The sequence below is a fragment of the Kitasatospora sp. NPDC006697 genome (genome assembly GCF_042869935.1).
Taxonomy (GTDB): Bacteria; Actinomycetota; Actinomycetes; order Streptomycetales; family Streptomycetaceae; genus Kitasatospora.
Map to the genome: position 1 here is coordinate 282,249 of NZ_JBIAGU010000001.1, position 112,003 is coordinate 394,251.

Genomic DNA, 112,003 nt, shown 5'->3' on the forward strand with positions numbered 1-112,003 from the left:
GGTAGCCCTTGTCCACCTGGGAGCGGGCCGAGTGCAGGTCCAGGTGGCCGGCGGCCAGCTTGGAGAGCTTGGCGAAGCCGCCGGCGATGGTGAGCCGGTCCACCGGGTGCCGCCGCAGGTACTTGAGCACGGCGCCGGCGAAGTCGCCCATGTCGAGCAGCGCGTCCTCCGGCAGCGCGTACTCGGCGATCGCCACCCGCTCCGAGGTGGAGCCGGTGCAGCCGGCCACGTGGGTGTGCCCGGCGGCCCGGGCCACGTCCACCCCGCGCCGGATCGACTCGATCCAGGCCGAGCAGGAGTACGGCACCACGACGCCGGTGGTGCCCAGCACCGAGAGCCCGCCGAGGATGCCCAGCCGCGGGTTCCAGGTGGAGCGGGCCAGTTCGGCGCCGTGGTCGATGGCGATCTCGATCTCCACGTCGCCGCTGCCGCCGTGCGCGGCCGCCACCTCGGCGACCACCCCGCGCATCAGCTCGCGCGGCACCGGGTTGATGGCCGGCTCGCCCACCGCCAGCGGCAGGCCCGGCTTGGTGACGGTGCCGACGCCCTCGCCGGCCCGGAACGCCACGCCGCTGCCCGGGGCGCCGGGGCGGACGGTGGCGCGCACCACCGCGCCGTGCGTCACGTCCGGGTCGTCGCCGGCGTCCTTGACCACCGCGGCCATCGCCCGCCCGTCGGCCAGCAGTTCGCCCGCCAGCGCGAAGGCCGGCTGCTGGCCCTTGGGCAGGGTGATCACCACCGGATCCGGGAACTCGCCGGTGAGCAGCGCGGTGTAGGCGGCCTTGGTGGCCGCCGTCGCGCAGGCGCCGGTGGTCCAGCCGGACCGCAGGCCGCTGCTGCGCAGCTGTCCGCTGCGGCCGCCGTCAGCCATCCGAGTCCTCCAACGGGGAGCAGATCATCGTGAAGCACGTCCTGGTCCTGGGCGGCACCACCGAGGCCCGGCAGCTGGCCGCGGCGCTGGTGGAGCTGCCCGGGCTGCGGGTGACCAGTTCGCTGGCCGGCCGGGTGGCCGAGCCCCGGCTGCCGGCCGGCGAGGTGCGGGTGGGCGGGTTCGGCGGCGTGCCGGGCCTGGCCGCCTGGCTGCGCGAGCACCGGGTGGACACCCTCATCGACGCCACGCATCCCTTCGCCCAGGTGATCAGCCGCAATGCGGCCGAGGCGGCCGCCGCGGTCCATACTCCCCTGCTCGCGCTGCGCCGGCCCAGCTGGGTCCCGGTCCCGGGTGACGACTGGCACCCGGTCGGCTCGCTGGCCGAGGCCGCCGGGCTGCTGCCGCGGCTGGGGCGGCGGGCGCTGCTGACCACCGGACGGCTGGGGCTGGGCGAGTTCGCCGGGGTGCGCGGGGTGCACCTGGTGGCGCGCTCGGTGGAGCGTCCCGACCCGCCGCTGCCGCCGGAGCTGACGGTGCTGCTGGCCCGCGGCCCGTTCAGCCTGGAGGGCGAGCGGGCGGTCTTCCGGGAGCACCGGATCGACCTGCTGGTCACCAAGGACAGCGGCGGTGCGGCCACCGCGCCCAAGCTGGCCGTGGCCCGCGAGCTGGGCCTGCCGGTGGTGGTGTTGCGCCGCCCCGAACCGCCCGCCGGTGTCCGGGTGGTGGGATCGGTGGCCGAGGCGCTGGCGGCCCTGGGGTAGCGTCGGCCCGCAGACCGACGGACGTGCGAGGGAGCCGAGATGACGTGGATCGCCGGGCGGGAGCGGGACATCGCGGTGCCCGACCAGAGCGGTCGGCTGGCCGTGGTGACGGGGGCCACCAGCGGGATCGGCTACCACACCGCCCGGCGGCTGGCGCTGGCCGGCGCCGAGGTGGTGCTGGCGGTCCGGGACACCGCGCGCGGCGAGTCGGCGGCCGCCCGGATCCGCTCCAACGCCCCTGGTGCCGGGCCGGTTTCGGTGGCCCGGCTGGACCTGGCCTCGCTCGCCTCGGTGCGCGGGTTCGCGGCGGGGCTGCTGGAGCGCGGCACTGCGGTGGACATCCTGGTGAACAACGCCGGGGTGATGGCGGTGCCGGTGCGGCGCACCACCGAGGACGGCTTCGAGCTGCAGTTCGGCACCAACCACCTGGGCCACTTCGCGCTCACCGGGCTGCTGCTGCCGCTGCTCCGGGAGGCCCGGGCGGCCCGGGTGGTGAGCGTCAGCAGCGTCTCGGCCTGGCTCGCCCGGCTCGACCTGGACGACCTCAACTCCGAGCGCCGGTACAACGGATGGCAGGCCTATGGGCAGTCCAAGCTGGCCAACCTGGTGTTCGCCCTGGAGCTGCACCGGCTGGCCTTCCGGCAGGGCTGGCCGCTGCGCAGCATCGCCGCCCACCCCGGCGCGACCCGGACCAACCTGGCCACCTCCGGTCCGCTGATCGGCCGCCGGTCCGGCCTGCCGAACTTCCCGGCACTGGCGATGAGCGTGCCGGTGGTCACCCAGGACGCGGCCCGGGGCGCGCTGCCCAGCTTGGTCGCGGCCACCGGCGTGCGGGTGGCGGGCGGGGCGTACTACGGGCCCGGTGGGCCGTTCGGCCTCACCGGCCTGCCGGCCGCCGCCCGGGTGCCCTCCCACGCCACGGACCGGGCGAAGGCCGAGGGGCTGTGGGAGGCCTCGGAGCGGCTGACCGGGGTGGCGTTCACTCGTTAGTGTGACGGACCCACCACCGGGAGTCGATCTGTAGAAAGCTGACGGCACATCAGTTCGCGACCCCGTGGGAGTTCCCGTGCCGTACCCGACCGAGTTCAAGTACACCCGCGAGCACGAGTGGGTGCTGCTGAGGGGGGGGACCGCCCGGGTCGGTCTCACCGACTACGCGCAGAAGCAGCTCGGCGACGTGGTCTTCGTGGAGCTGCCCAAGGTCGGCGAAAGCATGGCGGCCGGCCAGATGCTCGGCACCGTGGAGTCGGTCAAGGCCGCCTCCGAGATCTACGCCCCGGTCACCGGCAAGGTGACGGCCGTCAACGAGGAGCTCGGCGACGAGCCCGAGCTGATCAACTCGGACGCGCACGATGCCTGGGTGGCCGAGATCGAGATCAAGGACGCCAAGGAGCTGGACGGGCTGCTCAGCGCCGCCCAGTACGAGGCCTACCTCGCCGAGGAAGGTGCCTGACACCCCGGCTCCGGCGGGAGTTCGACCGCGGCGCTGATCCACAGCGCCCAGGCCAGCTCGTAGGCCCCGGTCCGGCCGGCCGTCAACTCCCGCTGCAGCAGCCGCTCGGCGGTGCGCAGGTGGTCCAGCACGGTCTGGTGGTGCAGGCCGAGGCCGACCCGGGTGTCGCGGGCGTTGGCGCCCGCGGCCACCCAGGCGGCCAGGGTGCCGAGCAGTCGGCGGCGGTCCTCCTCCAGCGGGGCCAGGAAGGCGCGCGCCCAGGCCCGCGCCGCCGGGGAGCCGAGGATCGCCTCCAGCCGCACCGCACCGGGCGGCCCGCCGAGGGTGTCCCGGGTGAGCAGTTGCAGCGCCAGGTCCAGCAGTGCCCGGTCGGCGAACGAGCCCCAGTCCAGGCAGAGCAGCCGGCCGACCCGCTCGATCCGCCTGGTCACCGTGTTGCGGTGGACGCCGAGCAGCCGGCCGGTCTGCCCGTTGCTGAACCCGAGCGCCAGCCGGGTGGTCTCGATCACCTCGTCGCGCTGGTCCCGGGGCAGTTCCAGCAGCGGCCGCAGCAACTGCTCGGCCCACTCCTGGCCGTCCGCGCCGAGCAGTTGGGCGAGCGGGGTGCGGGACTGGTAGAGCGCGTGCCGCTGCGGCAGGCCGCGGGCCACGGTGAGCGCGTTGAACGCCTCCTGGTAGGCGTCGGCGGTGTGCGCCAGCACCACCGTGCTGCTGCCGCCGATCCGGTGGTCGGGCCGCGCCTCGACCACCTCGCGCAGCCGCAGGCCGGTCGGGCACCAGCCCTGCTGGTCCAGCGCGGTGTCCGGGGCCATCGGGGCCAGCACGATCAGGTGGTGGTCGTTGGCCGGGCAGCGGACGATCAGCGCCCGGCCGGGGACGGCCTCGGCGAGCAGCGCGGCGGTGGCGTCCCGGTCGGTGCGGGCGCAGTCCACCAGGAAGACCCGGGCGGTGTCGTGCACCAGCACCCCGGGCACCAGCGGCGCGGCGGTGCGCCGGGCCAGCGTGATCTGGCCGCCCATCAGCAGCTGGAAGGCGGCCACCCGGAGCGAGGCGGAGACCTCGTGCAGGGTGGCCCGGTCGGCGGCGGACTCACGGGCGGCCAGCAGCCCCAGCAGCACCGTCCCGGTGTGCTCGATCAGCCGCACCTCCAGCGCGGTCAGCGGCTCGGCGCGGCGCAGCGCCAGCACGGCCCGGGGCGGCCGGCCGCCGAGCGGGACGAGCCGCAGCTCGGCGTCCTCCGCGCCCGCCGGGTCGCCGCCGAGCAGCCGGGCCACGGCGGGTGCCGCGCCGGCCAGCCGCTGGTCGGCGCCGGCGGGGGCCCAGGCCTCGGGGCCGGCGGCCGGCTCCGCGCCGCCCGCGCGGGTGCCCGGGACGGGTGCGACGGTCAGCGCCAGATCGGCGGTGAGCTGCGCGGCCAGCCAGGAGACCACCCGGGCCGGGCCGTCGGCCCGCTCGCCCTGCCGCCGCAGCTGGTCCAGCAGCGAGTCCAGCCGGCGGCCGTGCCGGGCGAGTTCACCGGCCGGCTGCGAGTCGAGCTGCGGGCTGGACAGCGGGCCGGGCTGCGGGTACTCGGCGGACGCCATCGCTTCTCCTTCACGCTCCGCGGTCCTTGACGGGTGTGCAGAGGTGAGGATAGGCCCGGCCGCCGGGGTGCACGCATCAGGTATCCGCAGGTGACCGGCTCCGCGTACGGTCGGGGCATCGCCGCGGAGCGGTCCGGCTGCCGTGCAGGGGAGGGCAGCCGGACGCCCGCCGTGCGCCCTCCGGCTACGCCTCCGGGTAGCGGCGCGGCGTCCAGACCACCTCGCCGAGACCGCCGCGCCGGACGGCCTGGGTCTGCGAGGAGCCGATCAGCAGGATCGTCCGCATGTCCACCTCGGCCGGGTCCAGCTCCGCCAGCCGCACCGTGCGCACCCGCTCGGTCGGGCCGCCGACGTCACGGGCCAGCACCACGGGGGTGTCCGGCGCCCGGTGCTCCAGCAGCAGGTCGCGGGCCAGGCCGACCTGGGTGGTGCGGGACTTCGACCCGGGGTTGTAGAGCGCCAGCACCAGGTCCGCGCCCGCCGCCGCGCGCAGCCGCTCGGCCACCACGGACCAGGGCTTGAGCCGGTCGGAGAGCGAGACCACGGCGTAGTCGTGCCCCAGCGGCGCACCGGCCCGGGAGGCGGCGGCGTGCGCGGCGGTCATGCCCGGCACGATCCGCACCGGCACCTCGCGGTACTCCTCCTGGCAGGCCACCTCCAGCACGGCGGTGGCCATCGCGAAGACGCCCGGGTCGCCGGAGGAGACCACCGCGACCCGCCGGCCGCGCCGGGCCAGCTCCAGGGCGAACTCGGCCCGCTCGGACTCCACCTTGTTGTCCGAGCCGTGCCGAAGCTGCCCGGCCCGCACCGGCACCCGGTCCAGGTAGGTGGTGTAGCCGACCAGGTCGGTGGCCGCGGCCAGCACCCCGCGGGCCTCGGCGGTCAGCCAGAGCGGCCCGGCCGGGCCGGTGCCGACCACCACCACCTCGCCGCGCTCGGGCACCGGCTTCGGGTGGTTGATCCGGCTGGGCAGCACCGCGACGGAGAAGTACGGCACCGACTCCGGGTCCACCTCCGCCAGCGCCCCGGTCCGCTCCCCCGGCATGGTGGCCCGCTCGACGTAGCGCGCCTCGTCCAGCCGGCCGGCCCGCTCCAGGGCCCGGCGCACGGTCGGGAAGGTGCGGCCGAGCTTCATCACCACGGCGGAGTCGGTGGCGGCCAGCCGGGCCGTCAGCTCCTCCTCGGGCAGCGTGCCCGGAATGATCGTCAGCACCTCCTGGTCCTCGCAGAGCGGGGTGCCGAGGCGGGCGGCGGAGGCGCTGACCGAGGTGACGCCGGGGATCACCTCGGTCGGGTAGCGGTGCGCCAGGCGCTTGTGCATGTGCTGGTAGGAGCCGTAGAAGAACGGGTCGCCCTCGGCCAGCACGGCCACGCTGCGGCCGGCGTCCAGGTGGGCGGCCAGGCGAGCCGCGGCCTCCTCGTAGAACTCCTCCAGCGCGCCCCGGTAGCCGCCGGGGTGGTCGGTGGTCTCCACGGTGATCGGGTAGACCAGCTTCTCCTCGAGCTGCTCGCCGGTCAGGTGCGGGGCGGCGATCGAGCGGGCGATCGACCGGCCGTGCCGGGCGCTGTGGTAGGCGATCACGTCCGCCTCGGCGATCGCCCGGGCGGCGCGCAGGGTGAGCAGTTCGGGGTCGCCGGGGCCGAGGCCGACGCCGTAGAGGGTGCCGGGTGCGTTCTCGGTGGTCATTCGATCTCACTCGCGATCGCGTTCAGGGCGGCGGCGGCGATCGCGCTGCCGCCGCGGCGGCCGCGGACCACGAGGTGCTCCAGGCCGGACGGGTGCTCGGCCAGCGCCTGCTTGGACTCGGCGGCGCCGACGAAGCCCACCGGCACGCCGATCACCGCGGCCGGGCGGGGAGCGCCGGCCTCGATCATCTCCAGCAGCCGGAAGAGCGAGGTCGGCGCGTTGCCGACGGCCACCACGGAGCCGGCCAGCTTGTCGTGCCACAGCTCCATGGCGGCGGCGCTGCGGGTGGTGCCGAGCTCGGCGGCCAGGCCCGGGACCCGGGGGTCGGAGAGGGTGCAGACCACCTCGTTGTCGGCGGGCAGCCGCTTGCGGGTGACGCCGCTGGCGACCATCGACACATCGCACAGGATCGGTGCGCCCGCGCGCAGCGCGGCCCGGGCGTCGGCGACCACGTTGGGGGTCCAGAGCAGGTCGGCGACCAGGTCGGTCATCCCGCAGGCGTGGATCATCCGCACCGCGACCTGGGCGACGTCGGCCGGCAGGCCGGCGAGGTCGGACTCGGCGCGGATGGTGGCAAAGGACTCGCGGTAGATCGCCGCACCGTCCTTCTCGTACTCGATCACGTGGTCCTCCTGGCGGCGGCGACGGCCGCCGCCATCTGTTCGGTCGTCACTTCGGTGGTGCTGTTGATCGTGTAGCGGGCGGGGCCGGTGGCCAGCACGTCCACCCACTCGCCGGCCGGGTGGCCGCAGCGGCGCTCGCAGCCGGACCAGTGGACGGGGAGACCGCTGCCCGTCGCCCCGTCCAGCGCGGCGGCCGCATCCGTGCGCACGTCGGCGAGCGACTTCGCGCAGCCGGGCGCGCCGGTGCAGGCGGTGGCGCCCTCCCAGGGCGAGCCGGGCGCGGTGCGCAGGCCGAGCGCGGCGAGGCCGGGCAGCGCGGCGGGGTCGGCGTCGGGCAGCACGACGGTGCGCCAAGGCGTGACGCGGAGTTCGCTGGAAGCGTCCGCGAGCGCGAGCCACTGCGCGGCGGTGCCCCGGCCGAACGGCAGGCCGACCACCAGCGCTGCTTCGCCCGCCCCGACGACCGGCCGCCCGCCGGGCAGCGGCGGCAGCGGACGGAGCGTCAGACCGAGGCGGCCCGCGAGCAGCTTCCCGTCGGGGTCGGCCTCCCGGATCCGCCAAGCACCCGTGCCGAGCGCCAGGAACTCCTCGGCCACCCGCAGCATCAGGTCCGCAGCGTCGGCCAAGCCGACTTCCGCCGCAGCGTCTCCCCGCCCAATCCGCAGCAGGGCTCGTCCCTCACCGACGATCGCCGTCAGATCCGCGTCCAACGCCGCGACATCTCCGCGCCCGCCGTCCACCGCGAACAGGAACCGCCCGGACAGCCCGCGCGCGGTCTCGCTCGCACACAGCGCCTCGTCCAGCTCCCGCAGCAGCACCCGCACCTCGGGGCCGCCCAGCGGACTGGCGACGATGTTCCGCACCCGGTCGTGCGCGAGCGAGGGCAGCAGCCCGGCCGCACGCAGAAGGTCGGCCAGCCCGACTCCCGCGTCGGCGGCCAGCCCGCGCAGCTGGATGTTCCCCCGCGAGGTGGCCTCCAACGCCCCGTCACCCAGCTCGACCGCCGCCGCGACCAGCTCTCGCACCTGATCCGCAGCCAGCACCCCACCGGGCACCCGCACCCGCGCCAACGCCCCGTCATCGGCCTGATGCAGCCGCAGCGCCCCGGGACAGGCGTCATCGCGCCCCCGCGCGCGGGCAGGCTCGATGGCGTCGGGAGAGGGTGGCATGGCCGCGAGCATACCCATGAACCAACCGTGCACATGCCCGGCACCGGACGTGATCCACGTCTCCACCAGCCCCTCCCCGCGATGCGTCAAGGGTGCTCATTGGGGTCCTGACAGAGGGCATGTGATGCTGGCGGAGTGACTGATCAAGGTGAGGTTGTCATCGCCCGCTGGCAAGGTCGGAGCCCTTCCGTTCCGCACGGGCTGGCCGAGCTGCTGGCGGCCTACCATCTGCAGACGCAGGCCGAGAAGGGCGAGGCCGTCGCTGATGCGGACCGCTTGCCGGACCGCTACCGGGCAGAGGTCCTGGACCCGCGAGCCGCGTTCGCCGACGATGTCCTGCTGGTGGCGCTGAGCGGGGACACCGCCGTCGGCTGCCTGGCGGTGACCGCTCCCGTGGGCGGACGGTGCGAGGTCAAAAGGCTCTGGACAGCTCCGGCCTTCCGGGGCCAGGGCATCGCGTCCGGCCTGGTCAGCGCCGCGCTCGCGCATGCCGCGGACGGCGGCGCCGACACGGTACGGCTCTCGGTGTGGCAGTGGCGGGCAGGCGCCATCGCCCTGTACGAGCGACTCGGCTTCACCGTCACCGAGTCATGGGACGAGCGGGATCAACTGGTGTGCATGGAGCGCGCCGTGTGAGTGGCCACAGTGGGCCGCTGCTCAGTCAGCTCTCCACGCACGCCCGTATCAAGATCGTCTCATGTCCAGGATCTCCTTTCGGCACCCGCTCCAGGAAGCCGTCCCGGGCCGCCGGGGGTCCGATGGCGGCCTTCCCGAGTCACCGTCATCACACCGCCTGTCCAGCGCCTGCGCGCGCGTCTAGGATGGCCCGCGGGCAGGCCTCGGTCTGCCCGCAGTCATGACGGCGACAGGGAGGAAACCGGTGCGACACCGGTGCGGTCCCGCCACTGTGACCACGGTTCAGCGCCGTGGGAGCCAGGAACTCCACGCCGTCCTCACCCTCCAGCCCGGGGCGCGGACCCCGAGGAAGGCCGCCGCATGATCCTGCTGCTCTCCACCTCCGACACCGACCTGCTCTCGGCCCGAGCGTCGAACGGCCCGGTCGCCTACCGCCTCGGCAACCCGGCCCGGCTCACCCCCGCCGACCTGCCCGAACTGCTGGAGGGCACCGACCTGGTGGTGGTGCGGCTGCTCGGCGGGCGCCGGGCCTGGCAGGAGGGGCTGGACGCGCTGCTGGCCGGGCCGCGCCCGGTCATCGTGCTGAGCGGCGAGCAGGCGCCCGACGCCCAGCTGATGGAGCTGTCCACGGTGCCGGCCGGCCTGGCCGCCGAGGCGCACGCCTACCTGGCGCACGGCGGTGCGGCCAACCTGGCCGAGCTGGGCGCCTTCCTCTCCGACACCGTGCTGCTCACCGGCCACGGCTTCGCGCCGCCCGCCTCCGCCCCCGACTGGGGCCCGCTGGAGCGAGCAGCAGCAGCCACCACCGGCCCGGCCGTCGCCGTCCTCTACTACCGCGCCCACCACATGAGCGGCAACACGGCCTTCGTGGAGACGCTCTGCACCGCCATCGAGCAGGCCGGCGGCCAGGCGCGCGCCTACTACTGCTCCTCGCTGCGCGGCGCCCCCGCCGAACTGCTGGCCGAGCTGGGCGCGGCCGACGCGATCGTCACCACCGTGCTGGCCGCCGGCGGCACCCGTCCCGCCGACGCGCAGGCCGGCGGCGACGAGGAGGCCTGGGACGCGGGCGCGCTGGCCGCCCTCGACCGGCCGATCCTCCAGGCGCTCTGCCTCACCTGGTCGCGCGAGCAGTGGGCGGGCAGCGACGACGGGCTCTCCCCGCTGGACACCGCCACCCAGGTCGCCGTGCCGGAGTTCGACGGCCGCCTGATCACCGTGCCGTTCTCCTTCAAGGAGCTGGACGAGGACGGCCTGACCGTCTACGTCGCCGACCCCGAGCGGGCCGCCCGCGTCGCCGGCATCGCCGTCCGGCACGCCCGGCTGCGCCACATCCCGCCGGCCGAGCGCCGCCTCGCGGTCGTCCTCTCCGCCTACCCGACCAAGCACGCCCGGGTGGGCAACGCGGTCGGCCTGGACACCCCGGCCAGCCTGGCCCGGCTGCTGCGGCGCCTGCGCGCCGAGGGCTGGGAGCTGGGCGAGGGTTTCCCCGGCATGGAGCCCACCGCCGACGAGCACGAGGGCGATGCGCTGATCAAGGCGCTGATCGAGGCGGGCGGCTACGACCAGGACTGGCTGACGGAGGACCAGCTCGCCCGCAACCCGGTCCGGATCCCGGTCGCCGACTACCGCCGCTGGTACGCCGGGCTGCCCGCCGGCCTGCGCGAGCGGGTGGAGGAGCACTGGGGCCCGGCCCCGGGCGAGCTCTACGTGGACCGCACCCACAACCCGGACGGCGACATCGTGCTGGCCGCGCTGCGGGCCGGCAATCTGCTGGTGCTGGTGCAGCCGCCGCGCGGCTTCGGCGCCAACCCGGTGGCGATCTACCACGACCCGGACCTGCCGCCCTCGCACCACTACCTGGCCGCCTACCGCTGGATCGCGGCCGCGCAGGCCGACGGCGGCTTCGGCGCGGACGCCGTGGTCCACCTCGGCAAGCACGGCAACCTGGAGTGGCTGCCCGGCAAGACCGCCGCGCTCTCCGCCGAGTGCGGGCCGGACGCGGCGCTCGGCGACCTGCCGCTGGTCTACCCGTTCCTGGTCAACGACCCGGGCGAGGGCACCCAGGCCAAGCGCCGCGCGCACGCCACCCTGGTCGACCACCTGGTGCCGCCGATGGCCCGGGCCGACTCCTATGGCGACATCGCCCGCCTGGAGCAGCTGCTGGACGAGCACTCCAACATCGCCGCGATGGACCCGGCCAAGCTGCCCGCGATCCGCGCCCAGATCTGGACCCTGATCCAGGCCGCCAAGCTGGACCACGACCTGGGTCTGGACGAGCGCCCGGAGGACGACGGCTTCGACGACTTCCTGCTGCACGTGGACGGCTGGCTCTGCGAGGTGAAGGACGCGCAGATCCGCGACGGCCTGCACGTGCTGGGCCAGGCGCCGACCGGCACCGACCGGGTCAACCTGGTGCTCTCCATCCTCCGCGCCCGCCAGGTCTGGGGCGGCGTCAGCGCGCTGCCGGGCCTGCGCGAGGCGCTGGGCCTGGACGAGGCCGCGCTCACCCTGGGTGCCACCGACGCGGCCGAGGCCAAGGCCCGCGAGCTGGTCGAGGCGATGGAGGCCGCCGACTGGTCGGTGGACGCGGTGGCGAAGGTCGCCGACGGCCTCCCGGCCGCCGTGGCCGAGGTGCTGGACTTCGCCGCCCGCCAGGTGGTGCCCCGACTGGCCTGCACCACCGACGAGTTGGACGCCGTGATCCACGCGCTGGGCGGCGGCTTCGTGCCGGCCGGCCCGTCCGGCTCACCGCTGCGCGGGCTGGTCAACGTGCTGCCCACCGGCCGCAACTTCTACTCGGTGGACCCGAAGGCGGTGCCCAGCCGGCTCGCCTGGGAGACCGGCCAGGCGCTGGCCGCCTCGCTGGTCGAGCGCTACCAGGCCGACAACGACGGGGCGTTCCCGCCCTCGGTGGGCCTCTCGCTCTGGGGCACCAGCGCGATGCGCACGGCCGGCGACGACATCGCCGAGGCCTTCGCGCTGCTCGGCGTCCGCCCGGTCTGGGACGACGCCTCCCGCCGGGTCACCGGCCTGGAGGCCGTCCCGCTCGAGGAGTTGGGCCGTCCCCGGATCGACGTGACGCTGCGGATCTCCGGCTTCTTCCGGGACGCCTTCCCGCACGTGGTGGCCCTGCTGGACGACGCGGTGCGCCTCGCGGCGGCCCAGCAGGAGGCGGACGAGCAGAACTTCGTCCGCGCCCACGTGCAGGCCGACCTGGCCGAGCACGGCGACGAACGCCGGGCCACCGTCCGGGTGTTCGGCTCCCGCCCGGGCACCTACGGCGCCGGCCTGCTGCAGCTGATCGACAGCCGGGACTGGCGCACCGACGCCGACCTGGCCGAGGTCTACACGGTCTGGGGCGGCTACGCCTACGGCCGCGGCCTGGACGGCCGGCCGGCCCGCGAGGAGATGGAGACCGCCTACCGGCGGATCACGGTGGCGGCGAAGAACACCGACACCCGCGAGCACGACATCGCCGACTCCGACGACTACTTCCAGTACCACGGCGGCATGGTGGCCACCGTGCGCGCTCTCACCGGCTCGGCGCCGGCCGCCTACATCGGCGACTCCACCCGCCCGGAGACGGTCCGCACCCGCACCCTGACCGAGGAGGCGGCCCGGGTCTTCCGCGCCCGGGTGGTCAACCCCCGCTGGCTGGAGGCGATGCGCCGGCACGGCTACAAGGGCGCCTTCGAGATGGCGGCCACCGTGGACTACCTGTTCGGCTACGACGCCACCACCGGTGTCGTGGCGGACTGGATGTACGAGCGGCTGACCCAGGAGTACGTGCTCGACCCGGTCAACCGCGAGTTCCTGACCGAGGCCAACCCCTGGGCGCTGCACGGTATCAGCGAGCGACTGCTGGAGGCGGCGGAGCGCGGCCTGTGGGCGGAGCCGGACCCGGCGCTGCTGGCCGAGCTGCAGGCCGCCTTCCTGGAGGCGGAAGGCGACCTGGAGGGCGAGGACTGACGGACCGTCAGGGAGCGGGCACGGCCACCAGGACCTGACCGCTCGTCAGGTCCCGTACCTCGAAGCGGGCCAGCTGGCCCGGGGCGAAGCCGGTGCCGCCGCCGGTGTGCAGGGTGGCGGCCGGTCCGTAGCCGGTGTTCGGCACGGTCCAGCTGGACACGGTCTGCTCGGCGCCCTGCGCGGAGACCGCGACCAGGTCACAACTGCGCGGCCCGGTCACGCCGGAGAGCGCCAGGGTGACCGAACTGCCCCAGGCGGCGGGCGCCACACCGACCGTGGCGCTCGCCCCGCCGGGGCCGGTGGCGGTCCGCGTGACGGCGGCCGGGCTGCCGGTGGCGGCGGGCGGTCCGGCCGGCCCGGCGTCCAGCACGGCCGCCGTGACGGCCGGCCCGCCGAACACCAGCACGGCGGCGACGGCCGCCAGCCAGCGCCGCCTGGTCCGCCGACGGCGGCGGACGGCCGCGACCTCGGCCAGCAGTCCGTCCAGCAGCTGCTCGCTGGGCTCCACCGGCTCGGCGCCGGCGGCCGCGTACTCGGCGAGCAGCGGCGCCAGCCCGCCCAGCCGGTCGGCCTCCGCCCGGCAGCGCGCGCAGTCGGCCAGGTGCACCTCGAAGGCGACCTGCTCCTCCGGGGAGAGCAGCCCGAGGACGAACGCACCGACGGCCAGGTGCGGTTCGTCCCGCTCCGCGGATTCGGTCACGACGTCACCCCTCGTTCCTCCAGTGCCAGCCGCAGCGATCGCAGCGCGTAGTAGAGCCGCGACTTGACGGTACCCTCCGGAATGCCCAGCTCGGCGGCGGCCTCGGGCACGGTGCGGCCCCGCAGGTAGGTCGCCACGATCACCTGGCGGTGCGCCGGGGTGAGCGCGCCGAGCGCGTCGGTGACGGTCATCATCCGCAGCGCCCGGTCGAGCTCGTCCTCTGCGGGCAGCAGCTCCAGCGGTCCGGGGTCGGTCTCCGGCGGCCGGGCCAGCTCGCGCCGGTGGCCGTCGATCACGATCCGCCGGGCCACCGTGACCAGCCAGGGCCGCAGCGAACCGCGCCCGCCGTCCAGTTGGTCGGCGTTGCGCCAGGCCCGGACCAGGGTCTCCTGGACCACGTCCTCGGCACGCTGCCGGTCGCCGTGCACCAGGTGCAGGACGAAGCCGAGCAGCGGGCCGGCGTGCTCCCGGTAGAGGGCCCGCATCAGCTCTTCGTCCGTGTCGCCGCCCAGGGCGCCACGGCGGTCCTCGGTCACCACTCCATCCTGGCGCACGGCACGCGCTCCCCGGAAGCCGCCACGCCTCAGTACCCGCTGGTCGGCGGGGCGGTGGGCGAGGTGCTGGCGGCCATCGCCTTGCCGCCGGCCGGCGTGATCGCCCACCAGGTGCCGTTGACGCCCTGGCCGTTGGTCTGGCCGGCCTTGGTGTCGCCGGCGAACCGGTAGAGCGGCCAGCCGTCCAGGGTGACCTGCTTGCTGCCGTCGTCCCGGGTGATGGTGCCCAGGGTGCCGGACAAGCCGGTGCCGCTGGGCTGGCCGGTGGTGGTGACCGCGGGCCAGGTGGTGGCGCAGCCGCCGGTGCAGTGCGAGGCGGAGGGGCTGTTGGTGTCCTGGTCGAAGCGGTACAGCGTGAAGCCGTTGCCGTCCGTGACGATCTGGCCCAGGCCGGTGCTGCTGCCGACGGCCTTGACCATGGCGTTGGCGGGCTGGCTCGGCATCGGCGTGGCCGGCGCGGTGTTGCCCGGCGCCGGGCTCGTCGGCGAAGCCGTGGTGTGCCCGCTGGAGCCGCAGGCGGTGGCGAAGGCCAGCACGGCGGCCCCCGAAGCCGCCAGTATCCCGGCCCGGCGCATGGTCGACATGGTGCATCTCCCGTCCGGTGGCGCCGCGCGCTCAGCGCGGCTCACCCGGGGTTACGCACCGGCCGGACCTTCCGTTCAACCGTTCTCGTCCTCTTCTCCCGCCCTGGGCAGCAGCACCAGCGCGAAACCCGCCTGGAACGCCCCGACCACCAGCAGCACCGGCTCCTGGCGCAGCACCGCGGCCATCGCCGCGGCCGGGAGCAGCAGCACCGCCGCGGCGAGCGCCCGCTGCGCCCGCACCCGCCGCAGCGGCGCCAGCAGGCCCAGCAGTGCCGCGCTGGACGTCGCCAGCGCCAGGTAGACGGCGATTCCCAGCAGGCCGGTCGTCAGCACGTGGAGCCGGTTGAACCCGATGGCGCGGAGCTGCCAGAGCGCCAGCGCCGCGCACCCCGCGAAGAGCAGCAACAGGTACCGGGCGAGCGCGTCGAGGTACCAGCCCCATCCCGCGCTCACCCGGTGATCGGGCCGATCCGCGCCGAGTGGATGCCGGCTCCGGCGCAGTGCTCGGTCTTCCAGGGCAGGAAGAGCGCGGTCTTCTGGTCCGGCGGGTAGATCTTGAGCCCGGTGGCCGCGGTCAGCTGGCACTGGCCCGGGTCGTAGCCGCTGACGCCGTTGGCGTCGTGGAACGCGGCGTGCGCGGTGCCGCCGGGCGGCAGGGTGACGGGCTGGTAGGCCACGCCGCTGCGGGTGGCGGGGTTGCCCGGCTGGCCGCCGGTGTCGGGGACGTAGGAGACGCCCGGGTAGCCGGTCAGCGTGCAGGTGTGCGAGGAGGTGTTGGTGAAGGTGAGCGTCGAGTCGTACTGGCCGGCGCCGACCGAGGGGTCGCCCTGCACGACGGTGAGCTGGGTCGCGGTGCAGGCGGTGCTCGGCGTGCCGGCGGGGGCGGCGCTGCCCGGGGCGGCGGCACTCGGGGCGGCGGCACTCGGGGCGGCGGCACTGGGAGCGGCACTGGGGTGCGCGCTCTCCGGACCGGGCGAGGCGGGCGAGGCGGGCGCCGGGTCGGCGGCGGCGGTCGGCGGCAGCTGCTCCTGGCCCGTGCCGCCGGGCCCGGGCAGGCTCGACCCGGCGGCAGGGGCGGCCGGCTTCCCCACCGAGCTCGAGCCGGACGAGGAACAGGCGGTCAGCGTGAGACCGCCCACCAGCAGGACGGCGGCGGCGGCGAGTTTCGGGGACATCGCGGACTCCTTCCACTGCACCGCCGTATGCCCGGGGCCCGCCCGCCGCATTCCCCGCAGGGTGCGGCTGTTGCGAAACCCGGGCATTCGGTGACGACCCGTCAACTCCTGGCACTCACAGCAAGGTCCGCCAGTAGTACCAGAACCGGTTGAGCACCATCAGCGCGATCACCGCGTACCAGAGCACCGGCACCACCCAGTGGTAGCGGTCCACCTCCCGCACCACCGCGCGCAGCCGCTCCGGCACCGGGATCACCCCGGTGCGCAGGTTCGCCAGCGTGGTGTACCAGAAGAGCACGATGGTGACGGCCCAGACCACCATGCAGTACGGGCAGACCGCGCCGATGCGGTAGAGCGTCTGCCCGATCAGCCAGTGCACCAGCAGCACGCCGCCCAGCGTGCCCAGTTGCAGGCCCAGCCAGTACCAGCGCCGGTACCGCGCACCCGCCAGCAGGCCGGCGCCGGCGGCCGCCACCACGGCGAAACCGACCAGCCCCAGCAGCGAGTTGGGGAACCCGAAGGCCGAGGCCTGCGCGGTCCGCATCACCGAGCCGCAGCTGATGATCGGGTTGATGTTGCAACTGGGCACGTAGCCCGGGTTCTCCAGCAGCCGGATCTTGTCGACGGTGAGCACCGCGGAGGCGGCCAGGCCGATCAGGCCGGCCGCCAGCAGCAGCCGGGCGTAGCCGCGGCGCTGCTCCTCGACGGCGGTCATGCCGCCCCCACCTGCTTCCTGAAGTCCTCGGCGCCGACCGGGTTCCCGGCGCCGTCGAACAGGTTCAGGGCCTTGCCGTCGAGCTTCATGGTCGGGGTGCCGGTGACGCCGCTCTTGTCGAAGGCGGCGGCGACCTTCTGCGCCCAGGGCAGGTAGGTGCCGTCCTGCACGGCGGCGGTGAAGGCGTCGGTCCTCAGGCCCGGCACCTGGCCGGCCAGGTCCAGCAGCTTGGCGTTGCTGCCGAAGCCGTCGGTCTGCTCGGCGGGCTGGTTGGCGTAGAGCACGTCGTGGAACTTCTTGAAGTCGTCCACGCCCTGGTTGAGCGCGGCGCCGGCGGCGGCCAGCGCGGTGATCGAGCCCTTGCCGCCGAGGTTGTCGTCCAGGAAGGCGGCCAGGTGGTAGTTGATCTTGTAGTCGCCGGCGTCGGCGAGCTGCTGCACCAGCGGGCCGTCGGCGTTCTCGAACTTCTTGCAGATCGGGCAGCGGAAGTCCTCGTAGACGTCCAGGGTGTGCGGGGCGTCGGCCTTGCCGTAGGTGACCACGGTGCCGTCGGTGCCGCCGGCGTTGGCCGGGGTGACCAGCGGGGCGCTGCTGGCGGCCACGGCCGTGCCGCCCGGGCCGTCGTGGCCGCCGGTGCCGACGGCGATCGCGATGCCGCCGATCAGCAGCAGCGCGAGCACGCCGGAGCCGGCGATCACGATCCGCTGCCGCAGCTTCTGCCGGTCCTCGGCGAGCTGCGCCTGGCGCAGCTTCTCGCGGCGGGCGGCCTGCTGCTCGGCGGCGCCGGGCTTCTTCTGGTGGCTGGAGGTGCTCATGGTGGGGTTCCCGTCCGCGCCGGGTCGGTCGGCACCGGCGCTGGGTCGCTGCGGAGGAGGTGGGCGTCGGCGCTCCGGCCGGCCGCTCCCCGCGGACGGGGGAGGTCAGGCGGCGAGCGCGAAGGACGCCGGCGGTCCGCGGCGGCGGTCCCGGGCCAGCGGCAGGTCCTCGGTGGGCGCGTGCTCGGGCCTGGGCTCGGGCAGCGGCACCGCGGGCGCCGGGCGGGCGGGCAGCGGGGCGAGCAGCAGCAGCGCGCCCAGCGCGTGGGTGGCCAGCCGGGCCAGCGCGCCGACCAGGTCGGGCAGCCGCACCAGGGCGGCCTCGGCCAGCCGCAGGCAGAGCGCGCCGAGCAGCGCGACGGCCAGGTGCAGGGTCAGCAGCACCAGCTCCAGCAGCGCGGGCGCCAGGTCGAGCGCGCTCTGCGCGCCGCCGACCTGCCCGCCGCCGCAGACCATCAGGTCCAGCCCGCGGGAGGCGGCCGCCCGGTGCTCGACGCCGGGCGCCGGGGCACAGCTGGACTGGCCCAGGTTGAAGGTGGTGTTGAGCAGCAGTTGCACCGGCAGCAGCAGGGCGGCGATCTGCGCGAACCCGCGCTCGGCCCCGGCCGCCACCAGCGCGGCGAAGAACACGGCCACCACGGCCCCGGCCACCACGGTCAGCGGCAGCGGACGCCCGGTGACCACCACCTGCCCGGCCGCGGCCAGCGGAACGGCGAGCGCGGCGAAGAGCAGCGCCCGCAGCATCCGGGTCGTTCGGCAGGTGGTCACGGTCCGGAGTATGTCATGGGGCGGTCTGGCGAAGATAAGGTCGCACACTGCTCAAGCCCTGCTCGCACACCGCTCGGGCGAAAGGTCGCACACTGCTCGAGCCGCCACGGAGAGCGCCGTGATATCCACCCACGGTACCCCTCGGGGCCAACCCGAAGTCATCCCTGAGGAGTAAGCGCCGCAGGTTCGGGCGTGAAAACATGCATCGGTGACAAGGGGGACACCGCAGACTTCGACTGTCCGCAGGCCGGGCTGGCTCCGACCACGGACCATGATCACCATAGCGGCCGTACTGGTCTTCGCCCTGCTGGTCTACCTGCAGGGCACCCACTCCGCCGTGGACCCGGTCCGCCTGGTGGAGGGCGTGGACCAGCGCTGGACGGTACTGGCGGTGCTGGCCGCCGCCGCCAGCTATCCGGCGGCGGCCATGGGCTTCCTCGGCTTCGTGCCCGAGCGAATAGGGTTCGGCCGGGCCGCCCTGGCCCAGCTCGCGGGCTCCTTCGTCAGACTCGTCGCGCCGGGCGGCTTCGGCGGCGTGGCGCTGAACACCCGGCTGCTGCTGCGGGCCGGGATCGCCCCGGGCCCGGCGGCCTCCAGCGTCGGCGCGGGGGCGCTGATCGGCCTGGTGCTGCACCTGGGCCAGCTGGCCTTCTTCCTCTGGCTGACCGGCTTCCGCCCCGACCACCGCCGCTCCGACGACACCGTGGTCGGCTGGGTGCTGCTCTCCTCCCTGGCCGTGCTGCTGCTGCTCGCCCTCGCCCTGCTGGTCGCGCCCCGGCTGCGCCGCTGGGCGCTGCGCAAGCTGGTGCCGCTGACCGAGGGCGCGCTGGCCCGGCTCTGGGAGCTGGCCCGCCACCCGCGCCACCTGGCGGTCGGCGTGGTCGGCCAGGTGCTGATCTCGATGACGCTGATCTCGGCGCTCTACTGCTGCGTCCGCGCGACCGGCGCGCACCCCTCCTTCGCCACCGTCGCGGTCGCCTTCCTGCTCGGCAACGCGCTGGGCTCGGCGGTGCCCACCCCGGCCGGCATGGGCGGGGTGGAGCTGGCCACGGCCGCGCTGCTGGCCGAGACCACGGGGCTGGGCAACACCATCGCCCCGGTGGTGCTGTTCCGGATCATCACCGTGCTGCTGCCGGTGCTGCCGGGCTGGCTGGCCTTCGGCATCCTGCAGCGACACAAGGCGCTCTGAACCCCCGTCAGGGCCCGCGCTGCCCGAGGATGGTCTGACTTGACGACCAACCACCCTGGGGAGTGACGGAATGACGACCGAGTACGACGTGATCGTGCTGGGCGCCGGCCCGACCGGCGAGAACGTGGCGGACCGGACCAGGGCGGCGGGCCTGCGCACCGCCGTGGTGGAGCACGAGCTGGTCGGCGGCGAGTGCTCGTACTGGGCCTGCATGCCCAGCAAGGCGCTGCTGCGCCCGCCGGCGGCGCTGACCGCCGCCCGCGCGGTGGCCGGCTCCCGGGAGGCGGCCACCGGCGGGCTGGACGCGGCCGCCGTGCTGGCCCGCCGGGACTCCTTCGCCTCGCACTGGAAGGACGACGGCCAGGTCTCCTGGCTGGACGGGATCGGCGCCGAACTGATCCGCGGCGCCGGGCGGCTGGACGGCGATCGGCGGGTGCTGGTGCGCACCCCCGAGGGCGGCGAGCTGGCGCTGACCGCCCGGCACGCGGTGGTGGTCTGCACCGGCAGCCGGGCCGTGCTGCCGGAGCTGCCGGGCCTGGCCGAGGCCCGCCCGTGGACCAGCCGGGAGGCCACCAGCTGGCCGACCGTGCCGTCCCGGCTGGTGGTGGTCGGCGGCGGGGTGGTCGGGGTGGAGATGGCCACCGCCTGGCGGGCGCTGGGCGCGGAGGTGGTGCTGCTGGTCCGCGGGCAGGCGCTGCTGCCGAAGTTGGAGCCGTTCGCCGGCGAGCTGGTCGCGGCGGGGCTGCGGGCGGCCGGCGTGGAGGTGCGGTTCGACACCGAGCCGGCCGCCGTGCACCGGGACGGCCCGCAGGTGACCGTGGAGCTGGCCGGCGGCGGGCGGCTGGTCGCCGAGGAGGTGCTGTTCGCCACCGGCCGGGCGCCGCGCACCGAGCACCTGGGTCTGGCCAGCGTGGGCCTGCGGGACGGCGACTGGCTGGCGGTGGACGACAGCTGCGCGGTGACCGGGGTGCCGGGCGGCTGGCTGTACGCGGCCGGGGACGTCAACCACCGGGCGCTCCTCACCCACCAGGGCAAGTACCAGGGGCGGATCGCCGGGGCCGTGATCGCCGCCCGGGCGGCCGGCCGGCCGCTGGACACCGCGCCCTGGGGCGCGCACGCGGCCACCGCCGACACCGCGGCGGTGCCGCAGGTGGTCTTCACCGAGCCGGAGGTGGCGGCGGTCGGACTGACGGCCGAGCAGGCCGAGCGGGCGGGCCGCCCGGTGCTCGTCGCCGACTACCAGCTGGGCCAGGTGGCGGGCGCCGCGCTGGTGGCGGACGACTACCAGGGCAGGGCCCGGCTGGTGGTGGACCGGGAGCGCCGGGTGGTGCTGGGCGCCACCCTGGTCGGCCCCGGGGTGGGCGAGCTGCTGCACGCGGCGACGGTGGCGGTGGCCGGCCAGGTGCCGGTGGACCGGCTCTGGCACGCCGTGCCCGCCTACCCGACGGTGAGCGAGATCTGGCTCCGGCTGCTGGAGACGCTGCGCGACCTCCCGGCGGAATAGCCCGGGGGCCGGGCTCGTTGGGGCGAGCATGACTACCGTGGAGCTGACCAAGGACAACTTCGACCAGGTCGTGAACGAGGACTCCTTCGTTCTGATCGACTTCTGGGCGTCCTGGTGCGGACCGTGCCGCCAGTTCGCCCCGGTCTACGACAAGGCCGCCGAGGCCCACCCGGACGTGGTGTTCGGCAAGGTCGACACCGAGGCCCAGCAGGAGTTGGCGGCCGCCTTCAACATCACCTCGATCCCGACCCTGGCGATCGTCCGGGAGAACGTCCTGGTCTTCGCGCAGGCCGGGGCGCTGCCGGCGCCGGCCCTGGAGAACCTGATCCAGCAGGCCAAGCAGCTGGACATGAACGAGGTGCGGGCGAAGATCGCCGCCGAGAACTGAGGCTCCACCAGCCCCTGACGCTGCGTCGGAAGTCGAGCCGATCGACTTCCGACGCAGCGTCAGCGCGTCACACACGGAGCGTCACCGACCGCTCGCAGACTGGTCGCCATGATCCGACTCCGCACCGCCGCCGTGGCGGCCCTCGCGTTCTCGCTCACCGGCCTGCTGGCCCCGGCGCCCGCCCTGGCCGCCGGGCGGCCGCCGCACACCCACGCGTCGACGGCCGCCCGGACCCCGGCGTCCGACAAGGTCAACGCCTTCTTCAGCGACTACTGGTCCGCCGTCGAGGACGGCGACCCGGTCCGGGCCTACGACGTCCGCCGCCAGTACCTGACCGACTACCTCAACGGCAAGCTCGACGAGTGGGCCGCCGAGCACGGCGCCGACCCGGTCTTCCGCTCGCAGCAGGTGCCCACCGACTGGGCGGTCGCCCAGGGCGACAGCGGCGCCGGCCACACCACGGTGGTTCTCACCGAGTACTTCCCGGACGAGAGCACCCTCCAGGTCCGCTACCAGCTGCGGCTGGCCGATCTGGCCATCGACGACATCGAGGACTCACCCTCATAATCACATGTAGGACCACCAAGAAGAACCACTAATAATCCCAACCCCGGTCCCGGGAGCACCGCCCGACCCAGTGCGGCGCTCCCACCCCGCCCCGGCCACCGCCGGGACCGGACCGGGCCGAACCACATCGAACGGCCACCCTGATGTCCTCTGACTCCCACCGGACCGACTCCCACTCCGGTGACTCCCTGCCCGTCATCGACCTCTCCGCCGCCGACGGCAGCCCGGCCGAGCGCGCCGCCCTGCACTCGGCACTGCACCGCGCGGCCACCGAGGTGGGCTTCTTCCACCTGGTCGGCCACGGCATCGACGCGGCGGAGACGGCCCGGCTGACCAGCGCGATGCACGCCTTCTTCGCCCTCCCCGAGGCCGACCGGCTGGCCCTGAGCAATCTCAACTCCCCGCACTTCCGCGGCTACACCCGGATCGGCGCCGAGCGCACCGGCGGCCGCAGCGACTGGCGGGACCAGCTGGACATCGGCCCCGAGCTGCCCGCCCACCGACCGGCGCCGGGCGATCCGGAGTACTGGCTGCTGGAGGGCCCCAACCAGTGGCCGGCCGCGCTGCCCGAGCTGCGGGCGGCCGCGCTGCACTGGATGGACCGACTCAGCGAGGTGGCCCGGCGGCTGCTGCACGAGCTGCTGACCGCGATCGGCGCCCGGCCCGACTTCTACGACCCGGCCTTCGAGGACCGCCCCGCGCTCCACCTCAAGCTGGTCCGCTACCCGGGCGCCGCCCCGACCGGCGGCGGCCAGGGCGTGGGCGCGCACAAGGACTACGGCTTCCTCACCCTGCTGCTCACCGACGGCGTGCCGGGGCTGCAGGTGGAGATGCCGGACGGCGGCTTCCTGGACGTGCCGCAGCTGCCCGGCGCCTTCGTGGTCAACCTCGGCGAGCTGCTGGAGGTGGCCACCGACGGCTACCTGAAGGCGACCAACCACCGGGTGGTCAGCCCGCCCGGCGGGGCCGAGCGCTACTCGGTGCCGTTCTTCTACAACCCGCGCCTGGACGCCCACATAGCGCCGCTGGAGTTCCCGCACTCGCACCACGCTCCCGGGGCCACCGACGACCCGGCCAACCCGCTGCACGCGGAGTTCGGCTGGAACGAGCTGAAGGGGTACCAGCGGGCCCATCCCGAAGTCGCCCGCCGCTACTACGCACACGCCTGACCGGACCCGCACACGCCTGACCCGGTGGGGACGCCACTGCTACTGTCACAGCAGGACTGTCCCACCAGGAGCACCCTTGCGCCTCACCGTTGACGAACTCGCCGCCCGCGCCGGGGTGACCGTGCGGACGCTGCGCTTCTACAGCGGCCGGGGCCTGCTGCCGCCGCCGGAGCTGGGCCCGCGCCGGGTCGGCTGGTACGGGCCGGAGCACCTGGACCGGCTGGAGCTGATCGAGGAGCTGCAGCGCCAGGGGCTCACGCTGGCCGCGATCGAGCGCTACCTGGCGCAGCTCCCGGCCGACGTCGGCGCGCTGGACCTGGCGATCCACCGCGCCCTGGTGGCCTCCTGGACCCCGGAGCACACCGAGGAGGCGGACACCGCTCAGCTCGCCCGCCGGGTCGGGCGCGAGCTGAGCGCCGCCGACCTGGACCGGCTGGTGGCGATGGGGGCGCTGCACCGCACCGACCGGCCGGAGGTCTTCCGGGTCGACCCCGGGCTGCTGCCGCTCGGCGCCCGGGTGCTGGACCTGCCGATCCCGCTGGAGACCATCCTGGCCACCCGGGCGGTGGTCCGGCTGCACAGCGAGGCGACCGCCCGCGAGCTGCACCGGCTCTTCCGGGAGACCGTCTGGAAGCCGTTCCGGGAGGGCGAGCCGTCCCCTGCCGAGGTCGACCGGATGCGCGAACTGACCGGCCGGATCGAACCGTTGCTGGCCCAGGCGCTGGTCACCGCGTTCCACCGCTCGCTGGCCGAACAGCTGGCGGACGAGGCCCCCGGGCCCGCGGAGGACTGAGCCGGCGGGCCTCGTTCGCCTGCCATCGTCTTTCCGCCACGCCCTTCGGGCGGTGGCTGATCATATGTCGCGAGGACCTCAGGTGCTATGTCATACGGCATTGAATGTATGACATGTCACATGAGACGGTGCTCACACCTCCACCGAGTCCAAGACCTCCTCCGACCCCCACCAAGGAGTGCCGATGCGTCAGCCTTCCCGGCTGCCGAAGACCCTGGCCCTGCTGGCCGCCGCGACCACCGCGGCCGCCGGCTTCGCGGCCTCTCCCGCCTTCGCCGCCCCCACGGTGAAGGCCGGTCAGGTCACCCAGGCCCCCACGGCCGCACACCCCAGCGGCATCGCCCCCACCGGCGCCGCCTCCGGCCTCGACACCGACGCCGCGACCCAGGTCGGCAAGCTCGCCCCCGCCCTGATCCCCCCGCGCTCCCCCCAGTCGGCCGCCCCCAAGGCCCCGGCTCCCAAGCTCGCCAAGGGTCCCGTCCGGGCCCAGGGCGCGGCCGGACCGGCCGCCGCAGCCGGTGCAGCCAACACCTCGTGCAACCCGTCCGACTTCAGCGGCCGGAGCGGTTCGGACCTGGTCAGCTACATCCAGGGCTCGACCATCGACTGCATCAGCTCGCTCTTCCTCATCACCGGCGGCGACGCCAACGGTGTGTTCCGGGAGAGCCAGATGATCGCCGCCGCCAACGGCCTGCGCAGCGCCGCCGCTTCCTACGACGGAACCAACGCGACCGGCGTGCACCAGCTGGCCTACTTCCTCCAGGCCGGCTACTACGTGCAGTACTACCACCCGAGCGACGTCCCGGCTTACTCGGCCGCGCTGACCAGCGCCGTGCAGGCCGCCCTCGACGCCTTCGTGGCCGGCCCGCACTTCCTGGACGTCAGCGACGGCAACGGCGAGGTCGCCGGCGGGATCATGGTCCTGATCGACAGCGCCAACCTCCAGGCCCGCTACCTCAACGCCTACAAGCAGGTGCTGAACGCGTACAACAGCTCCTGGGACGCGTCCTGGTACATGGTGAACTTCGCCAACAGCATCTACACCCCGCTCTTCCGCGGCCACCAGAACGCCGACTACGTCGCCGCGGTGACCGCCGACCCGAGCATCATCACCGCGCTGGACAGCTTCGCGCTGAACCACACCGCACTGCTCGGCGGCGCCAACTCCTTCCTGGACTCCAACGCGGGCCTGGAGATGTCCCGGTTCAGCGAGCACCCGGCGCTGCTCAACACCGTCAAGCCGCTCGCCAAGGGCCTGATGGACGTCTCGAAGATCGCCGGCCCGACCGCCCCGCTCTGGGTCGGCGTCGCCGGCATGCTCAACTACTACGACAAGGCCGACTGCTCGTACTTCGGCACCTGTGACCTGCCGACGCAGCTGAAGGCGGCGGCGCTGCCGATCGACCACGCCTGCGACTCGACGCACGACATCCTGGCGCAGAGCATGACCGATGCCGACCTGGCCGCGGTCTGCGCCAGCCTGCAGGGCCAGGACGGCTTCGCCCACAGCCTGTTCAAGGACAACGGCCCGATCGCCGGCCAGTACGAGAACACCCTGCAGATGATCACGTTCGCCTCCCGGCAGGACTACGTGACCTACGCGGGCGGCATCTTCGGCATCGACACCAACAACGGCGGCATGACGCTGGTCGGCACCGACGTGACCGACCCGAACAACAAGCCGATCTCCATCACCTACCAGAGCGGTGACAACGGCTTCACGGCCGGCGTGTGGAACCTCAACCACGAGTACACCCACGCCCTGGACGGCCGGCTGGACATGAAGGGCAACTTCACCGCCCAGACCGCCGTGCCGAACATCTGGTGGATCGAGGGCGTCGCCGAGTACGTCTCCTACAGCTACCGCAACCTCACCGACACGGGCGCGATCGCCGAGGCGCCCAAGCACACCTACAACCTCAGCACCCTGTTCCAGACCACATACGGCAACAGCAACAGCACCCGCACCTACCCGTGGGGCTACCTGGCCGTCCGCTTCATGTTCGAGAAGCACCCGGACGTCATCTACACCATGCTCGGCCACTTCCGCACCGGTGACTACACCGGCGGCTACGCGGTCTACAACTCCATCGGCACCGCCTACGACGCCGAGTTCAACAGCTGGCTGGACGCCTGCGCCGCCGGCGCCTGCACGGTGGGCGGCGCCCCGACCGCCGCCTTCACCGCCGCGCCGACCCAGCTGGCCGTGCAGTTCGACGACCAGTCCACCGAGGCCGGCAGCGGCCACGTCACCGGCTGGTCCTGGAACTTCGGCGACGGCGCCACCGCCACCACCCAGAACCCCTCGCACACCTACGCCACGGCCGGCAGCTACAACGTCGGCCTCACCGTGACCGACAGCAACGGCAAGACGGCGAGCATCACCCAGTCCGTCACCGTCAGCGCCGGCTCGAGCACCGGCGGCGGCGGCACCGCCCCGTGCACCGACCCCAACCCCCAGGCGATGGGCCAGAACTGCTCGCGGACCAACCTCTCCGCGACCGCCGGCAACCTGGACTACTTCTACATCTACCTGCCGGCCGGCACCAGCACCCTGAAGGTGAACAGCTCGGGCGGCAAGGGCACGGCCTACCTGATCTACAACCCGTACAACTGGGCCACCCCGAACGCCTACTACAACGGCTCCACCACCTACGGCACCGCCGACCAGAGCCTGACCGTCACCAACAGCACGGCCGGCTACCGCTACATCAGCCTCTACGCGCAGACCGACTTCAGCGGCGTCACCCTCACCACGCAGTACTGACCCGCGGTCACCCGCCCAGCGGCCCGGAGCCCCCCACGGCTCCGGGCCGCTCCGCCGTTCAAAGCGCTATGCATCCGAACTGACCGTCGGATAATGTCCGCGCGTGACTGAGGAACAACCGGCCAAGGAGCCGGGCATGTCGGTGGATGCGCAGGTGGTGTCGGCACTGGTGATGGGCGCGGTGCTGGTCGCGGGGTTCTTCGTGCTGCAGAAGCACGAGGAGGGCGCCGACCGGGCCAAGGCGGCAGCCTGCAAGCCCGCGGCCGCCGACGACTCGCCCCGCTACCCCGCGCTCTGCGCCGCACTGAACCGCGCCGACCTGCCGCTCCTGGTCGGCACGCCCGCCGAGCGGGTCAGCGTCGCCGGGCCCGGCCTCTCGCACTGGACCGGCGCGGACGGGACCAGGCAGGTCGTCCACTGCGCCGAGGTGCAGATCGGCCAGGTCTCCATCCGCCTCACCGAGGACGACGAGGAGGACGTCACCGACGCCGAGATCATGGGCTCCGCGGCGCACCACCGCTCCCAGGTCCTGGGCCACCTCAGCACCACCTATGAGATGGGCACCATCGGCTTCAGCTTCTCGCTCGGCGGCGGCTCCTCCTCCGGCAAGAGCGCGCCGGGCGGCGTCGCGCACAACCTGGTGGTCGGCAAGCACCCGAACGGGCGCGGCGGTTCGTACGAACTCGCGATCTGGCGCCAGGACACCGGCACCCCGGACGACGCCGGCCTCTACCGGGTCGCCGCCGCCGTTCTGCCCACCCTGCCGGGCTGGGACCCGAGCACCACGGACCCTCGGCTAGAGTCCGATCACTGACCACCGGCCGACGCCGGTGCACGGCCTGGGGGCGGGGAGATGGACGAGCGCACGGAACGGCAGCCCGAGGGGGCCTGGGCCCTGTCGGACCTCGAACTGGTCAGCAGTTCCACGCCGGTGGTCTCCAGGCCCGCCGACCCCTGGGCGGCGACGGGTCAACCCGCCCAGCAGCCAAGGCAGTTCGCCGGTCGGCCGGTGGTTCCCGGGATCAACCCGCTCGCCATCGCCGCCCTGGCCACCGGACTCACCCTCCTGCTCTGGCCGTTCGCGCTGGCGCTGGGCATCGGCAGCCTGCTGCAGATCCGCAGGAGCCGCGAGCGCGGCCGCCGACTCGCCCTCGCGGGAGTGGTGTTGGGCGTGGTCGGGCTGCTGGCGAGCTGCCTCGCCGCGGGCCTGTCGGCGGGGCACCGCAACGGCGCCGCCCCCGCTCCCGTGCCGTCCGTCGCCGACACCGAACTGCCCGCCCCGAGCGGCATCTTCAGCTGGCTCCCCGGCGACTGCTTCACCGAGCGGTGGAGCGGCGGCCTCGCCGAGCGGACCCAGACCTCCTGCGCCGAGCCCCACTACGGCGAGGTGTTCGCCACCAGCACCGTGGCCGGCGGCAGATACCCGGGCACGATCGCCGCGCAGAGCCAGGCCGCGGAGAACTGCGAGCTCGCCGAGCGCGGGTACATCACCGACGACTGGACCCGCGACTCGCTGGCCGGCTCCCTCCCGATCCGCTTCGTCTACCCCGACTCCGAGGCCGTCTGGGCCCGGAGCCACGCGGTGCTCTGCTTCCTCACCAGCGCCGACGGCAGCGACAGCACCGGCCTGCACCGCTTCGACACCTCGGTGCTCACCCCGGACCAGCAGGCCGTGCTCGAAGCCGTCCACCTGCTGGACCTCCAGCAGGGCCCGCTGACCGTCCCGGTCACCGACCCGGCGCAGGCCCAGGTCACCGCCCAGCAACTGGTCCGGGTGCTCTCCACCACGATGACCGAGATCGGCGACACCGACTGGTCCGTCACCGCCGCGGACACGGCCGCCGCCCTGCACAGCGCCCTCCAGGGCGACACGGCGGCCTGGACGGCGGCCGCCGCCGCGACCGGCGACGACCGCCTCACCGCCTACCGGGACGCGCTGCGCGACCACAACCCGCTCGCCGCCGACGGCGCCGCCCGCCACGCCGTCGGCCTGATCGACCACGACACCCCCGGCACGCGGCCCGACTCCGCCCCGGATCGCGCCCCGGGGACCGCCGACTCGTCCTCCTGAGCGCGCCCCGGGTGTGACGCCGGGGCGCGTCGCGGCGCTGGGAGACATGAGACGCGTGCCGCCCGGCGCGCGGCAGCAGGTGCTGCTGCCGCTGCTCGCCCCGGTGGTGGACGTCTTCGCGGTGTACGGCCTGGTCTTCCTCGACCCGGCCCGCGTCCTCGGCCTCTGGGCCGCCTTCCTGGCCGTCCAACTGGCCATGGGCGTCTACGCGTTCCGGCTGGACCGGGAGCGGCTCGGCCCGCTCTGGAGCCTGCCGCTGCAGCAGTTCGTCTACCGGCAGCTGATGTACCTGGTGGTGATCCAGTCGGTCTTCACCGCCCTGGCCGGCACCCGCCTGCGCTGGCAGCGGATGCAGCGCTACGGGTCGTTGCGGGTGCCGGCGGGCGGCAGGTAGCGGGCGGCCAGCGCCTGCACGGTGGCCGCGATCCGCTCGCGCAGCTCAACCGGCTCCAGCACCTCCACCTCGGCGCCCAGCCGCAGGAACTCACCGTGCGCATGCTCGACCGACTCGATCGGCACCCGCACCTCGCCGGGCTCCACGCCCAGGCGCCGAGCGCCATCCGCCGTCAACCGCACCAGCGCCTCCCCGGTGTGCAGCCGAGCGCGGAAGTCGGCCAGGTAGCCGTTCCAGTACTCGGCGAGCACGAACCCGTCCGGCACCTCGAACTCCTCCTCCAACTCTCGGTATCCGATGATCTGATCAACGCGATACGTCCGAATCCCGGTCGCTCCGCCCGCCACCAGGTACCAGCGCCCGGCCTTCAGCACCAGCCCGTACGGCTCCACCCGCCGCTCGATCTCCTCCGGCGCCCGCCACCGCCGGTACCGGATCACCACGGCCCGCCCGGTCCACACCGCCCCGGCGACCGCCACCAGGTGCGGCGTGCTGTCGGCGTCCCCGTACCAGCCGGGCGCATCGAGCAGGAACCGCTCCTGGATCCGCCCGGCCTGCTCCCGCAACCCGGCGGGCAGCGCCGCCCGCAGCTTCAGCTGTGCGGTGGCCAGCGCCTCCCCGAGCCCCAGTTCGGCGGCGGCCCCGGGCAGTGCGGCCAGGAACGCGGCCTGTGCCTCGTCCCCGGTCAGCCCGGTCAGCCGGGTCCGGTAGCCGTCCACCAGCCGGTAGCCGCCGGCGTGGCCGGCCTCGCCGTAGAGCGGGATGCCGGCGGCGCCCAGCGCCTCGACGTCCCGGTACACCGTGCGGACGGAGACCTCCAGCTCGTCCGCCAACTGCCGGGCCGTCATCCGCCCCCGGTCCTGCAGCAGCAGGAGCAGGTTGACCAGCCGACTCGCTCGCATGCCGACCATCCTCCCACTCCACTGACAGCAGATGTCAGCGAACCGCCCCTACCCTGCCACGCATGATGATCGTCGAACTCCGCCAGTACACCCTGCACCCCGGCGCCCGCGAGACCCTGATCGAGCTGTTCGAGCGCGAGTTCGTCACCGGCCAGGAGGCGGTCGGCATCACCGTGGGCGGCCGCTTCCGCGACCTCGACGATCCGGACCGCTTCGTCTGGATCCGCGCCTTCCCGGACATGGCGACCCGCCGCCGCGCCCTGGAGGCCTTCTACACGGGCCCGGTCTGGCGCGAACACCGCGACGTTGCCAACGCCACGATGCTCGACAGCGACGACGTGCTGCTGCTGCGCGGCCCGTCCTTCACCCCGCCGGCGGACGCCAAGGAGGTCATCGCCACGATCTGCGTCCTCAGGGACCCCGCCGCCTTCGACGCGTTCGCGGCCGAGCACCTGAACCCGCGCCACGCCCTCCACCGCACCGAGCACCGGGAGAACGACTTCCCCGCCCTCCCGGTCCGCACCGGTTTCGACGCCCGGGTGTGGTTCGGGGAGACCGAGGAGCCGCCGGCGCCGGTCCTGCAGCGGCTGCGCCTGGAGCCGGTAGCGGGTTGAGCGGTTCGGCACTGGGAGTACGGTCCCGTGCCCGGCCCCGACCCGGAGCAGGTTCCTGGGCCCGGTTTCGTCCTCTGCGCCGACGGATTGACGGTCCGTCGGATGGTCCTCTTGGAGGGCGCCGGAACGAGCTCCGGCGCCCTACCCAGAGGGGCTTTCCGATGAACGAACTCGCAGGTCCGACCCGTTTCCGCGCCGGCCGGCGCGGGGCTGCGGCGGCCGTGGCCGCGGTGGCCGCCGCCCTGCTGGGCGCCGGCGTGGCACCGGCTCCGGCCGCCGCCGCACCGCGCCCGGACAACGTGCAGCAGCACCTGGAGGCGCTGGTCAAGGCGGACGGGGTGCCCGCGGCCCTCGCCACCGTCAAGGGCCGTGACGGCCGCACCCGCACCTACACGGCCGGCGTCGGCAACGCGGCCACCGGGGCCGGGGTCCCGGTGGACGGGCAGGTGCGGATCGGCAGCAACACCAAGGTGTTCACCGCCGTCGTCGTCCTGCAGCTGGTCGCCGAGGGCAAGGTCGGGCTGGACGCGCCCATCGACACCTACCTGCCCGGCCTGGTGCGCGGCGAGGGCATCGACGGCCGCACCATCACGGTCCGCCAACTGCTCCAGCACACCAGCGGCCTGCCCGACTACCTGGACCACGACGCCGTGCTCAACGCCCCGCAGCGCTACTACGAGCCGCGTGAACTCCTCGACACCGCGCTCGCGAAGAAGGCCGACTTCGCCCCCGGCACCCAGTGGGAGTACAGCAACACCAACTACCTGCTGGCGGGCCTGATCGTCCAGAAGGTCACCGGCCGCCCGCTCTTCGAGGAGGTCACCGAGCGCGTCATCGACCGGATCGGCCTGCGCCACACCTACTTCCCGGTCCCCGGGGACATGACGGTCCACGAGGCTCACCCCGAGGGCTACCTGCGCGCCGCGGACGGGTCGCTGCGCGACTACACCAAGCTGGACCCGTCCTGGGCCTGGGCGGCCGGTGCGATCGTCTCGACCAACACGGACCTCACCAAGTTCTACGGCGCACTGCTCGGCGGCCGCCTGCTGCCCGCGGCCCAGCTCGCCCAGATGCGCACCACCGTCCCCGCCGACGTGGAGGGCCCGGGGGTCCGCTACGGACTCGGCCTGATGAGCCGCCCGCTCTCCTGCGGCGGCCTCGCCTGGGGGCACGGCGGGACGATCCCGGGCTACTACAGCGCCGGCGGCGCGACCGACGACGGCCGGGCCGTGAACCTCACCGTGACCACCCTCCCGGACGATGCCACCGCGCAGCACGTGGGTCAGGCGGTGGACGATGCGCTCTGCCACTGACACCCCGCAGCACTGGGCGCGGCGCATCCGCCTCCTGCGGTACGCCACGACGGCCGCGGCCGCGGCCGGGCTCGCCCTGACCGCCTTCGCCCCGTCCCCGGCCTCCGCCGCACCGCGCCCGGACGGCGTGCAGCAGCGCCTGGACGCGCTGGTCAAGGCGGACGGGATGCCCGCCGCCCTCGCCACCGTCAAGGGCCGCGACGGCCGCAGCCGCACCTACACCGCCGGGATCGGCGACCTTGCCACCGGCGCCCCGGTCCCGGTCGACGGGCAGATCCGGGCCGGCAGCAACACCAAGGCCTTCGTCGCCGTCGTCGTGCTGCAGCTCGTCGCCGAGGGCAGGGTCGGGCTGGACGCGCCCGTCGACACCTACCTGCCCGGCCTGCTGCGCGGCGACGGCATCGACGGACGGAACATCACGGTCCGTCAGCTGCTCCAGCACACCAGCGGCCTGCCGGACTACCTGGAGGCGCCCGCGCTGGCCGACTTCACCACCATCCAGTACCGGTACTTCGAGCCGCGCGAGCTGCTCGACGGGGCGCTCGCCCTGAAGGCCCGGTTCGCCCCCGGCAGCCAGTGGGAGTACAGCAACACCAACTACCTGGTGGCCGGCCTGATCATCCAGAAGGTCACCGGCCGCCCCTTCGGCGAGGAGGTCACCAAGCGCGTCATCGACCGGATCGGCCTGCGCCACACGTACGTCCCGGCCACCGGGGAGACCTCCCTCCGCGAGCCCCACCCGCACGGCTACCTGAACACCGGCCCGAACGCGCCGCTGGTCGACTACACCGACATGGACTCGTCGATGGCGTGGGCGGCGGGAGCGGTGGTCTCCACCAACACCGACCTCAACACCTTCTACAGCGCGCTGTTGGGCGGCCGCCTGCTCCCCGCCGCCCAGCTCGCCGAGATGCGCACCACCGTCCCGGCCGAGTTGATCGGCCCGGGGGTCCGCTACGGCCTGGGGTTGCAGAGCAGACCGCTGAGCTGCGGCGGCCTGGTGTGGGGGCACGGCGGCACCGCGCCGGGGTACCGGACCCGGGGCGGGGTGACGGAGGACGGGCGGGCGGTCGATATGGCGGTCACCACCGTGCCGGATGACGCGGTCGCGAAGCACATGACGGATGCGGTGGACGCGGCGCTCTGCGGCTGACGGGCGGGGGCCGGGGCAGCGAAGGGGGGGCTGCCCCACCACTGCCACGCGGCGGCGTCGAGTGACTTGGAGAACCGCGCGCGTGTAGTCGCGAGTCTGCAAGAGGCCGTGGAGAATGCCGGGGGTGTAGGCCCGGAAACGGGTGGACCGCTCGTGCAGCGGCAGGACCATCTCCTGGGCGTGCTTGAGCCCGCTGCGCTCCATCCGCCCGCCACTCGGTGAACATCGTCTCGACCGAACGGAGACTGGCCACCAGGTCTTCGGCCTGGCCGTCAGCACTGCAGGCGCGGCACCAGTCCCGGATGTCCTTCTCGGAGGGCGCTGTGATGGCGTTTTCGATACGGGAACACTTCGATTTGCTCCACCCGCAGAGGAGGGCGAGCGCAAGCCCGGTCAGCTGGGCATCCTGGCGGACTTCCCGGAGCCGGTCGGCGAGAGCCTTCCGGGCCTGCTGAACGCTCGACGAGCGGGAGGTACGCATGACGGTTCGGCTACGTGAGGACGTAGTCCTGATGGGGCGTTGCCCGTTGCCAGACAGTCTCGAAAGCGCTCTTCACCAGCTGCACGACACCGGGGTCGGTCGTCCATTCCCTGCCGACCGGGTCCCCGTCGCCGGAGAACATGGTGAACATGACCTTCGAGTCATCGAACATCCACAGGTCATTTCCCGGCAGGGCGATATCGGACGCCAACCGGCGTGGGAGCCAGCGGACTTGCTCGCCGATGGCCACATTGAGAAAGGTGACGTGATGCTCGTACCGGATGTAGTCCGTCACCGGCTCGGAGACGATCCGCGCCCGGCGCATCACAACACCCCGATCCATGGCGCCGAGGGCCGGCCTGGTGAACCCGTCGAACCATGCCGGTCGGTCGTCGGGGCCGTAGCGCAGGCCTTCGCGATAGCGCTGGAACTGGGGGTCGTTGGGGGTGTACCGGACAACGGTCTCGTGCTCGGGCACGTCCGTCGAGTGCCCGGGGATCGAACCGACCTCCTTGCAGCGGCGCAGGTCGTCCTCACTCGCCCTGTAGGTCTGAATGAGCAGATCACCGTTGGCCGGGTCGCGCCAGATCGTCGGCGACTCGACCTCTGGTGTGTTGGAGATGATCCCGATGAACTCAAGAGGCCCCATGCCACTCCCTGTGCTGCTGGGTCCACGTGGTTGCACCGCCCGTTGACCAATCCTGGCGGGCGGGCGCACTGTGCGTCAGCTGATTGGCCGAAGTGGGCAACCAGGCGCTCCGTCACAAGGGCAACGGAGCGCCGTTTCGGCCAATGCGGAAGCGTCGGTGCGTAGTTAGGGAGTCTGAAGGAGGTGGTCTGCCTCGCCGGCCTTGATGGCGAGGATGAGGGCGCGGAGGGCGGGGAGGGTGTCGGTGATGGCGTGGGCCTCATCGCCCGCCACGGAGATGTAACCGTTGCCCTCCTCGTCGGTGCCGAGGCGGAAGCATGAGTTGCCCTCGCCGCAGAACGGCTCTTCCCAGGTGATGGCGGACATGGAGCTTCTCCTTACAGTTGGTGGGCGATCTCGCGAATGAGATCACGGGACTGCCCCGGGCTCAGTGCCAGTTCTTCCAACCGGTCGAGTTGCGCACGGTATTTCGCCAGTTGACTCTCTGCCGAAAGGAACTCGGGACCGTGGGCTCGGTCCACCTGCACGGTATCCAGCTGCGGGACGGGGCCTTCCGCATAGAGAGCCGTCTGACCAGCACCGGGAAACGCTCCATGGTCGAACGGGATGACGATCAGCGTGATGTTCTCCCGCTCCGAGATCGCAGCCAGGTGTTCCAGTTGGGTTCGAGCGGACTTCCGACCGCCGAACTGCATCCGCAGCGCGGCTTCGTGGAGGATCGCGACGTACTCGGTCGCACCCGCTTGGACAATCTGCTGACGCTCCGCACGGTGAGCGAGCCTCAAGCCCACCTCGTGCTCCGGCAAGCTCGGGAGCACGGCGCGGAAGACCGCGATCGCGTGGTCAGCCGTCTGCAGCAGGCCAGGGATGTGCACCGTATCGGTGGTCCGCAACCTGGTCGCGTGAGCCTCGAGTTCCGCGATGTCGAGCATCCCCTGCGACAGCGTCCCCCGGTACTTCTCCCACCACCCCTTCGCTCCCGGTGTGACCATCTCCACCAGCGCCTCGACGTACTTCTCGTCGGAGCAGTCACAGTTGAGCGCGAGCGTGCGCAGTCTCTCGGGGCTGATCGATCGCTGACCCGACTCCATATTGGAGATCTTGGCCCGATCCACACCGAGCAAGCCGGCCGCCGTCTCGGCGCTCATGCCCGCTGCTGTGCGGATCTTCCGCAGTTCGCTCCCCACCCGCTTCTGACGCTCGGTGAGAACCACCCTGGTGGTCATGCCGTTCCTTCCGCGAGACGTCGGGCCAGTCTGCCGCGAGACGATGCACATTCACCATCTCGGGGAGAGTTTCCCGGATCTGCTGGCAAATTTGCCCCCCACTGAGCTACGTTCAGTATCGCATGAGTCACACAAGGCTATGCGTATCTCCCCGTGCCCTGACCAGGAGTCAGCCATGCCCGGAACCTCCCCGCTCCCCATCCCCGCCATCCCCGCCATCCCCGCCCACTGGCGCTTCCCCGCCCGCCTCCCCTCCGTCTCCCAGGCCCGCTGGGCCGTCGCCGCCGCTCTCCCCGCCACCTGCTCCCGCCAGACCTCCTACGAACTCCGCCTCCTCACCTCCGAGATGGTCACCAACGCCATCCGCCACGGCACCCTCGCCGACGAGGACGAGATGATCGAGCTCACCTTCTGGACCGGCGACGACCACTACTGGATCGCCGTCTCCGACCCCGGCTCCACCCCCACCACCCTCCCCGCCGCCCCCACCGCCCCCGACCTGCTCTCCTGTGACGGCCGCGGCCTCCTCCTCATCGACGCCCTCAGCGACGCCTGGGGCGTCTCTCCCCGCGCCGTCCGCGGCAAGTCCGTCGTCGCCGGCATCCGCGTCTCCACGAACTGAATCCCCCGGAAGCGCAGAACGGCCGCCCCACCCGCAGGCGGAACGGCCGAACAGCACAGGCACACAGCAGTAGCAGCAGCAATCAGCTCAGGCAGCGCACGGTGCCCTTGTGCAGCTCGCCCCCGCGCACGGCGCTCGCGTCCGCGCTGACCGGGTACGAGTAGTAGGTCACCGCGGTCTTCGCCTTCAGGTTCACGGTCAGCGCGATGGTGAGACCGCCCTGGTCGTTCCAGTTCACCACGTACACGTTCTTCGCGACCTCGGCGTAGGCGATCGCGACCGTGTTCACCACGCCGACCACCGCGCCGGACTGCCCGGCCGCCTCGATGGTGCCGGTGACCTTGCTGCCGTCGGCCGCGAAGTCGAAGCGGGTCTCCAGGCCGTTGTCCAGCGTGACGTCCAGCGACTTGCCGACCAGGCCGGTGCAGCACTCGGCGATCGCCTTGGCGGTCGAGGCCTGGGCGGTGGACGCGGTGACCGAGTTGGCCACGGTGAGGGTGGCGGTGGCGACCAGCGCGGCGGCCGCGTAGGTGGTGATCCGCTTGAGAGTCATGGTTCCGTGCTCCCGAAGGACGAACTGTGGGTTGGGAGCGCAGGCTTTCAGCCGCCCCAAAGGGCACGCTAAAACCACACGCTCCCCACCCACCCCCACCTGCCTCAGTCCTTGAACGTCCCGCCCTCCGCCGCCACCCGCTCCAGCATCGCCGACGGCGCGAAGCGCTCGCCGTAGGCGGCGGCCAGCTCCCGGGCCCGCGCGGCGAAGCCGGCCGGGCCGCCGTCGTAGCCGTTGATGTACTGCAGGACGCCGCCCGTCCAGGCCGGGAAGCCGATGCCCAGGATGGAGCCCACGTTGGCGTCGGCGACCGAGGTCAGCACGCCCTCCTCCAGGCAGCGCACACTGTCCAGGGCCTCGGCGAAGAGCATCCGCTCGATCAGGTCCTCGAACGGCGGCTGCTCCTCGGGAGCGGCCACGGGAAAGTGCTCGGCCAGGCCCGGCCAGAGGCGACCGCGCTTTCCTGCCTCGTCGTACTCGTAGAAGCCGGCGCCGCCGCTGCGGCCCGGGCGGTCGAACTCCTCGACCATCCGGTCGAAGACGACGTCCGCCGGGTGGGCCCGCCATTCGCCGCCCGCCTCCTCGACGGCCCGCCGCGCCTCGCCGCGGATCTTGCGGGGCAGGGTCAGCGTCAGCTCGTCGATCAGCGAGAGCACCTTGGCGGGGTAGCCGGCCTGGGCGGCGGCCTGCTCGATCGAGGCGGGCGCGACGCCCTCGGCGACCATCGCCACGCCCTCGTTGAGGAACTGGCCGATCACCCGGGAGGTGAAGAAGCCGCGCGAGTCGTTCACCACGATCGGGGTCTTGCCCAACTGCCGCACCAGGTCGAAGGCGCGGGCCACCGCCTCCTCGCCGGTCCCGACGCCCCGGATGATCTCGACCAGCGGCATCTTGTCCACCGGCGAGAAGAAGTGCAGGCCGATGAAGTCGTTCGGCCGGTCGACTCCCTCCGCCAGCAGGCTGATCGGCAGGGTGGAGGTGTTGGAACAGAGCAGCGCGTCGGGCGCGAGCACGCCCTGCACCTCCTGGAACACCTTGTGCTTGAGCTCGACGTTCTCGAACACCGCCTCGATCACCGCGTCGCAGCCCGCCAGGTCGGCGACCTCGGCGGTCGGGGTGATCCGGGCCAGCAGCTCCGCGCGCTTCGCCTCGGTGCTCCGGCCGCGCGCCACGGCCTTGTCCAACAGCCCCGCGGAGTAGGCCTTTCCACGCTCGGCGGCCTCCACCGTGACGTCCTTGAGCAGCACCTGCATGCCCGCCTTGGCGCAGGCGTAGGCGATGCCCGCGCCCATCATCCCGGCGCCCAGCACGGCGACCCGCTCGACCTTCCGGGGCGGCACGCCCGCCGGGCGGGAGGCGCCGGCGTTGACGGCGTTCATGTCGAAGAAGAGCGCCTGGATCATGTTCTTGGAGGTCTGGCCGGTGGCCAGCTCGGTGAAGTAGCGCGCCTCGATGACGAACGCGGTGTCCACGTCCACCTGGCTGCTCTCCACCGCGGCCGCCAGCACGTTGCGCGGGGCCGGGTAGGGCGCGCCGTTCAGCTGCTTGCGCAGGTTGGCCGGGTAGGCAGGGAGCTGGGCGGCCAGCGCGGGGGTGCGCGGGGTGCCGCCCGGGATCTTGTAGCCCTTGACGTCCCAGGGCTGCTGGGCGGTCTCGTGCGCGGCGATCCAGGCATGCGCCTTGGCGAGCAAGTCCTCCTGATCGGAGGCGAGTTCGTGGACGAGTCCGGCCTCGACGGCAGCCGCCGGGCGGTACTGACGGCCCGTCAGCAGCCACTTCAGCAGCGCGTCGGCGATACCCAGCAGCCGCACCGAGCGGACCACCCCGCCGCCGCCCGGCAGCAGGCCGAGGGTGACCTCGGGGAAGCCGATCCGGCTGCTCGGCGCATCCAGCGCGATCCGGTGGTGGCAGGCCAGGGCCAGCTCCAGACCGCCGCCCAGCGCACTGCCGTTGATCGCGGCGACCACCGGCTTGCCCAGCGTCTCCAGGGTGCGCATCGCCTGCTTGAGACGCAGCGAGTTGGCCAGGAACTCCTCGGCGTCGGCCGGGCGCAGGGCGCTGAGCAGCTTCAGGTCGCCGCCGGCGAAGAAGGTCTTCTTGGCCGAGGTGATCACCACGCCGCGCAGGTTCTCGGTGGCGGCGAGGCGGGCCACCACCTGCGGGAACTGCTCGGTGAAGGCCGCGTTCATGGTGTTGACGGACTGGCCGGGGTCGTCCAGGACGAGGGTGACCACGCCGTCCTGGTCCTGCTCCCAGCGGATCGGGTTCTGCTCGCTCATCTCAGTTGCTCCAGGGTCTGGTTCGGGCTGGGAGGTCAGATGCGTTCGACGATGGTGGCGACGCCCATGCCGCCGCCGACGCAGAGGGTGACCAGTCCGTAGCGCAGCTCCCGGCGCTCCAGCTCGTCGATCAGGGTGCCCAGGATCATCGCGCCGGTGGCGCCGAGCGGGTGGCCGAGCGCGATCGCGCCGCCGTTGACGTTCACCTGCTCGTGCGAGAAGCCGAGTTCGCCCATGAACCGGAGCACGACGGAGGCGAAGGCTTCGTTGATCTCGACCAGGTCGATGTCCTCGGGCCGCAGGCCGGCCTTGGCCAGCGCCTTGCGGGTGGCGGGAGCGGGGCCGGTGAGCATGATGGTCGGCTCGGAGCCGGAGACCGCGGCCGAGACGATCCGGGCGCGCGGGCGCAGCCCGTACCGCTCGCCGATCTCGCGCGAGCCGATCGCGACCAGCGAGGCGCCGTCCACGATGCCGGAGGAGTTGCCGGCGGTGTGCACGTGGTCGATCTGCTCGACCCAGTGGTACTTCTGCAGGGCGATGGCGTCGAAGCCGCCCTGGTCGCCGATGGCGGCGAAGGCGGGCTTGAGCCCGGCCAGGGTCTCCACCGTGGTGCCCGGGCGCAGGTACTCGTCGCGGCCCAGCACCACCAGGCCGTTGCGGTCGAGCACCGGCACCACCGAGCGGTCGAAGAGGCCGTCCGCCTGCGCCTTGGCGGCGCGGGCCTGGGACTCGGCGGCGAAGGCGTCCACATCGGTGCGGGAGTAGCCGCCGAGGGTGGCGATCAGGTCGGCGCCGATGCCCTGCGGGACGAAGTTGACCGCGTAGGCGGTCATCGGGTCCATCATCCAGGCGCCGCCGTCGGAGCCCATCGGCACCCGGGACATGGACTCGACGCCGCCGGCCAGCACCAGGTCCTCGAAGCCCGAACGGACCTTGGCGGCGGCCAGGTTGACGGACTCCAGGCCGGAGGCGCAGAAGCGGTTCTCCTGCACGCCGGCGACGGTGTCGGGCAGGCCGGCCGCGATCGCGGCGATCCGGGCGATGTCGGAGCCCTGGTCGCCGTGCGGGCTGACCACGCCGAGCACGATGTCGTCGATGGCGGCCGGGTCGAGGCCGGGCAGCCGCTGCTGGATCTCCTTGATCAGGCCGACCACGAGGTCGATCGGCTTGGTGCCGTGCAGGGCACCGCCTGCCTTGCCGCGTCCGCGCGGGGTGCGGATCGCCTCGTAGACGTACGCTTCGGTGCTCACGATGGCCTCTCTGGGTGGTCGGGCTGGTGCTGCTGGAGCGTGGTCCTGGGGGCCTTGGCGGCCCTGGGGGGGCTGGGGCCCTGCTACTGATCCTGGTCCTGCTGCGGCACGAGGCCGGGGACGTCCCACTCCCGGGCGACCTCGGCGGTGTCGGCGCCCGGGACGGCCGGGGGCCGGCGCAGTTCGCCGGGGGTGGCGGAGAACCGCGGGGCGGGGGCGGGCTGGGTGACGCCGTGCCAGGTCGGGTAGGTGCCGCGGGCGGTGAGGTGCGGGTCGGCGGCGGCCTGGGCGAGCGTCAGGACTTCGGTGACGCAGGCGTCGGAGCCGGCGAAGACCTCGCGCCACTCGGCGGAGGTGCGAGCAGCGAACCGGAACGAGATCAGTGCTCTCAATTCGGGCCACCGCTCCGTGTCGTACTGCGCGGGCGCGTCCTCGGGCAGCTCCAGCAGCCGGGCGAACTCGGCGTAGAACTGAGGCTCCAGCGCGCCGACGGCGAACTGGCCGCCGTCGCGCGCCTGGTAGACGGCGTAGCACGGGGCGCCGCCGTCCAGCAGGTTGACGCCGCGCCGGTCCTGCCAGGCGCCCTGCGCGAGCAGCCCCCAGAACAGCGTGCCGAGGTGCGCGGTGCCGTCGACGACCGCCGCGTCCACCACCTGCCCGGCGCCGGTGCCGCGGGCGTGGTGCAGGGCGGCGAGCAGGCCGACCACCAGGTAGAGCGAGCCGCCCGCGTAGTCGCCGAGCAGGTTGGCGGGGATCGCGGGCGGGCCGCCCGCCGGGCCGATCATGCCGAGCGCGCCGGTGAGCGCGATGTAGTCGATGTCGTGCCCGGCGGTGGCGGCGAGCGGGCCGCTCTGGCCCCAGCCGGTCATCCGGCCGTAGACCAGCGCGGGGTTGCGGGCCAGGCAGGCCTGCGGGCCGACGCCCAGCCGCTCGGCGACGCCGGGCCGGTAGCCCTCGATCAGCAGGTCGGCCCGCTCGACCAGGGCGAGCACCCGCTCGGCGCCGTCGGCCGCCTTGAGGTCCACCAGCACCGAGCGCTTGTTCCGGTTGGCCAGGTCGAACCGGTGCGGCTGCGCCAGCGGCGACCCGCCGGGCCGGTCCACCCGCACCACGTCCGCGCCGAGGTCGCCGAGCAGCATCGCCGCGAACGGCCCCGGCCCGATCCCGGCGAGCTCGACCACCCGCACCCCGGCGAGCGGCCCGCCGGCACCGGCAGAACCCGCACCCGTCGTGCCGGTACTGGCCCCGACCACGCGACCGCCTCCTCGCGAGCGTGACAGTGAAGCTGTAACACTCGGGATCGTATGCCGGTGACTCGCGAGTAACAAGGGTGGACACCACGCTCCGTCCGACCGGCGCGCCGATGTTCAACCAGATCGACCACCGGATCCTGCTGCGCTGGGGGCTTCGCCAGTACCGACCCGACGCCGGCCCGCGACACGACCCGCTGCTCACCGTCACCTGGAGCCCCGCCCGGACGGCGGCACCCTGCCGCTGCCGGTCCACGAGCAGCCGGCCGCCCCGCCGCTGGACCGCCTGCTCGGCCTGACGGGCCGTCGGCCGCGCTGACCGCCGGCCCCGGCACGCGGGTGGCGCCCGACCAGGCCTGACACCCCGTCGCGCCGGGCCCTAGGGTAGCCCGCATGGGTGAGTTGTTCGCTGGTGTGGGCGCGCTGTGGCGCGGGCAGGCGTGGGTGCTGCGGCGGCCGCGGTGGTGGCTGTTCGGGCTGGTGCCCGCGGTGATCGCGGCCGTGCTGGTCGGGGCGGTGCTGGGGGCGCTGGCCTGGTGGGCCTCGGACATCGTGGACGCCGCCACACCGTTCGCCGCGCACTGGAGCGAGGGGTGGCGGACGGCGTTCCGCGACCTGGCGACGGTGCTGCTGATCGGCGGCGGGGTGCTGGTGGCGGTGGTGGCCTTCACGGGGCTGACGCTGACCATCGGTCAGCCGTTCTACGAGCGGCTGGTCCGCGAGGTGGTCCCGCCGCCGGCCGGTGCGCCGGAAGTCGGCATGCTCGACGCCCTGCGCGCGGGGCTGCGGATCGGGCTGCGCACCGCCGCCTGCGCCGTCGGCCTCTTCCTGCTCGGCTGCGTGCCGCTGCTCGGGCAGGTGGCGGCGCCGGTGCTCGGGGTCTGCGTCACCGGGTACTTCCTCACCGTGGAGCTGACCGGCATCGCCTTCGACCTGCACGGGGTGCCGCCGGCCCGGCGGCTGAGCGGGCGGCGGATGCTGGCGGTCGGGTTCGGCGCGCCGCTGGTGCTGGCGTTCATGGTGCCGGTGGCCACCATCCTGCTGATGCCGGGGGCGGTGGCCGGCGCCGGGCTGCTGGTGGCCGACCAGCTCGCCCTGGCCGGCCCGCCCCGGCGACCCGAGCCGCCGCAGCAGCCGCACTACGCCGGCGCGTACCGGTGACCGACCTCGAACTGCTCGGGCTCTACGACCGCCAGCTGCGCGGCGGCTCCGACGACCCCGGCACGGTCAGCGAGCAGGACGGGCCGCTGGTCCGGGTGACCGGCGGCCACCCCGGGTCCGTCTCCGGCGCGCCCGACCTCGGGGTGCGCGGCGCCGAGCTGGACGCGCTGATCGCCCGCCAGGTCGCGCACTTCGCGGCCCGCGGCGAGGCGCTGGACTGGCAGGTGCGCGGGCACGACCGGCCCGCCGAGCTGCCGGACCGGCTGCTGGCCGCGGGCTTCGTGCCACAGGGCGAGGCCACCGTACTGGCCGGCGAGACGGCCCGGTTCACGGCCGCCGGGGAGCCGCCGGCCGGGGTGCTGGTGCGGCGGACCGCCGACCCGGCGGACGCCGGCCGGATCGCCGCGCTCTACTCCGAGGTCTGGCGCCAGGACCTCTCCTTCATCGGCGCGCTGCTGCGCGACCGGCTCGCGCACCGCCCGGAGCTGACCGCCGTGGTGCTGGCCGAGGCGGCCGACGGCGCGCTGGTGAGCGCGGGCTGGCTGAAGCTGCGCGAGGGCACCGACTTCGCCGGGCTGCTCGGCGGCTCCACCCTCGCGCCGTGGCGGGGCCGGGGCATCTACCGGGCGCTGGTCGCCGAGCGGGCCCGGATCGCGGAGCAGGCCGGCCGCCGCTACCTCAAGGTGGACGCCTCCGCCGACAGCGCGCCGATCCTGCGCGGGCTGGGCTTCCGGCAGCTCACCACCCGCACCATCTACCGCTGGACACCTCCCCCCAACGGGTGAGGCGGAGATCAACCGTTCGTCTGACGCGCACTCAGGCCGCCGCCCGTAGATTCAACGGTATGCGAACGCTGACGGCTCTTCTGGTGGGGCGCACGGCCCGGGTGCGGTGGCTGCACCTGGTGCTGGGCGGCGCGCTGCTGATGCCGTTCTGGATGCTCGGCTCGGTGTTCACCGCCTTCCTCTGGGCCCCTCGGGGCACCCAGACGGATCCGGTGACCACGGTGCTGCTCCAGGTCGCGGCGCTCGGCTTCGCGCTGCCGCTGTCCTGGGCGGTCGCACTGCTGCTGCCGACCAGCCGGGTGCTGCTCGGCACGGCCGCCCGGGCGCTCGCGGGGGTGCGCGAGGGCGAGTTGGCGCACGGGCCGGCCGGCGGCTGGGCCGCCCGGCGGCGCACGGCGCACTGGTTCACGCTGCACCTGCTGGTCGGCGGCGTGCTCAGCGGGCTCTCGCTGGCCGGGCCGCCGGCGGTGGGGCTGCTCTGGGTCTCCGCGCTCGGGCTGCCCGATCAGGGCACCAACCGCGAGGTGGCCGGGCTGGTCGGCCACTCCCCGCTGCTCAAACTGCTCGCCGGGCTGGGGCTGCTGCTCGGGCTGCTGCTGCTCAACGCGGGGGCGGGGGCGCTGCTGGCCCGCTGCGCGCCGCTGCTGCTGGGGCCGACGGCCCAGGAGCGGCTGGCCGCCGCCGAGCAGCGCACCCTGGTGCTGGCCCAGCGCAACCGGCTGGCCCGGGAGTTGCACGATTCGGTGGGGCACGCGCTCAGTGCGGTGGCGATCCAGGCGGCGGCGGCCCGCCGGGTGCTGGAGCGCGATCCGGCCTTCGTCGCCGAGGCGCTGCAGGCCATCGAGGAGGTGGCCCGGGGCGCGGTCGGCGAGTTGGACACGGTGCTCGGCATCCTGCGCGAGGAGTCGGCGCAGGAGGAGTCCGAGCAGGCGGCCGCCACCGGGCCGACGCTGGCGGCACTCGGTCCGCTGGTCCGCCAGGTCGGCCTGGCCGGTGTGCGGGTGGCGGCCCGGGCCGGGCCGGGCGTGGCGGAGCTGCCCGCTCCGCTCTCCCGCGAGGCGTACCGGATCGTGCAGGAGGGGCTGACCAATGTGCTGCGGCACGCCGGGCCGGTGCCGGCGGAGCTGACGCTCGATCTCCAGGGAGGACGGCTGATGGTGGAACTGACCAATCCGATCGGGGCCGGCCGCCCGAGCCGCCCCGGCGGCGGGCGCGGGTTGCGCGGGGTGGCCGAGCGGGCCGCGGCGCGCGGCGGCCGCTGCGAGAGCGGGCGCACGGCCGACGGCGCGGGCTGGCGGCTGGCCGTCTGGCTCCCGGTGGAGGCGGCATGAGCGGCAAGCCGATCCGGGTGGTGATCGCCGATGACGAGCGGCTGGTCCGGCTCGGGCTGCGGGTGGTGATCGACAGCGAGCCCGATCTGACGGTGGTCGGCGAGGCGGCCGACGGCAGCGAGGTGCTGCCGCTGGTCCGCGAGACGGCGCCCGACCTCGTCCTGATGGACGTCCGGATGCCGCAGGTGGACGGCATCCGCGCCACCGAGCTGATCCTGGCCGGGCTGCCCGAGCCGCCGCGGATCCTGGTGATCACCACCTTCGAGCACGACGACTACGTCTACCAGGCGCTGCGCGCCGGGGCGGCCGGCTTCCTGCTGAAACGCACCAGCGCGGAGGAGCTGGTGCAGGCGGTGCGGCTGGTGGCGCGCGGGGATTCGCTGCTCTTTCCGGCGGCGATCCGCGAGTTGGCGGTGCACGCGGCGATCGGCGGGCCGGCGGCCGGGCAGAGCACGGCCGGGCGGGCGATCGGCCGGCTGACCGACCGGGAGGGGCAGGTGCTCCGGCTGGTCGCCACCGGGCTGACCAACGGGGAGATCGCCGCCGAGCTGGTGCTCAGCCCGGAGACGGTGAAGTCCCATGTGGCGGCCGTGCTGTCGAAGCTCGGCGCCCGCGACCGCACCCAGGCGGTGATCATGGCCTACGAGGCGGGCTTCGTGCTGCCCCAGAAGCGGGCGTAGCCCCGGGCGCCTGCCCGGCGGATCAGATCCGCCAGGCCCGGATCCGGTCCGCCGCCGCGAAGATGTCCGCCTTGGCCGCCGCCACGTCCCGGGCCAGCTCCACCAGCGCGCCGTAGGGCGGGTCGATGCCCTCCTTCGCTGCGTGCATGTAGGCGGCCGTCGCCATGCAGGCGTAGAGGTTGTTGCGCACCGGCAGCGGCCGCAGCAGCACGATGGTGTGCATCAGCGCGGCCGCGCACCAGGCCGGGTCGGCGTCATGGCCGAGTTGGGCGGTGTTCACCCGGTGCCGCGCCACCGCCGCCTGCAGCGCGGAGTAGTCGCGCACGCTCAGGTCCTCCGGCGAGGCCTGCTCCTGGACGTCGAGCAGCCACCGGATATCGACGTGCAGCATCATCATCGGGCCGCCCTCGTCATCAGGCGACGCTGCGCCGCGCTGCCGGGGTGTCCTCCGGGAAGGCGGCGTCGAACTCCTCCAGGTGCGCGTTCCAGAACGCCACCGCATGGTTGACGAAGGTTCGGCGCTGCTGCTCACGTACGCTCAGATCGTGCACATAGGCCTTGACGCTCTTGCCGTCGGCCGCCGCGGCCTCACGAATCGCGGCCAGTTCCGCCTCGGTGTACTCGATGTTGAGAGCTGGCATGTGCCTCAGGGTACCGGAGCGGTACCGGCCGGGGCAGGCCGGTCGGAAATTCTCCGGCGGCCTGCAACAGCCCTTCGGCCCCATCGCGTTAGGCAGGCATGGATCACTCACCGATGACCGGATCGACGGCTCCTGGCGGTCCGCCGGACTTCCTGGAGTTCGCCGCGGCGCGGGGCAGGCAGCTCTACAAGACCGCCTACCTGCTCACCGGCGGCGACGCGCACCTGGCCGAGGACCTCGTGCAGGAGGCGCTGAGCCGGATGTTCGTGCGCTGGCGACGGGTGTCCCGGCTGGAGAACCCGGCCGGCTACGCCCAGACCGTCCTGGTCAACACCTTCATCTCGCTGCGCCGCCGCCGCAGCAGCAGCGAGCGGGTGACCGGGGAGTTCCCCGAACTCGCCGTCACCGACGGCGATCCGGCCCTGCGCGTGACGCTGCTCGATGCGCTGCGGAGGATGTCACGGCAGGACCGCGCGGTCCTGGTCCTGCGGTTCTGGGAGGACCGCAGTGTCGAGGAGACCGCCGCCGCCCTGCAGTTGACCTCCACCGCCGTCCGCTCGCGCAGCCACCGCGCCCTGGGCCGGATGCGCGCCCAGCTCGGCGGATCCGTGACGGAGTTCGCGGATCGCCCCGAGCACCGGTCGCGCTGACCCCTGCCCTTCTCGACAGCCCAGAAAGTGGTGCACAGCCATGTCTCATGACGAGGACTACGAGGAGGAGTTCGGCGCCGCCCTGCGCGAGGCCGCCGACCACTCCCCCGAGCCCCTGGTGGAACTGCTCGCCGCCGGTGCCGCCAGGCGCGGCCGCGCGGCGAAGCGCCGCCGCACCCTGCTGACCGCCACCGCCGCCGTGGTGGTACTGGCCGGGGCCGGCACCCTGGCGGTGCAGCTTCAGCCGGCGCACAAGAACGGCACGGCCGAGCAGTCGGTCGCGGCCGCGGCGCCCGGCTCCTCGACTCCGCTCCCCTCCGGCAAGCCGACCGCGCCGGTCCCGCCGCCCTCCGCCGGCGCCTTGGCGGGCACCCCGTCGCCCTCCGCGGGCGCCGGCCGGCCGATGACCGACGAGCAGATGACGGCCCTGCTGCAGCAGAAGCTGCCCGGCTTCAAGCTGAGCCGCCCCTTCGGCCACGGCACCGAGCCCGCTCCCGGTCAGCGGGGCCCGGGGGCCTACGCCGGCTTCACCATCACCGACGCCAACGGGGAGGGCGGCGTCGAGATCGTCGTCAACCATTCCAAGCCCGCCGTGCCCGTGGCCGGGAACCGCTGCCCCGGCAAGGCGGACTGCACCGCCACCACCCTGCCCGACGGCAGCGTGCTGACGGTCAACCTGCCGCCGATGACCTCCTTCGGTCTGCAGAACTGGGAGGTGACGCTGCAGAACCCCAACGGCGTCATGGTGATGGCCGAGTCCGGCAACGTCGGCACCCCCGGCGTCGCCGGAATGCAGCCGACCGGCAAGGCGACGCCGCTCAGCGGCGACCAGCTCAAGGCCTTGGCCATGGACCCGGACTGGCAGGACATCGGCCTGGCCGTGCCGATCCCGGGCAACCCGCCCGGCGCGCCCGTCCCCTCGACCTCGCCGTCCGCCGCAGGGTGAGGTCCGCGGTGCGGAGCACCCGGGAACCGGTGTCCGTTCGGTGAATACCCGTCACCGAACCCACCGGGACCACCCCGGGTGTCCAGAACACCACCGCATCAGGTAGGTACACCGTGCCCCCGCCCCCCGGCGTTCCGGACGGGCCCGAACCCCGCTCCCCGGCCGCACAGCCGGTCCGACCCGGATGAACTTCTGCCCGGGCCTTGCCATGTCCGGCACGGGACGCGGGTGTTCCTCCCGCGCTGTGCTCGCCGACCGGTCGACCGGTCGGCGAGCACAGCATCGGGGTGACGGGGAGGGGCACGGTGTCCGGACCGGCACGACGGCCGGCAGTCCCGTCCCCTGGCGGCCCCGTCACATCGGATCGGCCTGCCGAAGCCCGTGCTCCTGGTCCAGCCGCAGCCAGCGGGTGATCCCCAGCCGCCGCAGGAAGGCCAGGTCGTGGCTGACCACCACGAACGCGCCCCGGTAGGACTCCAGCGCCTCGGTGAGCTGGCGCATGCTGGCCAGGTCGAGGTTGTTGGTCGGCTCGTCGAGCAGCAGCAGCTGCGGCGGCGGGTCGGCCAGCAGCAGCGCCGCCAGGGTGGCCCGGAACCGCTCGCCGCCGGAGAGCGTGCCGGCCGGCTGGTCGGCCCGCCGTCCGCGGAACAGGAACCGGGCCAGCCGGGCCCGCACCAGGTTGTCCGAGATGCCGGGCGCCAGCAGCTTGACGTTCTCCACCACGCTGAGCTTCTCGTCCAGCAGGTCGAGCCGCTGCGGCAGGTGCCGCAGCTCGCCCCGGCGGGTGATCTCGCCCTCCAGCGGAGCCAGCTCACCGGCGATGGTGCGCAGCAGGGTGGTCTTGCCGGAGCCGTTGCCGCCGACCAGCGCCACCCGCTCGGGCCCGCGCAGCTCCAGCCGCTCCACCCGGCCGCCGTGTGCCAGCCGGACCTTCTCCATGCTCAACACCGTGCGCCCCGGGGGGACCTCGGTGCGCGGCAGGTCGATGCGGATCTCCGCGTCCTCACGGAACGCCTCCTCCGCGGCGACCAGCCGCTCCTTGGCCTCGGTCAGCCGCTCGGTGTGCAGGCCGCGCACCTTGCCGGCCGTGACCTCGGCCTTGCGCTTGAACGCCCCGGCGAGGATCTTCGGGTCGTTGCGCTGGATCGACTTCTTCTTGCCGTAGCTGGCGCTGCGGGCCAGCCGGACGTTGGCCTCGACCAGGTCGCGCTGCTGGCGCTGGACATCGGCCTCGGCATTGCGGACCAGCCGCTCGGCCGCCTCCTGCTCGGCCGCCAGCGCCTTCTCGTAGTCTGCGAAGTTGCCGCCGTACCAGGTGACTTCGCCGTCCCGCAGGTCGGCGATCTGGTCCACCATGCCGAGCAGTTCGCGGTCGTGGCTGACGATCACCATGACCCCGCCCCAGCCGGCCACCGTCTCGTAGAGCCGCTCGCGGGCGGCCCGGTCGAGGTTGTTGGTCGGCTCGTCCAGCAGCAGCACGTCGGGCCGCTCCAGCAGCAGCGCGGCCAGCCGGAGCAGCACCGCCTCGCCGCCGGAGAGCTCGCCGGTGGTGCGGTCCAGCCCGAGCGAGCCGAGGCCGAGCCGGTCCAGGGTGGCCCGGGCCCGCTCCTCGACGTCCCAGTCGTCCCCGAGCACGGTGAAGTGCTCCTCGGCCACGTCGCCGGACTCGATGGCGTGCAGCGCCTCGCGGCGCTCCCGGATGCCCAGGACCTCGTCCACCCGCAGCGAGGTGTCCAGGGTGAGGTCCTGCGGCAGGTAGCCGAGCTCGCCGGCCACCTTCACGCTGCCGGAGGTCGGGGTGAGCTGCCCGGCGAGCAGCCGCAGCAGGGTGGACTTGCCGGCCCCGTTGAGGCCGATCAGCCCGGTGCGGCCGGGGCCGACGGCCAGGTGGAAGCCGTCCAGGACGGGCTTGCCGTCCGGCCACTCGAAGCCGAGGTCGGTGCAGAGGATCGCGGTGCTGGGTGTTGCCATGGGGGCCTCCTGGGGCTCGCCTGATGCGTGGACGGGCTGCACGGGAGACACCGCTGGGAGGGCACGGGAAGGTGAACGGGGGGAACGGAAGGCTCCACACCGAGATCACTGGCACGCTCCATGAACAACCGCGCGATGAACCCAGCGCGGCGAGCGGTGTCTCAGGACCTCAGTAGAGCAACGGCCTTCTCCAATTCCGGAATTCCGGTGAACGAACGGGTTCCACGGTACGGTCCCGCCCGCGCCGCCGCAAAGGGTTTTTCGCGGCGCGTCGCGCCGCCCTCTAGGATCGGGCCATCATGAGCGCGACTCTCGTCACCAAGGACCTCGCCGCCGGTCACGGCGAGCGCACCCTCTTCAGCGGCCTCGACCTGGTGGTCTCCCCCGGCGAGGTGACCGGCCTGGTCGGGGTGAACGGCGCCGGCAAGTCCACCCTGCTGCGCCTGCTGGCCGGCCTGGACCGCCCGGAGAGCGGCTCGATCGCGCTCAGCCCGCCGACCGCCACCGTCGGCCACCTGCCGCAGGAGCCGGAGCGCCGCCCGGGCGAGTCGGTCCGCGACTTCCTGGAGCGCCGCACCGGCGTGGCCGCCGCCCAGGCCGCCCTGGACCTGGCCACCGAGGGCCTGGTGGCCGAGGCGCCGGGCGCCGACGACGCCTACGCCGACGCGCTGGACCGCTGGCTCGACCTCGGCGGCGCCGACCTGGCCGAGCGCGCCGAGCAGGTGACCGACCAGCTGGGCCTGACCGTCAGCCTGGACCAGCCGATGACCTCGCTCTCCGGCGGCCAGGCCGCCCGGGCCGGCCTGGCCTCGCTGCTGCTCTCCCGCTACGACGTCTTCCTGCTGGACGAGCCCACCAACGACCTCGACCTGGACGGCCTGGAGCGGCTGGAGGCCTTCGTCAAGGGCCTGCGCGCGGGCACCGTGCTGATCAGCCACGACCGCGAGTTCCTGGCCCGCACGGTGACCCGGGTGCTGGAGCTGGACCTGCACCAGCAGCAGGTCAACCTGTACGGCGGCGGCTACCAGTCCTACCTGGACGAGCGCGCGCGGTCCCGCCGGCACGCCCGCGAGGAGTACGAGGAGTACGCCGACACCCGGGCCTCGCTCGAGGCCCGGGCCCGGATGCAGAAGGGCTGGGCGGACAAGGGCGTGCGCAACGCGCTGAAGAAGAGCCCGGACAGCGACAAGATGCGCCGCGCCGCCCAGACCTCCTCCTCGGAGAAGCAGGCCGCCAAGGCCAAGCAGACCCAGCGGATGATCGAGCGCCTGGACGTGGTCGAGGAGCCGCGCAAGGAGTGGGAGCTGCGGATGGAGATCGCCGCCGCCCCGCGCTCCGGCTCGGTGGTCGCGACGCTCCGTCAGGCGACCGTCAGGCGCGGCGGGTTCGCGTTCGGCCCGGTGGACCTGCAGATCGACTGGGCGGACCGGGTGGCGATCACCGGGGCGAACGGCGCCGGCAAGTCCACCCTGCTGGCCGCCCTGTTGGGCCGGCTGGAGCTGGACTCCGGCGAGGCGAGCCTGGGTTCGGGCGTGGTGGTCGGCGAGGTGGACCAGGCGCGCGGGCTGTTCTTCGGCCCGGAGACCCTGATGGCCGCCTTCGGCGCCGCCGTGCCGGAGCTGCCCGAGGCCGAGGTCCGCACCCTGCTGGCCAAGTTCGGCCTGAAGGCGGTGCACGTGCTGCGCCCGGCCGACACCCTCTCCCCCGGCGAGCGGACCCGGGCCGCGCTGGCCCTGCTGCAGGCCCGCGGGGTCAACCTGCTGGTGCTGGACGAGCCGACCAACCACCTGGACCTGCAGGCCATCGAGCAGCTCGAGTCGGCGCTGGCCTCGTACACCGGCACCCTGCTGCTGGTCACCCACGACCGGCGGATGCTGGAGTCGGTCGCGGTGAACCGGCGGATCTCGGTGGCCGACGGGAAGCTCTCCGAGAGCTGACAGAGGTTTAGACCACCTCGGGGCTTCGAATACTGCGTCGTATGACGACCTACCCGACCGTCCCGCTCAGCCCGATGGCGGTCCCGGCCCACGAGGCCGAGGACCGCGCCCGGAGCTTCCACCAGGTGATGGCCCAGCGCCGCACCGTCCGCGACTACGACACCCGCCCGCTGCCCGAAGGCGTGCTGGAGTGGGCGATCCGCACCGCCGCCACCGCGCCCAGCGGCGCCCACGTGCAGCCCTGGCGGTTCGTGGTGATCACCGACCCGGAGCGCAAGCGCCGGCTGCGCGAGGCCGCCGAGGCCGAGGAGCGCGAGTTCTACGACCACCGCGCCTCCGCCGAGTGGCTGGCCGCGCTGGCCCCGATCGGCACCGACTGGCAGAAGCCGTTCCTGGAGGACGCGCCCGCGGTGATCGTGGTCTTCGAGGTGCACAAGGGCCCGGACACCCCGCGGCCCTACTACACCAAGGAGTCGGTGGGCATCGCGGTCGGCCTGCTGCTGGCCACCCTGCACCAGGCCGGGCTGGCCACCCTGACCCACACCCCCAGCCCGATGAAGTTCCTCAACGAGGTCTGCGAGCGCCCCCAGGAGGAGCGCGCCGCCTACGTGATCCCGGTCGGCTACCCGGCCGAGCACGCCCGGGTGCCGGACCTGCACCGCAAGGAGCTGGACGAGGTGCTGGTCCGGCTCTGATCCGGACCGCACGGCCACGAAGGAATCCCCTGGTCGGCGGCGCCGGACGGCTGTCATCATGCTTGACATGAACGACACCCAGGATGGCGCCGCCACCGCCGCGCCGTCGACCGCGCCGCGCCCGCCCGAGCTGCTGGACCTGCCGGGCGGCTTCGTCCTCCGTCGCCGCACCACGGCCGACGCGGACCCGGTGAACCAGGCGATCGTCCGCAACATCGACCACCTGCGCCCGTGGATGGCCTGGGCGGCCTCCTCACCGACCCCGGCGCACACCGCGGAGATGACCAGGGTCGGCTGGCAGCTCTGGGAGGCCGGCACCGACTTCATGTACGTGCTCGAGCGGGCCGGCCGGCCGGACAGCGTGCTCGGCATGTTCGGCCTGCACCGCAGGATCGGTCCGGGCGCGCTGGAGATCGGCTACTGGGTGGACCGGGAGCACACCGGCCGCTCGCTGGCCACCAACGGCGCCGCCGCGCTGACCCGGGCCGCGCTCGCCCTGTCCGACATCGAGCGGGTCGAGATCCACTGCGACCAGGCCAACGCGGCCAGCGCCGCGGTGCCGCGCAAGCTCGGCTACCGGCTGGACCGGATCGACCGGCAGCCGATCGACACCCCGGCCGCGACCGGGAAGAAGCTGATCTGGATCACCGAGCAGGCCGGCTGCTGACTTCCTCGAGGCCGCCGCCTCACGCCGGAACCGGCGCCGCCCGGGAGATCAGCGCCTCGGTGTCGACCCCGGGCGGCAGGGTGCCGAAGGCCGCCCCGCGGTCGCCGCCGAGCCGGGAGACGCAGAACGCGTCCGCCACCGCCGGCTCGGCGTACCGCACCAGGAGCGAGGCCTGCAGCGCCACCGCCATCGCCTCCACCACCCGGCGGGTGCGGTACTCCAGCTCGGCCTGGTCGCCGAGCTGCTTGCGCAGGTCGGCGACGGCCGCGTCCAGGTGGCGGTCGGCCCCGGCGGCCGCGCCCAGCTCGGCGAAGAACGCCTCCACCGACTCGGGGCTGCGGGCCATGGCGCGCAGCGCGTCCAGCGCGGCCACGTTGCCCGAGCCCTCCCAGATCGAGACCAGCGGGGCCTCGCGGTAGATCCGGGGCATGCCGGACTCCTCCACGTAGCCGTTGCCGCCCAGGCACTCCAGCGCCTCGGCCGCGTGCGCCGGGCCGCGCTTGCAGACCCAGTACTTGGTGACGGCCAGCGCCAGCCGCCGGAACGCCGACTCCTCCGCCTCCCCGGCCAGCGAGCGGTCGGTGGCCTCGGCCAGCCGCAGCGCCACCGTGGTCGCCGCCTCCGACTCCAGCGCCAGGTCGGCCAGCACGTTGCGCATCAGCGGCTGGTGGATCAGCTCGGTGCCGAACGCCTTGCGGTACGTCGCGTGCTGCACGGCCCGCTGCGCGGCCACCCGCATGCCGGCGGCGGCGCCGAGGGTGCAGTCCAGGCGGGTCATGTTGACCATCTCGATGATGGTCCGCACCCCGCGGCCCTCCTCACCGACCAGCCAGCCCACCGCCTCCTCGTACTCCAGCTCGGCGGAGGCGTTGGAGCGGTTGCCCAGCTTGTCCTTGAGCCGCTGGATCCGCAGCGCGTTGCGCGTCCCGTCCGGCAGCACCCGGGGCAGCAGGAAGCAGCTCAGCCCGCCGGGCGCCTGCGCGAGCGTGAGGAAGACGTCGGACATCGGGGCGGAGGTGAACCACTTGTGCCCGGTCAGGTGGTAGGTCCCGTCCCCGGCCGGCAGCGCCACCGTGCTGTTGGCCCGCACGTCCGAGCCGCCCTGCTTCTCGGTCATCGACATCCCCGCGATCAGCCCGCGCTTGCCGTGCGGCTCGCGCAGCCCGAACTCGTAGACCGGCGAGGCCAGCAGCGGCTCCAGCCGGGCGGCCAGCTCGGGGTTGGCGCGCAGCGCGGGCACGGCGGCGTACGTCATCGAGATCGGGCAGCCGTGGCCCGCCTCCACCTGGCTCCACACGTAGAACTTGGCGGCCCGGGCGGTGTGCGCCCCGGGCCGGGTGTCCCGCCAGGGCGCGGCGTGCAGGCCGTGCTCGACGGCGATGCCCATCAGCTGGTGCCAGGCCGGGTGGAACTCCACCTCGTCGACCCGGTGCCCGTACCGGTCGTGGGTCCGCAGCACCGGCTCGTTCTCGTTCGCCAGCCGCCCCCACTCGGCCGCCTCCGGCGTGCCCGCCAACCGCCCCAACTCGTGCACCTCGGACAGCGCCCACACGGCCCCCGCCCGCCGCACGGCGGCGAGCATCGCCGGGTCCTCGGCCACATCGTGACCGTACGGCGGCGGGACCTGGTTGACGACCTCGTGGGTGTGCGGCACGGCCTGACTCCTACTCGCGAGTACTCCGACGGCACCAGACTGCCTCATCCGGGGTCGCTTGGGGAGGGCCGACGGGCCGTCAACCCGCGGAGAGCACCAGCCGCCGCTGCCCGTCCCGGTACCCGGCCCGCCGGAAGGCCGTGGCCATCGGGTGGTTCCCCCGGTCGGTGTCGGCCCGGATCTCGGCGGCCCCGGCCTCGGAGTGGAGGATCCGGGTGATCTCCCCGAGGAGCTGGGCCGCGTATCCGCGCCCCCGGAACTCGGGCAGCACGCCGAGGTAGCCGACGACGAACGCCCCGGGATTGCGCGAGGGAATCGCGAACCCGACCGGCGTGCCGTCGCCGCTGTGCGCCACCCGCCACCAGGACCGCTCACCGAGCATCCGGTCACGGTAGAACTCGACCTCCTCCCAGGCCTGCTGCTCGGCCCCCTGCCGTGCGGCGCCGGCCGCCGAACCGTGGTCCAGAGTGCCTTCGAGGACCCGCGTGAACAGCCCCGCGAACACCGCGTCATCGGGCTCCGCGCGGTAGCCCAGAGTGCCGGCCGCCGGCACCGGGTCGCGCTCGGCCCGCCACTCGAACCGCAGCCGCTCCAGCTCCGCCGTCAGCCCGGCCGCCTCGGCCGCCCGCACCCGCCAGTCCAGCGCTGCCCGCACGTCCGCCCGCTCCCGCCAGTCCGCGGGCAGGAAGATGTGGAACTCCGGCGCGCACCCGAACTCCCGGTGCGCGGTGCGCAGCAGCTCGGCGGCGACTGCCTCGTCCCCGCCGAACACCCCGTCCAACGCCCGCGGGACGCCGTCTCCCCACCACACCGCAGCGGCCCGCACCCGGCCGTCGGCATCGACGGCGAGCCAGGTGCGGTCAAGGGCGTACTGCCCGGCCGCCAGCTTGCTGAGATAGCTGTCGGGCGTGACGGTGTTGCTGCCGGGGTCGGCGGCGAGCAGCGGGAGCAGATGGTCGAGGTCGGCCTGTTCGGCGATACGGAAGAGCATCACCACTGCCTACTCCGCGGAGCCGATGACGGGCAATCGGTTTCTGCCGCCCGGGAACCCCGCCCGCTTCAAACTGCTGTTCAACGGCTTCGCGTGGAGTTCGGTCCGGTCTCCGGCATGTCCGTGGCGTTGTCCGGTTCGCTGGCCAGGGGCGACTTCCGTACCGGAGAGGATGGGCGGATCATCTCCGACCTGGATCTCATCCCCGTCGTCAGCGGCGCCCCGGAGGCTCCAACGGCGCGTGCCGAGCTGCCGTGGGCGATGCGTTCCTCGCTGACCCCGCCCGAGATCGCCCAGACCGTTCGCGACGCGGTGTTCCGCGAGAACCAAGGCCTGAGCTGCGACGAGTCATCTCGAAGCATCACCCGCCACGTTGGGTGCGCCGCGGCGACTCGGAGCGAGGCGGGGGAGTGTAGCCCTCACTGGCAAGCTCCTTCAGGGCCGAAAGGCTGTCAGCGCGGGCCCACGACCCTGGGACGACCCAACTTGCATATGTTCCCTTGGGGAGCGCGGCGCACTCGGCCAATGCGCGGGACGGTTCGATCCCCCGCGCCTTCGCCTCGCGCAGGTCGCGGTGCCAGATCGTGCCGGCATTGGCTCCGACATCACCTGCCGCCGCGCGGGCAATCCACCCTGCCGCGTCATCGGCGTCGGATGCCCATAGATATCCGACGATCCCGAGGTCGTCCCTCGCAACAGAAACGTATTCAATCGGCCCGTCGGTCCGATATGCATAACTGGTCGGACCATCCGATACAAGCCTGAACGTCAGATCCTCATTGAGCCGAGGACTGTCCCATCCATTCCCCATCGAGCGGCCTCCTTTCTATCTCGGCAGGACTGTTCCAAAGATCTGCCACTGCCCGTTAATATTAACGACCCTGGTCGCCTGCCAGGAAATCCCTCGGCCCAGCAGCAGCTCACGCTCGGCGCCCCCGAACGCCGATACCTTCTCCACCCATACAGCCGGCGTCCCCGCAGGCACTCTCAAGTGCAACACGGCAGGCTTGCCCGCGAATCCGGAAGTCGGCCCCCCGAGCGATGATGATGTATAGGACGGCTCATTGAAGACCTGCCCCGGCATATCATACGGCTCCACGCCAAGGTGGTCGATCCCCGTTCCCCGGGCAATGAGAACGTCCTCGGGTACCGGACGGCCTCCCAATGCCGCGTCTATGTCGTTGATGTGCTGCAGGATATCTGGCGTGCTGCCATCTCCGCTCCGCAGGAATCCGTTGATCTCCACATAGGTGGGCGAGTCCGGTGGTGGCGGCCTATCCAGCGGAGGCTCACTGGTGTAGTCGAAGACCGAGTCCCTCAGCGATTTCGGCATGTTCTGGGCATAGGCGTTCCAATAGTCAGCCCCGTACTGCGCCGCCTCGGCATCCGTTTCGAATGTCCTCGCACCTGGCGAGATTTCCGATCTGGCAGCCGCCATCTGCTGCTCTGGAGTAAGGCGGTCGAAGTCGTCAGTTGCGAGCGGAAAGCCTCCTTTCGCATCCTCCGCTCCCTGGATCACCGTTCTCTCGGCTGAAGTGCTCGCCGTGTCGGCGGCAACCGCCGCGTCTCCGGCACCGTCAGTGGCGATCCCGAGTGCGAGGTTGGGAATGAGCTTGCCTGTGGCCTCGAACGGGTCGGAGCCCCAACCCGAACCGACCAGTGAGGAGAGCAGCTGGGTGGGGTGGTTGGCGGTCGTGACCAGGCCTGCGGCGACCTGGTTGACGTGGTCGAGGTAGAGGGCGGGGTGAGTGAGGTTGTACGGGTCCATCGGGTTGAGGCCGCGGGCGAAGTCGACGATGCCGGCCGCGCCCTTGAAGACACCGCCGTAAAGATGCACGGCGCCGTCCATGCCGCCCTCGCCGATGTCGACGGCGTCCAGCTTCATCCGCTCAGTGAAGCTCGGCTCTGCCGGGGCCGCGTCGGTGGCCGTCCTGAGCGCCTGGGCCGCGGCCTTGGCGGCCGCGTCGCGAGCCGTCCGGGCACCGTTCAGCAGGTCGTGGGCATGGCGTAGCTGATCGGCACTCGGGTCCTTGAAATCACCTGGATCAGCCGGCTTCGGCCCCGGGTTCGGGTTGTTGTTCCACTGGAAAAGCGCAGTGTTGTAGGTGTCGACCGTCGTGTTGTAGGCGTTCTGTGCGTCGTCATGGGCCTTCTTGGCCGCGTTGTAGGCGTCGATGGCCTGCTTCGCCTGGCTCTGCGCCCAGGTGACGGTCTGCGAATACTGCTCCAATGCCGTCGCCGCCGTGCCGCAGGCGTCGGCCGCCGTCAGCCACTGCGCCGGGTGGGGAGCGAACTTGGCCCGGAACGCATCGGCCGCCTGCCCCTTCCAGTGGTCGGAATCCAGCGCGCGCAGCCCGCTCCCGGTGGACTCGAAAGCGTCGTGGAAGGTCTGCAGGTGCTTGGCGGCTGCGTCGATCGCCTTGGCGTCGCCGTGTACCAGGTCCTTCGGGTCGTCGGAGTCGCCGAGCTGCATCTCGCCGACCTGGGCACCGAGGTTGTCGGCGACCTTGTCGCCGAACTTGTCCACCGACCGCGCCGCCCCGTGCAGGCCCACGAAATCCAGCGCGCCGCCCACCTCGTGGAGGTTCTGGTCGACGGCCTTTCCAACCGCCTTCTTCCCGTCCTTGTAGAGGCCTTCGAGGCCGTTGCCGACCGAGTCGAGGAAGCCCATGTCAGCCCTGTCCCCCCATGGCCTGAGCCCGCGCCCGCAGTTGCTCGGCCTCGGCCTTCAGCCGGTCCGCCTCGGCCGCGTTCGCCGGGCCCTGGCCGGTCACCGCGTCGAGCAGCTTCTGCCGCGGATCGCTGGTGAGGATGTCCGCGCCCGTCGAGTCCCAGGCCGCCCGGCTGTCCAGCATCGCCTGGTCGAACGACTTCCCCGAGTAGTCCGCGTTCTGCACCTCCGTGACGAGGTTGTCCGACGCGACCGTGTTCCAGGACTGGCCCTCGATCTGCTTCTGGGTCAGATTCGGATTGCCCATCAGTGCGGCGTTCGCCACGTCCTTGGCCGCGCCGGAGACGTACTGCTCCTGGTCGTAGTACATGCCCGCCGACAGGCCCAGCTTCAGAGCGATGTCGTTCCCGTCGTGCACCAGGCGCCGCACCCCCCAGCCCCACCGCTCGCAGAACGCGTCCAGCGCACCCTGAAGGTCGCCGTTGCCGACCTGCATCCCCGTCAGCGCGATGTCGGAGAAGCCGCGCCCGACCTCGCCGCCCTCGCTGAAGCCGAGCTTCTGCAGCTCGGCTATCGCCTCCTTGATCCCCTTCGCGGTGTCGTTCAGCGCGTTCGGGTCCACCTCGTAGGAGTCAGCCACGGTCCACCCCCGCCGGCGGCACCAGGAACGGAGCCGGACCCGCCACGTCCACCGCGACCCCCGCCGGCACACCCAGCGCCGGCACCGCGACATCCAGCAACCGCCACCCGTAGACCGTCAGGTACGGGACCTCGGCGATCAATCCGCGCGTCTGGACGTACCGGTCGAGCGCCTCGACCCCTGAGAAGGCGAACAGCCACTCGATCCCGCCGAACTCCCCCGCCAGCGGTTCGCCATCCTGCATCGGCACCAGCACCGCGCTGCGGCGGAAATCCATCAGGACCCTGGCGCTGTCAATCCGCTCCGCATGCAGCTCGACCAGACGCTGTGCGAGCCCCACCCCCGACATCCGCCCCCCAGTCACGCTCGGCGATCAATCGAACACTTGGCACACTATCAGCCCGTAATGACGTGACCACCCGTGGTTCGCATGACAACCCGGGAGCAATGAAACAGAGCACTATCCCGGTAGCGGCAAGCCCGGCTTCAGCGGCGTCAGTTGCTCGATGTCCCAGCGCCGCCGCAGCTCGTCCACCGCGCCCTCCGGCGGCGCACCGTCGGCGAGCAGCTCCAGCAGTTCCTCGAAGTACCGCTCGTGGTCCGGCGGCGGCGCGGCCTGGAAGAGCATCCGCGCCGGCGTAGCGCCCGCGTTGGCGAAGCCGTGCGGTACGCCGGCGGGGATGTGGATCAGCGAACCCGGAGTGCCCCTGCGCACCGCGTCGCCGTCCGCCGAGCGCCACTCCTGCCAGCCGCCCGCCGTCCGCACCTCGGGCTCGAAGGCGAACATGTCGACCTCGCCCTCCAGCACGTAGAAGAACTCCTCGCTGCGGGTGTGGCGGTGGGCGCCGACGTCGAAGCCGACGGGAACCACGACCTCGAAGAGGGAGCCCACCTTCGAGCGCTCCCCCGTGATCTTGAACGTCACGTGCTGGGCCGGGCCGACGAGCGTGCGCCCCCCGCCCGGCGGCAGTACCAGGCCGCTCACCAGTTCACCGGCAGCGCCCGCGGTCCGCGGATCAACTCGCCCACCCGCCACTGCACTTCCTCGGGAGGAACGGCCAACGCCAGATCCGGCAGGCGCAGGAGCAGCGTCCGCAGCATCACCTGCGTCTCCATCCGCGCGAAGGTCGCGCCCACGCAGTAGTGCGGGCCGTGGCCGAACGCCAGGTGCGGGTTCGGCGCACGGTCGAAGTCGATCTCCTCCGGCCGCTCGAAGACCTCCGGGTCGCGGTTGGCGGCCAGGTAGGACGAGTGCACCGCCTGCCCCTCCCTGATCAGCGCGCCGCCCAACTCGGCGTCCTCCACCGCGATCCGCGCCTGCCCCGTCGCGTTCCGGTGCGGCACCCAGCGCAGCAGTTCCTCCACCGCCTGCGGCAGGAGCTCCGGCTCGTCGAGCAGCCGCTGCCACAGCTCCGGGCGGCTCAGCAGGACGTAGCCGATCTGCCCGCTGTTCAGCCGCACCGAGTTGACCCCGCTGATCTGCATCAACTCGGCGAAGGCGACCAGCTGCTGCCGTGTCAGCTCGCCCGCCTTCTCGCCCTCCAGCAGGTGGGTGAGCAGATCGTCCCGCGGCTCGGCGAGCCGCTGCTCCGCCAACCCGTCCAGGTAGCTTCCCAGTTCGTGCTTCGCCCGCTCGCTCACCGCCGGGTCCTGCTTCGCCGTGATGATCTGCTTCGTCCACGCCGCGAACTGCGCCCGGTCCGGCTCCGGGATGCCCATCAGCTCGCTCATGCCGTGCAGCGCGAACTGGTCGTAGTAGTCGGCCATCAGGTCGCCGGGCGCGCCGCGCTCGAGCATTCCGTCGATCAGGCGCCCGGCCAACTGCTCCGCGTACGGGCGGCGTTCCTCGATCTTGCGCGGCATGAACGCCCGCGAGGCGGCCCGCCGCAGCCGGGTGTGCTCCGGCGGGTCGGCGAAGCCGACGGCGTCCTCCAGCGGGATCGGGTTGGCGGCCAGCCGCGTGACGTCCTGCTGCAGCAGCAGCGCGCGGCTGAACCGCGCGTCCGAGGTGACCTTGGTGACGTCCGCGTACTTGCCCGCCAGCCAGGCCTCGCCCTCGCCGTGCGGCAGCCGGACCCGGCCGAGGGCGGGCCGCAGCACCGCCTCGGCCATCACCGGGTCGAAGGCGAGCTCGTCCAGCGCGTCCACGGTCCAGAAGACGGCGTCCTCGGCCATCGGTTCCCCCCTCAGCTCAGCCGCTCGCGGCGGCGGTCGGTCCAGGTGCCGAGCGCGACCTCGGCGGTGATGCCGGGCCCGAAGCCGGCCAGGATGCCGCGCTGCTGGTCGATCGCGCTGCCCTCCTCGAAGAGCCGGCCCAGCGCGTCCAGCACCACCGCGCTGGCGATGTTGCCGTACTCGGTGAGGGTGGCCCGGCTGTGCCGGAAGGCGTCGGCGGGCACCTGGAGGAACCGCCCGAGGTCGTCCAGGATCCGCGGCCCGCCCGCGTGGATCACGTAGAAGTCCAGGTTGGCGGCCTTCCACTGGTGCTCCTCGGCCAGCGCCTCCAGCACCGGCGCCAGCGGCTCCATGGTGCCCGGCACCCGCTTGTCCAGCTGGAAGTGGAAGCCGGTGGAGCGCACCGCGTAGGAGATCCAGTCCTCGGTGTGCGGGATCAGGTAGGAGCCGTTGCGCTCCAGCCGCACGCCGTAGGCGTCGTCGTCCCCGCGCACCACCGCCGCCGCCACCGCGTCGCCGAACAGCCCGTTGGAGAGCAGCTGTCCGACCCCGAGGTCGGTCGGCTGGTAGCAGAGCGAGCAGAACTCGCAGGCCACCACCAGCGCGTTGCGGTCCGGGTAGGCGAGGCAGAAGTCGTGCGCCCGGTTGACGGCCGCGCCACCCGCCGCGCAGCCGAGTTGGGCGATCGGCAGCTGCCGGGTCTGCGAGCGGAAGCCCATCTCGTTGATCAGCCAGGCCGTCGGCGAGGGCATGCTGAAGCCGGTGCAGGAGACGAAGACGATCAGGTCGATCTCGTCCACCGTCAGCCCGGCGTGGTCCAGCGCCTGTCGGACGACCCCCGGGACCCGCTTCTGCGCCTCCGCGAAGAACCGCTGGTTGCGGCTCTCGAACCCCGGGTGCTGCAGGGTCTGCTCGATCGGCTGGATCAGGTGCCGCTTGCGCACCCCGGTGTGGCTGATCAGCCGCAGCACCAGGTCCAGGTCCGGGTGGTCGCGGTGCAGGTCACGGGCGATCGCCAGGGTGTCATCCATCGTGATGACGTGTTCCGGGACCTCGGTCGCCGGCCTGCAGAGCACTGCCACGTCTTCTGCCTCCCTGGACTGGACACCTGACACACATTCAACTGACGCATCATCAGTACCATACGGTGTGCATACGGTCAGTAGTCGACGGCGGCGCGCGGGAAGAGCCGACTAGGATCATCCGATGACCAGTAGCCCCGATCTCGCCAGCCCGCCCGAAGACGGCCCCTCGGCCCGCTATCCGGCCCTGTTCGCCCCGCAGCGCTGGGAGTGGGGCGGCATCGACGCCCGGTTCGCCCTCACCCTTCCGCCGGACCGGCTGATCAGCAACATTCACCTGATCGGGTTCACGGCCGACGGCCTGGTAGTGGTCTGCGAGGACGAGCGCGGTCTCTGGTTCCTGCCCGGCGGCACCCGCGAGCAGGACGAGAGCGTGCTGGACTGCCTGGTCCGCGAGCTGCGCGAGGAGGCGGGCGCCCGGCTGGTCGGCGAGCCGGCCTGGATCGGCGCGCACCTGGGCGTGACCGACCGGCCCGAGCCCTACCGTCCGTGGCAGCCGCACCCGGAGAAGGCCTGGCTCTGGGGTTGGGGCGAGGTGGTGGTGGACGGCGAGCCGCTCAACCCGGAGGACGGGGAGCAGGTGGTGCGGGTGGCGGCGCTGCCGGCCGAGGAGGCCGCGGGGCTCTTCGGCCACGAGCCGTGGCGGGCCGAACTGATCCGGCTGGCAGCGGAGTTGCGGGCACAGAGCCGTTCCGCGGGGGCCTGACGGCCCCCGCGGAAGGTCAACGCGTCAGCGCCCGAGCCCGGCCCGCCGCAGCGCGTCCGCCATCGCGCTGTTGCCGATCGGCGCGGGAGCGGACGAGGACGAACCCCCGCTGCCGCGCCGGTCCTGCCGCGGCGGGCGGGCCCCGCCGCGGTCAGCGCGGTCACCGCGGTCACCCCGGTCGCCGCGCTCACCACGGTCCGAGGACCGCCCGCCGCGCGGCGCCGGCGCAGCCTCGTCGTCCAGCCGCAGCGTCAGCCCGATCCGCTTGCGCTGGACGTCGACCGAGACGACCTTGCAGGTCACCACGTCACCGGGCTTGACCACCTCGCGCGGGTCCTTGACGAACTTCGCCGAGAGCGCCGACACATGCACCAGCCCGTCCTGGTGCACGCCCACGTCGACGAAGGCGCCGAACGCGGCCACATTGGTCACCACGCCCTCCAGCACCATCCCGACCACCAGGTCGCCGATGGTGTCCACGCCCTCCTTGAAGGTGGCGGTGCGGAACGCCGGGCGCGGGTCGCGGCCGGGCTTGTCCAGCTCGCCCAGGATGTCGGTGACGGTCGGCACGCCGAAGGTGTCGTCGGCGAACTCGCTCGGCCGCAGCCCGCGCAGCACCGCGCCGTTGCCGATCAGCTCGCCCACCGAGCCGCCGGTCTTCGCCAGGATCCGCCGCACCACCGGGTACGCCTCGGGGTGCACGGCGGAGGAGTCCAGCGGGTCGTCGCCGCCCTGGATCCGCAGGAAGCCCGCGCACTGCTCGAAGGCCTTCGGCCCGAGCCGGGCCACGTCCTTGAGCGACTTGCGGGTGCGGAACGGGCCGTTGGCGTCGCGGTGCGCCACGATGTTGTCGGCCAGCGTCGCCGTCACCCCGGAGACCCGGGTGAGCAGCGGCGCGGAGGCGGTGTTGACGTCCACGCCGACGGCGTTCACGCAGTCCTCGACCACCGCGTCCAGCGAGCGGGAGAGCTTCACCTCGCTCAGGTCGTGCTGGTACTGGCCGACCCCGATCGACTTGGGGTCGATCTTCACCAGCTCGGCCAGCGGGTCCTGCAGCCGGCGGGCGATCGAGACCGCGCCGCGGATCGAGACGTTGAGTTCCGGCAGCTCCTGGGAGGCGAAGGCCGAGGCGGAGTAGACCGAGGCGCCGGCCTCGGAGACCATCGCCTTGGTCAGCGTCAGCTCCGGGTGGCGCTTGATCAGGTCCTCGGCGAGCTTGTCGGTCTCCCGGGAGGCGGTGCCGTTGCCGATCGCCACCAGCTGCACGTCGTGCGCCTTGGCCAGCTTGGCCAGGGTGGCGAGCGCCGCGTCCCACTTGTTGGCGGGCTGGTGCGGGTAGATGGTGTCGTGCGCGACCACCTTGCCGGTGGCGTCCACCACCGCGACCTTGACGCCGGTGCGGAAGCCCGGGTCCAGGCCCATGGTGGCCCGGGTGCCGGCCGGGGCGGCGAGCAGCAGGTCGCGCAGGTTGGCGGCGAAGACCTTGACGGCCTCGTCCTCCGCCTCCTGCCGCAGCCGGCCGCGCAGGTCCAGGCCGAGCCGGACCAGGATGCGGGTGCGCCAGGCCCAGCGCACCGTGTCGCCGAGCCACTTGTCGGCGGGCCGGCCGTGGTCGGCCACCCCGAACCGGGCGGCGATCCGCTGCTCGTAGTCGCGCTCCTCGGGCAGGTCGCCGTCCTGCTCGCCCTCGTAGGGCGAGAGGTCCAGGTCCAGCACCTCCTCCTTCTCGCCGCGCAGCATCGCCAGGATGCGGTGCGAGGGGAGCTTGGTGAAGGGCTCGGCGAAGTCGAAGTAGTCGGCGAACTTGGCGCCGTCCTGCTCCTTGCCGTCGCGGACCCTGGCGACCAGCCGGCCGCGGGTCCACATCCGCTCGCGCAGCGAGCCGATCAGGTCGGCGTCCTCGGCGAACCGCTCGACCAGGATCGACCGGGCGCCGTCCAGCGCGGCCGCGCCGTCCGCCACCTGCTCGTTGACGTAGCCCGCGGCCAGCGCGGCCGGGTCCTGCGAGGGGTCGGCCAGCAGGGTGTCGGCCAACGGCTCCAGGCCGGCCTCGCGGGCGGCCTGCGCCTTGGTCCGGCGCTTGGGCTTGAAGGGCAGGTAGATGTCCTCCAGCCGGGCCTTGGAGTCGGCCGCCAGCACCTGGGCGCGCAGCGCGTCGTCCAGCTTGCCCTGGGAGTCGATCGACTCCAGCACCGCGGCCCGGCGCTCCTCCAGCTCGCGCAGGTAGCGCAGCCGCTCCTCCAGGGTGCGCAGTTGGGCGTCGTCCAGCTCCCCGGTGACCTCCTTGCGGTAGCGGGCGATGAACGGGACGGTCGCGCCGCCGTCCAGCAGCTCGACCGCCGCCCTCACCTGGCCCTCCCGAACTCCGAGTTCCTCGGCGATCCGTCGCCCGACTGCTGTTTCGGCTGGCGTGGTCACGAAGCCGGTCACCTTCTCCAGAGTTGCCCTGCACGTACGGAAGGCATTCTGACAGCTGTACAGTCCCGCCATGGATGACGCGCTGCTGGAGCGGCTGGGCAACGGCAAGTACCTGCTGGTCACCTCGTACAAGAAGGACGGCACGCCGGTGCCCACCCCGGTCTGGGTGGTCCGGGACGGCGACGCGCTGGGCGTCTGGACGGTGGCCGACAGCTGGAAGGTCAAGCGGATCCGCCGCCGGCCCGGGGTGCTGGTCGGACCGTGCGACGTGCGCGGGAAAGCCACCGGCGAGTCGGTGCCGGCCACCGCCGAACTGGTCGACGGCGCCGGCTACCGCGCGCTGCTGGCCCGCAAGTACGGGCTGATCGGCCGGCTGACCCTGCTCGGCAGCCGGCTGCGCCGGGGCGCGGCCGGCACGGTCGGCATCCGGATCACGCTCGACCGTCAGGGCTAACCCTTCAGCTCCGGGAACTGGTCGTCGCGCCACTCGCCGCCGAAGGCCTCGCCCTGCTGCTCGCGGGTGCGCAGCTCGACCCGGCGGATCTTGCCGGAGATGGTCTTCGGCAGCTCGTAGAACTCCAGCCGCCGCACCCGCAGGTAGGGCGCCAGGTTCTCTCGGGCGTGCCGGAGGATGGCGAGCGCGGTCTCCCGGTCGGGCGCCCAGCCGGGGGCCAGCGCCACGTAGGCCTTGGGCACGGCCAGCCGGGTCGGGTCGGGCGCGGGCACCACGGCGGCCTCGGCGACGGCGGGGTGCTCGATCAGCACGCTCTCCAGCTCGAACGGCGAGATCTTGTAGTCGGAGGCCTTGAAGACGTCGTCGGTGCGCCCGATGTAGGTGATGTAGCCCTCGGCGTCCCGGCTCGCCACGTCGCCGGTGTGGTAGTAGCCGCCGGCCATCGCCTCGGCGGCGCGCTGCTCGTCGTCCAGGTAACCGGTCATCAGGTTGAGCGGGCGCCGGGCCAGGTCCAGGCAGAGCTCGCCCTCCTCGGCCGGCTCGCCGCTGACCGGGTCGACCAGCACCACCGGCACGCCGGGCAGCGGGCGGCCCATCGAGCCGGGCTTGACGGGGGCGCCGGGCGGGTTGCCGACCAGCAGGGTGGTCTCGGTCTGGCCGAAGCCGTCCCGGATGGTCAGGCCCCAGTGCCGCTCGATCTGGGTGATCACCTCGGGGTTCAGCGGCTCGCCGGCGGCGACGAGTTCGCGCAGCGAGCCGGGGCCGCCGGACAGGTCGCTCTGGATCAGCATCCGCCAGACCGTGGGCGGCGCGCAGAAGCTCGTCACCTCGGCCCGGCGCAGTTCGGCCTGCAGCCGGGCGGCGTCGAACCGGGTGTAGTTGTGCACGAAGATCGTCGCCTCGGCGATCCACGGGGCGAAGAAGCAGCTCCAGGCGTGCTTGGCCCAGCCGGGCGAGCTGATGTTGCAGTGCACGTCGCCGGGGCGCAGGCCGATCCAGTGCATGGTGGTCAGGTGGCCGACCGGGTACGAGGACTGGGTGTGCTGGACCAGCTTGGGGCGGCTGGTGGTGCCGGAGGTGAAGTAGACCAGCAGCGGGTCGTCGGGGGCGGTGGTGGCGGGCAGCGGCGCGGGGTCGGCGATCCGGTAGGCGTCCTCGAAGGGGGTCCAGCCCTCGGGCGCGCCGCCGACCGCGATCCGGGTGACGCCCTCGCCGGTGAACTCGCCGGTGAACTTGGCGGTGTCGGCGGCGTTGGCGATCACGTGGTCGGCCTTGCCGCGGGCGATCCGGTCGGCCAGGTCGGCGGGGCCGAGCGCGGTGGTGGCGGGCATGATCACCGCGCCGAGCTTCATCACCGCGAGCATCGCCTCCCAGAGCTCGACCTGGTTGCCGAGCATCAGCAGCACCCGGTCGCCCTTGGCGACGCCGAGCCCGGCCAGGTGGTGGGCGACCTGGTCGGAGCGGCGGGCCATGGCGTCGAAGCTGTGGCGGGCCTCGCTGCCGTCCTCCTCGACGATCCACAGGGCGGTGCGCTCGTTGCCCCGGGCGATCGCGTCGAACCAGTCGACGGCCCAGTTGAACCGCTCGCCGAGGTCGGGCCAGGCGAACTCGGCCGACCCGTCCGCCCCGCCCGACCCGTCCTGGCGGAGCATCAGGTCGCGGGCGGCTCGGTAGCGCTCGGTCGGGGTGGTGCTGGTCACGGCGTCTCCTTGCAGGCGGATTCCCGCCTTGGCGTGTTCACGTCGATACGGCGCGCTTGAGGGTCGCGCGCCAGGGCACCAGTATCTGGACCGAGCCGCCGCAGCACAGCCCCCACACCTGTCGATCGTGATTGCGAGCGCCATGAACCTGCGCACCTCCTCCCCCCGTCGCGCCCTGGCCGCCCTCACCGCCGCCCTGGCCGTGGCCGCCGTCCCCGCCGCCCAACTGGCCGCCGCCCCCGGCGCCGCCGCCGCGGCGCACCACTCCCGCGCCGCCTACACCCAGCACGCCCCGCAGCGCACCTCGCCGATGCGCTACCACGGCGGTCCGGTGCAGCACCACCCCGTGGTCTACCTGGACTTCTGGGGCAGCCAGTGGCACAGCGACGCCAACGGCGTGCAGCCGTACCTGGCCAAGTTCTTCCAGGGCCTCGGCACCAGCCAGGACACCTGGTCCACCATCACCTCGCAGTACACCGACTCCTCCGGCTCCGGCCCGTCCTTCACCGGCCCGGTGTACGGCGGCAGCTGGGTGGACGACGCGGCCCCGGCCCCCGCCTCCTCCCAGCAGTACGACATCGCCGCCGAGGCCGACAACGCCGCCTCCCACTTCGGCGTGGCGGACGACCCGGACGTCCAGATCGTGGTGCTCAGCCCCAGCGGCACCTCCCCCGACGGCTGGCCGGGCTCCGGCTTCTGCGCCTACCACGACTACTCGGGCAGCGTCTCGTACACCAACATGCCCTACCAGCTGGACGCCCCGGCCGGCAGCCGCTGCCCGAACAGCGCGCTCGGCGGCAAGCTGGACGCCTTCAGCATCGTCGAGGGCCACGAGTACGCCGAGTCGATCAGCGACCCGCAGCCCAGCTCCGGCTGGGTCAACTCGGCCGGCCAGGAGATCGGCGACACCTGCGAGAGCAACTTCCAGAAGCTCACCCTGCCGACCGGCACCTTCGCGGTGCAGCCGCTCTGGAGCAACCGCTCCAGCGGCTGCGCCATGCACTGACCGGAAGCACGGGCCGGAAGCACCGGCCGGAAGCGGTGAACTGACGCGGTGAACTGACGGGCCGTCCCCCCGCGACGGCCCGTCAGCCGTTCGAGCACTGCACATATGCTCATGGGGTGACCGTAGGAACTCCTCCAGGGGGAGAAACCAGTCTGACCATCGGCATGCTGGCCGAGGCGGCGGGCGTCAGCGTCAAGACGGTCCGCTACTACTCCGACCAGGGGCTGCTGCCGGGCGGCGGGCGCAGCGCGGGCGGGCACCGCCGGTACGGGCCGGCCGACCTGGACCGGCTGCGGCAGCTGCGCGGCCTGCGCGCGCTCGGGCTGGCGCTGCCCACCGCCGGCGAGGTGGCCCGTGGCGAGCTGCCGCTGGAGCGGGCGCTCGCCGCGCAGCGCGCCGACGTGGCCCGCCGGCTGGCCGAACTGCGCTGGCACGAGGCGGCGCTGGCCGCGCTGGCCGAAGCGCCCGAGGAGCTGCTGACGCTCGGTGCGGCGCTCAGCCGGCCGCCCGCGCTGGACGCCATGGCCACCTTCTGGCGCCGGGTGCTGCCGGTGCGGATCTCCGCTCCGCTGCGGGCCAAGGTGGTGGCGGCCACGCTGCCCGAGCTGCCCACCGAGCCGACGCCCGCCCAGGCGCTCGCCTACGCCCGGCTGCACGCGCTGGCCGAGGACCCGGCGCTGGCCGCCGCCGCTCGCGGCCAGCAGCCGCGCTGCGGCGGGCTCGACCTGGTCTACGCCGGCGCCGGCGAGGCCTACGAGCTGGCGCTGGCCGAGCTGGCCCGCGGCGCCCGGCCGGCCGCCGGGGAGGCGGTGGACCTCTACGTCTCGGCCTTCGCCCGGGCCGCCGGGCGGGCGGACACCGTGGAGTTCCGCCGCGAGCTGGCCGTCATCCAGTTCACCCACCCGGTGGTGGCCCGCTACTGGTCGCTGGTCGGGGAACTGGCCGGCGGGCGGCCCACCCTGGGCGACGCGCACGAGTGGATCACCACGGCGCTGCGAACCGCCGGCTAGCGGCTGCCTGAGACAAGTCGCGTCGGAGAACCCCTGCTCAGCCGACTGGCGCGGCCGCCCCGGTGACCCAGTGCCCGCGCACCGCGTCGGTCGGCCGCTGCTCGCCGAGCGCCGGCAGCCCCCAGTCGCCGAGCGCCCCGAGCACCGGCCGCAGTGCCTGCCCGCGCTCGGTCAGCTCGTAGACCGAGGCGTTGGCCGGACGTTCCAGCCGCCGCCGGCCCAGCAGGCCCTCGGCCTCCAACTGCTTCAGCCGGGCGGCCAGGATGTCCGTGGAGACCCCGGGCAGGTCGGCGTGCAGGTCGGTGTAACGGCGCGGGCCGCCGAGCAGTTCACGGACGATCAGGAGGCTCCAGCGCTCCCCCACCGCGTCCAGGGCCCGGGCGATGGCGCAGTACTGGTCGTAGCTTCGGCGTGACATGCCATCAGCATAGCCAAGAGGTTGGACTTTCCAAGTACTTACTTGGTAGAACAAAGCAACCAGCTCGGCGGCAGTGGAGGCGCAGATGGAGTTCCGGCAGTCCAGCAAGCTCGCGGGCGTGTGCTACGAGATCCGCGGTCCGGTGGTCGACCAGGCCAACGCCCTGGAGGAGGCCGGGCACAGCGTGCTCCGGCTGAACACCGGCAACCCCGCGCCGTTCGGCTTCGAGGCCCCGGAGGAGATCCTCCAGGACATCATCCGCAACCTGCCGCACGCGCACGGCTACAGCGACTCCCGCGGCATCCTGCCGGCCCGCCGCGCGGTGGTGCAGTACTACCAGCAGCGCGGGGTGAGCGGCGTCGACGTCAACGACGTCTACCTGGGCAACGGCGCCTCGGAGCTGATCCAGATGGCCGTCCAGGCCCTGGTGGACGACGGCGACGAGGTACTGGTCCCGGCCCCCGACTTCCCGCTCTGGACGGCCGTGGTGCGGCTGGCCGGCGGCAAGGCGGTGCACTACCTCTGCGACGAGGAGGCCGACTGGTACCCGGACCTGGACGACATCGCCGCCAAGATCACCCAGCGCACCAAGGCGATCGTGGTGATCAACCCCAACAACCCGACCGGCGCCGTCTACCCGAAGGAACTGCTCACCGGCATCCTGGACCTGGCCCGCCGGCACGGCCTGATGGTGCTGGCCGACGAGATCTACGACAAGATCCTCTACGACGGCGTCGAGCACCACTGCCTGGCCGCGCTCTCCGACGACGTGCTGACGCTCACCTTCAACGGCCTCTCCAAGGCCTACCGGGTGGCCGGGTTCCGCAGCGGCTGGCTGGTGGTCTCCGGGCCCAAGCAGCACGCCAGGGACTACCTGGAGGGCCTGACCATGCTGGCCGGCATGCGCCTGTGCCCCAACGTGCCGGCCCAGTTCGCGGTGCAGGCGGCGCTCGGCGGCCACCAGTCGATCAACGACCTGGTGCTGCCGAACGGGCGGCTGACCGAGCAGCGCGACGTCACCTGGCGGGCGCTGAACGAGCTGCCCGGGGTGAGCTGCGTCAAGCCCAAGGGGGCGCTCTACGCCTTCGCCAAGCTGGACCCGGCGGTGCACAGGATCAAGGACGACGAGCGCTTCGTGCTGGACCTGCTGCTCCGGGAGAAGATCCACATCGTCCAGGGCACCGGCTTCAACTGGCCCCGCCCGGACCACTTCCGGTTCGTCACGCTGCCCCGGGCGGACGACCTGGAGACGGCGATCAGCCGGATCGGGCGATTCCTGACGACCTACCGCCAGTAGACGCCTACCGCCAGCAAGTGCCGGGCGCCGCCGATCTGACGGGAATTCACTCGAAAGATCACGTGTGCCGATTGCCGCACGCCGGGCGCGCACTGCTGTGCGCGGCTTACCGGACGCCGATCTTCCGCCGACCATGTGGAAGATCGACGTTCCGACTTCCCGGTGGGGGGACTCATGGCGCAGCAGCCGTTCAAGCTTCCGGACTTCTACCTGCCGCACCCGGCGCGGCTCAATCCCCACCTCGAGCGCGCGCGGGAGCACACCAGAGCATGGGCCCGGGAGTTCGGCATGCTGGAGGGATCCGGCGTCTGGGAGCTCGCCGACCTCGAGGCCCACGACTACGCCCTGCTCTGCGCCTACACCCACCCGGACTGCGGGGCTGACGCGCTGGACCTGGTCACCGACTGGTACGTCTGGGTCTTCTTCTTCGACGACCACTTCCTGGAGACCTTCAAGCGCACCCCCGACGACCGCACCGGCGCCAAGGCCTACCTGGACCGGCTGCCCGCCTTCATGCCGATGGACCTGGACGACGCCGCCGGCCCCGAGCCGACCAACCCGGTGGAGGCGGGCCTCGCCGACCTCTGGCGGCGCACCGTGCCGCACATGTCGCTGGACTGGCGGGCCCGGTTCCGGGAGTCCACCGAGCACCTGCTCAACGAGTCGATGTGGGAGCTCTCCAACATCCACGAGGGCCGGATCGCCAACCCGGTGGAGTACATCGAGATGCGCCGCAAGGTCGGCGGCGCGCCCTGGTCGGCCGGGCTGGTGGAGTACGCGGCGCAGGCCGAGGTGCCCGCCCGGGTGGCCGGCAGCCGGCCGCTGCGGGTGCTCCGCGACACCTTCTCGGACGCCGTGCACCTGCGCAACGACCTCTTCTCCTACGAGCGCGAGGTCGGCCAGGAGGGCGAGCTGAGCAACGGGGTGCTGGTGCTGGAGCACTTCCTCGGCTACCCCACCCAGCAGGCCGCCGAAGCGGTCAACGAGATGCTCAGCTCCCGGCTGCACCAGTTCGAGAACACCTTCTTCACCGAGCTGCCGCCGCTCTTCGCCGAGCACGCACTCAGCGTGCCGGAGATCAACCGGGTGCTGGCCTACGCCAAGGGGCTGCAGGACTGGCAGTCCGGCGGCCACGAGTGGCATATGCGGTCCAGCCGGTACATGAACGACGGGCTGGTCGACGGCGCCGGCTTCTCCGGCGCGCCGAGCGGCCTCGGCACCGCCGCGCTCGACCTGCGGCGGCTCTTCCACCCGCAGGCGCTGCGGCAGTTCGTCCACACGCCGTACGAGCCGGTCGGCGACTACCGGGTGCCGGCCATGTACCAGCCGTTCCCGCCCGGCCGCAGCCCGCACCACGCGGCGGCCCGGGAGGCCTCGATCGAGTGGGCCCGCGCGCTCGGCGCCACCGAGGTCCGGCCCGGACTGCCCGACTCCGGTGCCTGGACCGACGAGTCGCTGCGCGGCGCCGACTTCGCGCTCTGCTCGGCCGGCCTCGACCCGGACGCCACCCTGGACGAGCTGGTGCTCTCCGCCAAGTGGCTGACCTGGGGCACCTACGGGGACGACTGGTTCAACTACGCCTTCGGCCGCCCGGCGGACGTCAACGCGGCCCGCGCCGCCGTCGACCGGCTGGCCCGCTTCATGCCGCTGGACGACCCGGCGGCGGCGCCCGGGCTCGCGCCCGCCTCGGTGCTGGAGGCCGGGCTGGCCGACCTCTGGGCAGCCACGGCCGGACCGCTGCCCGCGCGGAACCGGGAGGCCTTCCGCGAGGCCGTGATCACCATGCTGGACGCCTGGGTCTGGGAGATCGCCAACCTCGCCGAGAACCGGATCCCCGACCCGGTCGACTACATCGAGATGCGCCGCCACACCTTCGGCTCCGCGCTGACCATGCTGCTCAGCCGCTTCGCCCACCAGCGCACGGCGCCGGACGCGGTCTTCGAGTCGGGCACCATGCGCGCGGTGGAGAACGCGGCGAGCGACTACGGCTGGCTGATCAACGACCTGTTCTCCTACCCGAAGGAGATCCAGTACGAGGGCGAGCTGCACAACGCGGTGCTGGTGGTGCGGAACTTCCTCAGCACCGACCAGGACCACGCCCTGGCGGTGGTGACCGATCTGCAGACCTCCCGGATGCGGCAGTTCGAGCACCTGACGGCCCATGAGGTGCCGCAGCTCCTCGACGACCTGGCCCTGACGGCGGAACAGCGCACCGAGATCGAGGCCTACCTCCAGGACCTGCGCAACTGGATGAGCGGCATCCTGGTCTGGCACGAGGGCGTGACCCGGTACGGGCCGGAGCTGGAGTACCAGCCGGCCACCTACCGCGCCCGCCTGGCGGGCGCCGGCGCTCCGACGACTGGGCCCACCGCGCCCACCGCGCCGACGCCCGGGGCGTCGGCGGGCCTCACGCTGCTGCCGGGCATCCACGGCGTCCCGGTCCCGGGGGTCCGCCGGGCGGCTGCGGCTCTCACGTCACAGGAGGTCGTCGAAGCCCTCCCCAAGGCGATCGAAGCTCTCCAGGCGGCGGCCGCAGCCCTCGGCGAACCGGCCACCACCCCGGCCCCCGAGGGCACCCCGGCCGTCGCCGACCCCGACCCGGTGGCAGCCGGCTACCTCCCCCCGAGGCTCTCCGGCCTGGGCACCGCCGCCGCGCGCCTCACCCCGGCCGGCTGCTGATCCGGTAGCCCCTGTGGGCCCGGCCCCCCCGGGCCGGGCCCACAGGGGCTACGGGTGCCCCGCCCCACCGCCTAAACTCCCAGGTCATGACCATCGCCCGCTCCATCCTGCTCTTCCTCCTCTCCGCCGTCCTCGAGATCGGCGGCGCCTGGATGGTCTGGCAGGGCGCCCGCGAGCACCGCGGGTGGGCGTGGATCGGCGCGGGCGTGGTCGCCCTAGGGGCCTACGGCTTCGTGGCGACGCTGCAGCCCGACGGCCACTTCGGCCGCGTGCTGGCCGCCTACGGCGGTGTCTTCGTCGCCGGCTCGCTCGCCTGGGGCGTGGTGGCCGACGGCTTCCGCCCCACCCGCTACGACCTGGCGGGCGCGGCGATCTGCCTCGCCGGGGTCGCCGTGATCATGTACGGCCCCCGCCGCTAACCCGCCGTCAGCACCTTCTCGGCCCCCTCCACCAGCCGCCGCGCCACCGCCGCCCCGTCGCCGAGCGAGGCGCCCACCATCGCGCCGTCGCGCAGCAGCATCAGCAGTTCGGCACGCCCCTCGGGGTCGGGGTGGCCGCCGGCCGTCAGGAGGTCGGTGAGGAGGGTGAGCAGCCAGACCCGGTGGACGGCGATGCTGCGGGCCACCGGGTGCGCCGGGTCGGGGTACTCGGCGGCGGCGTTGATGAACGGGCAGCCGCGGAACCCGGGCATCGCGAGCATCGCCCCGAGCCGCCCGAACAGCTCCCGCAGCGCCGCCGTCCCGGCCGTCGCGGCGAGCACCTCGGCCACCTCCGCGCGCAGGCAGTCGTCCCAGCGCTGGAGGTGGCTGAGGATCAGCTCCTCCTTGCTGGGGAAGTGCCGGTAGAAGGTCGCCCGGGTGACCGCCGCCTCGGTGACGATCCGGTCCACCCCCACGGTGTGGATGCCCTCGGCGTAGAACAGACGCGACGCGGTGTCGAGGATGCGGTCACGGGCGGGGGAAGGTGTACTCACAGTAGTGACCGTACTCTCCCCCGCCGCCGCCCGGGCCGACGGACCGTCAGTGCCCGCGCGCCACCCACTCGGCCAGTTGCGGGGCCTCCTCGCCGATCGTGGTGGTCGGCCCGTGGCCCGTGTGCACCACGGTCTCCGGCGGCAGGTCGAGCAGCCGGGTCTCGATCGAGCGGATGATGGTCGGGAAGTCCGAGAACGACCGCCCGGTGGCCCCCGGCCCGCCCTGGAACAGCGTGTCACCGGTGAAGACGGCGTCCAGCGCGGGCACGTAGACGCTGACCGAGCCGGGGCTGTGCCCGGGGGTGTGCCGGATGTGCAGGTAGAGCCCGCCGACCACGATCCGCTGGCCGTCCCGCAGTTCCTCGTCGGGCTGGTCGCCGGGGTGGGTGAGCTTCCAGAGCGGCAGGTCCTCGGGGTGCAGCAGGATCGGCGCGCCGGTCAGCGCGGCCAGCGCGGGCGCCGCGTTGACGTGGTCGTTGTGGGCGTGGGTGCACAGGATGCCGAGCACCTGCCGGTCGCCCAGCGCGGCCGCGATGGCCTCGGCGTCGTGGGCCGGGTCGATCACCACGGCCTCGTCCTCGTTGCCGATGATCCAGACGTTGTTCTCCACCTCCCAGCTGCCGCCGTCCAGGTCGAAGGTGCCGCTGGTGGTGAGGAGCTCGATCTCGGGCTCGGGGGGCATCATCCGCATCAGAGCAGCACCACCGATCGCAGCACGTCGCCGCCGTGCATCTTCTCGAAGGCGGCCTCGACCTCGTCCAGCCCGATGGTCTCGGTGACGAAGGCGTCCAGGTCGAGCCGGCCCTGGAGGTAGAGGTCGATCAGCATCGGGAAGTCGCGGGACGGCAGGCAGTCGCCGTACCAGGAGGACTTGAGCGCGCCGCCGCGCCCGAAGACGTCCAGCAGCGGCAGTTCCAGGGTCATCTCCGGGGTGGGCACGCCGACCAGCACCACCGTGCCGGCCAGGTCGCGGGCGTAGAAGGCCTGCCGGTAGGTCTCGGGGCGGCCGACCGCCTCGATCACCACGTCGGCGCCGTGGCCGCCGGTCAGTTCGCGGATGGTCTCCACCACGTCGGCCGAGCCGGCGTCCACGGTGTGGGTGGCGCCGAGGCCGCGGGCCCGGTCGAGCTTGCGCGGGTCCAGGTCGACGGCGATGATCCGCGCCGCGCCGGCCAGCCGGGCGCCGAGCACGGCCGCGTTGCCGACCCCGCCGCAGCCGATCACCGCGACGCTGTCGCCGCGCCCCACCGCACCGGTGTTGACGGCGGCTCCGATGCCGGCCATCACCCCGCAGCCGAGCAGCCCGGCGGCGGCCGGCGAGGCGGCCGGGTCCACCTTGGTGCACTGGCCGGCGGCGACCAGGGTCTTCTCGGCGAAGGCGCCGATGCCCAGCGCCGGGGAGAGCGCGGTGCCGTCCAGCAGCGTCATCGGCTGCTTGGCGTTGTGGGTGGCGAAGCAGTACTGCGGCCGGCCGCGCCGACAGGCCCGGCACTGCCCGCAGACGGCCCGCCAGTTGAGGATCACGAAGTCGCCGGGCGCGACCTCGGTGACGCCCTCGCCGACCTGCTCGACGATGCCGGCCGCCTCGTGCCCGAGCAGGAACGGGAACGCGTCGTTGATCCCGCCCTCCCGGTAGTGCAGGTCGGTGTGGCAGACGCCGCAGGCCTGCACCCGGACCACCGCCTCGCCCGGCCCCGGGTCGGGCACCACGATCGTCTCGACCCGCACCGGCTCGCCTCTGCCCGCCGCGATGACGCCCCTGACCTGCTGTGACATTCCGGCTGCCTCTCCCTCTGCTCTGCTGCGGAACCCGAACGGCCCCTCGGGAGATTGTCTCCCGAGGGGCCGCCTGCGGTGACCTCCGTCAGTGGCTCCGCGGCATGTGGCGGATCAGCTCCAGCTGTTGTCGTCCGGCAGCTCGCGGCCCCAGGCCGGGTTCCAGCGCCGGCCGACGGTGCGGGCGATGGTGTAGTGGTCGATCTGCTGCCCGGTCTCGGTCAGCGCGGTGACCTTCATGGTCGCCTTCTGGCCCTGGTGCGCCGGGGTGACGTCGACCTTGATGAACGAGTAGCCGAGGTAGCGCACGCGCGACCACTCGACGGTCTCGTTGACCTTCACCTGGCCCTTGTCGAAGTGGTACGTCTGCACCTCGTCGACCCGGGTCTCGTGGCCCTCGTAGGTCTGCGGGGCGTCGAACGAGTAGAGGCTGCGGCCCGCGGCGCCGGCGGTCACGTAGACCACGCCGTCCTTCTCCGGCTCCACGGTGTCGCCGCTGACCACGGCCTTGTTCACCTTGTTGCCGAGGATGGCGTCGGTGCGCTCGTAGACGTGGTTGTGACCGTTGATCACCAGGTCGACCCGGTACTTCTCGAACAGCGGCACCCAGGCGTCCCGGACACCGCCGTCGGAGGCGTGCTGGTGGGTGGTGGAGAAGGCGCAGTGGTGGAAGAAGACCACGATGAAGTCGACGGACGAGTCCGCCCGGAACTGCTTCAGGGTCTTGTCCAGCCAGGCGGTCTGCCGGCCGGCGGTCAGGCCCAGGTTGGCCGGGATCTCGTAGGAGACGTCGTTGGCGTCCAGCGAGATGACACCGACGTTGCTGTACTTGAACGAGTAGACGCCGGGCGCCAGGCGCGGGTCCGGGCCGTTCTCCGGCAGGAACCAGCGGGCGTCCTCGCCGCCGTAGCCGTTGTGCGAGTACCAGGCCTCCATGTCGTGGTTGCCGTAGGCGACCATCCACGGGATCCTGGCGGCCACCGACTCGGTCTGCACCAGGAACGCGTCCCAGGTGGTGGCGTTGAACGCGGTCTTGTCCGAGTCCAGGCCCTGGCCCATCGGGTCGGCGTAGCAGATGTCGCCGGCGTGCAGGTGGAACTGGGGGTTCTGCGCCAGGATCACGTTGTCGTTGGCCGCGGCGTGGGCCGAGACGCCCTGGTCGCCGAAGGCGGTGAAGGTGAACGGCGAGAAGGTGCGGCCCTGGCGGTGGTGGCGGGAGGCGGCGGTGCGGAAGGTCCCCAGGCTGGAGATCTGCTGCTGCTTGGCCGGGTCGAAGCCCTGGTGGCCGACGCCGTAGTAGTAGGTGGTGTCGGGGTGCAGGTCGTCCAGCGCCACGTGCACGTAGTACTGGTCGACCGGGCTCTGGCCGGGCACCAGGGCCGGGGTGTGCAGGGCGCGGATCTCGGCCTCGACCTTGTGGGAGAGGTCCCACGGGGTCCGGCCGTAGCGCAGGAACGGCTTCTTCACCGGCACCGGAACCTGCCAGGAGACGCGCATCTGCGACTCCGGGTGGGCGCCGAACTGCAGGTGGCGGCCGACCGGCACCACCTTGGCGCCGTCGACGGCCGCGGCCGCGTCGGAGGGCGCGGCGGACGCGGTGCCGCTGCCCAGCGCGCCGCCGACGGCCAGCGCGCCGACGGTGATGGCGCTGTTGCGCAGCACCCGGCGGCGGGACAGCGTGCCCCGCAGGTACTCGTGCTGCTCGGCCATGCTCATCCGGGCGGCGAGCTCAACCGGCACACCCATGTTCGGGATCTCGATCTCCATGCGGAGGACTCTCGCAGGAAGAGATGCACTCCTGGCTGATCATCAGGTGAACGCGCGTAGAAACCGAGGTTTCCAGCCATCCTCAGACCGTTCACACTTGTCTCATGAGGCAACTGTTCTGAGGGGCGGTGAGCCCGCGCTATGCCGGTCGGTCCAGGTCAAGAGCTTGCTATGAGTTCCTTCAGAGTCCTGGCATAACACTTGACGGATCATCCGACTCGTATGCCGAAACCCTTGACTCACCCCTGCCTCCTCCCTTTGACTCCGCATCAACACCGATCCTTGAACCGGAGGCATTCCCTCATGCCCTCAGCACCGTCCGCGGACCGACGCGGCGCGATCCGCACCCTGCTGGCCGGCAGCGCCGTGGCCGCGATCGCGGGCTCGGCCGCGCTCGGCGCCTCCAGCGCCCAGGCCGACCCGGTCCAGCCGGCCGCCGCCGACCCGTTCGCCGCGGACCAGCACAAGCCCGGCGGCAAGGTCCGCGAGTACTGGATCCAGGCGGAGTCCTTCCTGCACAACCCCGTCCCGAACGGGTACGACGGCATGATGGGCACCCACTACACCGCCGACCAGACCAGCTTCTGGGCCATCGGCTACCGGGCCTACACCCCCAACTGGGGCACCCCGCTGCCCGCCGACACCAGCCCGCACGGGATCGGCCAGAACAGCGGCATCCCCGGCCCGGTGATCCGGGCCGAGGTGGGCGACACCGTGGTCGTCCACTTCCGCAACCACGACGACCACTACAAGTGGCCGCACAGCATGCACCCGCACGGCGTGCGCTACGACCGGGACAACGACGGCGGCTGGCTGGCCGACGTGCCGGACTACCCGGGCACCGCCGTCCCGTTCGGCGGCACCTACACCTACACCTGGACGGCGCTGCCCTCCTCGGTCGGCACCTGGCCGTACCACGACCACTCGGTGCCGCAGACCGTCCCGGCCCCGGCCGGCGCCCCGGCGGCGGGCAGGGCCGGCGCGATGGACATGGCGGGCGGCGGCGGGGTGATGGAGATCGGCGCCGAACTCGGCCTGTTCGGCATCATCGCGATCACCGACCACAACACCCCGCAGGTGGACAAGGAGTTCGTCCTCTTCTTCCACGACGCCTACCAGGCCGACCTGCCGAGCATCGCCCAGGACCTGGACATGTTCAACGGCGGCGCCTTCCTGGACAACACCCCGACCTTCACCGCCACGAAGGGCGACCGGGTGCGCTGGCGGATCGCGGCGCTCGGCAAGGAGTTCCACGTCTTCCACCTGCACGGCCACCGCTGGAAGCGGGCGCAGGGCTGGGTGGACTCGGAGCTGATCGGCCCCTCCACCACGCTCACCGTCGAGTACCTCGAGGACAACGTGGGCGACTGGATCTACCACTGCCATGTCACGGATCACATGATGGGCGGCATGGTCGGCCGCTACCGGGTCACCCCGTAGCGGAGGTGACTCGGGGGTCCCCCGGCCGAAGGCCGGGGGCGGGTCAGGCGGTGGCCGCGGCCGCCGCCCGGCCCGCCGTCCGCCCGGAGAAGAGGCAGCCGCCGAGGAAGGTGCCCTCCAGCGAGCGGTAGCCGTGCACCCCGCCGCCGCCGAACCCGGCCACCTCGCCCGCCGCGTACAGCCCGTCCAGCACCGAGCCGTCGGCCCGCAGCACCCGTCCGGACAGGTCGGTCTCCAGCCCGCCGAGCGACTTGCGGGTGAGGATGTTCAGCCGGACCGCGATCAGCGGTCCGGCCTTCGGGTCGAGCAGCCGGTGCGGGGCGGCCGTGCGCACCAGCCGGTCGCCGAGGTAGCGCCGGGCCCCGTGGATGGCCGTCACCTGGAGGTCCTTGGCGAACGGGTTGGCCATCTCGCGGTCCCGGGCCTCGATCTCCCGACGCAGCCCGGCCTCCTCGATCAGCGCCTCCCCGGTGCGGGTGTTCATCCCGGCGACCAGGTCGGCGAGCCGGTCCGCGACCACGAAGTCGGCGCCGTGCTTCTTGAACGCCTCCACCGGGCCGGGCGCGCCGGGCAGCGCCCGGCCGAGCACCTGCCCGATCCGACGGCCCGTCAGGTCCGGGTTCTGCTCGGAGCCGGAGAGCGCGAACTCCTTCTCGATGATCTTCTGGGTGAGCACGAACCAGGTGTGCTCGTACCCGGAGCGCATGATGTGCTCCAGCGTGCCCAGGGTGTCGAAGCCGGGGAAGAGCGGCACCGGCAGCCGCCGGCCGCGGGCGTCCAGCCAGAGCGAGGAGGGCCCGGGCAGGATCCGGATGCCGTGCCGGGCCCAGACCGGGTCCCAGTTCTCGATGCCCTCGGTGTAGTGCCACATCCGGTCGCCGTTGATCAGGTGGCCGCCGGCCGCGCCGGCCGCCTGCTGCATCAGCCCGTCCACGTGCGCGGGCACCCCGCTGAGCAGCTTCTCCGGCGGTCGGCCCAGCCGCTCGGGCCAGGCCGCGCGGACCAGCTCGTGGTTGCCGCCGATCCCGCCGGAGGCCACCAGCACGGCCTGCGCCCGCAGCTCGAACTCGCCGGTGACCGCCCGCGAGCTGGCCTCGCCGCGCCGCACCCGGCTGGGCTCCAGCAGTTCGCCGCGCACCGTGTCCAGCGTCCCGCCGGTGGCGGCCAGCCCGGTCACCCGGTGGCGGAACCGCGGCTCCACCAGCCCGCGGGCGACCGCGGCCCGCACCCGGCGGGCGAACGGCTCGACCAGTCCGGGCCCGGTGCCCCAGGTGATGTGGAACCGCGGCACCGAGTTGCCCGGCCCGCTGGCCAGCAGCCCGCCGCGCTCGGCCCAGCCGACCACCGGGAAGAACCGCACCCCCTGCCGGTGCAGCCAGGCCCGCTTCTCGCCGGCCGCGAAGTCCACGTAGGCCTCGGCCCAGGCCCGCGGCCAGCGGTCCTCGGGGCGGTCGAAGCCGGCCGTGCCGAGCCAGTCCTGCCAGGCCAGCTCACGGGAGTCCTTGATCCGCATCCGGCGCTGCTCGGGCGAGTCGACCAGGAAGAGGCCGCCGAAGGACCAGTGCGCCTGCCCGCCGAGCGAGGCGGCGGGCTCCTGGTCGAGCAGGATCACCTTGCGGCCGGCCTCGGCCAGCTCGGCGGTGGCGACCAGTCCGGCCAGGCCGGCTCCGATCACGATCACGTCGGCGTCCAGAGCCATTCGGCATCCTCCAGGGCAGCGGGTGCCCCGATGATAGGCGCTGCTGCCGGGAATATGGACGGGTCGGAAACCTGACGGTAACTTACTTCTCAGTAGCGGCCGCGGCTCAGCACCCCCACCCTCTCGTTTCTCTCCCCCAGGAGGAACCGTGCTCCGCCCTGCCCGAAATCTGCTCGGCGGCCTCGCGCTGGCCGCCGTCCTCGGCGCGCTCTGCACCGCGCCCGCCACCGCCGACACCTCGGCCGGCCCGTCCTACGTCGCACTCGGCGACTCCTACGCGGCCGGCGCCGGGGTCCCCGACCAGTCGGCCGGCCTCTGCCTGCGCTCCGACCGCAACTACGGCCACCTGGTCGCGGCCGCGCTGAACGCCTCCTCCTACACCGACACCACCTGCGCCGCCGCCAAGATCAAGGACCTGGCCAGCCCCCAGGTGGACGCGGTGATCCCGGTCAACGCCGCCCAGTTCGACTCGCTCACCCCGGCCACCACCCTGGTCACCCTGGGCATCGGCGGCAACGACCTGGGCGCCTCGCCGCTCGGCATCGGCGACGTGATCGCCACCTGCGTGGCGGGCGCCGTGGTCAACCCGGCCGGCACCCCGTGCAAGGACGTCTACGCGCACGGCCACTGGGCCTTCGACTGGTCCTCGCTCAGCTGGCAGTGGGTCTGGGGCGAGGACACCCTGGCCGACCGGATCGACGCCGCCGCCCCGCAGCTGGCCGCCGCGCTGCAGCAGGTCCACGCCCGCTCGCCGCACGCGAAGGTGCTGCTGGTCGGCTACCCCTCGGTGCTGCCCGCCGACGCCTCGACCTGCGCGGGCCGCCAGCCCGTCACCGTCGGCGACGTGGCCTACCTGCACGGCATCCTGCAGCGGCTGAACGCCATGCTCGCCGACACCGCGGCGGCCAACGGCGCCCGGTACGTGGACACCCTGACGCCGACCGCGGGCCACGACGCCTGCGCCGACGACCGCTGGATCGAGGGCGCGCTGCCCGGCTCGCCCGCCGTGCCGTTCCACCCGAACGCGACCGGCGAGCAGGCGATGGCCGCCGCCGTGCTGGCCGCGCTGCGCTGACCGGCCGTCAGCAGGGGGCCGCCGCCGTCACTCCGCGGCGACGGCCTCCGCCTCCTTGGCGCGCAGCCCGGCCGACCACTTCTGCTCCACCTTGCCGAACTTCCAGAACCCGAGCGCCCCGGCCCAGGTGAGCACGAAGAGGCCGACGATCGCGAAGCCCACGTTGTTCAGGTCCAGCGCGGCCACCCAGCCGATCGGGCCGCCGGTGATGCCGAGCCGGTCGGCCAGCAGGCCGGTCAGCTCGATCAGGCCGATCACCAGCGCGACCACCACCGAGAGCCCGGTGACCGTCAGGTTGTAGTAGATCTTCCGGACCGGCTGGGAGAACGCCCACTCGTAGGCGAAGTTCATGAACGAGCCGTCGATGGTGTCCAGCAGGCTCATCCCGGCCGCGAAGAGCACCGGCAGCACCAGCAGCGCGTACCAGGGCAGCGAGAAGGCCGCCGCGCCGCCGGCCAGCACCAGCAGCGAGACCTCGGTGGCGGTGTCGAAGCCCAGGCCGAAGAGCAGGCCCACCGGGTACATGTGCCAGGGCTTGGTCACCGCCCTGGTGACCCGGCCGAGGATCCGGTTGAGGAAGCCGCGCTTGTCCAGCTGCTCCTCCAGCTCGGCCTCGTCGAACTCGCCGGTGCGCATCTTCCGGAAGACCCGCAGGATGCCGTTGAAGGCGCCCAGGTTGATCAGGCCGATCAGCAGCAGGAAGACACCGGAGACGGTGGTGCCGATCAGCGTGGTGGTGGTGTGCAGCGAGGAGCCGTCGGCCTCCACCTGGCCGGCCAGCGAGCGGATGCCGAAGGCCAGCAGCGCGCAGAGCCCGAAGACCACCGAGGAGTGGCCGAGCGAGAACCAGAACCCCACCGAGAGCGGGCGCTTGCCCTGGCCCATCAGCTTGCGGGTGGTGTTGTCGATGGCCGCGATGTGGTCGGCGTCGAAGGCGTGCCGCATGCCCAGGGTGTAGGCGGTCAGGCCCATGCCCGCGCCGAACACCTCGGTGCCGACCTTGTAGTGCTTGGGCGCGATCACCGCGAGCAGGGTGAACCAGCCGATCACGTGCAGCGCGAGCACGAAGCCGCCCATGCCCGCCAGGCGCAGCCACTCCTGCCGGGTCAGCCGGATGGTCCTGCGGGGGGCGCTGCTCATCGGCGCGGTCCTCTGCTCTCTGTGCGGCGGTCGGCTCGGTGCGACCGGTCCTGGTGACCCGGACATCCTTTCCCCTTACGACTCGCAGTTGCAAGTCATTCGCAACAAGCTCCGCCGAACCCCCTCACGCCCCGTCAGGTAATGCGGCGTTATGTCCGTTATGGTCGGAACAGTCGCTCCCTGCCACGCCCCTGCCCACGCCCCGGAGAGAGGCCAGCCGTGCGCCACCCCGCCTCCTACCCCCACCAGGTGACCCGCGAGGACGTCCGGATCACGCTGCCCGACGGGGTGGAGCTGGCCGGCCGGCTCTGGCGTCCCGGCACCGGCCACCCGGTCCCCGCCCTGCTGGAGTACCGGGCCGACCGGCTCGGCGACGCCTCCGCCGAGCGCGACGCCCAGCGCCACCCCTGGTACGCGGGCCACGGCTTCGCCGCGCTGCGGGTGGACGCCCGCGGCTGGGGCGGCTCCGGCGGGCTCGACCAGCCCGGCGAGTCGCTGCTCGCCGACGGCGGCGCGGTGCTCGACTGGCTGGCCGCCCAGGACTGGTGCGACGGCCGCACCGGCCTGCTCGGGCTCGGCCCCGCCGCCGACACCGCGCTGCGGCTGGCCGCCCGGCACCCCGGCCGGGTCCGCGCGGTGGTCGCCGTCCACCCCGAGGGCGACCGGTTCGCCGCCCACTACCCGGGCGGCGCGCTGCGGGCCGCCGCCGTGCCGTCCCGGGCCACCGCCCGGCTCACCGAGGCCGCGCTGCCGCCCGACCCGGTGCGGGCCGGCGAGCACTGGCGCCGCCAGTGGCTGGACCGGCTGGCCGAACTGCAGCCCCCGCTGCACGGCGTGCTGGCCCACCAGAGCCGCGACGGCCACTGGGCCGAGCCCGCGCCGGAGGGGCTGGCCGCGCCGGTGCTGGCCGTCGGCGGCTGGCCGGCCCGCTCCGCCGCCGCCGTGCTGCAGCTGGCCGAGTCGCTGCCCGGGCCGGTCCGGGCGGTGCTCGGCCCGTGGAGCGGGGACGGCTACCCGGACCAGGCCGATGGCGAGGGCGCGATCGGCTTCCTCCAGGAGACCCTGCGCTGGTGGGACCAGTGGCTGCGGGAGGCCGACACCGGCGCCGCCGCCGAGCCGGCCCTGCGCAGCTGGCTCGGCGAGGGCGGCGCCCCGGGCCGCGGGCGCTGGATCGCCGACGACCACTGGCCCTCCGACGACGTCCGGGAGATCCACTACGACCTCGCCGAGGCGCTGCGCACCGCCGGCACCCCGGCCGGCGAGCGCTTCGTGCCGGTCCGCTCCCCGCAGCAGACCGGCGCCGACGCCCCGGGCCCGGACGCCCCGGCCGGCGAGCAGCGCGCCGAGGACGGCCGCTCGGTCTGCTTCGACAGTGCGCCGCTGGCCGAACGGCTGGAACTGCTCGGGCGCCCGGCGCTGCGGCTGCGCCTGCGGCTGCCGGCCGGCACCGCGCGCGGGCAGGTCGCGGCCCGGCTCTGCGACGTGGCGCCGGACGGCGCCTCCGAGCTGGTCAGCACCGGCCTGCTCAACCTGGCCGCGCGGCGCGGCACCGACCTGGCGCTGGAGTGGGAGCCGGGCGCGGTGGAGGAGGTGGAGTTCGAGCTGGCCCCGGCCGGGCACGCGGTGCCGGTCGGCCACCGGCTGCGGCTCGCGCTCTCCTCCGCCTACTGGCCCGAGGCCTGGCCGCAGCCGGCCGGCGGCGGCTTCCTGGTCGACCCGGGCCGCAGCGCGCTCACCCTGCCGGTGCGCCACCTGGCCGCTGACGCCGGGCGGGCGCCGGTCGCCTTCGGCGAGCCCGAGCAGTCGGGGCCGGCCGCGGTGCGCCGCACCAGCCCGACCGCGCCGCGCCCGCGCCGGGTGCTGCGCCGGCTGGACGCCACCGGCCAGTGGCGCCTGGAGCTGGCCCCGCTGCAGGGCGGCGCGGTCACCTACCCGGACGGGCTGGTGCGCGCCGAGGAGGTCACCGAGGAGTACTCGGTGCAGCGCGCCGACCCGCTCTCGGCCGCCGTCCGCTGCGACCGCTCGGTGCGGCTGGAGCGGCCCGAGCTGGGCTGGGACGTCACCGTCCGGGTCACCACCCGGCTCGACTGCGACGCCGAGGCGTTCACGGCGCGCAGCCGGCTGACCGCCTGGGAGGGCGGCGCGGTGCTCTTCGAGCGGGACTGGGAGCGCCGGATCCCGCGCACCGCGGCCTGACGGCCCGTCACCGCCCCGGTCAGGGCGTCGGGTACTGGCCGGGCGGCACGTCGCTGGTGGAGGCGTTGCCGCCGACGGTGGCCTTCAGCGTGATGGTCAGCGTCGAGTAGGTGGTGCTGGTCGTGGTGAAGTCGTTGCCCTGGTCGAACTTGGAGAAGCTGCAGTCCTGGGTGAACTTGTCGGTGGTGTTGTCCCAGTCCACGCCGCCGGTGAAGAAGATGTCGTAGTGGCCGTCGCGGATGCCGGTCATCTTCGCGGTCTGGCCCTTGACCACGTAGAAGGAGTAGGCGGACTGGCCGCCGCTGGCCAGCGTGATCACCGCGTCGCCGTCGCCGTTGCTGTTGTCGACGGTCATCTCGCCGCTGCCGTCGTTGTTGCCCTTGCGGACCGAGGCGCCGTTGTTCAGCGCCCGCTGCTGCAGCTGGCCGGTCTGCGGCACGTTGAAGGCCGTGGTGAAGCCCGAGTTGCCGAGCGTCTGCAGGGCGCTCTGGACGTCCTTCAGGCCCTGCATCGCGCCGGCCTCGGCGAGCGCCGAGGAGGTCGCGCAGACCTTGTTGGACTTGATGTCGTCCTGCACCCCGCTGATGTTGCTGACCAGGGTGTTCAGGGCCACGTAGAGCTGGCGGTTGGCGTCCGAGATGCTGTCCGGCGCGGTCACGCCCTGCAGGCCGGTGGAGCCGGAGCTCGCGGCGCCCGACAGGGTGGTCAGCGAGGTGCTCAGATCGTCCAGGCTGCCGGCCTGCGGCAGCTTGCCGAGCGCGTCGTTCACCGGGCCGACGTAGCTGCTCAGGTTCTGGCCGTACGGCGTGGGTGTCGGACTGGGCGTGACGACCGTGCCGATCGCGTCGCCGGAGCGGACCGGGTGCGGTCCCGTTGCGGCGGTCGAGGCACAGGCCGTGACCAGCAGCGTGCCGCCCAGCAGCAGCGCGGCCGGCGGTAGCAGGCGGGTGGTGTGTGTTCCGGGCAAAGCAGCCCCCCAAAGGCTCCTCGCGTAAGCGTCGGGCTCAGCGTCCCGCAAGGCCGTCACATGGGTCAACACAGCAGGCAACGGCTCGGTAACAGTCCTGTCCGGGGGTGACCTGCACGCTTGCGCGGGCGGTGAATTAAGATCACCCGCGTGCTTGCGCTGACCGGAACCCCGCTGCAGATCGTCGCCTGTCTGCTCGCCGTGCTGGCCTTCGCCGCCACCATGTGGCTCTGGCCCAAGCTGGCCGGCAAGGGCTGGAAGGCGCTGCTCGGGCGGCTCGGCGCCTTCGCCGGCACCCAGGTGATGGTGCTGGTCGCCATGGGGCTGGTCGCCAACTCCTACTTCGGCTTCTACACCTCCTGGACCGACCTGCTCGGCACCGCCGGCGGCCCCGGCACGGTGGTGGACCACAAGCCGAGCAACGCGCTCTCGGTCACCGGCGAGCAGAAGGTCTACAGCTCGCAGGGCTCCGCCAAGGACCGCTCCGGGGTGATCCAGAAGGTCAGCCTCACCGGCGCCGAGTCCGGGCTCAGCAGCTCCGCCTACGTCTACCTGCCGCCGCAGTACTTCCAGACCGCCTACGCGGGCCAGAAGTTCCCGATGGCCCTGGTGCTCTCCGGCTACCCCGGCTCGGCCGAGAAGCTGATCTCGCTGATGCAGTGGCCGACCAGCACGCTGACCGCGATCGACGCCAAGCAGCTGCCGCCCACCGTGCTGGTGATGATGCGGCCCACCCTGGCCGGCAACCGCGACACCGAGTGCGTGGACGTGCCGCACGGCCCGCAGGTGGAGACCTTCTTCACCGAGGACCTGCCCAAGGTGCTGGCCGGCGGCTACCGGATCCTCCCCGACGCCGCCGCGCACGCCGCCATGGGCGACTCCACCGGCGGCTACTGCGCGCTGAAGTTCGCCCTGCGCAAGCCCGGCTCCTACGGCGCCGCGATCTCGCTCTCCGCCGACTACACCGCCGCCGAGGACCCGACCACCGGCGACCTGTTCGGCGGCAGCGCCCAGCTGAAGCAGGAGAACGACCTGCTCTGGCGGCTGCGCAACGCGCCCGCCGCCCCGGTCTCGCTGCTGCTGGCGACCAGCTACAACGAGGACAACTACAAGGCCACCCAGCAGATGGTCGCCGCCTTCAAGTCCCCCACCCAGCTCTCCACCATCACCCTGGACAGCGGCGGCCACAACTTCCACACCTGGTCCCGGGAGATCCCGCCGGCCCTGGAGTGGCTGGGCCGCCACCTGACCGCCCCGGGCACCGGCGCGGCGAGCGCCTGAGGCCCCGCCCGCAGGCCTCCTGACGGGCCGTCGGACGACTGATCCGCAGATCACAGGCGGCTCACAGTCACCCTTCATCGCCCTCTCAGACGCCGCCCGCAGCGTAGCGTCCATGACCACGACCAGTTCCGCCCCCGAGAGCAGCGTCCCGTGGCCGGAGGCCCAGGACTTCCCCCCGCCGACCCTGCCGGTCGAGCCGCTCTTCCCACCTGTGCCACCGCCGCCGGCCGCTGCCGACCGGGCGGCCCGGGGCTGGTCGGACCGGCTGCGCACGCTCCCCCGCCGGGCCTGGCGCGGCCGGCCGGAGGACCCGGCCTGGGTGCGGCCGGCCTTCCTGGCCCTGCTGCTGGCCACCGCCGTCCTCTACTTCTGGGACCTGACGGCCTCCGGCTGGGCCAACTCCTTCTACTCCGCCGCCGTGCAGGCCGGCACCGAGAGCTGGAAGGCCTTCTTCTACGGCTCCTCCGACTCGGCGAACTTCATCACGGTGGACAAGCCGCCGATGTCGCTCTGGCCGATGGAGCTGACCGCCCGGGCGATCGGGCTCGGCTCGTTCAGCGTGCTGGCGCCCGAGGTGCTCATGGGCGTCGCCACGGTGGGCGTGCTGTACGCCTCGGTGCGCCGCCGGTTCGGGCCGCTCGGCGGGCTGCTGGCCGGCGCGGCGCTGGCGCTCACGCCGGTGGCGGCGATGATGTTCCGGTTCAACAACCCGGACGCGCTGCTGGTGCTGCTGATGACGCTGGCCGCCTACGCGGTGCTGCGGGCCACCGAGACGGCGAGCACCAGGTGGCTGCTGCTGGCCGGGGTGATGTTCGGCTTCGGCTTCCTCACCAAGACCCTGCAGGCCTTCCTGGTCCTGCCCGGCTTCGCGCTGGTCTACCTGGTGGTCGCGCCGACCGGGCTGTGGCGGCGGGTGCGCCAGCTGCTGGCCGCCGGGCTGGCGCTGGTGGTCTCGGCCGGCTGGTGGGTGGCCGTGGTGGAGCTGGTGCCCAAGGCCGACCGGCCGTACGTCGGCGGCTCGCAGGACGACAGCTTCCTCTCGCTGACCTTCGGCTACAACGGCTTCGGCCGGCTCACCGGCGACGAGACCGGCAGCGTGGGCGGCGGCGGGGCGCGGCCGGGCGGGGGCACCGGCGGCGCGGCGCTGGAGCGGGCCTTCGGCTTCGGCGGCGCGGGCGGTCCCGGCGGCGGCCGGGGCGGCGGCGGCCACTGGGGCAGCACCGGCCTCACCCGGATGTTCGGCACCGACATCGGCGGCCAGATCGCCTGGCTGCTGCCGGCCGCGCTGCTCCTGCTGCTGGTCGGCCTCTGGGCCACCCGGCGGGCGGCGCGCACCGACTCGGCCCGTACCGCGTTCCTGGTCTGGGGCGGCTTCCTGCTCAGCACCGGCCTGACGTTCAGTTACATGGGCGGCATCTTCCACCAGTACTACACGGTGGCGCTGGCCCCGGCGATCGCGGCGCTGGTCGGCATGGGCGTGGACGGGCTCTGGCGGGCCCGGCGGCGGCTGCCGTACGCGGCGGCGCTGGCGGTGGTGCTCGGCACCACGGCGGTCTGGGGGTACGTGCTGCTGGGCCGCAGCTCCGGGTTCCTGCCGTGGCTGCGCTGGGCGGTGCTGGTCGGCGGGCTGCTCGCGGCGGCGGCGCTGCTGCTGGCGGGGCGGCTGGGCGCGCGGCTGGCGACGGTGGTGGGGCTGGTCGGGCTGGCGGCGGCGCTGGGCGGGCCGACGGCGTACGCGCTGGACACCGTGGGCACGCCGCACACCGGCTCGATCCCGACGGCCGGGCCGCGGGTGGCCGGCGGCGACTTCCCGGGCGGGTTCGGCGGTGGCAAGGGCCGCGCGGCCGGCGGGCAGGGGCGCACCCGGGGCAGCTTCCGGTTCCCGGGCGGCGGGACCGGGGGCGGCTTCCCCGGCGGCGGGTTCGGCGGTGGAGGCTTCCCAGGCGGCGGCGGGTTCCCGGGCGGCGGTACCGGCACTGCCCCGGGAACCGGCGGCACGGGCACGGGCGGCGCCGGCGGCGGTCGGACCGGCGGCGGCTTCGGCGGCGGCGGCATGGGCGGCCTGCTCGACGGCGCCAAGGTGAGCCCGGCGGCGGCCGACCTGCTGAGGACCGACGCCTCCCACTACACCTGGGCGGCCGCGGCGGTCGGCTCCCAGAACGCGGCCGGCTACCAGCTCGCCGCCCGGGTCCCGGTGATGTCGCTCGGCGGCTTCAACGGCTCCGACCCGTCCCTCTCGCTCGCCGACTTCGAGAAGTACGTCCAGCAGGGCAAGGTCCACTACTTCATCGGCGGCGGTGGCTTCGGCGGCAGCATGGGCGGCTCCTCGGACAGCTCCGAGATCAACACCTGGGTCAGCTCGCACTTCACCGCCCGGACCGTGGGCAGCGCGACGATCTACGACCTGACCGAGCCCACCTCCTGACCCCTCCCCGGGAAACCGCTCGGGCCGCCTGACGCGAGGTCAGGCGGCCCGAGTCGTTTCGGTACCCGTTCAGCCCGCCGAGCGCTCCACCGCGGCCCGGCGGCGCCGGGCGGGGTCGCTCAGCACCGGGTTCGTCCAGGCGCCGTCCGGGTGGTACAGGTTGGCCCCGGGCGGCACGATCGCGTCGATCCGGTCCAGCGCCGCATCGTCCAGCACCAGCTCCGCCCCCTTCAGCGCGGCCTCCAGCTGCTCCGGCGTGCGCGGCCCGATGATCACCGAGGTGACCGCCCGGTGCGCCAGCGGGAAGGCCGTCGCCAGCTCCGGCAGCGTGCACCCCAGGTCGTCCGCGACCTCCAGCAGCCGCTCCACCGCCGCCAGCTTGCCGACGTTCACCGGCAGCTCCGGGTCGAACCGCCCGGGGTGCAGCGCCGCCCGGCCCCGGGTCAGGTCGACCGGCTGCCCCTGCCGATAGCGCCCGGTCAGGAAGCCGCTCGCCAGCGGGCTCCAGGTCAGCACGCCCATCCCGAACTGCTCGCAGACCGGCAGCACCGAGGCCTCGATCCCGCGCGCCATCAGCGAGTACGGCGCCTGCTCGGTGCGGAACCGCGGCAGCGCCCGCCGCTCGCTCACCCACTGCGCCTCGACGATCTGCTCGGCGGGGAAGGTCGAGTGGCCGAAGGCCCGGATCTTCCCGGCGCTGACCAGGTCGGCCAGCACCCCGAGGGTCTCCTCGATGTCCGTGGTGTGGTCGGGCCGGTGCACCTGGTAGAGGTCGATCCACTCGGTGTCCAGCCGCCGCAGGCTGTCCTCCACGGCCTGGGTGATCCACCGCCGCGAGTTCCCGCCCCGGTTGCGCCCCTCGCCCATCGGGAAGTGCACCTTGGTCGCCAGCACCACCTCGTCCCGGCGCCCCTTGAGCGCCTTGCCGACGATCTGCTCGGACTCCCCGCTGGAGTACATGTCGGCGGTGTCCACGAAGTTGATCCCGGCATCCAGCGCCCGGTGCAGGATGCGCGCGCACTCCTCGTGGTCCGGGTTCCCGACGAACCCGAACATCATCGTCCCCAGGCAGTACGCACTGACCTCGATCCCGGTCCTGCCCAGACTGCGGTACCGCATGGCGAAATGCCCCCTTCGTGCCGACCGTTCCTTGCTGATCAGCGACTCTAGGAGCTGGAGTCGGCTCTAGATCAAGTCCTGGGGAGCGTGATCGACCGTCAGTATGCTCACTGGCATGGATCTGACCATCGGACAGGTGGCCGAGCGCACCGGCCTGAGCGTCCACACCCTGCGCTTCTACGAGAAGGAGGGCGTGCTCGCCGAACCGCCGCGCCGGGGCGCGGGCGGGCGGCGGGTCTACACCGAGGGGGACGTGGACTGGCTCAACCTCTGCATCGTGCTGCGCGGCTCCGGGATGCCGCTGCCGGAGGTCCGCCGCTACACCGAGCTGGCCCGGGCCGGCGAGGGCAACGAGGAGGAACGGATCGAGCTGCTGCGGACCCACCAGCGGCGGGTCCGGCAGCAGCTCGTCGAGTTGGGGCGCAACCTCGATCTGATCAGCTACAAGGTGCACGTCTACGAGGACATCCTGGATGCCCGCGAGGGCTAACCGTCGGTCGGGCAGTGCGTGTTGGCGGCGGCACGCAGCGGACCGTGCGCGTCAGCCGAGGTAGACCTTCTGCCATTCCAGGGACGTCATGGTCAGTGCGGACTCGGCGAGGATGCGGGCCGACTCGGTCTTGAGGCTACCGAAGCTGCTGTCGATCCACGGTTGGACGTTCTGGTATCCCTGCTCGCGGTACTCCACGGCCTGGATCAGGCACTCCAGCTTGTCTGCGTCGTGGGCGACGGTGACCTCCAGGCTCTCGGCGTTCTCGTATTCCTCCACGATGGCCTGCACCCCGGCGACAACGGCCGGGTGAGCGGCGCTGACCTGGTCGGCGGTCACGCGTTCGTTCGAGGCGGCGGTGAGATAGCGCCGGCCGATGTGGGGAATATCGCTGATCCGGGTCTCCTGGGTGTCGTGGAAGAGACAGAGAAGGGCGACCTTGGCCGGGTCGGCGCCCTCCATCATCGCGAGCACGGCGCCGACAACGCCCGTCCGAAACGAGTGCTCGGCGATCGTCTCGGGGTCCTTGACCCCTGCGATCCACCAGCCGGAGCGCTTCGCTCGCTTGAGCATGCCAGCCTCGAACAAGTAGCTCGCGGTGCCCCTCGCCTGCGTGTCGTCCGTCATCGCTGTCCTTCGCTGTTGGATCGGTTGCTGCAGTAGCCGCCTACCCGCAGACCGTAGTGAACAGACTCCAATTCACGGCGGGACTGCCGTGACAAGTCGTCATGATCGAGCAGCGTAAGCACTCGTGCGGCCAGATCACGGGCCGTACGGGGATCCGCGTCGGCCAGGGCACGTCGGCCGAGCATGAGCGCCCAGATCGAATGAACGTACAGGTCGGTGTACTCGCCCGCCCGGTCCAGCCGGATCGCGAACTGTCGCAGCAACGAGGAGGCGTCCCACACCTGACGTTCGTGCTCGGCCATGAAGTCATCGTTGCTCTGGGGACGTGGGTCGAGCCCGAGCCAATGAGCCCAGTAGTTCAGGTTCGCGGTCTCGAAATCGTCGTTGTCGGTGATCGAGCGGGCGATGAAGTCCCGGAGCAGTTCAGGATCCCCTTGACGCGCCAGTGCCGCCGCGACCGATCGCGCCTCGACCCAGCGCGGGGACCATCCCAGGCCGGCCGAGGGAATCCGACCACGCCGCCGCATCCCCCCGAACCACTCGACCACGGTGCGGGACCGGTCGTAAGAAGACAGGTACCAGACCTGCCGACGGAGCAATGCGGCCTCCTCGCCCCCGCCCTCCACCATGTCGGCGGTACGCCGGAGGTTGTCGAAGAAGCGCGAGCGCTGGTCCTGTTCGAGGAGCGGCGCAGTGGTGACCGGCCCACGTCGGGTGGCGGGGACAGTCAACTCGGCGGCCACCGCCCCGGGCAGAACGCCGCTGACAGCCCAGCCGATCATGTGAGTGGTGTCCCGGGTAAGAACCCAGCCGGCGAGTGGATGCTCCAGAACCTCGGCCCTCGTAGGCCGCGACCGCAGCATCTCGCCGAGGACGAAGTCCGCGTCCATCGCGAGGCTGATCAGGTTCACCAGTCCGGGCGGGGCGCCAAGCAGGATCAGTTTTCGGCGTAGCACCACCAGATTCCCGGCTCTGGTGGAGGTGAGCGGTCGACGTCCGGACTCCCAGCCCTGGACAGTGCTCTTGTCCACACCCAGGTTCATGGCCAACTCGTCCTGAGTCCGAGGGATCTGCTCCCGGATGACCTTGAACAGGAAGCCGGAGATCACTCCCTCGGGGACTCGGGGAACCTCGGGCTGACTGCCAGTCAGTTCTGCGGGGTGCCTCGACGGTTTCCGAGCAGCCATTTCAGGCCCCCTTGGCCTCGATCGTCCGAGGAACTCGCACTGGCAGTCCGTCGAATCCCGGTCTCACCGACCGTAACGTCATGACTACGGCATCACCGATGACAGCGGAAGCCTAGTACCAACTCGGGCTCCTCCGAACAACCGTGATGCCCAGCCTCCCGGACAACCCGATCGGGCGGCTCTCCCCGATGGCTGCCCACCGACTCCCGAGTGTGCAGACACCAACCCGATTGGAGAGGCACATGAGTACCGCCACCATCACGCCCAGCGTCGAGCTGGAGGAGCTGGGCAAGTTCTTCACCCTCGCCGCGCGGCTCCTCGACTCGGACCAGGCCGCGCCGCAGATGTTCTCCACCGCCATTGACGCCGCCTGGCACCAGCTCGTCAACGACCCGGCTGCCCACGACGCGTTCGCCATCCAGCACGCCGGCCGCAAGCTCGCCCACACCGACGACGGGGGCATCGGCTTCATCTCCTGGGTGAGCGTCTACGAGGAGGCCTACGGCCCGCTGCCGGAGATCTGGTTCACCGACGCCGAGGGCACGGTCAACACCGAGGCGCTGGCCCGCTACCGGGAAACCGGCGAGGTCTGGGGCGAGTGGGACTGCTCGCCCGCCCCGACCGAGGGCGACGACCTGGCTCCGACGGCGACCACTCGGTGATCATCGCTCCATTCGGCGCAGCGCCCCGGCTCACGGCCGGGGCGCTCCGCCTCACCGAGTCACGGACGTCGAACCCGGTCAGCGTGGACATGGGCCGCTACCTCACCAGGCTGTACGAGCACTGCCCGTTCCTGCGGCCGTCCACCATGCGAGGCATGACCGGATGGACGGTGTACGAGATCACCCCGGGCAGCCACCGGCACGCGGTGGAGGCCGAGTTGTTCTATGCCGGGGTCCAGGCTGCGGAATGGGTTCGGCCGCTGATGCGGCGGCCGTACGGTCTCCTCGCCTGCGAGAACATCGTCCTGCGCGGGCACTGCGAAGGTGCCGACCACCGCGAGCTGATGGCCTGGCCACACTGGGCGATGAAGCACCTGTACGCCCCGGTCGGGCTCATGTTCGGCAAGTTCCCCCGGGGCACGGCCGAGTCCGGCAGAAACGGGCAGTGCATCCCGCCACCGCCCTTCTCGTTCCTCCCGGTACGGGCGGGTGTCCGGCCGCTGGACCCGAAGTTCCTCGAGGCCACCCCCGACCTTGCGGCAACGCTTGCGGTCTCGTCCGACGACGGCCGAGACGTCTTTGAGCACATCCCTTGTGACTGGAAGGCAGTTCGAGAATGGGCGAGTTCCTTGCCGAGACCCACGAGGCGTTGAAAGCCGCGGAGGTGATCTGCGGGCCGGTCAGCTTGGAGGAGATCAGCGACCGGCGCGGCTCGACCGTGTGGAAGGCCAGCGGCCCACGCGGTGCGGCGAGCATCAAGCTCGGCACCGGCGAGGCCGCCGAGGTCACTGCCCGCGAGGCCGCCGTGCTGGACCAACTCCCCGGCTACCGGGTGACGGCCGGGCGCTTCGAAGGCGCGGTCTGGTACGTGACCCCGTGGCTGGTCGGGCCCTCCACGTGGGACATCTTCCGACCCGTGCGCAAGGACGGCGGCGGGCGCCAGGAAGCGCTCGCCGCCGCACTGGAACTGTGCCGCACCGTGTCGGACTTCCACGCCGACGGCTGGGTGCACGGGGACCTCCAGCCCCAGCACGGCGTTCACACCGACGCCGGCGTGCGCCTCCTCGACTTCGCATGGTCCCGCAGGCTCGACAGCACTCCGTGGCCAGGATTCGACGGCACGATGATCCACCTCACCGCGCCCGAGCTGGCCGTCCGCATCACCAACGGTCCCCAACCCGTGGAGACGACGCAGACCGCCGACGTCTACGCTCTCGCCGGCACCCTGTGGACCTGCATCACCGGAAAGTGGCCGCTGGACTACGAGGCCGCCGGGCTCGGCAAGGGCACGCCAGTGGAAGCCATCCGCAAGGCCATCGCCCACCGCACCGTCCCGATCTCCACCGCGATGCCCTGGCCGTCCCTCCAAACCCGGCTGCGGTACATCCTGGCGGCTGCCCCCGAGGACCGCCCCTCCGCCTCCGAACTGGTGAAGCTCGTCGAGGCGGTGGACAGGTGATCGACCTGCGGGAGCTGGCCCTCGGCGATACCGAGGCCGTTTTGCAGGTCTACAGCGCGGAGTCGACCAAATACCTGGGCCGTGCACCGATGGACACCGCAGAAGCCAGCTCCTACACCCGCACCGCTGTCTCGTCCGCGGCAGAGTCACCACGCACGGTCCATGTGCTCGGACTCGTCGTGGACAGTGACCTCGTCGGAGTCGTCAAGCTCCACCGTGACCGCCCTGTCGCCGCCCTCAGCTACATCGTGCGGGCGGCCGCCTGGGGCCGAGGCTACGCCACCGAGGGGGTCCGCAAGGTCCTCGACCTGGCCTTCGGCCACCTCGCACTTCCCGAGGTCCGTGCCAGGCATCACCCCGACAATCCGGCCTCCGGCCGTGTCCTCCTCAAAGCGGGATTCGTCTCGCTCGGTGAACGCGCCGGATTCCTGACCTACACCATCCGACCACCATGGGCCGCCGGCCCCGTACCGCACGTGTCGCCCGCTCAGAGCCCTAGCTGGCCCGGGCCGGCGAGGGCAACGAGGAGGAACGGATCGAGCTGCTGCGGACCCACCAGCGGCGGGTCCGGCAGCAGCTCGTCGAGTTGGGGCGCAACCTCGATCTGATCAGCTACAAGGTGCACGTCTACGAGGACATCCTGGACGCCCGCGAGGGCTAACCGTCGGTCGGGCAGTGCGTGTTGGCGGCGGGCATGGTGCCCGTGCCGAGGAACGCGTCGACCGCGGTCTTGATGCAGGCGCTCTTGCCGTAGCCGGTGTGCCCGTCGCCGTCGCGGGTCAGCAGCACGGCGCCGGGCAGCGCGGCGGCCGCCTTCTGGGCCCACGGGTACGGCGTGGCGTCGTCGCCGGTGGAGCCGACCACCAGGATCGGGGCGGCGCCGGGGGCGCTGATCGGGCCGGGCGCGGCGGACGGGTGGTACGGCCAGGCGCGGCAGTCCGGGTCGAAGAGGTCGTCCTTGGTGAAGTGCTTGCTCAGGTAGGGCGCCTTCTGGTGGTCCTGCTCCAGGGCCTGGTCGACCTGCGCGTCGGTGGGCATCCCGGCGCCGAAGTCGGCGCACATCACCGCCGCGTAGGCGTCCTGCTGGTTGGCGTAGTGGCCCTTGCTGTCGCGGCCGTTGTAGTCGTCGGCGAAGCTCAGCAGGTAGTCGGGCTTGTTGCCCTTCATCGCCCAGCTCAGCGCGCCGCGCAGGTACTCCCAGGACTTGGCGCCGCCGTAGAGCATCTCCAGCGTGCCGGTCCAGCCCTGGGAGGCGGTCAGCTCGCGCCCGTCCTTGGCGGTCATCGGGTTGGCGGCCAGGCCGTCCAGGAAGTCGGCGGCCTTCTTGGCGGCGGTGGCCGGATCCTTGCCGAGCGGGCAGTTGGTCTGGGTCACGCAGTCGGCCGCCCAGTGCTCGAAGACACCCTCGAAGCCGGCCAGCTGCTGCACGTCGGAGTCGAGCAGGGACTGCGAGGGGTCCATCACCCCGTCCAGCACCAGGTGGCCGGTGCGGTCGGGGAACTGCTCGGCGTAGTCGATGCCGATGAAGGTGCCGTACGAGAAGCCCAGGTAGTTGAGCTTCTGGTCGCCGACCGCGCCGCGCAGCACGTCCAGGTCGCGGGCCACGTTCTGGGTGCCGACGAAGGGCAGCAGCTTGCCGGACTTGGCCTGGCAGCCGTCGGCCAGGGTCTTGCCCTTGTTCTGCGCCGGGTGGTCAGCGGTGTACCACGTGTCGTACCCGGCGTCGTCCAGGCAGTGCACGGGGGCGGACTTGCCGACGCCGCGCGGGTCGAACCCGATCAGGTCGAAGCGGTCGTCCAGCCCCTTCATCGAGCCGTCCGCGCCGTACAGCACCTCCTCGACGCCGGAGCCGCCCGGGCCGCCGGGGTTGACGAAGAGCGAGCCGACCCGCTGCTGCTTGCCGGTGGTCGGCCGGCGGACCAGCGCCAGGTCGATGCCGTCCGCGGCCGGGTTGGCGTAGTCCAGCGGGACGTGCGCGGTGCCGCACTGGAACTTGGTGAGGTCGATCTTCTGGTAGCTGCCGTCGTCGGTGCAGGCGCCCCAGGCGATCTGCTGGGTGTAGAAGGGCTTGAGCGCCGGGTCGTCAGCGCCGGTCGGCTTGGCGGTCGGCGTCGGCGAGGCCGACGGGGACGGCGGGGCGGAGGGCGAGGGAGTCGGGGACGCGGCTGCCGGCGTGGCGGCGGGAGTCCCCGCGGCCTTGGTCCCCCCGGACCCGCTACAACCGGCCAGTACGGTGGCCCCCAGCACGACGGGCAGGATGCGGCGCGCCAGGCGCGCTCGAGCAATGGTCACCGCAGAGAAATATCACCAGCTCTTCACACGAACTCATCCGGGGGGCTCATCCTCCTGTGCCCCACCTGTCACTCCGTCAGCCGCCGATCGCCGACATCGGGCGGTCCGGGCGGACGAAGGCCGCCGAGTTGATCTCGTGACCGGGCCCCTTGCGGGCGATGGTACGGCGCCAGGCGGTCTCGACCGCCCCGTCGTCGGCGCCGGAGCGCAGCAGCGCGCGCAGGTCCGACTCCTCGGTGGCGAAGAGGCAGTTGCGCAGCTGGCCGTCGGCGGTCAGCCGCACCCGGTCGCAGGTGCCGCAGAACGGACGGGTGACGGAGGCGATCACGCCGATCACGGTGTCCGTCCCGGCGATCCGCCACTCCTCCGCGGGCGGGGTGCCGCCGGCGGACCGCACCCGCTCCACCGGCTCCAGCTCCCAGCGCTCGCCGAGCAGTGCCAGCAGCTCGTCGGCGGTGACCATCGCCGAGCGGTCCCAGGCGCCCTGGGCGTCCAGCGGCATCGACTCGATGAACCGCATCCGGTAGCCGTGCCCGGCCGCGAACTCCACCAGGTCGGTGATCTCGTCCTCGTTCACCCCGCGGACCGGCACCGCGTTGACCTTGACCGGCGCCAGGCCGGCCGCCTTGGCGGCGGCCAGGCCGGCGAAGACGTCCTCGATCCGGTCCCGGCGGGTGAGCTCCCGGTAGCGCTCACGGCGCAGGGTGTCCAGGCTGACGTTGACCCGGTGCAGGCCGGCCGCGCGCAGGGCGCCGGCGGTGCGGGCCAGGCCGATGCCGTTGGTGGTCAGCGACAGTTCGGGGCCGAGCTCGGCCAGCCGGGCCACCAGCGCGGGCAGTCCGCGCCGCAGCAGCGGCTCGCCGCCGGTCAGCCGCACCGAGGTGATCCCCAGCCGCCGCACCGCGATCCGCACCAGCCGGACCAGCTCCTCGTCCGTCAGCACCTCGGCCCGCGGGAGCCAGTCCAGGCCCTCGGCGGGCATGCAGTAGGTGCAGCGCAGGTTGCAGCGGTCGGTCAGGGAGACCCGCAGATCGGTGTGGACCCGGCCGAAGCGGTCCGTCAGCGGGACAGGTGCGTTGTGCATGTCGGCCAGTAGAAGCCGGTTCGGCGCAAAGATCCAGCGGCGGATGGACCGGGCCTCGTCCAGGGCCGGGCGGCCCGCCTTGGCGAATCGCACAAGGCCGGCGGGCCGCCGGGCACGGCACAGTGGTGGCATGCCCGAAGCCGCTGCCGCCGCCGTCCCCGCCCTGGTGCTCGCCGCGGGCGGCGGGCGCCGGCTGGGCGGACGGCCCAAGGCGCTGCTGCCGTTCCGCGGGCGCCCGCTGGTCGAGCACGCGGTGCGCACCGTGCGGGCCGGCGGCTGCGACCCGGTGCTGGTGGTGCTCGGTGCCGAGCGGGAGCGGGCGGCGGCCGAGGCGGAGCTGGCGGGGTGCACGGTGGTGGCCAACCCGGACTGGGCCGAGGGCATGGGCTCCTCGCTGCGGGCCGGCCTGGCGGCGCTGCCGGCCGGTGCCCCGGCGGTGCTGGTCGCCCTGGTGGACACGCCCGGGGTGACCCCGGCCGCGGTGGCCCGGCTGCTGGCCGCGCACCGCGAGGGCGCCGAGCTGGCCGCGGCCGGCTACGCGGGCCGGCGCGGGCACCCGGTGCTGATCGGCGCCCGCCACCTGGCCGAGGCGGCGGCCGGCGCCACCGGCGACGCGGGCGCGCGGGCCCTGCTGGCGGCGCACCGGGCGGAACTGCTGCTGGTCGAGTGCGGCGACGTGGCGGTGCCGGACGACCTGGACACGCCGGCCGACCTGGCACGCTGGTCGGTGAGTTGACGGTCCGTCAGGTTGACTCGGGCCTCTGGCTCGCGCACCGTGACGACTCATCCGCAACGCGTGATTGACCCTGATTTGGCCCTGATCATTGCCTTAATCGGCGCCGTTCGGGCGCCGGATCGGGGACGATGGGAGGCGTCCGCCCTCCTCCACCCGATCGGACGGTGCGCGCCTTGTCCGGACAGCAACTGCCTGACGACTTCTCCGGCCCGGGCACGCCCCCCACCCCGCCCGACCTGCCGGAGGCGGTCACCAACCCGGCCGCCGCGCGGGCGATCCGCTGCCCGGCCTGCCGCCGCGAGCACGTCTACGAACCGCCGACCTTCCCGTGCCCGTGCGGGGCCGCGCTGAAGGTGCCGCTGCTGCGCGGCGGGGTGCCGGTGCAGGTGCGGTTCCGCTCCTGGGAGGACTCCTGGCTGAGCATGCGCTGCCCGCAGTGCGGCCGCTCGGACCAGTGGCCGCAGCCCGAGTTCACCTGCAACTGCGGTGCCACGGTGCGGCTTCCGGTCGACCGCGGCCCGCGCGGCGGCGCCCAGGGCTCGCGTCCGCTGGGCAGCCGGCCGGCCCCGGCCGCGCCGTTCTACGCCGAGAACGGCGCGCTCCCGCCGAGCACCGCGCGCCCGCCGGCCCGCCCCGCCTCCCCCGGTGCCCCGGGCGCCCCGCGTGACGGCCGCTGGCTGGGCCGCCCGCCGTTCCGCCCGCACCCGATCCGCAGCTCGCAGGACGCGGTGCTGGCCGCCGCCCGCTACCTGGAGTGGCTGGGCTTCGGTGACGTCGAACTGACCGAGGGCCAGGAGCGCGAGGCCGTCGGCATGCTGGGCGAGCGCCTGGTCGCCCAGGTCGACACCTGGCCCGAACAGGCCGACCTGCGCGCGGTGGAGTGCCTCTGGCTGCAGACCCTGCACACCGAGGAGGTGGCGGCGGCGATGTTCACCATGTCCGGCTACTCGCACCAGGCGACCGTGCGCGGCGAGCAGTTGCTGGTCGCCCTGTTCACCCTGGACCAGGGCGGCGTGCCGCACCCGGTGAACGGCGCGGCGGAGGCACTGCTGGAGACGGGGTGGACGTCCTGACGAGGTAGCGGAGCACCGGCCCCGGACACCGTCTCCTCCGCACACCCGGCTCGCGGGCCTGCTCCCCGTGCGCCCTCCGCGCTCCCCCGGCGAAAATCCGTGGCGCTCGTGATCTGGTGCACAAGCTCGGGGCAGGTGTTCAATTGCGATGCCCACGGCCGCGCCGTGGCACACCGCAGCACCGTGGGACACGCGCACAAGGAGGTGGCGTTGTCGGAGCACGGAACGGCCCCGCGGAGCGGGGGGACGCGCGGTACGGGTACCAGGGGGGCCGGGCGCGACAGGCCGCCCGGGGTACCACCGCACGGCGGGGGACTGCATCCGGGCACGGGCGGCCACCTCGACGAGATCACCAGCGGGACCGTCTGGCGGCTGCGCTCCCGGGCCTGCTGGGCGGAGGCCGCCGCCCAGCTGATGCCGGCTGCCGAACGGGACCCGCGCACCGCCCTGTGCCGGGCCGAACTCCTCATCGAACAGTGCCTCTACACCGCCGACCACTGGCTCGAGGCGGAGGCCGCGCTGCGGCTCGCCGAGGCGGCGGTGACCAGCACCGAACAGCGCGCCGAGGCCGCCTGCGCCCGCGGCTTCCTCGCCTACCTGGGCAGCGTGCTCGGCCCGCGCGACCGGCTCGACGAGGCCCAGGCCGCGCTCGGCCGCACCTCGGCCCTGCTCGCGCCGAGCGCCGCCGGCCGTCCGCTGCTGGACTTCCGGCGCGGCCTGGTGGCGGAGAACCTGCTGCGCGACCAGACCGCCGCCTGGATCGCCTACCGGCGGGCGCACGACGGCGCGCAGGCGCACGGCGACACCCTGCTGGCCTCCTCCACCTGGCGCCACCTGGCCGCGCTCGCGCTGGTCGGCGGCGACCGGGTGCGGGCCCGGGAGGGCTTCCTCGCCTCGCTCCAACTCCGCGAGGAGTTGGGCTTCATGGTGGGCGTGGCGCCGGCGCTGGCCGCGCTCGCCGAGGTCAGCGAGCCGGCCGAGGCGCAGCGGCTGCGGGCCGAGGCGGGCCGGCTGGTGCAGTCGCTGGGCGGGGTGCCGGTCTGGCTGGTCGGCCGGCTCGGCGAGGCGGAGCCGGCCGACCCGGCGGAGCCCGGCGGCCACCCCGGCGGTCCGCCGGGCGCCCCGCGCGGTGCGCCGCCCCGCGCCCGCCCCGGCGTACCGGGGGCGCGCCAGGCGGGGTGAGCCGCGAGGAGCGGCACGGCCCGTCCGGCCCGCACCCGAACGGCCCACTCGCCCGCGAACTCGGACGGACCGTCAGCTAAGGTGAGGCTAACCTGACCGGGTGAGGTGTGCGCACGCGCACGCCTCACCCGGTCCGCTTCGAGCCGCACCCGGGCCCGCGCGAGCACCCGGCCGACCCGCTGGGGGCACCGCCAAGATGAGCACGCGCACCGCCGCCGCCACCGTCACCGCCGCCCCGCACCCCTGCGCCACCGCCCACGCCGCCTTCACCCGGGTCTTCCCCGACCTGCGGATCCGCCTCACCGCCCCGCCACGCCCCGCCCCCGGCTGGACCGCCACCGGCGACCTGCTCGCCTCCGCCGCCCTGCGCGCCCGCCTGGTGGCCGCCGAGACCCGCCGCACCGAGCTGCGCCACGGCGCCGCCCCGCGCCCCGACGTGGCCGCCGGCTTCTGGCTGCACCGGCTGGTCTGGCCGCTCGGCCTGCTCCTCTCGCTGCCCTGGCTGCTCGACGCCCGGGTGCCGCTGCTGCCGGCCGACCGGCTCGCGCACCGCCACCCGGCGCGCGGCGGCCCCGCGGAACTGGCCGTGCTCCCGGGCGCCCCGGTGCGCTTCGCCTGCCTGCCGGACGATCCGCGCGCCGGGCACCCGGCGGCCGTCCCGGTCCCGGACCGGGCCGCCCTGGACCGCGAGCTGCGCACCGCCTTCGCCGCCCAGCTGGACCCGCTCTTCACCGCCCTCGCCCCCCAACTGCGGCGCGGCCCGCGCACCTTGTGGGGCCTGGCGACCGACGAGCTGACCGAGGGCCTGTGGTTCGCGGCGGGCCTGCTCGGCCGGGAGCGGCAGGCCGTGGAGGCGCTGTCGGCGCTGCTGCCCGGAACGGGCACGACGGCCCCCTACACCGGCGGCGCCGCCTTCCGCCGCACCCCGGCCGGCCCCTGCCGCACCCGGGTGAGCTGCTGCCTCTTCTACACCGTCCGCCCCACCGACCCCTGCACCGGCTGCCCCCGCGAGCAGCGTCCCGCGCGCTGAAAGTCGGTCAGACCATCACCCTATATTCCTGACCAAACATCAGTTCTGTCACCCTCCAGGGTATTTGACCGCAAACCACCCATCCGGGCGCCGCCCATCGGACATGATGGACCTCCCCCGGGCGGCGGCGAGCGCCACCGCCCATGCGCCGAGAGCGAGGCTGGTTCCGCGCCATGACAATGTCCGATATACCACTGGGCTGGGGCGCCGCCGCGTTCGCCGTGCTGCTGCCGGCCGCGGTGCTGCTCGCCTACCTGCGCAGCCGTGGGGGCGCCGCCGCCCGGACCGGCGACAGCTGGGAGCGCGCCGAGGAGCGGCGCCGGCGCAAGGAGTCGTTCTACGGCGGCGCCTCCTACGCCCTGCTGTTCTGCTGTGCGGCGGTGGCGGCCGCGCTCTCCTTCCACGGCCTGGTCGGCTTCGGCACCCAGAACCTGGGCCTGAGCAACGGCTGGGAGTACCTGGTCCCGTTCGGCCTGGACGGCGCGGCGATGTTCTGCTCGGTGCTCGCCGTCCGCGAGGCCAGCCACGGCGACGCGGCGCTCGGCTCCCGGCTGCTGGTCTGGCTCTTCGCCGGTGCCTCGGCCTGGTTCAACTGGGTGCACGCCCCGCGCGGCGGTGTGCACGACGGCGCCCCGCAGTTCTTCGCCGGCATGTCGCTCTCCGCCGCGGTGCTCTTCGACCGGGCGCTGAAGCAGACCCGCCGGGCGGCGCTGCGCGAGCAGGGCCTGGTGCCCCGCCCGCTGCCGCAGATCCGGATCGTCCGCTGGCTGCGCGCGCCCCGGGAGACCTTCGCCGCCTGGTCGCTGATGCTGCTGGAGAACGTCCGCAGCCTGGACGAGGCGGTGGAGGAGGTCCGCGACACCAAGCGCGAGGCGGCCGTGAACCGGGAGCGGCAGCGCCTGGTCACCCGCCGCGAGCGGGCCGAGCTGAAGGCGATCAGCCGCCGGACCGGCAGCTGGGGCCGCGGCCGGGCCGCCCGCCAGCTGGAGCCGGGTCCCTCGGAGCCCGCGATACCGACCAGCACGCCGAATCCGCCCGCCGCTGAGCCGGCCGCCGCTGGGCCGGCCGCCGCTGGGCCGGCCGCTGCTGGGCCGGGCCTGCCGACCCGCCCGGGCCGCCACGCCATCGACCTGACGGCCGAGGAGGACACCCTGACGCTGCCCCGGCTGGACTCCCTGGAGCAGAAGCTCAAGGACCTGGAGCAGCAGTTCGGCTAGCGGCTAGCGGCTGGGGCTGACCGCGGCCGGGCCCTCACTCGCCCGCGGTCAGCTCGAACCACATCCGCTTGCCGGTGCCGCGCGGTTCCACGCCCCAGGCATCGGCCAGCGCCTCCACCAGCATCAGCCCGCGCCCGGAGGAGGCCTGCTCGCCGGGCGTGCGGCGCTTGGGCCACAGGTCCGACTCGTCCTCGACCTCGATCCGCAGCCGCGGCTCGCGCCCGTCCTCGCGGTAGAGCCGGGCGGTGAACATCGCGTCCCGGTCGGTGTGCCGGATCGCGTTGGTGACCAGCTCGGAGGCGAGCAGTTCGGCGGTGTCGATCAGCTCGGCCACGCCCCAGCGGCGCAGCGCGTCCCGCAGTTCGCCGCGCAGCTCGGAGACCCGGGCCAGGTCGGCCTGCCCGATCCGGCGGCGCAGCTGCTGGGCGGCCAGCCCGCCCTCGGGCCCGTCCCAGCGGAGCAGCAGCAGCGCTATGTCGTCCTCGCGCTCGGCCGAGTCGGCGGCCCGGGCGGCGATCCGGTCGGCCAGCGCCTCGATCGGGTCCACCCCGGTGGGCTCCAGCTCGCCGGCGACCGCGGCGCAGAGCCGGCCCATCCCGGTGTCCAGGTCCATCGAGCGGGACTCGACCAGGCCGTCGGTGCAGAGCACCACGGTCTCGCCGGGGTCCAGGCTGAACCGGGTGACCTGGTACTCCTGGTCGGCGGAGATGCCCAGCGGCAGGCCGCCGACCACGGACTGCACGGCGCTGCTGCCGTCGGCCCGGCGGACCACCGGGTCCAGGTGGCCGGCCCGGACGGCGTAGACCACGCCGTAGTCGACGTTCACCTCGGCGTAGGTGCAGGTGGCGAAGTGGTCGGTGTCCAGGTCGGCGAGGAACCGGGAGGCCCGGGCCATCACGGCGGCCGGCGGGTGGCCCTCGGCGGCGTAGGCGCGCAGCGCGATCCGCAGCTGGCCCATGATGCCGGCCGCGTGCACGTCGTGGCCCTGCACGTCGCCGATCACCAGGCCGACGTGCCCGCCGGGCAGCGGCACCACGTCGTACCAGTCGCCGCCGATCTGCAGGCCGGAGCCGGCCGGCAGGTAGCGCACGGCGGTGGTGACGCCGGGGACGGCCGGCACGGTGCGCGGCAGCATCACCCGCTGCAGGCCGGCCGCCAGCTCGTGCTCGGCGTCGTGCAGCCGGGCCCGGGCGAGCGACTGGGCGACCAGGCCGCCGAGGGTGGAGAGCAGGGTGCGCTCGTCGGCGTCGAGTTCGCGCGCCTCGTCGAAGCTGACCACGCAGAGCCCGTTGGCCCGGCCGCTGGCCACCAGGGGCAGGAAGGCCCAGGCGGCGCGGCCGGTGGAGGAGGCCCGGGTCCAGGCCTCGGGGTAGCGCTCCTGGTATTCGGCGCGGCTGGAGAGGAAGACCGGCAGCCGGCTGCGGATCGCCTCGGCGGCGGGCTGGAAGGGCTCCAGCGGGGCCCGGTCGTAGGGGGTGACGTCCTCGGGGGTGTAGCCGCTGGCGCCGAGGATCCGCAGCCGGCCGGTCTCGAAGGCGGCCAGCACCAGGCCGTCGGGCGGCAGTCCGGGCAGCGGCAGCTCGGTGAAGACCCGGGCCACGTCGCGCACCGTGACCGCCTCGGAGAGCGCCCGGGCGGCCTCCTTGATGAACCGGGAGCGCTCCTCGCGCAGCTGGGCCTTCCGGCCGGCGTCGGCCCGCTTGTGCAGTTCGGCGGTGGCGTCCCAGACGAAGCCGACCATCCGGGAGGGGCGCCCGAAGGCGTCGGCCAGCACCCGGCCGCGGAACCGCACCGCGTGCAGCGCGCCGCCGGGGAAGACGGTCCGGTAGTAGGCGCCGCACTGGCCCAGTTCGGCCACCGCGCGCTCGACCCGGCGGCGCACCACGGGCGCGTCCTCGGGGTGCAGCAGGGCCAGGAAGGCCTCGGAGCTCAGGCTGAGGCTGGCGCCCCCGGAGCCGATGATGGCGGCGGCCCGCTGGTCGGCCTCGATCAGGTCGCGGCGGATGTCCCAGTCGAAGGAGCCGATGCCGTTGGCCGCCATCGCCGGTTCCAGCCACTCGGGCGTGGAGTCGCCGCTGCGGCCGGGGGCGGGTGCGGCGACGGGCAGCACGGCCGGCACGGTGGCTCGGCCGGTCGCCAGGCTCGTCGTGGCCCGCGGTCCCGTCCGCCGCCCACCCTGGGCCGGCGGACCGATCGGACGACGTGCGGGCCCTTGCGGCTCGGGCTCAGTCGCCATTGTTCTCCTGCCCCTGCCAGGTCCGGACACACATTCTGACCATCCTGTCGAATGTTCGGGCCCGGGGCAATGCCGCCACGGCAGGACAAACCACCCTGGTCACTCCCACCCCACGCGACCCTCGTCACACCCCTGCCCTGGTCTGCGCTCAGATCCGCAGCTCGAACCAGGCGGTCTTGCCGTCGGCCCGCAGCCGCACTCCCCAGCGGTCGGCCAGCGCCTCCACCAGCAGCAGCCCGCGCCCGCTGGTCGCGTCCGCGTCGGCGGACCGGGGCGCCGGCAGGCCGCCGCCCTCGTCCCGGACCTCGACCAGCAGCCCGCCGGCGCCGGTCGGCGCGGCGTCCAGGACGGCGCCGGCGCCGGTGTGCAACAGCGCGTTGGTGACCAGCTCGCTGGCCAGCAGCTCGGCCGTGTCGGCCAGCTCGGCCAGCCCCCAGTCGGCCAGTGCGGCCCTCAGCCGGGCCCGGAGCGGCGCCAGCGCGGCCAGGTCCGCGGGCGCGACCGCGCAGTGCAGCGCGCACGCGGCGCGCGGGGTGTCGAACTGTTGCCGGCTGTCCATCAGGCCCGCCCCCCAGCTGTGCCCGGTTCGTTCCGCTCCATCCTGCGGGGCGGCGCTCACCGCACGCAACGGTGCACCGGGGGGCTCGCGAGGCACGCACTGCTGACACTCTGTCAACTACGCCCCCGCGCGATCTCCGCCGCGCCGTCCGGCGCCAGCAGTCCCCCGCTCGCCCGCTCGGCCCAGCCGTCCCCGGGCGTCCCGGCGCGCCGAGCGGGCGGAACCGGACGGGCCGGGCAAGGCTGGACACGGCGACCCGTTCCGGGTTCAATGGCCGACACCGAGTTTGAACGCCGTTCTAACCTTCAGCGAGGCGAGGCACCGTGCGACTCACCCCCACCGAACGGGACCGGCTGCTGATCTTCACAGCCGCCGAGCTGGCCCGCGCCCGCCGCGCCCGGGGCCTGCGGCTCAACGTCCCCGAAGCCACCGCGCTGATCGCCGACACCGTCTGCGAGGCCGCCCGGGACGGCCGCCGGCTGGCCGACGCGGTCGAGGCCGGCCGCTCCGTGCTCGGCCCGCAGGACGTGCTGCCCGGCGTGGCCGACATCGTCACGGTGATCCAGGTCGAGGCGGTCTTCGAGGACGGCACCCGGCTCGCCGTGGTCAACGACCCGTTCCGCGGCGCCGGCTCGCTCGGCGAGGACGGCCCCGGCGCCGCCCTGCCCGGTGCCGGCGAGGGCTACGACCCGGTCGAGGAGACCGTGCTGCTGCCGGTCCACAACACCTCCGCGGTGCCGATCTCGGTCACCTCGCACTACCACTTCTTCGAGGTCAACCCCCGGCTGGCCTTCGACCGGGCCGCCGCCTACGGCACCCGGCTCGCGGTGCCGGCCGGCTCCTCGGTCCGCTTCGACCCCGGCGCCGTGGTCGAGGTCGGCCTGGTCCCGATCGGCGGCGACCGGGTCGCGATCGGCTTCGCCGGCCTGGTCGACGGACCGCTCGACGCCCCCGGCGCCCGCGAGGCCGCGCTCGAGAAGGCCCGCGCCACCGGCTACCTGGTCAGCTACGACGACGCGGAGACCGAGCAATGAGCAGCATCACGCCGCACGACTACATCTCGGTGCACGGCCCCCGCCGCGGCGACCGGATCCGGCTCGGCGACTCCGGCCTGATCATCCGGGTCGAGGCCGACTCCCAGCACCCCGGCGACGAGTTCCTGGCCGGCTTCGGCAAGACCGCCCGGGACGGCCTGCACCTCAAGGCCGCCACCGTGCGCGCCACCTGCGACGTGGTGGTCAGCAACGTGCTGGTGATCGACGCCGTCCAGGGCATCGTGAAGACCTCGATCGGGCTGGTCGACGGCCGGATCGCGGCGATCGGGCGGGCCGGCAACCCCGACACCATGGACGGCGTGGAGGTGGTGGTCGGCACCGGCACCACCATCGTCTCCGGCGAGGGCCTGATCGCCACGGCCGGTGCCATCGACACCCATGTCCACCTGCTCTCGCCGCGGATCATGGAGGCCTCGCTGGCCTCCGGCGTCACCACCGTCATCGGCCAGGAGTTCGGCCCGGTCTGGGGCGTGGGCGTCAACTCGCCCTGGGCACTGCGCCACGCCTTCAACGCCTTCGACGCCTGGCCGGTCAACATCGGCTTCCTCGGCCGCGGCTCCTCCTCCGACCCCGGCCCGCTGGTGGAGGCGCTGGCCGAGGGCGGCGCCAGCGGCTTCAAGGTGCACGAGGACATGGGCGCGCACACCCGGGCGCTGGACACCGCGCTGCGGGTCGCCGAGGAGCACGACGTCCAAGTGGCGCTGCACACCGACGGACTGAACGAGTGCCTCTCCGTCGAGGACACCCTCGCGGTGCTGGAGGGCCGCACCATCCACGCCTTCCACATCGAGGGCTGCGGCGGCGGCCACGTGCCCAACGTGCTGAAGATGGCCGGCGTCGCCAACGTCATCGGCTCCTCCACCAACCCCACCCTCCCCTACGGCCGGGACGCCCTGGCCGAGGCGGCCGGCATGATCGTCTCCGCCCACGACCTCAAGCTGGACCTGCCCGGCGACGCCGCGATGGCCCGCGACCGGGTCCGGGCCGGCACCATGGGCGCCGAGAGCGTGCTGCACGACCTCGGCCTGATCGGCATCACCTCCTCCGACGCCCAGGGCATGGGCCGGGCCGGCGAGACCGTGCGCCGCACCTTCGCCATGGCCGGCCGGATGAAGGACGTCCGCGGCCCGCTGGACGGGCCGGACGGCGGGTACGGCACCCGGGAGAGCGGCGACGACAACGAGCGGGTGCTGCGCTACATCGCCAAGCTGACCATCAACCCCGCGATCGCCCACGGGCTTTCGCACGAGGTCGGCTCGATCGAGGTGGGCAAGCTGGCCGACATCGTGCTCTGGCGCCCCGACCACTTCGGCGCCAAGCCGCAGCTGGTGCTGAAGGCCGGCTTCCCCGCCTACGGCGTGGTCGGCGATCCCAACGCCTCCACCGACCGCTGCGAACCCCTGGTCCTCGGCCCGCAGTTCGGCGCCCACGGCGCGACCGCCGCGGACCTCTCGGTCGCCTTCGTCGCCCGGGCCGCTGCGGACGGCGCCTACCTCGACCGTCCCGCCGACCAACTCCCCACCCGCCGCCGCCGGGTGGCCGTCCGGGGCACCCGGGGCATCGGCCCGCGCGACATGGTGCGCAACGCCCGCACCGGCCGGGTCGGCGTCGACGCCGCCACCGGCCTGGTCTCGCTGGACGGCGACCCCCTGCGCGCCGACCCGGCCGAGAGCGTCTCGCTCAGCCGCCTCTACTTCCTCTGAACTCCCCCACCAAGGCTAGGACTCCGCCATCATGACCACCCCCGCCGAGCTCGGCTACCGGATGCCCGCCGAATGGCACCCGCACGAGCGCACCTGGATGGCCTTCCCCACCCCCAACCAGACCTTCGACACCCCGGAGCGCCTGCACGCCGCCCGCACCGCCTGGGCCCGGGTGGCGAACACCATCGCGCGCTACGAGCCGGTCACCCTGGTGGTCAACCCCGGTGAGACGGCCGCCGCCCGCGAGTACCTGGAGGCCGGCGTCGAGGTGGTCGAACGCCCGCTGGACGACGCCTGGATGCGCGACATCGGCCCCAGCTTCCTGCTCGGCCCGGACGGCCGGCTCGGCGCCGCCGACTGGGTCTTCAACGGCTGGGGCGCCCAGTCCTGGGCCAGTTGGGAGAACGACCAGCACATCGCCGAGCGGGTCGTGGAGCTGACCGGCGCCCAGCGCTTCGCCTCCCGGCTGATCAACGAGGGCGGCGGCATCCACGTCGACGGCGAGGGCACCGTCCTGGTCACCGAGACGGTGCAGCTGGGCGAGGGCCGCAACTCCGACTGGACCAAGGAGCAGGTCGAGGCCGAGCTGCACGCCCACCTCGGCACCACCAAGGCGATCTGGCTGCCCCGCGGACTCACCCGCGACTACGACGAGTTCGGCACCCGCGGCCACATCGACATCGTCGCCTCCTTCGCCCGCCCCGGCACCGTGCTGGCCCACGTCCAGCCCGACCCGGCCCACCCGGACCACGCCGTCTGCCAGGAGCTGGTGGCGATCCTGCGCGCCGCCACCGACGCCAAGGGCCGCCCGCTGGAGGTGATCGAGGTGCCCGCCCCGACCGTGCTGCACGACGAGGACGGCGAGCCGGTCGACTACTCCTACATCAACCACTACCTCGCCAACGGCGCCGTCATCCTCTGCGCCTTCGACGACCCGCGCGACGCCGAGGCCGCCGCGATCCTCGGCAAGGCCTTCCCCGGCCGCACCGTCGAACTCGTCGACGCCCGGGAGATCTTCGCCAACGGCGGCGGCGTGCACTGCATCACCCAGCAGCAGCCGCAGGCCTGACGCGCGGCGCGGCCGGACCCGGTCGGATCTCCTGGGCCGGGGCCGGCCGCGCACCGTCGTCACTGCGCCTTCAGCACGGCCTCCACCCGGTAGCCCACCGGGATCGAGTCGGCCGTGTCGGTGGCCGAGGCGGGGACCCGGCAGATCGATATCTTGTCGTCGCCCGCCCAGGCGTCGATCCGGGCCACCGACTCCGCGGACCTCACCACCAGCGACTCCACCCGCCAGCCGCCGCCGTTGTTGGAGTTGTGGATCGCCACCCGCAGGTTGGCGTCGCCGAAGTCCGAGCCGAAGGCGTAGAACACCCGGCCCCAGCCGATCTCCGGGTCGTTGTCCCAGACCGGCGGCAGGATCAGGATGGTGGCGTTCTTCCCGGTCGGGTTGCCCGCCGGGTCGGTGCCGAACCCGGGCAGGACCTGCCCCATCGTCAGGGCCATGGCTACCTCACTTCTTCGTCGAGCCGGCGCCGGTCCATCGGGCGCGCCGGTGCGGGAACGGGGGCCTGCACCGGCGCGGGGTCCACGCCGGGCCAGTAGTCGGCCACGATCGAGAGGTCCCAGGAGTCGGTGGAGCGGTACTGCTTGGCCACCGCCCCGGCCGGGATCGCCGCCACGCCGTCGTACTGCGCGATCCAGTAGTGCGGCGCCGCCACCCCGGCGGCGGCGAACGCCTGCCGGACGGCCGGCCAGGTGTCGGTGTTGCAGTACACCGTCGGGTCGACCCCGTGCGAGCGGCGCATCCGCACCCAGCCGGGCGCCTGCGCGGGCGTGGCATCGCCGTTCTCCACGTCCAGCACCACCCCGGCGTCGGTGCTCGCGAAGACGGCGATCGCCACCCGCACCGCCGACGGGAACCGGGCGGCGAGCGCGGTCAGGTTGGCGTAGCGCCCGTCCACGTAGCCGGCCACCATCGGGGCTCCGGC

104 protein-coding genes, 3 pseudogenes and 1 riboswitch (2 of these 108 only partly in view) are annotated in these 112,003 nt (G+C 73.3%); of the genes and pseudogenes, 54 read left to right on the forward strand and 53 right to left on the reverse strand.

All coding sequences use genetic code 11. The features are described from left to right. On the reverse strand, positions 1-871 hold the 5' portion of the coding sequence (locus ACFYNO_RS01200) for a cobalt-precorrin-5B (C(1))-methyltransferase (RefSeq protein ID WP_388003190.1). The gene continues 245 nt to the left of window position 1, outside the view; 871 of the gene's 1,116 nt are visible here — the first part of the coding sequence; it begins with the start codon at positions 869-871; the stop codon falls past the left edge of the window. Positions 872-900: 29 nt separating this feature from the next. Between ACFYNO_RS01200 and ACFYNO_RS01205 the strand changes: the two genes are divergently transcribed. The 3 genes from ACFYNO_RS01205 to gcvH all read left to right on the forward strand — a co-directional run bounded on the left by ACFYNO_RS01205 (position 901) and on the right by gcvH (position 3,085). Further along, on the forward strand, positions 901-1,632 hold the full coding sequence (locus tag ACFYNO_RS01205; protein WP_388003193.1) for a cobalt-precorrin-6A reductase: 732 nt from the start codon (positions 901-903) through the stop codon (positions 1,630-1,632). 39 nt (positions 1,633-1,671) lie between these two features. Then, positions 1,672-2,622, forward strand: a complete 951-nt coding sequence (locus ACFYNO_RS01210; RefSeq protein ID WP_388003196.1) for an SDR family oxidoreductase — start codon at positions 1,672-1,674, stop codon at positions 2,620-2,622. 76 nt (positions 2,623-2,698) lie between these two features. After that, a complete protein-coding gene (gene gcvH / locus ACFYNO_RS01215) occupies positions 2,699-3,085 on the forward strand; it encodes a glycine cleavage system protein GcvH (RefSeq protein WP_388003199.1) in 387 nt (128 codons plus the stop codon). Here gcvH and ACFYNO_RS01220 read toward each other — a convergent pair. From ACFYNO_RS01220 to ACFYNO_RS01235, 4 genes are all read right to left on the reverse strand, one after another. After that, positions 3,061-4,668 (reverse strand): helix-turn-helix domain-containing protein, encoded by a 1,608-nt coding sequence (locus tag ACFYNO_RS01220; protein WP_388003202.1) that lies wholly within the window; start codon positions 4,666-4,668, stop codon positions 3,061-3,063. The two genes, gcvH and ACFYNO_RS01220, sit on opposite strands and share 25 nt — an antisense overlap. Positions 4,669-4,852: 184 nt before the next feature. Next, positions 4,853-6,355, reverse strand: a complete 1,503-nt coding sequence (locus ACFYNO_RS01225; protein WP_388003205.1) for a precorrin-2 C(20)-methyltransferase — start codon at positions 6,353-6,355, stop codon at positions 4,853-4,855. After that, positions 6,352-6,978 (reverse strand): precorrin-8X methylmutase, encoded by a 627-nt coding sequence (locus ACFYNO_RS01230; RefSeq protein WP_388003208.1) that lies wholly within the window; start codon positions 6,976-6,978, stop codon positions 6,352-6,354. Before ACFYNO_RS01230 ends, ACFYNO_RS01225 begins: the two co-directional genes overlap by 4 nt. Continuing rightward, the gene (locus tag ACFYNO_RS01235) at positions 6,975-8,147 is read right to left on the reverse strand and encodes a cobalamin biosynthesis protein CobG (RefSeq protein ID WP_388003211.1); all 1,173 of its coding nucleotides are present in this window, start codon (positions 8,145-8,147) and stop codon (positions 6,975-6,977) included. Before ACFYNO_RS01235 ends, ACFYNO_RS01230 begins: the two co-directional genes overlap by 4 nt. A 135-nt stretch (positions 8,148-8,282) precedes the next feature. Between ACFYNO_RS01235 and ACFYNO_RS01240 the strand changes: the two genes are divergently transcribed. Both ACFYNO_RS01240 and cobN read left to right on the forward strand, forming a co-directional pair. Then, positions 8,283-8,783 (forward strand): GNAT family N-acetyltransferase, encoded by a 501-nt coding sequence (locus ACFYNO_RS01240; protein WP_388003214.1) that lies wholly within the window; start codon positions 8,283-8,285, stop codon positions 8,781-8,783. A 234-nt stretch (positions 8,784-9,017) separates the two neighbouring features. Further along, positions 9,018-9,090: riboswitch (cobalamin riboswitch) on the forward strand. Between the two features lie 53 nt (positions 9,091-9,143). Continuing rightward, a complete protein-coding gene (gene cobN, locus ACFYNO_RS01245; RefSeq protein ID WP_388003217.1) occupies positions 9,144-12,752 on the forward strand; it encodes a cobaltochelatase subunit CobN in 3,609 nt (1,202 codons plus the stop codon). 7 nt (positions 12,753-12,759) lie between these two features. Here the strand turns inward: cobN and ACFYNO_RS01250 are convergent, their stop codons facing one another. The 8 genes from ACFYNO_RS01250 to ACFYNO_RS01285 all read right to left on the reverse strand — a co-directional run bounded on the left by ACFYNO_RS01250 (position 12,760) and on the right by ACFYNO_RS01285 (position 18,063). Continuing rightward, positions 12,760-13,452: a zf-HC2 domain-containing protein gene (locus ACFYNO_RS01250; RefSeq protein WP_388003220.1), complete on the reverse strand. Its 693-nt coding sequence runs from the start codon at positions 13,450-13,452 to the stop codon at positions 12,760-12,762. Then, on the reverse strand, positions 13,449-13,988 hold the full coding sequence (locus ACFYNO_RS01255; RefSeq protein WP_388003223.1) for a sigma-70 family RNA polymerase sigma factor: 540 nt from the start codon (positions 13,986-13,988) through the stop codon (positions 13,449-13,451). The genes ACFYNO_RS01250 and ACFYNO_RS01255 overlap by 4 nt, the downstream gene beginning before the upstream one ends. Positions 13,989-14,035: 47 nt before the next feature. Further along, positions 14,036-14,590: a hypothetical protein gene (locus ACFYNO_RS01260; RefSeq protein ID WP_388003226.1), complete on the reverse strand. Its 555-nt coding sequence runs from the start codon at positions 14,588-14,590 to the stop codon at positions 14,036-14,038. 75 nt (positions 14,591-14,665) lie between these two features. Beyond that, entirely contained in the window at positions 14,666-15,043 is a 378-nt protein-coding gene (locus ACFYNO_RS01265) for a hypothetical protein (RefSeq protein ID WP_388003228.1), read from the reverse strand. Then, the gene (locus tag ACFYNO_RS01270) at positions 15,040-15,765 is read right to left on the reverse strand and encodes a DUF4232 domain-containing protein (protein WP_388003231.1); all 726 of its coding nucleotides are present in this window, start codon (positions 15,763-15,765) and stop codon (positions 15,040-15,042) included. Before ACFYNO_RS01270 ends, ACFYNO_RS01265 begins: the two co-directional genes overlap by 4 nt. 115 nt (positions 15,766-15,880) lie before the next feature. Further along, complete coding sequence (locus tag ACFYNO_RS01275) at positions 15,881-16,480, reverse strand: vitamin K epoxide reductase family protein (RefSeq protein ID WP_388003234.1); 600 nt, start codon at positions 16,478-16,480, stop codon at positions 15,881-15,883. Next, complete coding sequence (locus ACFYNO_RS01280; protein WP_388003237.1) at positions 16,477-17,295, reverse strand: DsbA family protein; 819 nt, start codon at positions 17,293-17,295, stop codon at positions 16,477-16,479. Before ACFYNO_RS01280 ends, ACFYNO_RS01275 begins: the two co-directional genes overlap by 4 nt. Positions 17,296-17,400: 105 nt before the next feature. Beyond that, positions 17,401-18,063 carry a hypothetical protein gene (locus tag ACFYNO_RS01285; protein ID WP_388003240.1) on the reverse strand — a complete coding sequence of 221 codons (663 nt, stop codon included), beginning with the start codon at positions 18,061-18,063 and terminating at the stop codon, positions 17,401-17,403. Between the two features lie 271 nt (positions 18,064-18,334). Between ACFYNO_RS01285 and ACFYNO_RS01290 the strand changes: the two genes are divergently transcribed. The 10 genes from ACFYNO_RS01290 (at position 18,335) to ACFYNO_RS01335 (ending at position 28,905) form a co-directional block, all read left to right on the forward strand. Continuing rightward, positions 18,335-19,252, forward strand: a complete 918-nt coding sequence (locus ACFYNO_RS01290) for a YbhN family protein (protein ID WP_388003243.1) — start codon at positions 18,335-18,337, stop codon at positions 19,250-19,252. A 70-nt stretch (positions 19,253-19,322) separates the two neighbouring features. Beyond that, positions 19,323-20,756: a dihydrolipoyl dehydrogenase family protein gene (locus tag ACFYNO_RS01295; protein ID WP_388003246.1), complete on the forward strand. Its 1,434-nt coding sequence runs from the start codon at positions 19,323-19,325 to the stop codon at positions 20,754-20,756. A 28-nt stretch (positions 20,757-20,784) separates the two neighbouring features. After that, positions 20,785-21,144 carry a thioredoxin gene (gene trxA / locus ACFYNO_RS01300; protein ID WP_388003249.1) on the forward strand — a complete coding sequence of 120 codons (360 nt, stop codon included), beginning with the start codon at positions 20,785-20,787 and terminating at the stop codon, positions 21,142-21,144. A gap of 108 nt (positions 21,145-21,252) precedes the next feature. Next, positions 21,253-21,711 carry a hypothetical protein gene (locus ACFYNO_RS01305; RefSeq protein ID WP_388003252.1) on the forward strand — a complete coding sequence of 153 codons (459 nt, stop codon included), beginning with the start codon at positions 21,253-21,255 and terminating at the stop codon, positions 21,709-21,711. 143 nt (positions 21,712-21,854) lie between these two features. Continuing rightward, on the forward strand, positions 21,855-22,880 hold the full coding sequence (locus ACFYNO_RS01310) for an isopenicillin N synthase family dioxygenase (protein WP_388003255.1): 1,026 nt from the start codon (positions 21,855-21,857) through the stop codon (positions 22,878-22,880). A gap of 76 nt (positions 22,881-22,956) precedes the next feature. Then, positions 22,957-23,673, forward strand: a complete 717-nt coding sequence (locus ACFYNO_RS01315) for a MerR family transcriptional regulator (protein WP_388003258.1) — start codon at positions 22,957-22,959, stop codon at positions 23,671-23,673. A 184-nt stretch (positions 23,674-23,857) separates the two neighbouring features. Continuing rightward, on the forward strand, positions 23,858-26,440 hold the full coding sequence (locus ACFYNO_RS01320; protein WP_388003261.1) for a collagenase: 2,583 nt from the start codon (positions 23,858-23,860) through the stop codon (positions 26,438-26,440). 103 nt (positions 26,441-26,543) lie between these two features. Continuing rightward, entirely contained in the window at positions 26,544-27,254 is a 711-nt protein-coding gene (locus tag ACFYNO_RS01325; RefSeq protein WP_388003264.1) for a DUF6215 domain-containing protein, read from the forward strand. A gap of 39 nt (positions 27,255-27,293) precedes the next feature. Beyond that, positions 27,294-28,511, forward strand: coding sequence for a DUF4190 domain-containing protein (locus tag ACFYNO_RS01330; RefSeq protein ID WP_388003267.1), 1,218 nt, complete (start codon positions 27,294-27,296; stop codon positions 28,509-28,511). A 46-nt stretch (positions 28,512-28,557) separates the two neighbouring features. Further along, positions 28,558-28,905 (forward strand): hypothetical protein, encoded by a 348-nt coding sequence (locus ACFYNO_RS01335; protein ID WP_388003270.1) that lies wholly within the window; start codon positions 28,558-28,560, stop codon positions 28,903-28,905. Here ACFYNO_RS01335 and ACFYNO_RS01340 read toward each other — a convergent pair. Next, the gene (locus ACFYNO_RS01340; protein WP_388003273.1) at positions 28,869-29,807 is read right to left on the reverse strand and encodes a helix-turn-helix transcriptional regulator; all 939 of its coding nucleotides are present in this window, start codon (positions 29,805-29,807) and stop codon (positions 28,869-28,871) included. The two genes, ACFYNO_RS01335 and ACFYNO_RS01340, sit on opposite strands and share 37 nt — an antisense overlap. A 62-nt stretch (positions 29,808-29,869) precedes the next feature. On the opposite strand from ACFYNO_RS01340, the gene ACFYNO_RS01345 reads away from it, so the two are divergent. The 3 genes from ACFYNO_RS01345 to ACFYNO_RS01355 all read left to right on the forward strand — a co-directional run bounded on the left by ACFYNO_RS01345 (position 29,870) and on the right by ACFYNO_RS01355 (position 32,887). Further along, a complete protein-coding gene (locus ACFYNO_RS01345) occupies positions 29,870-30,421 on the forward strand; it encodes an NIPSNAP family protein (protein ID WP_388003276.1) in 552 nt (183 codons plus the stop codon). 161 nt (positions 30,422-30,582) lie between these two features. After that, positions 30,583-31,734, forward strand: coding sequence for a serine hydrolase domain-containing protein (locus ACFYNO_RS01350; protein WP_388003279.1), 1,152 nt, complete (start codon positions 30,583-30,585; stop codon positions 31,732-31,734). Beyond that, entirely contained in the window at positions 31,718-32,887 is a 1,170-nt protein-coding gene (locus tag ACFYNO_RS01355; RefSeq protein WP_388003282.1) for a serine hydrolase domain-containing protein, read from the forward strand. The genes ACFYNO_RS01350 and ACFYNO_RS01355 overlap by 17 nt, the downstream gene beginning before the upstream one ends. 105 nt (positions 32,888-32,992) lie before the next feature. On the opposite strand, the pseudogene ACFYNO_RS01360 reads toward ACFYNO_RS01355, so the two are convergent. The 5 genes and pseudogenes from ACFYNO_RS01360 to ACFYNO_RS01380 all read right to left on the reverse strand — a co-directional run. After that, positions 32,993-33,091: pseudogene (locus ACFYNO_RS01360) on the reverse strand (transcriptional regulator); the annotation flags it as partial. A gap of 121 nt (positions 33,092-33,212) precedes the next feature. After that, positions 33,213-33,368, reverse strand: a pseudogene (locus ACFYNO_RS01365) (helix-turn-helix domain-containing protein); the annotation flags it as partial. Positions 33,369-33,378: 10 nt separating this feature from the next. Then, complete coding sequence (locus ACFYNO_RS01370) at positions 33,379-34,017, reverse strand: DUF6879 family protein (RefSeq protein WP_388003285.1); 639 nt, start codon at positions 34,015-34,017, stop codon at positions 33,379-33,381. A 165-nt stretch (positions 34,018-34,182) separates the two neighbouring features. Beyond that, positions 34,183-34,383, reverse strand: coding sequence for a hypothetical protein (locus tag ACFYNO_RS01375; RefSeq protein ID WP_388003288.1), 201 nt, complete (start codon positions 34,381-34,383; stop codon positions 34,183-34,185). 11 nt (positions 34,384-34,394) lie between these two features. Further along, a complete protein-coding gene (locus ACFYNO_RS01380) occupies positions 34,395-35,243 on the reverse strand; it encodes a helix-turn-helix domain-containing protein (RefSeq protein WP_388003291.1) in 849 nt (282 codons plus the stop codon). A 175-nt stretch (positions 35,244-35,418) separates the two neighbouring features. Between ACFYNO_RS01380 and ACFYNO_RS01385 the strand changes: the two genes are divergently transcribed. Then, positions 35,419-35,865, forward strand: a complete 447-nt coding sequence (locus ACFYNO_RS01385) for an ATP-binding protein (RefSeq protein WP_388003294.1) — start codon at positions 35,419-35,421, stop codon at positions 35,863-35,865. An 82-nt stretch (positions 35,866-35,947) separates the two neighbouring features. Here the strand turns inward: ACFYNO_RS01385 and ACFYNO_RS01390 are convergent, their stop codons facing one another. The 4 genes from ACFYNO_RS01390 to ACFYNO_RS01405 form a co-directional block, all read right to left on the reverse strand. Continuing rightward, positions 35,948-36,418 (reverse strand): hypothetical protein, encoded by a 471-nt coding sequence (locus ACFYNO_RS01390; RefSeq protein WP_388003297.1) that lies wholly within the window; start codon positions 36,416-36,418, stop codon positions 35,948-35,950. Between the two features lie 104 nt (positions 36,419-36,522). Continuing rightward, positions 36,523-38,697 carry a 3-hydroxyacyl-CoA dehydrogenase NAD-binding domain-containing protein gene (locus tag ACFYNO_RS01395; RefSeq protein WP_388003300.1) on the reverse strand — a complete coding sequence of 725 codons (2,175 nt, stop codon included), beginning with the start codon at positions 38,695-38,697 and terminating at the stop codon, positions 36,523-36,525. 35 nt (positions 38,698-38,732) lie between these two features. Next, the gene (locus ACFYNO_RS01400) at positions 38,733-39,947 is read right to left on the reverse strand and encodes an acetyl-CoA C-acetyltransferase (RefSeq protein ID WP_388003303.1); all 1,215 of its coding nucleotides are present in this window, start codon (positions 39,945-39,947) and stop codon (positions 38,733-38,735) included. An 83-nt stretch (positions 39,948-40,030) separates the two neighbouring features. Then, a complete protein-coding gene (locus ACFYNO_RS01405; protein WP_388003306.1) occupies positions 40,031-41,200 on the reverse strand; it encodes a CaiB/BaiF CoA transferase family protein in 1,170 nt (389 codons plus the stop codon). A gap of 77 nt (positions 41,201-41,277) precedes the next feature. Here ACFYNO_RS01405 and ACFYNO_RS01410 point away from each other — a divergent pair, with 77 nt between their 5' ends. The 5 genes from ACFYNO_RS01410 (at position 41,278) to ACFYNO_RS01430 (ending at position 45,154) form a co-directional block, all read left to right on the forward strand. Further along, the gene (locus tag ACFYNO_RS01410) at positions 41,278-41,496 is read left to right on the forward strand and encodes a hypothetical protein (RefSeq protein WP_388003309.1); all 219 of its coding nucleotides are present in this window, start codon (positions 41,278-41,280) and stop codon (positions 41,494-41,496) included. Between the two features lie 94 nt (positions 41,497-41,590). Beyond that, the gene (locus tag ACFYNO_RS01415; RefSeq protein WP_388003312.1) at positions 41,591-42,358 is read left to right on the forward strand and encodes an EI24 domain-containing protein; all 768 of its coding nucleotides are present in this window, start codon (positions 41,591-41,593) and stop codon (positions 42,356-42,358) included. Next, entirely contained in the window at positions 42,355-43,143 is a 789-nt protein-coding gene (locus tag ACFYNO_RS01420; protein ID WP_388003315.1) for a GNAT family N-acetyltransferase, read from the forward strand. Before ACFYNO_RS01415 ends, ACFYNO_RS01420 begins: the two co-directional genes overlap by 4 nt. 59 nt (positions 43,144-43,202) lie before the next feature. Further along, a complete protein-coding gene (locus ACFYNO_RS01425; RefSeq protein WP_388003318.1) occupies positions 43,203-44,474 on the forward strand; it encodes a sensor histidine kinase in 1,272 nt (423 codons plus the stop codon). Then, complete coding sequence (locus ACFYNO_RS01430) at positions 44,471-45,154, forward strand: response regulator (protein ID WP_388003321.1); 684 nt, start codon at positions 44,471-44,473, stop codon at positions 45,152-45,154. Before ACFYNO_RS01425 ends, ACFYNO_RS01430 begins: the two co-directional genes overlap by 4 nt. A gap of 22 nt (positions 45,155-45,176) precedes the next feature. Here the strand turns inward: ACFYNO_RS01430 and ACFYNO_RS01435 are convergent, their stop codons facing one another. Further along, positions 45,177-45,548 (reverse strand): toxin Doc, encoded by a 372-nt coding sequence (locus ACFYNO_RS01435; RefSeq protein ID WP_388004290.1) that lies wholly within the window; start codon positions 45,546-45,548, stop codon positions 45,177-45,179. Between the two features lie 19 nt (positions 45,549-45,567). Next, on the reverse strand, positions 45,568-45,795 hold the full coding sequence (locus tag ACFYNO_RS01440; RefSeq protein ID WP_388003324.1) for a hypothetical protein: 228 nt from the start codon (positions 45,793-45,795) through the stop codon (positions 45,568-45,570). Positions 45,796-45,908: 113 nt separating this feature from the next. On the opposite strand from ACFYNO_RS01440, the gene ACFYNO_RS01445 reads away from it, so the two are divergent. Both ACFYNO_RS01445 and ACFYNO_RS01450 read left to right on the forward strand, forming a co-directional pair. Then, positions 45,909-46,445 carry a SigE family RNA polymerase sigma factor gene (locus tag ACFYNO_RS01445; RefSeq protein WP_388003327.1) on the forward strand — a complete coding sequence of 179 codons (537 nt, stop codon included), beginning with the start codon at positions 45,909-45,911 and terminating at the stop codon, positions 46,443-46,445. Between the two features lie 40 nt (positions 46,446-46,485). Continuing rightward, positions 46,486-47,391, forward strand: coding sequence for a hypothetical protein (locus tag ACFYNO_RS01450; RefSeq protein WP_388003330.1), 906 nt, complete (start codon positions 46,486-46,488; stop codon positions 47,389-47,391). A gap of 354 nt (positions 47,392-47,745) precedes the next feature. Here ACFYNO_RS01450 and ACFYNO_RS01455 read toward each other — a convergent pair whose 3' ends face one another. Next, complete coding sequence (locus tag ACFYNO_RS01455; protein WP_388003333.1) at positions 47,746-49,362, reverse strand: ABC-F family ATP-binding cassette domain-containing protein; 1,617 nt, start codon at positions 49,360-49,362, stop codon at positions 47,746-47,748. Between the two features lie 299 nt (positions 49,363-49,661). Between ACFYNO_RS01455 and ACFYNO_RS01460 the strand changes: the two genes are divergently transcribed. The 3 genes from ACFYNO_RS01460 to ACFYNO_RS01470 all read left to right on the forward strand — a co-directional run bounded on the left by ACFYNO_RS01460 (position 49,662) and on the right by ACFYNO_RS01470 (position 52,661). Further along, complete coding sequence (locus ACFYNO_RS01460; protein ID WP_388003336.1) at positions 49,662-51,299, forward strand: ABC-F family ATP-binding cassette domain-containing protein; 1,638 nt, start codon at positions 49,662-49,664, stop codon at positions 51,297-51,299. A gap of 41 nt (positions 51,300-51,340) precedes the next feature. Further along, positions 51,341-51,994, forward strand: coding sequence for a nitroreductase family protein (locus ACFYNO_RS01465; RefSeq protein WP_388003339.1), 654 nt, complete (start codon positions 51,341-51,343; stop codon positions 51,992-51,994). Positions 51,995-52,061: 67 nt separating this feature from the next. Further along, positions 52,062-52,661, forward strand: coding sequence for a GNAT family N-acetyltransferase (locus ACFYNO_RS01470; RefSeq protein WP_388003342.1), 600 nt, complete (start codon positions 52,062-52,064; stop codon positions 52,659-52,661). A gap of 19 nt (positions 52,662-52,680) precedes the next feature. Here the strand turns inward: ACFYNO_RS01470 and ACFYNO_RS01475 are convergent, their stop codons facing one another. The 8 genes from ACFYNO_RS01475 to ACFYNO_RS01510 all read right to left on the reverse strand — a co-directional run bounded on the left by ACFYNO_RS01475 (position 52,681) and on the right by ACFYNO_RS01510 (position 61,874). After that, entirely contained in the window at positions 52,681-54,315 is a 1,635-nt protein-coding gene (locus ACFYNO_RS01475) for an acyl-CoA dehydrogenase family protein (protein ID WP_388003345.1), read from the reverse strand. Positions 54,316-54,394: 79 nt separating this feature from the next. Beyond that, on the reverse strand, positions 54,395-55,306 hold the full coding sequence (locus ACFYNO_RS01480; protein WP_388003348.1) for a GNAT family N-acetyltransferase: 912 nt from the start codon (positions 55,304-55,306) through the stop codon (positions 54,395-54,397). A gap of 826 nt (positions 55,307-56,132) precedes the next feature. After that, complete coding sequence (locus tag ACFYNO_RS01485; RefSeq protein ID WP_388003351.1) at positions 56,133-57,977, reverse strand: putative T7SS-secreted protein; 1,845 nt, start codon at positions 57,975-57,977, stop codon at positions 56,133-56,135. 1 nt (position 57,978) lies between these two features. Further along, positions 57,979-58,617, reverse strand: a complete 639-nt coding sequence (locus ACFYNO_RS01490) for a hypothetical protein (RefSeq protein ID WP_388003354.1) — start codon at positions 58,615-58,617, stop codon at positions 57,979-57,981. Next, positions 58,610-58,957, reverse strand: coding sequence for an SseB family protein (locus ACFYNO_RS01495; RefSeq protein ID WP_388003357.1), 348 nt, complete (start codon positions 58,955-58,957; stop codon positions 58,610-58,612). Before ACFYNO_RS01495 ends, ACFYNO_RS01490 begins: the two co-directional genes overlap by 8 nt. 120 nt (positions 58,958-59,077) lie before the next feature. Further along, positions 59,078-59,605: a cupin domain-containing protein gene (locus ACFYNO_RS01500; RefSeq protein WP_388004293.1), complete on the reverse strand. Its 528-nt coding sequence runs from the start codon at positions 59,603-59,605 to the stop codon at positions 59,078-59,080. Then, positions 59,599-60,792, reverse strand: coding sequence for a cytochrome P450 (locus ACFYNO_RS01505; protein WP_388003360.1), 1,194 nt, complete (start codon positions 60,790-60,792; stop codon positions 59,599-59,601). Before ACFYNO_RS01505 ends, ACFYNO_RS01500 begins: the two co-directional genes overlap by 7 nt. An 11-nt stretch (positions 60,793-60,803) precedes the next feature. After that, on the reverse strand, positions 60,804-61,874 hold the full coding sequence (locus ACFYNO_RS01510) for a type III polyketide synthase (protein WP_388003363.1): 1,071 nt from the start codon (positions 61,872-61,874) through the stop codon (positions 60,804-60,806). A gap of 124 nt (positions 61,875-61,998) precedes the next feature. Here ACFYNO_RS01510 and ACFYNO_RS01515 point away from each other — a divergent pair, with 124 nt between their 5' ends. Beyond that, positions 61,999-62,580, forward strand: a complete 582-nt coding sequence (locus ACFYNO_RS01515; RefSeq protein ID WP_388003366.1) for an NUDIX domain-containing protein — start codon at positions 61,999-62,001, stop codon at positions 62,578-62,580. A gap of 24 nt (positions 62,581-62,604) precedes the next feature. Here the strand turns inward: ACFYNO_RS01515 and ACFYNO_RS01520 are convergent, their stop codons facing one another. Then, positions 62,605-64,998 carry a Tex family protein gene (locus ACFYNO_RS01520; RefSeq protein WP_388003369.1) on the reverse strand — a complete coding sequence of 798 codons (2,394 nt, stop codon included), beginning with the start codon at positions 64,996-64,998 and terminating at the stop codon, positions 62,605-62,607. A gap of 70 nt (positions 64,999-65,068) precedes the next feature. On the opposite strand from ACFYNO_RS01520, the gene ACFYNO_RS01525 reads away from it, so the two are divergent. Continuing rightward, positions 65,069-65,452: a PPOX class F420-dependent oxidoreductase gene (locus ACFYNO_RS01525; protein ID WP_388003372.1), complete on the forward strand. Its 384-nt coding sequence runs from the start codon at positions 65,069-65,071 to the stop codon at positions 65,450-65,452. Here the strand turns inward: ACFYNO_RS01525 and ACFYNO_RS01530 are convergent. Then, positions 65,449-67,152, reverse strand: a complete 1,704-nt coding sequence (locus ACFYNO_RS01530; protein ID WP_388003375.1) for an AMP-binding protein — start codon at positions 67,150-67,152, stop codon at positions 65,449-65,451. The two genes, ACFYNO_RS01525 and ACFYNO_RS01530, sit on opposite strands and share 4 nt — an antisense overlap. Positions 67,153-67,294: 142 nt before the next feature. On the opposite strand from ACFYNO_RS01530, the gene ACFYNO_RS01535 reads away from it, so the two are divergent. Together ACFYNO_RS01535 and ACFYNO_RS01540 are read left to right on the forward strand one after the other, a co-directional pair. Continuing rightward, positions 67,295-68,158 (forward strand): hypothetical protein, encoded by an 864-nt coding sequence (locus ACFYNO_RS01535; RefSeq protein WP_388003378.1) that lies wholly within the window; start codon positions 67,295-67,297, stop codon positions 68,156-68,158. Between the two features lie 116 nt (positions 68,159-68,274). Further along, positions 68,275-69,168, forward strand: a complete 894-nt coding sequence (locus ACFYNO_RS01540; protein WP_388003381.1) for a MerR family transcriptional regulator — start codon at positions 68,275-68,277, stop codon at positions 69,166-69,168. 67 nt (positions 69,169-69,235) lie between these two features. On the opposite strand, the pseudogene ACFYNO_RS01545 reads toward ACFYNO_RS01540, so the two are convergent. Continuing rightward, positions 69,236-69,586, reverse strand: a pseudogene (locus tag ACFYNO_RS01545) (winged helix-turn-helix transcriptional regulator); the annotation flags it as partial. An 85-nt stretch (positions 69,587-69,671) separates the two neighbouring features. On the opposite strand from ACFYNO_RS01545, the gene ACFYNO_RS01550 reads away from it, so the two are divergent. The 3 genes from ACFYNO_RS01550 to ACFYNO_RS01560 all read left to right on the forward strand — a co-directional run bounded on the left by ACFYNO_RS01550 (position 69,672) and on the right by ACFYNO_RS01560 (position 73,981). Further along, entirely contained in the window at positions 69,672-70,883 is a 1,212-nt protein-coding gene (locus ACFYNO_RS01550; RefSeq protein ID WP_388003384.1) for a pyridoxal phosphate-dependent aminotransferase, read from the forward strand. A gap of 174 nt (positions 70,884-71,057) precedes the next feature. Further along, positions 71,058-73,562 carry a germacradienol/geosmin synthase gene (locus ACFYNO_RS01555; RefSeq protein WP_388003387.1) on the forward strand — a complete coding sequence of 835 codons (2,505 nt, stop codon included), beginning with the start codon at positions 71,058-71,060 and terminating at the stop codon, positions 73,560-73,562. Positions 73,563-73,648: 86 nt separating this feature from the next. Further along, entirely contained in the window at positions 73,649-73,981 is a 333-nt protein-coding gene (locus ACFYNO_RS01560) for a YnfA family protein (protein ID WP_388003390.1), read from the forward strand. Here the strand turns inward: ACFYNO_RS01560 and ACFYNO_RS01565 are convergent. The 4 genes from ACFYNO_RS01565 to ACFYNO_RS01580 form a co-directional block, all read right to left on the reverse strand. Then, on the reverse strand, positions 73,978-74,535 hold the full coding sequence (locus tag ACFYNO_RS01565; protein WP_388003393.1) for a TetR/AcrR family transcriptional regulator: 558 nt from the start codon (positions 74,533-74,535) through the stop codon (positions 73,978-73,980). The genes ACFYNO_RS01560 and ACFYNO_RS01565 overlap by 4 nt on opposite strands. 46 nt (positions 74,536-74,581) lie before the next feature. Next, positions 74,582-75,226 carry an MBL fold metallo-hydrolase gene (locus ACFYNO_RS01570; protein WP_388003396.1) on the reverse strand — a complete coding sequence of 215 codons (645 nt, stop codon included), beginning with the start codon at positions 75,224-75,226 and terminating at the stop codon, positions 74,582-74,584. Continuing rightward, positions 75,226-76,311: an S-(hydroxymethyl)mycothiol dehydrogenase gene (locus ACFYNO_RS01575; RefSeq protein ID WP_388003399.1), complete on the reverse strand. Its 1,086-nt coding sequence runs from the start codon at positions 76,309-76,311 to the stop codon at positions 75,226-75,228. The genes ACFYNO_RS01570 and ACFYNO_RS01575 overlap by 1 nt, the downstream gene beginning before the upstream one ends. 114 nt (positions 76,312-76,425) lie before the next feature. Continuing rightward, positions 76,426-78,057, reverse strand: coding sequence for a purple acid phosphatase family protein (locus tag ACFYNO_RS01580; RefSeq protein WP_388004296.1), 1,632 nt, complete (start codon positions 78,055-78,057; stop codon positions 76,426-76,428). A 324-nt stretch (positions 78,058-78,381) separates the two neighbouring features. On the opposite strand from ACFYNO_RS01580, the gene ACFYNO_RS01585 reads away from it, so the two are divergent. Next, a complete protein-coding gene (locus ACFYNO_RS01585) occupies positions 78,382-79,518 on the forward strand; it encodes a multicopper oxidase domain-containing protein (protein WP_388003402.1) in 1,137 nt (378 codons plus the stop codon). A gap of 43 nt (positions 79,519-79,561) precedes the next feature. On the opposite strand, the gene ACFYNO_RS01590 is transcribed toward ACFYNO_RS01585, so the two are convergent. Continuing rightward, positions 79,562-81,217, reverse strand: coding sequence for an FAD-binding dehydrogenase (locus tag ACFYNO_RS01590; protein ID WP_388003405.1), 1,656 nt, complete (start codon positions 81,215-81,217; stop codon positions 79,562-79,564). A 148-nt stretch (positions 81,218-81,365) separates the two neighbouring features. On the opposite strand from ACFYNO_RS01590, the gene ACFYNO_RS01595 reads away from it, so the two are divergent. After that, the gene (locus tag ACFYNO_RS01595; protein ID WP_388003408.1) at positions 81,366-82,292 is read left to right on the forward strand and encodes an SGNH/GDSL hydrolase family protein; all 927 of its coding nucleotides are present in this window, start codon (positions 81,366-81,368) and stop codon (positions 82,290-82,292) included. A 27-nt stretch (positions 82,293-82,319) separates the two neighbouring features. Here ACFYNO_RS01595 and ACFYNO_RS01600 read toward each other — a convergent pair whose 3' ends face one another. Further along, complete coding sequence (locus tag ACFYNO_RS01600) at positions 82,320-83,432, reverse strand: HoxN/HupN/NixA family nickel/cobalt transporter (protein WP_388003411.1); 1,113 nt, start codon at positions 83,430-83,432, stop codon at positions 82,320-82,322. 219 nt (positions 83,433-83,651) lie between these two features. Here ACFYNO_RS01600 and ACFYNO_RS01605 point away from each other — a divergent pair, with 219 nt between their 5' ends. Then, on the forward strand, positions 83,652-85,628 hold the full coding sequence (locus tag ACFYNO_RS01605) for a CocE/NonD family hydrolase (RefSeq protein ID WP_388003414.1): 1,977 nt from the start codon (positions 83,652-83,654) through the stop codon (positions 85,626-85,628). 19 nt (positions 85,629-85,647) lie between these two features. On the opposite strand, the gene ACFYNO_RS01610 is transcribed toward ACFYNO_RS01605, so the two are convergent. Continuing rightward, positions 85,648-86,595 (reverse strand): hypothetical protein, encoded by a 948-nt coding sequence (locus ACFYNO_RS01610; protein WP_388003417.1) that lies wholly within the window; start codon positions 86,593-86,595, stop codon positions 85,648-85,650. A 150-nt stretch (positions 86,596-86,745) separates the two neighbouring features. On the opposite strand from ACFYNO_RS01610, the gene ACFYNO_RS01615 reads away from it, so the two are divergent. Further along, positions 86,746-87,876 (forward strand): alpha/beta hydrolase, encoded by a 1,131-nt coding sequence (locus ACFYNO_RS01615; RefSeq protein WP_388003420.1) that lies wholly within the window; start codon positions 86,746-86,748, stop codon positions 87,874-87,876. Between the two features lie 112 nt (positions 87,877-87,988). Then, the gene (locus ACFYNO_RS01620; protein WP_388003423.1) at positions 87,989-90,301 is read left to right on the forward strand and encodes a glycosyltransferase family 39 protein; all 2,313 of its coding nucleotides are present in this window, start codon (positions 87,989-87,991) and stop codon (positions 90,299-90,301) included. 69 nt (positions 90,302-90,370) lie between these two features. On the opposite strand, the gene ACFYNO_RS01625 is transcribed toward ACFYNO_RS01620, so the two are convergent. Continuing rightward, on the reverse strand, positions 90,371-91,420 hold the full coding sequence (locus tag ACFYNO_RS01625) for an aldo/keto reductase (RefSeq protein WP_388003426.1): 1,050 nt from the start codon (positions 91,418-91,420) through the stop codon (positions 90,371-90,373). A gap of 115 nt (positions 91,421-91,535) precedes the next feature. Between ACFYNO_RS01625 and ACFYNO_RS01630 the strand changes: the two genes are divergently transcribed. Then, positions 91,536-91,910, forward strand: a complete 375-nt coding sequence (locus ACFYNO_RS01630; protein ID WP_388003429.1) for a MerR family transcriptional regulator — start codon at positions 91,536-91,538, stop codon at positions 91,908-91,910. A 51-nt stretch (positions 91,911-91,961) separates the two neighbouring features. Here ACFYNO_RS01630 and ACFYNO_RS01635 read toward each other — a convergent pair whose 3' ends face one another. Beyond that, complete coding sequence (locus ACFYNO_RS01635) at positions 91,962-92,537, reverse strand: HD family hydrolase (protein ID WP_388003432.1); 576 nt, start codon at positions 92,535-92,537, stop codon at positions 91,962-91,964. Beyond that, positions 92,534-93,646 (reverse strand): helix-turn-helix domain-containing protein, encoded by a 1,113-nt coding sequence (locus ACFYNO_RS01640; protein ID WP_388003435.1) that lies wholly within the window; start codon positions 93,644-93,646, stop codon positions 92,534-92,536. The genes ACFYNO_RS01635 and ACFYNO_RS01640 overlap by 4 nt, the downstream gene beginning before the upstream one ends. A gap of 320 nt (positions 93,647-93,966) precedes the next feature. On the opposite strand from ACFYNO_RS01640, the gene ACFYNO_RS01645 reads away from it, so the two are divergent. From ACFYNO_RS01645 to ACFYNO_RS01660, 4 genes are read left to right on the forward strand one after another with little or no spacing between them, the layout of a single operon-like run. After that, positions 93,967-94,386 carry a hypothetical protein gene (locus tag ACFYNO_RS01645; protein ID WP_388003438.1) on the forward strand — a complete coding sequence of 140 codons (420 nt, stop codon included), beginning with the start codon at positions 93,967-93,969 and terminating at the stop codon, positions 94,384-94,386. Continuing rightward, on the forward strand, positions 94,383-95,039 hold the full coding sequence (locus ACFYNO_RS01650; protein WP_388003440.1) for a hypothetical protein: 657 nt from the start codon (positions 94,383-94,385) through the stop codon (positions 95,037-95,039). The genes ACFYNO_RS01645 and ACFYNO_RS01650 overlap by 4 nt, the downstream gene beginning before the upstream one ends. Beyond that, positions 95,003-95,845, forward strand: coding sequence for a hypothetical protein (locus tag ACFYNO_RS01655; protein WP_388003443.1), 843 nt, complete (start codon positions 95,003-95,005; stop codon positions 95,843-95,845). The genes ACFYNO_RS01650 and ACFYNO_RS01655 overlap by 37 nt, the downstream gene beginning before the upstream one ends. Further along, the gene (locus ACFYNO_RS01660; protein WP_388003446.1) at positions 95,842-96,453 is read left to right on the forward strand and encodes a GNAT family N-acetyltransferase; all 612 of its coding nucleotides are present in this window, start codon (positions 95,842-95,844) and stop codon (positions 96,451-96,453) included. Before ACFYNO_RS01655 ends, ACFYNO_RS01660 begins: the two co-directional genes overlap by 4 nt. 49 nt (positions 96,454-96,502) lie before the next feature. Here the strand turns inward: ACFYNO_RS01660 and ACFYNO_RS01665 are convergent, their stop codons facing one another. Both ACFYNO_RS01665 and moaA read right to left on the reverse strand, forming a co-directional pair. After that, positions 96,503-98,137, reverse strand: a complete 1,635-nt coding sequence (locus ACFYNO_RS01665) for an alpha/beta hydrolase (protein WP_388003449.1) — start codon at positions 98,135-98,137, stop codon at positions 96,503-96,505. 76 nt (positions 98,138-98,213) lie between these two features. Continuing rightward, positions 98,214-99,221 carry a GTP 3',8-cyclase MoaA gene (gene moaA / locus ACFYNO_RS01670; protein ID WP_388003452.1) on the reverse strand — a complete coding sequence of 336 codons (1,008 nt, stop codon included), beginning with the start codon at positions 99,219-99,221 and terminating at the stop codon, positions 98,214-98,216. A 130-nt stretch (positions 99,222-99,351) separates the two neighbouring features. Here moaA and ACFYNO_RS01675 point away from each other — a divergent pair, with 130 nt between their 5' ends. From ACFYNO_RS01675 to ACFYNO_RS01695, 5 genes are all read left to right on the forward strand, one after another. Further along, positions 99,352-99,957 carry an NTP transferase domain-containing protein gene (locus ACFYNO_RS01675; RefSeq protein WP_388003455.1) on the forward strand — a complete coding sequence of 202 codons (606 nt, stop codon included), beginning with the start codon at positions 99,352-99,354 and terminating at the stop codon, positions 99,955-99,957. A 173-nt stretch (positions 99,958-100,130) separates the two neighbouring features. Further along, entirely contained in the window at positions 100,131-101,030 is a 900-nt protein-coding gene (locus ACFYNO_RS01680) for a hypothetical protein (RefSeq protein ID WP_388003458.1), read from the forward strand. 315 nt (positions 101,031-101,345) lie between these two features. Then, a complete protein-coding gene (locus tag ACFYNO_RS01685; RefSeq protein ID WP_388004299.1) occupies positions 101,346-102,212 on the forward strand; it encodes a hypothetical protein in 867 nt (288 codons plus the stop codon). A gap of 196 nt (positions 102,213-102,408) precedes the next feature. Next, complete coding sequence (locus ACFYNO_RS01690; RefSeq protein ID WP_388003461.1) at positions 102,409-103,242, forward strand: iron-sulfur protein; 834 nt, start codon at positions 102,409-102,411, stop codon at positions 103,240-103,242. Positions 103,243-103,415: 173 nt separating this feature from the next. Beyond that, the gene (locus tag ACFYNO_RS01695) at positions 103,416-104,459 is read left to right on the forward strand and encodes a DUF2637 domain-containing protein (protein ID WP_388003464.1); all 1,044 of its coding nucleotides are present in this window, start codon (positions 103,416-103,418) and stop codon (positions 104,457-104,459) included. Between the two features lie 34 nt (positions 104,460-104,493). Here ACFYNO_RS01695 and ACFYNO_RS01700 read toward each other — a convergent pair whose 3' ends face one another. Then, positions 104,494-106,569, reverse strand: a complete 2,076-nt coding sequence (locus tag ACFYNO_RS01700; RefSeq protein ID WP_388003467.1) for a SpoIIE family protein phosphatase — start codon at positions 106,567-106,569, stop codon at positions 104,494-104,496. A 274-nt stretch (positions 106,570-106,843) separates the two neighbouring features. Next, positions 106,844-107,254 (reverse strand): ATP-binding protein, encoded by a 411-nt coding sequence (locus ACFYNO_RS01705; protein WP_388003470.1) that lies wholly within the window; start codon positions 107,252-107,254, stop codon positions 106,844-106,846. A 323-nt stretch (positions 107,255-107,577) separates the two neighbouring features. Here ACFYNO_RS01705 and ureA point away from each other — a divergent pair, with 323 nt between their 5' ends. Genes ureA through ACFYNO_RS01720 form a run of 3 tightly spaced genes read left to right on the forward strand, consistent with a single transcriptional unit; the run spans position 107,578 to position 111,081 of the window. Then, positions 107,578-108,288 (forward strand): urease subunit gamma, encoded by a 711-nt coding sequence (ureA, locus tag ACFYNO_RS01710; RefSeq protein ID WP_388003473.1) that lies wholly within the window; start codon positions 107,578-107,580, stop codon positions 108,286-108,288. Then, entirely contained in the window at positions 108,285-110,012 is a 1,728-nt protein-coding gene (locus ACFYNO_RS01715; protein ID WP_388003476.1) for an urease subunit alpha, read from the forward strand. The genes ureA and ACFYNO_RS01715 overlap by 4 nt, the downstream gene beginning before the upstream one ends. A 31-nt stretch (positions 110,013-110,043) precedes the next feature. Next, positions 110,044-111,081, forward strand: coding sequence for an agmatine/peptidylarginine deiminase (locus ACFYNO_RS01720; protein WP_388003479.1), 1,038 nt, complete (start codon positions 110,044-110,046; stop codon positions 111,079-111,081). A 59-nt stretch (positions 111,082-111,140) separates the two neighbouring features. Here the strand turns inward: ACFYNO_RS01720 and ACFYNO_RS01725 are convergent, their stop codons facing one another. Beyond that, positions 111,141-111,518 (reverse strand): hypothetical protein, encoded by a 378-nt coding sequence (locus ACFYNO_RS01725; RefSeq protein ID WP_388003482.1) that lies wholly within the window; start codon positions 111,516-111,518, stop codon positions 111,141-111,143. Positions 111,519-111,520: 2 nt separating this feature from the next. Then, on the reverse strand, positions 111,521-112,003 hold the 3' portion of the coding sequence (locus ACFYNO_RS01730) for a hypothetical protein (RefSeq protein ID WP_388003485.1). It continues 45 nt past the right edge of the window; the window shows 483 of its 528 coding nt (coding positions 46-528); its start codon lies beyond the right edge, outside the window; its stop codon occupies positions 111,521-111,523.

Excerpts from the sequence above, each read along its gene's own strand:
- ACFYNO_RS01210 (WP_388003196.1), top strand. The coding sequence starts at position 1,672 with ATGACGTGGATCGCCGGGCGGGAGCGGGACATCGCGGTGCCCGACCAG.
- ACFYNO_RS01220 (WP_388003202.1), bottom strand. The coding sequence starts at position 4,668 with ATGGCGTCCGCCGAGTACCCGCAGCCCGGCCCGCTGTCCAGCCCGCAG.
- ACFYNO_RS01225 (WP_388003205.1), bottom strand. The coding sequence starts at position 6,355 with ATGACCACCGAGAACGCACCCGGCACCCTCTACGGCGTCGGCCTCGGC.
- ACFYNO_RS01235 (WP_388003211.1), bottom strand. The coding sequence starts at position 8,147 with ATGCCACCCTCTCCCGACGCCATCGAGCCTGCCCGCGCGCGGGGGCGC.
- cobN (WP_388003217.1), top strand. The coding sequence starts at position 9,144 with ATGATCCTGCTGCTCTCCACCTCCGACACCGACCTGCTCTCGGCCCGA.
- ACFYNO_RS01260 (WP_388003226.1), bottom strand. The coding sequence starts at position 14,590 with ATGTCGACCATGCGCCGGGCCGGGATACTGGCGGCTTCGGGGGCCGCC.
- ACFYNO_RS01270 (WP_388003231.1), bottom strand. The coding sequence starts at position 15,765 with ATGTCCCCGAAACTCGCCGCCGCCGCCGTCCTGCTGGTGGGCGGTCTC.
- ACFYNO_RS01275 (WP_388003234.1), bottom strand. The coding sequence starts at position 16,480 with ATGACCGCCGTCGAGGAGCAGCGCCGCGGCTACGCCCGGCTGCTGCTG.
- ACFYNO_RS01280 (WP_388003237.1), bottom strand. The coding sequence starts at position 17,295 with ATGAGCACCTCCAGCCACCAGAAGAAGCCCGGCGCCGCCGAGCAGCAG.
- ACFYNO_RS01290 (WP_388003243.1), top strand. The coding sequence starts at position 18,335 with ATGATCACCATAGCGGCCGTACTGGTCTTCGCCCTGCTGGTCTACCTG.
- ACFYNO_RS01295 (WP_388003246.1), top strand. The coding sequence starts at position 19,323 with ATGACGACCGAGTACGACGTGATCGTGCTGGGCGCCGGCCCGACCGGC.
- trxA (WP_388003249.1), top strand. The coding sequence starts at position 20,785 with ATGACTACCGTGGAGCTGACCAAGGACAACTTCGACCAGGTCGTGAAC.
- ACFYNO_RS01305 (WP_388003252.1), top strand. The coding sequence starts at position 21,253 with ATGATCCGACTCCGCACCGCCGCCGTGGCGGCCCTCGCGTTCTCGCTC.
- ACFYNO_RS01310 (WP_388003255.1), top strand. The coding sequence starts at position 21,855 with ATGTCCTCTGACTCCCACCGGACCGACTCCCACTCCGGTGACTCCCTG.
- ACFYNO_RS01320 (WP_388003261.1), top strand. The coding sequence starts at position 23,858 with ATGCGTCAGCCTTCCCGGCTGCCGAAGACCCTGGCCCTGCTGGCCGCC.
- ACFYNO_RS01330 (WP_388003267.1), top strand. The coding sequence starts at position 27,294 with ATGGACGAGCGCACGGAACGGCAGCCCGAGGGGGCCTGGGCCCTGTCG.
- ACFYNO_RS01335 (WP_388003270.1), top strand. The coding sequence starts at position 28,558 with ATGAGACGCGTGCCGCCCGGCGCGCGGCAGCAGGTGCTGCTGCCGCTG.
- ACFYNO_RS01340 (WP_388003273.1), bottom strand. The coding sequence starts at position 29,807 with ATGCGAGCGAGTCGGCTGGTCAACCTGCTCCTGCTGCTGCAGGACCGG.
- ACFYNO_RS01345 (WP_388003276.1), top strand. The coding sequence starts at position 29,870 with ATGATGATCGTCGAACTCCGCCAGTACACCCTGCACCCCGGCGCCCGC.
- ACFYNO_RS01350 (WP_388003279.1), top strand. The coding sequence starts at position 30,583 with ATGAACGAACTCGCAGGTCCGACCCGTTTCCGCGCCGGCCGGCGCGGG.
- ACFYNO_RS01355 (WP_388003282.1), top strand. The coding sequence starts at position 31,718 with ATGCGCTCTGCCACTGACACCCCGCAGCACTGGGCGCGGCGCATCCGC.
- ACFYNO_RS01370 (WP_388003285.1), bottom strand. The coding sequence starts at position 34,017 with ATGGGGCCTCTTGAGTTCATCGGGATCATCTCCAACACACCAGAGGTC.
- ACFYNO_RS01375 (WP_388003288.1), bottom strand. The coding sequence starts at position 34,383 with ATGTCCGCCATCACCTGGGAAGAGCCGTTCTGCGGCGAGGGCAACTCA.
- ACFYNO_RS01380 (WP_388003291.1), bottom strand. The coding sequence starts at position 35,243 with ATGACCACCAGGGTGGTTCTCACCGAGCGTCAGAAGCGGGTGGGGAGC.
- ACFYNO_RS01385 (WP_388003294.1), top strand. The coding sequence starts at position 35,419 with ATGCCCGGAACCTCCCCGCTCCCCATCCCCGCCATCCCCGCCATCCCC.
- ACFYNO_RS01390 (WP_388003297.1), bottom strand. The coding sequence starts at position 36,418 with ATGACTCTCAAGCGGATCACCACCTACGCGGCCGCCGCGCTGGTCGCC.
- ACFYNO_RS01395 (WP_388003300.1), bottom strand. The coding sequence starts at position 38,697 with ATGAGCGAGCAGAACCCGATCCGCTGGGAGCAGGACCAGGACGGCGTG.
- ACFYNO_RS01415 (WP_388003312.1), top strand. The coding sequence starts at position 41,591 with ATGGGTGAGTTGTTCGCTGGTGTGGGCGCGCTGTGGCGCGGGCAGGCG.
- ACFYNO_RS01425 (WP_388003318.1), top strand. The coding sequence starts at position 43,203 with ATGCGAACGCTGACGGCTCTTCTGGTGGGGCGCACGGCCCGGGTGCGG.
- ACFYNO_RS01430 (WP_388003321.1), top strand. The coding sequence starts at position 44,471 with ATGAGCGGCAAGCCGATCCGGGTGGTGATCGCCGATGACGAGCGGCTG.
- ACFYNO_RS01435 (WP_388004290.1), bottom strand. The coding sequence starts at position 45,548 with ATGATGCTGCACGTCGATATCCGGTGGCTGCTCGACGTCCAGGAGCAG.
- ACFYNO_RS01440 (WP_388003324.1), bottom strand. The coding sequence starts at position 45,795 with ATGCCAGCTCTCAACATCGAGTACACCGAGGCGGAACTGGCCGCGATT.
- ACFYNO_RS01445 (WP_388003327.1), top strand. The coding sequence starts at position 45,909 with ATGACCGGATCGACGGCTCCTGGCGGTCCGCCGGACTTCCTGGAGTTC.
- ACFYNO_RS01450 (WP_388003330.1), top strand. The coding sequence starts at position 46,486 with ATGTCTCATGACGAGGACTACGAGGAGGAGTTCGGCGCCGCCCTGCGC.
- ACFYNO_RS01455 (WP_388003333.1), bottom strand. The coding sequence starts at position 49,362 with ATGGCAACACCCAGCACCGCGATCCTCTGCACCGACCTCGGCTTCGAG.
- ACFYNO_RS01460 (WP_388003336.1), top strand. The coding sequence starts at position 49,662 with ATGAGCGCGACTCTCGTCACCAAGGACCTCGCCGCCGGTCACGGCGAG.
- ACFYNO_RS01465 (WP_388003339.1), top strand. The coding sequence starts at position 51,341 with ATGACGACCTACCCGACCGTCCCGCTCAGCCCGATGGCGGTCCCGGCC.
- ACFYNO_RS01470 (WP_388003342.1), top strand. The coding sequence starts at position 52,062 with ATGAACGACACCCAGGATGGCGCCGCCACCGCCGCGCCGTCGACCGCG.
- ACFYNO_RS01480 (WP_388003348.1), bottom strand. The coding sequence starts at position 55,306 with ATGCTCTTCCGTATCGCCGAACAGGCCGACCTCGACCATCTGCTCCCG.
- ACFYNO_RS01485 (WP_388003351.1), bottom strand. The coding sequence starts at position 57,977 with ATGGGCTTCCTCGACTCGGTCGGCAACGGCCTCGAAGGCCTCTACAAG.
- ACFYNO_RS01505 (WP_388003360.1), bottom strand. The coding sequence starts at position 60,792 with ATGGCCGAGGACGCCGTCTTCTGGACCGTGGACGCGCTGGACGAGCTC.
- ACFYNO_RS01515 (WP_388003366.1), top strand. The coding sequence starts at position 61,999 with ATGACCAGTAGCCCCGATCTCGCCAGCCCGCCCGAAGACGGCCCCTCG.
- ACFYNO_RS01525 (WP_388003372.1), top strand. The coding sequence starts at position 65,069 with ATGGATGACGCGCTGCTGGAGCGGCTGGGCAACGGCAAGTACCTGCTG.
- ACFYNO_RS01535 (WP_388003378.1), top strand. The coding sequence starts at position 67,295 with ATGAACCTGCGCACCTCCTCCCCCCGTCGCGCCCTGGCCGCCCTCACC.
- ACFYNO_RS01550 (WP_388003384.1), top strand. The coding sequence starts at position 69,672 with ATGGAGTTCCGGCAGTCCAGCAAGCTCGCGGGCGTGTGCTACGAGATC.
- ACFYNO_RS01555 (WP_388003387.1), top strand. The coding sequence starts at position 71,058 with ATGGCGCAGCAGCCGTTCAAGCTTCCGGACTTCTACCTGCCGCACCCG.
- ACFYNO_RS01560 (WP_388003390.1), top strand. The coding sequence starts at position 73,649 with ATGACCATCGCCCGCTCCATCCTGCTCTTCCTCCTCTCCGCCGTCCTC.
- ACFYNO_RS01570 (WP_388003396.1), bottom strand. The coding sequence starts at position 75,226 with ATGCGGATGATGCCCCCCGAGCCCGAGATCGAGCTCCTCACCACCAGC.
- ACFYNO_RS01575 (WP_388003399.1), bottom strand. The coding sequence starts at position 76,311 with ATGTCACAGCAGGTCAGGGGCGTCATCGCGGCGGGCAGAGGCGAGCCG.
- ACFYNO_RS01580 (WP_388004296.1), bottom strand. The coding sequence starts at position 78,057 with ATGGGTGTGCCGGTTGAGCTCGCCGCCCGGATGAGCATGGCCGAGCAG.
- ACFYNO_RS01585 (WP_388003402.1), top strand. The coding sequence starts at position 78,382 with ATGCCCTCAGCACCGTCCGCGGACCGACGCGGCGCGATCCGCACCCTG.
- ACFYNO_RS01590 (WP_388003405.1), bottom strand. The coding sequence starts at position 81,217 with ATGGCTCTGGACGCCGACGTGATCGTGATCGGAGCCGGCCTGGCCGGA.
- ACFYNO_RS01600 (WP_388003411.1), bottom strand. The coding sequence starts at position 83,432 with ATGAGCAGCGCCCCCCGCAGGACCATCCGGCTGACCCGGCAGGAGTGG.
- ACFYNO_RS01620 (WP_388003423.1), top strand. The coding sequence starts at position 87,989 with ATGACCACGACCAGTTCCGCCCCCGAGAGCAGCGTCCCGTGGCCGGAG.
- ACFYNO_RS01625 (WP_388003426.1), bottom strand. The coding sequence starts at position 91,420 with ATGCGGTACCGCAGTCTGGGCAGGACCGGGATCGAGGTCAGTGCGTAC.
- ACFYNO_RS01630 (WP_388003429.1), top strand. The coding sequence starts at position 91,536 with ATGGATCTGACCATCGGACAGGTGGCCGAGCGCACCGGCCTGAGCGTC.
- ACFYNO_RS01635 (WP_388003432.1), bottom strand. The coding sequence starts at position 92,537 with ATGACGGACGACACGCAGGCGAGGGGCACCGCGAGCTACTTGTTCGAG.
- ACFYNO_RS01645 (WP_388003438.1), top strand. The coding sequence starts at position 93,967 with ATGAGTACCGCCACCATCACGCCCAGCGTCGAGCTGGAGGAGCTGGGC.
- ACFYNO_RS01655 (WP_388003443.1), top strand. The coding sequence starts at position 95,003 with ATGGGCGAGTTCCTTGCCGAGACCCACGAGGCGTTGAAAGCCGCGGAG.
- moaA (WP_388003452.1), bottom strand. The coding sequence starts at position 99,221 with ATGCACAACGCACCTGTCCCGCTGACGGACCGCTTCGGCCGGGTCCAC.
- ACFYNO_RS01675 (WP_388003455.1), top strand. The coding sequence starts at position 99,352 with ATGCCCGAAGCCGCTGCCGCCGCCGTCCCCGCCCTGGTGCTCGCCGCG.
- ACFYNO_RS01690 (WP_388003461.1), top strand. The coding sequence starts at position 102,409 with ATGAGCACGCGCACCGCCGCCGCCACCGTCACCGCCGCCCCGCACCCC.
- ACFYNO_RS01695 (WP_388003464.1), top strand. The coding sequence starts at position 103,416 with ATGACAATGTCCGATATACCACTGGGCTGGGGCGCCGCCGCGTTCGCC.
- ACFYNO_RS01705 (WP_388003470.1), bottom strand. The coding sequence starts at position 107,254 with ATGGACAGCCGGCAACAGTTCGACACCCCGCGCGCCGCGTGCGCGCTG.
- ACFYNO_RS01715 (WP_388003476.1), top strand. The coding sequence starts at position 108,285 with ATGAGCAGCATCACGCCGCACGACTACATCTCGGTGCACGGCCCCCGC.
- ACFYNO_RS01720 (WP_388003479.1), top strand. The coding sequence starts at position 110,044 with ATGACCACCCCCGCCGAGCTCGGCTACCGGATGCCCGCCGAATGGCAC.
- ACFYNO_RS01725 (WP_388003482.1), bottom strand. The coding sequence starts at position 111,518 with ATGGCCCTGACGATGGGGCAGGTCCTGCCCGGGTTCGGCACCGACCCG.